This is a genomic window from Actinopolyspora biskrensis, assembly GCF_013408175.1.
Taxonomy (GTDB): Bacteria; Actinomycetota; Actinomycetes; order Mycobacteriales; family Pseudonocardiaceae; genus Actinopolyspora; species Actinopolyspora biskrensis.
In genome coordinates, this window is sequence record NZ_JACBYW010000004.1 from 414,452 (window position 1) to 521,770 (window position 107,319).

Below are 107,319 nucleotides of genomic sequence, written 5' to 3' on the forward strand. Positions count from 1 at the left end.
TCGGCGCGCTCGTCTACGACCTGTTCATCGGGCAGGCACTCGCGGTCCGGGACGCGCCGGAGTCCGGTCGGGTCCCCGAGTGAACTTCTCCGGGGCGGGGCCGGTGTCCGCGTCAGGGGCCCGCCAGCGCCCGTTCCCGGCGGTTCGGCGATCAGCTGCCCCGCCCGAGCAGGGAGAGCAGCGGGGCGGCCTTGGTCAGGCACTCCTGCCACTCGGACTCCGCGTCGGAGTCGGCCGTGATGCCCCCGCCCACTCCGAAGGCCACCTGGCCCGCCGCGTACTCCATGGTGCGGATGGCCACGTTGAGTTCGGTTCCGGCCACGGGGGAGGACATCCCCACCGCGCCGCAGTAGACCTCGCGGGGCTCCGCCTCGAGATCGGCGATGATCTCCAGCGCCCGCGTCTTCGGGGCCCCGGTGACCGAGGCGGGAGGGAACGTCGCCGCCAGCAGCTCGGCGTTAGGAGTTCCGGCGGGGAGTTCGGCGCGGACCTCCGAGACGAGATGCCAGACCCCGGGGTGGGGCTGTACCCGCAAGAGCCGCGGGGTGGTCACGCCGCCGGTGGTGGCCACCCGGCCCAGGTCGTTGCGGGCCATGTCGACGATCATCACGTTCTCCGCGATGTCCTTGAGCGACTCGCGCAGCACCTGCGCGTTGTGGTCGTCCTGCGGACCCCGCCTGGGAGTGGTGCCCTTGATGGGGCTGCTGTGGACCACGTCGCCGTGGCGGGCCAGGAACAGCTCGGGGGAGAGCGAGGCGACGGCTCCCCAGTCCCCGGCGAGGTAGGCGGCCCGCGCCGGCCGGAAGCGGGAGCTTCCCGCGGCGAACAGCTCCAGCGGACTCCCCTCGAAGGGGAGGCTGAAGCGGCTGCACACATTGGCCTGGAAGATCTCGCCCGCCGCGATCTCCTCCACGCAGCGCCGCACCGACTTGCGGTGCAGTGCCGCGTCCGGAGCGTCGGCGGGCCCGGTGGCGGGGGTGAACTCGTGCGACTCCTCGGCCGCGCTCCGCACCAGCTCGGCCAGTTCCGCGCCGAGCTCGCGGGGTTCGCGCCGGGCCAGGGACTCGAACCACCACTGCCCACCGGAATCCAGGCGGAGCACGTGGTCGGCCCAGCCCCAGGCAGTGGCGGGCAGGCGTCGACGTGGCAGGCGCTCCGCGTCCGCCGGGTCGGTCAGGCCGTACCCCAGGTAGCCGATCCAACCGCCGCCGACGGCCTCGGCCGGGGCCGCCGGGTCCGCGGTTACCGGGGGGTGCTCGTCGAGCTGTTCGAAGGCTGCTTCGGGGGCGCGGCGCTCGATCCGCACGGACGGAGCCAGTACGGCCCCACCGCCGAACCAGTCCCCGGTCAGCGCGGCGGGGGAGGCGAGTCCGCGGCGTCGTGCACGTCGGTCGAGAGCACGCAGCACTTCGGTGGCCGCGGCGTGCCCCTCGATGGGCCGGATGAACAGTCGCACACCGCCAGTATGCAGTCGCGGGGACGCGCTCGTTCCCACTCACCCGACCCGAGTAACTTCGCTCACCGCTACAGTCGTGGATGTGCGTTTCGTGCTCGCTTCCGCGTCCCCCGCCCGTCAGTCAGTGCTGCGCGCAGCCGGGATCGAACCGGTGGTTCGGGTCTCCGGGGTGGATGAGGAGGCCGTGCGGAACTCGCTGACGGCTCCGGCTCCGGACGAGCTGGTCACCGCGCTGGCCACGGCCAAGGCCGAGGCCGTCGTCGAGCAGGTGGCCGCGGAGTTCGAGGAGGCCGTGATCGTCGGCTGCGATTCGATGCTGTGGACCCGTGGGCCCGACGGCTACGAGGTCGTCGGCAAACCCCCCACCCCGGAGTCGGCCGCGCGCCGCTGGTCGCGGATGGCCGGAGGAACCGGTGAGCTGCTCACCGGGCACACGGTGCTGCGGGTGGGCAGCGGCGGCGTCGTAGCCCGCGGCAGTGATCACCTTTCCACGACCGTCCGCTTCGGTGAGCCTTCTCAGCAGGAGCTGGACAGCTACATCGCCACCGGCGAGCCGCTGCGGGTGGCCGGTGGGTTCACTTTGGACGGTCTCGGCGGCTGGTTCGTCACCGGAGTGGACGGCGATCCCTCCAGCGTGATCGGTATCAGCCTTCCGCTCACGCGCACCCTGCTGGCCGACGTGGGGGTCGGTGTGGTTTCGCTGTGGAATCACGCAGCGGAGGAGAGTTGTAACTCGTGACGGAGCTTTGCGTGGTTGGTCGGGTAGCCGTCACGTGAGTCGGCGCCTTGCTGCGTCGGAGGGCACCTCGACTAGCGGCCTGCGCCACGTGCCCTCCCGCCTTGCGATGCATCCGACTCACGCACCGGGGCTCTCGCTCGGCTCGGGCTGAAGCACCCGAGTTGGACGAAGCCCTTTGCCAGAAGTTCCCGAAGAATCAATGGCTCGGTTCGCCCGGGTGACCGCGTGGGCGGTGGGAGCGGTCTCGCCGCTTGCCCGCCGGGAGCTCGGTCCCGCGGACCGCTCCACGGGGGTGCCAGAAAGTGAACGTCCTCACATATTCTTCCGGTTCGGAACAACGGTTCCCGCGGGGATGTTGTTCACCAGCGCGATGACAGCCCGAAACGACCGGAGCGCCGCCCGGTACCTCACACAACGCCTGCACGTCGATCTGCGACGGCAGGCCAGCTGCATTTGTCGCCGGTGAACTACCGGGACAGGTAGAGTCCGCCGACCGGAGGCGTGCCACCTCCGGCGAAGGATCCAGCGGACTCCCGTCACCCGGACCGAATCCGAGTACTCGCATTCCCCGAAAGTCGGGGCGCGTGCCAGCGTGCCCCGACGAAACCGTGTTTTCCGGGAGACAACAGTGTCCGAGACACAGGCCGAAACATCACGCCGACGCCCGTCCCTCTTACGTTTTAACCCGAAAGTGTTCGCAGTGGCGGTCCTCGCTTCGCTGCTGCTCGGTGCCCTGCTGGGGTGGCTGGCCGACTCCACCGGTGCGGAATGGCTCGTCACGACGCTGGACACCATCGGATCCACGTTCACCAAGCTGCTCACCTTCACGGTGCTGCCGCTGATCTTCACCGCCATCGTGGTCGGCATCACCAGCCTGCGCTCCATGGGCGGTGGGCGTGCCGCGGCCAGGCTCGGTGGCAAGACGGCCATGTGGTTCGCGATCACCTCGCTGGTCTCCGTGCTGATCGGCATCGGAGTGGCCGGCGTGCTGCGGCCGGGCCAGGGGGTCGACATCACCCCGGACCAGCAGCGCGTGAACGACGTGAACGAGATGAGCTCGGGATCGTGGCTGGACCTCGTCCAGGGGCTGGTGCCCGAGCACCTGGTCGGCGCCTTCGCAGGCGGAGAGACCCTGCAGGTCGTGTTCGTCTCCCTGCTGGTCGGCGCGGCCGCTTACAGCCTGGGGGACACGGCGAAGCCCTTCGTCGAGTTCAACCGGGCCGCGTTCGAGATCATCCAGCGGGTGCTGGGGTGGATCATCCGGCTCGCCCCGCTCGGCACGCTCGGGTTGATCGGCAACGCGGTGGCGACCTACGGCAACGAGTTCTTCGCCCCGCTGCTCAAGCTCACGGGGGCCACCTACCTGGGTTGCGCCCTGGTGCTGTTCGGCGTTTACCCGCTGTTGCTGTGGTTCGTGGCCAGGGTCAGCCCGGCCAAGTTCTTCGGCAAGGTCTGGACGGTGCTGCAGTTCGCCTTCGTCTCCCGCTCCTCGGGAGCCAGCCTGCCGTTGAGCCGTCAGGCCGCGGTCAACCTCGGGGTGGACCGCTCCTACGCGAGTTTCGCGGTCCCGCTCGCGACGACGACGAAGATGGACGGTTGCGCGGCCGTCTACCCGGCCGTCGGTTCGATCTTCATCGCGAACCTGTTCGGCTTCGAGATGGGGATCGCCCAGTACCTGACGATCGTGGCCGTCGCGGTGTTCGGCGCGATCGCCACGGCAGGGGTCACCGGCTGGTTCACCATGCTCACCCTCACGGTCGGCGCGCTGGACTTCCCCCCGGCCATGATCGCCACCGGTATCGCGATCGCGTACGCGGTCGACCCGATCATGGACATGATGCGCACGATGACCAACGTGGCCGGGCAGATCGCGGTGCCGACGGTGGTCGCCCGCACCGAGGGGATACTGGACGACGAGGTGCTGAGGGCTCCCGGTTCACCGCTGCTGATCAACGGGGACGAGGGGGCGACCGGAGGACCGGACGAGCAGCCGGAGGGCTCGGAAGGGGAGTCGGAGCCCGCTCTGGCCAGGGCTTGAGGACTTCGGGCGGCACGGCTCGCCCGGTCACGTGAGAGCGTGACGCGGGAGGGGCCTGCTGCGCCGGTGGCCGGTGGGTTCCTCGGCGCGGCGGCGTCGAGGAACCCACCCCGCCACGTGAACCGGTACGACGAAGTTCCAGCGGCGGTTCGGCCGGAAAAGCCGACAGGACTTTACGACGACCACCTACCCGGGTGCGCTCGCGAACTCCTAGACTCTTCACCGGTCCACGCTGTCGTGACAGGAGGTACGGGGTGCCCGAGCAGGACTCGACCACGCAGAACCAGTTGCGCAAGGTACTGATAGCGAATCGCGGGGAGATCGCGGTTCGCGTGGTGCGGGCGTGCGCCGATGCGGGGATCGCGAGCGTGGCGGTGTACGCCGAACCTGACGCACAGGCCCCCTTCGTCCGCCTGGCCGACGAGGCGTTCGCGCTGGGCGGTGCCACGGCGACGGACAGCTACCTGGACATCGGCAAGGTGATCGAGGCGGCCCGGCGCAGCGGTGCGGACGCGGTGCACCCCGGCTACGGATTCCTGTCCGAGAACGCCGACTTCGCGCAGGCCGTGCTCGACGCGGGGCTGGTGTGGATCGGTCCCACACCGCGCGCCATCCGCGATCTCGGGGACAAGGTGACCGCCAGGCACATCGCCACCAAGGCGGGGGCCCCGCTGGTTCCCGGAACGCAGGACCCGGTGTCCGGTTCGGACGAGGTGGTGGAGTTCGCGAAGGACCACGGGCTGCCCGTGGCGGTCAAGGCCGCGTTCGGCGGCGGTGGCCGTGGTCTGAAGGTCGCCCGCACCATGGAGGAGATCCCGGAGCTGTACGAGTCGGCCGTCCGGGAGGCCGAGGGCGCGTTCGGCCGGGGCGAGTGCTTCGTGGAGCGCTACCTGGACCGGCCGCGCCACGTGGAGGCGCAGGTGCTGGCCGACCAGCACGGCACCGTGATCGTGGTCGGAACCAGGGACTGCTCGCTGCAGCGGCGGCACCAGAAACTGGTCGAGGAGGCCCCCGCGCCGTTCCTGTCCGACGAGCAGCGCGCCCGGATCCACGAGGCGGCCAAGGCGATCTGCTCCGAGGCCGGCTACCACGGCGCCGGAACGGTGGAGTTCCTGGTCGGCTCCGACGGGACGATCTCCTTCCTCGAGGTCAACACGCGGCTGCAGGTCGAGCACCCGGTCTCGGAGGAGACCGCGGGCATCGACCTGGTGCGTCAGCAGTTCCTCATCGCCGAGGGCGAGCCGCTGGAGATCACCTCCGATCCGGAGCCGCGTGGCCACTCGATCGAGTTCCGCATCAACGGGGAGGACGCGGGGCGCAACTTCCTGCCCACCCCGGGCACCGTCACCCGTTTCGTCCCGCCGGCAGGCCCCGGCGTTCGCGTCGACGCGGGAGTGGAGACCGACAGCGTCATCGGTGGCCAGTTCGATTCGCTGCTGGCCAAGGTCATCGTGACCGGTGCCGACCGTTCCGAGGCCGTGCAGCGCTCCCGCCGCGCCCTCGACGAGATGGCCGTGGACGGGATCGCCACGGTGCTGCCGTTCCACAGGGCGGTGCTGCGCGATCCGGCTTTCGTCGGCACCGACGGTTTCACCGTGCACACGCGCTGGATCGAGACCGAGTTCGACAACAACATCGAACCGCACACCGGTGGGGCCGAACCGGCCGAGGAGGAGCAGCGGCAGCGCTTCACCGTGGAGGTCGGCGGCAGGCGACTGGAGGTCTCCCTGCCCGCCTCGTTCGCCGTTTCCTCGGGCGGCTCGGAGAGCTCGGGGGGTGCGAAACCGCGCAAGCGGCGCTCCGCGAGCGGTGGTGCCGCCCCATCGGGTGATGCTGTCACAGCGCCGATGCAGGGCACGGTGGTCACCGTCGCGGTGGATGACGGCCAACAGGTCGAAGCCGGGGAGAAAATCCTGGTGTTGGAAGCCATGAAGATGGAGAATCCGGTTACCGCTCACAAGAGCGGGACCGTCACCGGGTTGAAGGCGCAGCCGGGTGACTCCATAAGCCAGGAAACGACCCTCTGCGAGATCAAGGACTAGTTTTCGTGGCCGGGCAGGGCAGCAGTATCCGCATCGGCGACCGGGACCGTGACCGGGCGGTCGCCCTGCTCGGCGAGCACTTTTCGGCCGGGCGGCTGGAGATCGACGAGTTCGACGAGCGCTGCCGACGGGCGACGGCCGCGCTTTACCGGGTGGACATCGCCGCGTTGTTCTCCGATCTGCCCGCGCCGCACCCGGAGGTGCTGTCCGCCCCGGCCGAGGTGGAGCCGCGGGGGGCCGGTGAGCGCTCCCCGCGTCGACTGCGGGCGAGCGCGGTCGGGGTCTCGATCGTGGTGGCCATGCTCGCTCTGCTCGTGGTCACCAAGCAGGTGTGGATCGTGCTGCCGATGGTCGGTTTCTGGTTCGCCTGGTTCGCCACGCGGAAGTGAGGCGGTTCTCGTGCGCTGTGTGCACGGTTGACTACGGTGTACGGCATGCGCGGCCGAATAACCGCTGCCCGGTACTCCTTACCGGGATTGCTCAGTTTGTTGCTCCTGCTCAGCGGGTGCGCCGTTCTGCCGACCCGCAACGCGACGGACAGCGGCCCCGTTCCTCCCGAGCCGGTGCCGCTCCCGGCGGAGAGCTCGACCTCCTTGCCGCCGAGGCCGTCCGACCTTCCGCTGCGGGGGCTGGATCCGTGCGGGGTGCTGACCGAGCGGCAGCGTGCCGCGCTCGGTTTCGACAGGGACCCGCTTCCCGGGGTCGAGGAGGGGTTCGACGATGCCGGGACCTGCAGCTACCGCAACAGCAGGGCGAAGGTGGGGGCACGGATAGCCCTGATCACGGAAGAGGGAGTCAACGTCTGGACCAGTGACACCGCCCAGGTGAAGGCCACACCGGTGACGGTGGAGGGGTTCCCCGCCCTGGTGATCCGCACCCCCGGACTGCGGTTGGCCTGCAACGTGGCCGTCGATGTCGCCGGTGGACAGCACCTGAGCGTGTTGTACCGCGACGACGGCGCGAAACCTCCCGCTTCGCTCGACCAGTTGTGCGCGGGGGCGCGCCGGGTGGCCGCGGCCGCGGTGCGCGGTCTGCGCGAGGAGTCCGGCACCGCGACGGGGACTCCCGGCTGAACGCCGTGCCGGGCCGGTTCCCCGGAGGGGAGGCCGTGCCGCGGGGTGCGGAACTTCCGGACGAGGGCCCCCGGAGCACGCTGACCGCTTGTCGATTACTCCAAGTGCTCGAAATAGCCCGCGATCGGAGTACTCCCCACACTGCCGCCGAGTTATTAGAGTATTGCGGCAGCTACTCGGTTGAGGTTGTCCATTCAGCTTGTGGGGGTGGTTGTGTGGCGGAACCTCTCGCGGTCTCGTGAGCGGATGCCCCCGGCACCGGGTAGTGGCCCGCACGACGTCGGGACCGTCCTCGCGAGAGCGGCGCGGGAGAACCCGCGGCGGGTGCCGGTGGCGGCGTGGGCGTTTCGGCGTTGCCCGCGCCGGAGGAAGAACCCCGGCACAACCAACAACTCGACCGGAAGAGCTCTATCGAGACTGGAGGAAGATCGTGCCGGAGAGTTCCTATCGGGAAGGTATGGCCGGTTCGCTTTCGTCCACCGAAGCAGCTTCGTCGAGCGGGTCCGTGCGTGTCGAGTCCTCCGCCATACCGGACCTCGTCGAGGCCCTGCAGTCCTCACTGGACCGAGTGGGAACGCAGATCGAACACGCGATCACCGAACTCCGCATACGTCCCTGGGCCGGTGATCCCGTAAGCACCGGTACGGCGGAGAAGTTCAACGAGCACTCGGTCGGTGGTGACAGGGCCGCGCTCACGGCGTTGTACGGGTATCGCGACAGACTCCAGGCTGCGGCCGACGCGTTGCGGGACGCCGAAACGCGTTATCGGGGGGACGAGGACTCCAACGTGACACGTATGCGGACGGGCTGCTGATCCCGACCGGCGCCGGCGGAGAGGTCTTATGAGTGATCACCGTTGGCAGGGGTACACCCATGCCGAGTTGTTCGAGATGTTGCACCAGGGGCCCGGCCCGGAGGCCTCCGATTCCTCGGTTCGGCGGTGGAGCGAACTCGGACGAGCCCTGGAGGACATAGACAGCGGTATGGTGGCCGCGCTGCGCGCGGCCGCCGAGGGCTGGGAGGGGCGTGCCTCCGAGAGCGCGCGGAACGCGCTCTCCCCGCTCGGCGAGTGGGCGGGGCGAGCACGGGAAGCCGCTGAGCGGATGCGGAGCTGTTCGGAGCAGCAGGCCGAGTGCGTGGCCAAGGCCCGTGCGGAGATGCCCCCGCCCGTCGAGGTGCGTGCGGAGGAGCCCAGTGGCCTCACCTCCACGCTGGTCCACCTGTTCGGTGGGCAGACCGATTACGAGAAGCAGGAGCGTCAGCAGGATGCCGCCGAGCAGCGGGCCTTCGACGTGATGCGGACGTACCAGGCCTCCTCCGAGGCCAACGCGACCTCCCTGGCCGCCTTCGAGCAGCCGCCGCAGCTGGTGGTGGACGTTCCCCGGCAGCCGAGCCCGGGAGGAACGTCGGTGGGAGACGTGACCATCTCCTGGGGCGGTTCCGCGCCGAGCGGATCGGCTTCCGGGACGGGAGGCGCCACCGGACGGAGTGGCGCGCCGCACTCGTCCAGCGCGACGAACGGTGGTTCCGCCCGCGAGAGAAGCGGGTACGGCGGTCGTGCGCGGGACGGGCACGCCGGGGAGGAGAGCGAACCGGTCGTCGAAGTGACGGAGACGGCGGGTGGCCCCGGCCCGTTCGAGGAGCAGCGCACTTATGCGCGCCCTGTGATCGGCGGTGACTCCGGTTGATCGGCGCGGTGGACCGTGAGCTGCGGACGGAACCCGTCGAACTGTCCTCGCCGGAGTTCGACGTGCTTCGCGAACACCTCGGGATGGAGCGCCTGCCGCTCGTACTCAAAGTGCCCTCCCCGGGCAGGACGCACGCCGAACGCCGCGAGCTGGTCGAACACGTGTGGCGCGGCCTGGACGATCGCGGGCTGTGCGGCACCGGGGGGTTGCACGAGCGGCTGGAGCGGATGCTGCGGATGCTGGCGGCACCGCGCTACGAGGTCGACGGTCGTTGCTGGTTCGGCCGCAGCGTTCGGGTGTTCGCGGCCGGTACCGGGCGTTCCGAATCGGACGAGGCGGTTGTGGTGACCAAGGAGGACGAAACCGTTTCGCTGCGTCCTGCCGCGGCGACCGGGTTGGCGCGGGAGGCCGTCTCCGCGGTGTTGCCCGACGCACCGGTGGGAACGGGACGTTCGGTCACCCTGCCCAGCGAGACGCTGGACGCGGCCGCTGCCGAGGCCGCGGACGATCTCATGCGTCTGCGTGAGTCGTTGCGGTCGCGCGGGGTGCGGGACGAGGACGCGGAGACGCTGGCCTGGATGCTCGAGGGGGTACGTTCCCGGGGGCAGTTCGGTGTCGCCGTGCGGAGGCCGCGTTCCGGTCGGCGGAGGGCGGAGCAGGTGGTCGGCTTCTTCGAGTCGGAGCGGGGGCGCTACACCCAGCTGCGCGGCGCCTCCCCCTCCGGCGAGTTGTGGACCACCGTGGCCCCGGCGGACCGGCGTGGCCTGGTCGGCCGGCTGGAGAACCTGCTCGGCGAAACCGACCAGTGATGGTCCCTGCGACGCGCGGGTGGCCGGGCAGCCCGCACGCGAGTCGGTGTCCCGGGAGCCTCGGAGGGCCCCGAGCAGCGGCCCGTAGGTGGCTACTCGATGTCGGGCACCCGGAGCGAGCGCCCGCGAGAGGTTCCGCCGAGTAACCACCTACGCAGCAGCAGCGGTGAGCTCTGACTAGCTCACCGGTTCGACGATCTGATCGCGCGCTTCCGGTGCCGCGACCCGCGTGGCGTCGGCGGCCTGGTCGTCGGGCTGGTCCTGCGATTCGCGTTCGGCCCGCACGCGCTCGGAGTACCTCTCGACCTCGTTGGCGATGCGCTGCTCGTCCCAGCCCAGCTGTTCGCCGACCAGTCGTGCGACCTGGTCGGCGCAGTCGACACCTCGGTGGGGGTACTCGAACGAGATCCGGGTGCGCCTGGTCAGGACGTCCTCCAGGTGCAGCGCCGCCTCGTTCCGGACCGCGTAGACCACCTCGGCCTTGAGGTAGTTGGGCGCTTCGTCGATGGGCTTCAGGAGTTCGGGGTTCTCGTCGCCGAGCGCGAGCACCTCGTGCACCATCGATCCGTAGCGGTCGAGCAGGTGCCTGACCCGGTAGGGGTGCAGGCCGTGCGCGGCGGCCAGCTGGTCGGCCTGGTTGACCAGCGCGTGGTAACCGTCCGCACCGAGCAACGGCACCTTGTCAGTGATGGACGAGGCCATGCGCCCCGAGATGTCGTTGCTGACCGCGTCCACCGCGTCCTTGGCCATCACCCGGTAGGTGGTGTACTTGCCGCCCGCGATCGCGATCATCCCGGGGGCGACCCGCGCCACCGCGTGCTCCCTGGAGAGCTTCGAGGTGTCGTCGTTCTCCCCGGCCAGCAGTGGCCGCAGTCCGGCGTAGACACCTTCGATGTCGGAGTGCTGCAGCGGCGTCGCGAGCACGGTGTTGACGTGGTCGAGTATGTAGTCGATGTCCTTCTTGGTCGCCGCGGGGTGGGCGAGGTCGAGGTACCAGTCGGTGTCGGTGGTCCCGATGATCCAGTGATTGCCCCACGGGATGACGAACAGCACGGACTTCTCGGTGCGCAGGATCATGCCGCTGTCCGCGACGATGCGGTCGCGCGGCACGACCACGTGCACGCCCTTGCTCGCGCGCACGCGGAAGCGGCCGCGGCCTCCGGACAGCCGTTGCAGTTCGTCGGTCCAGACTCCGGTGGCGTTGATCACCGTCTGGGCGCGGACCTCGGTTTCCCTGCCGTCCTCGACGTCGCGGAGCCGCGCACCCGCGATCCTGTCGGCCTCGTGGACGAAGTCGACCACCTGGGTCGAGGTGCGCACCACGGCCCCGTAGCGGGCCGCGGTGCGGGCGACGGTCATGGTGTGCCTGGCGTCGTCGGCCTGTGCGTCGTAGTAGCGCACCGCGCCGATCATGGCGTCGCGTTTGAGAGCGGGCACCATTCGCTGCGCCCCCGCGCGGGTCAGGTGCTTCTGACCGGGGACGGAACGTGCCCCGCCCATGCGGTCGTAGAGCAGCAGCCCGGCCGCGGTGTAGGGGCGCTCCCAGATCCTGTGGGTCAGCGGGTAGAGGAAGCTCACCGGTTTGACCAGGTGCGGGGCGAGCCGGTTGAGCATCAGCTCACGCTCGTGCAGCGCCTCGCGGACCAGCGAGAACTCGAGCTGTTCCAGGTAGCGCAGCCCTCCGTGGAAGAGCTTGCTCGAACGGCTGGAGGTTCCGGCCGCCAGGTCGCGCGCCTCGACCAGCGCCACGCGTAGACCGCGCGTGGCAGCGTCCAGCGCGACTCCGGCCCCGGTGATGCCGCCGCCTACGACGACGACGTCGAACTCCTCCTCACCGAGGCGTCGCCAGTTCTCCTCGTGTTCCTCCGGGCCGAGTTTGGCCTGCCGCTCGGCGGTTCCCGGTTTGTCACTGGACACTTGTGTCCTCCTCGCTCGTTTCGCAGCCCAACCGCCGACGGCGGAACGCCTCCCCGCGAGTACATCCGACAGCGGTCATGATGCCGGATGAGCACGCGATGCGCGTGGTGTGCGACAGGCGGTTCGCCGGTGCCCGGAAGCCGGATCAGCCGGAGCGTCGCACCGTGGCCCCTCTGTCACGCAGCGCTTCGACCTCGGTCTCCGGCGTCCTCGAATCGACGATCACCGTGTCGAAGTGCTCCGCGGGCGCGACCGCGTGGAGTGCGCGTCTGCGGAACTTGGTGTGGTCGACGTAGAGCACACGGCGGCTTGCCGAGGCGAGCATGGCCTTTTTGAGCTGCACCATTTCCTGTTGCGGGTAGAAACAGACACCGTCGGTGACGGCGGAGACGGACATGATCGCGAGGTCTACTCGCATTCCGCGGAGCGCATCCAGCGCCATGCCGCCGACGAAGGCGTCCGCCCAGGGCAGGAAGTCGCCTCCGACGCAGATCAGGTGGATTCCCTGCTGTCCCGCGAGCTCCCCGAACACGCCGCGGTGGTTGGTCACCACGGTCAGCGGAGCCCGGTCCGGCAGCAGTCCGGCCAGGTACACCCCGGTGGTCGAGTCGTCGAGCATCAGGGCCTGGCCCGGCTCGACCAGCTCGACGGCCGCCTTGGCCAGTTCGGTCTTCTCCGCCTCGTTCTGCTGCATCCGGTACTCGGAAGCCGCTTCGTACAGCAGGGAGGAAGCGGCCGAGACGCAACCCCTGTTGCGATGTACCAGCCCCTGGGACTCCAGCTCGGCCAGATCCCGGTAGACGGTCATCGCGCTGGCTTCCACGGTCGCGATCAGGTCGTCGATGCGCAGGGTTCCTTCGGCCATGACCAACTCGGTGATCTTGCGCCTGCGGTCCTGCTGTCGTCCGGACGGGCGCCTGCCCTGCGTGGCCATCGTCATTCCTCTCGCGCCACTCCGGTTATACGGACAGGTGTCATCATCCCCCGCCTCCGAAGTGTCCGTCCGCTGTGCGGGCCGGCTCGCGTGATTCGGTGAGTCGTCCCGGACGCGTCAAGTAAACCACCTGAACCGATAAAAACATCAAGCTGGGGTTATTGCAATGTTTATTTTCACAGGTCTAGTGTGACCCAATCTTCAACTGGCAGACATGCGAAGTCTCATGCGGAGGTGGTATCGGCTATGCGGTGGCACACGACACACGGAACTCCCCCTGGATGGGCACCGATGCCCGCGGGCCGGCCTGACACGGGAGGTCCGCGATGACTGCGGGAGCGATCTTCGTCTTCGAGCTGCTCGGCACGGCCACGCTCACCCTGCTCGGCTGCGGTGTCGTCGCGAACGTGACCCTGAGCCGGACCCTCGGGAACAACGGTGGTTGGCTGCTGGTCAACTTCGGCTGGGGTTTCGCGGTCTTCGCGGGTGCGAGCATCGCCGCCCCGACGGGCGCCCACATCAACCCCGCCGTGACCATCGGGATGGCCGTGAACGGCCAGCTCGAGTGGTCCCAGGTGCCGATCTACCTCTCGGCGCAGGTCATCGGCGGTCTGCTCGGTGCGGTCGTCTGCTGGATGGCCTACAAGCTGCAGTTCGACACGCACGACGACCCGGCGAACACGCTCGGGATCTTCGCCACGGGGCCCACCGTCCGCAACGGCACGTGGAACCTCGTCACGGAGATCATCGGAACCTTCGTGCTGGTGTTCTGGATCCTGCTCAGCCCGGGGGCCTCCACCGGGGCGAACGGGATACCCGATTTCGGCAACGCCGCTCTCGGCTACGCAGGCGTGGCGTTCATCGTGATCGGTATCGGGAGCTCGCTCGGCGGGCCGACGGGATACGCGATCAACCCGGCGCGCGACCTCGGGCCGCGCATCGCCTACGCCTTGTTACCGATCCGGGGCAAGGGCACCGCCGACTGGGGGTACGCCTGGGTGCCGATCGTCGGCCCGATCCTCGGCGGCGCACTCGCCGGTGCGCTCGCGCTGGCACTGCCCGCCACCTGAAACCCGGCGGGTATGTTCTGCCCGCTGGTCGTGTAGCGGGCATTCTCGAAACGGACACCCCGTATCCGTCCAACGAACGTGCGGATTGGAAGGTAGCGAACATGGGTTCCTACATCGCATCCATCGATCAGGGGACCACCTCGACCCGGTGCATCATCTTCAACCACTCGGGCCAGGTGGTCTCGGTCGATCAGGTCGAACACCAGCAGATCCTGCCCAAGGCGGGGTGGGTCGAGCACGACCCGATGGAGATCTGGACCAACACCAGGCAGGTCTGCGCGGGGGCGCTCGCCAAGGCCGACCTGGTGCTGTCCGAGGTGGCGGCGGTCGGCATCACGAACCAGCGGGAGACCACGGTGGTGTGGGACCGCAAGACCGGCGAGCCCGTGTACAACGCGATCGTGTGGCAGGACACCCGCACCGACGAGATCGTCAGCGAGCTCGCCCGGGGCGAGGGAGGGCAGAGCCGCTACCAGTCCAAGACCGGACTTCCGCTGGCGACCTACTTCTCCGGACCCAAGATCCGCTGGATCCTGGACAATGTGGACGGAGCGCGGGAGAGGGCCGAGCGCGGTGAGCTGATGTTCGGCACCATGGACACCTGGGTGCTGTGGAACTCCACCGGCGGCACCGACGGCGGGCTGCACGTCACGGACCCGACCAACGCCTCCCGCACCATGCTGATGGACCTGCGCACCCTGACCTGGGACGAGGACATCTGCGCCGAGTTCGGCATCCCCGTGTCGATGCTGCCCGAGATCCGCTCCTCCTCCGAGATATACGGTTACTTCAGGCAGCGCGGCGTGCTCGGTGGCCTGCCGATCTCGGGCATCCTCGGCGACCAGCAGGCCGCGACCTTCGGGCAGGCGTGCCTGACCCCCGGGGAGGCCAAGAACACCTACGGCACGGGCAACTTCCTGCTGCTCAACACGGGAACCGAGCCGGTGCTCAGCCAGAACGGCCTGGTCACCACGGTCGGCTACAAGATCGACGATCAGCCGACCGTGTACTGCCTGGAAGGCTCCATCGCCGTTACCGGTTCGCTCGTGCAGTGGCTGCGGGACAACCTCGGTCTGATCGGCAGCGCACCCGAGGTCGAGCAGGTGGCCTCAGAGGTCGAGGACAACGGCGGTGCCTACTTCGTCCCGGCCTTCTCCGGGCTGTTCGCCCCGCACTGGCGCGCGGACGCGCGAGGGGTGATCGCGGGGCTGACCAGGTTCGTCAACAGGGGCCACCTGGCACGCGCCGTGCTGGAGTCGACGGCCTTCCAGACCCGCGAGGTCGCCGAGGCGATGAACGCGGACTCCGGGGTGGACCTGAAGGCGCTCAAGGTGGACGGCGGCATGGTCAACAACGAGTTGTTGATGCAGTTCCAGTCCGACATCCTCGGCGTTTCGGTGATCCGCCCCACGGTCAACGAGACCACGGCGTTGGGCGCGGCCTACGCGGCCGGTCTCGCGGTCGGTTTCTGGGCCGGGGAGAAGGACATCCGCGCGAACTGGGCCGAGGACAAGGTCTGGGAACCGAAGATGTCCGAGCAGGCGCGCGAACAGCAGTACCACGAGTGGCAGAAGGCCGTGACCAAGACCTTCGGCTGGGTCGAGTAGGAGACCGGCGGGAGCGCCCCGGTCTCCACGACGCGAGGGGCCGGGGCACCGTGCCTCCGCCGAGGCAGCGGAGCGCCCCCGCCCTCCCCGGAGCGGTACGTTTCGCGCGAAACTGTCGCTCCGGAACGCTTCCGGAGGTACGTTTCGCGCGAAACTGTAGGAACCGGGTGCGGTGGAGCACCCCTGCGAGGTGGGACGGGCATGGAAGAGAAGCGATCGGTGGACTTCTCCCGAGGTCCGAACACGGTGTGCTTCACCTGTGGCGGCTTCCGCAAGGTCAGCGAACCGCGGCTGTACATGATCCAGGCCACCGAGGACACCAGGGCGGGGATGACGCTCGGTGAGTGGCGGGACTGCCCGGACTGCCGTGCGGGCGGACTGCTGCCCGGGATCAGACCGCCGGTCTAAGGGAGTGCACGGATTTGGTCTGCGTGGGTGGTTCCGTGGCGGGACCTCAGTCGGCGCCCGGCTCCGGGTGCCCGACATCGAGTAGCCATCTACGCCACGTCGGGCCGTCCTCGCCGGGCACTCGACTGAGAACCCGCGGCGGTGCCGACTGCTCGGGCTCGAAAGCGCTCACATTGAACGGATCCCCTTGGCCGAGAACTCCGGGGAGTTCCCGGCGGGAGCGCGGCGCCGGGCGGCGGCTCCACATCGCCCCCGCCCGGCGGTGAGTCACATGGGAAGCGCGGAAGCCCGCCACGCGTTGGGGCCGGGACGCAGCGGCCTGCGCCCGCCCGGGTAGCGCAGCGCGGCCGCCCGGTCCGCCCACATCGACATGCGGGAGGGGCGTTCCGGCGGCGCGGAGCCCGCCCCCGCCAGTCCGACGAGGGTCGCCGTCAGCGCGGCGACTTCGGCCTCGTCCGGGTTGCCCCGTTCCACCCGCAGCATCGGCGCCTGCGCGTCCGTCTCCGCGGAGACCGCGGAGTCCGTCGCCTCGTAGCCGGAACCACTGTCGTCTTGCATCGTCTACCTCCGTACGGCGGGGCCGCCCCTGGAAGGACTCCTCGCCTCGGTCGTCGAACCGCCGAGGCGGTCGCGGCGAACACCCTCGCCCCCGTGCCCGGGCGTCCCCGGGCACGGCCACCGCGCTCGCCTCCGGAACGCGGTGGCCCGGGCCGGTCGGCGGTGCCCGGTGACCCGAACTTCTCGGGCGGGCCGGGTCACAGCGGGATGTTGCCGTGTTTCTTCGCGGGGAGCGACTCCTTCTTGTTGCGCAGCATCCGCAGCGAGCGCGCCAGGTGCCCCCGCGTGTGCGACGGGGGGATGACCGAGTCCACGTACCCGCGTTCCGCGGAGACGTAGGGGTTGCACAGCGTGTCCTCGTACTCCTGCTGGAGTCCGGCCCGCACCGCCTCGACGTCGTCGCCGCGCTCGGCGGCTTCGGACAGCTGACGCCGGTAGAGGATGTTGGTCGCCCCCTGCGCTCCCATGACCGCGATCTGGGCGGTGGGCCAGGCGAGGTTGATGTCGGCTCCGAGGTGCTTGGAGCCCATCACGTCGTAGGCGCCGCCGTAGGCCTTGCGGGTGATCACCGTGGCCAGCGGCACGGTGGCCTCGGCGTAGGCGTAGAGCAGCTTGGCCCCGTGCCGGATGATCCCGTTCCACTCCTGGTCGGTGCCGGGCAGGAAGCCCGGGACGTCGACGAAGGTCACCACGGGGACGTTGAACGAGTCGCAGGTGCGGACGAACCGGGCCGCCTTGTCGCTGGCGTCGATGTCCAGGGTCCCGGCCAGCTGGGTCGGCTGGTTGGCGACGATGCCGACGCTGTGCCCCTCGATCCGTCCGTAGCCGACCACGATGTTCGGCGCGAACATCCGGGAGACCTCGCAGAACTCGCCGTCGTCCAGCACCCGGTTGATGACCTCGTGGATGTCGTAGGGCTGGTTCGGCGAGTCGGGGATCAGGGTGTCCAGCTCCCGGTCGGCCTCGGTGAGCCCCTCGGACACGGATCCCTGCTCGGCCGGGGCGTCCAGCACCGGCGGCTCGGCGAGGTTGTTCGAGGGCAGGAAGGACAGCAGCTCCTGCACGTAGGAGATGGCGTCCTGCTCGTCGGAGGCCATGTAGTGCGCGTTGCCGGACCTGGAGTTGTGCGAGTGCGCACCACCGAGTTCCTCGAAGCTGACGTCCTCACCGGTGACGGTTTTGATCACGTCGGGCCCGGTGATGAACATGTGCGAGGTCTCGTTGACCATGACCGTGAAGTCGGTGATCGCGGGCGAGTACACCGCGCCGCCCGCGCAGGGCCCCATGATCAGCGAGATCTGCGGGATTACCCCGGAAGCGTGCGTGTTGCGCTTGAAGATCTCCGCGTAGAGCCCCAGCGCGACGACGCCCTCCTGGATGCGCGCTCCCCCGGAGTCGTTGATGCCGATCAGCGGGCATCCCGTTTTGAGCGCCAGGTCCATGACCTTGACGATCTTCTCGCCGAACACCTCGCCGAGCGAACCACCGAAAACGGTGAAGTCCTGCGAGAACACGCACACCTGACGGCCGTCCACGGTGCCGTAACCGGTCACCACCCCGTCGCCGTACGGGCGGGAGGAGTCCATGCCGAAGTTCGTCGAACGGTGCCTGGCGTGCTCGTCCAGCTCGATGAACGATCCCTCGTCCAGCAGCATGTCGATCCGCTCGCGCGCGGTTCGCTTGCCCTTGGCGTGCTGCTTTTCCACCGCGCGTTCGGAACCTGCGTGTACTGCGTCGAAGTTCCGCTGGTACAGATCGGCCAGCTTTCCGGCCGTGGTGTGGATGTCCGGCTCGCCGGTGGGTGGCTCACCGATCGGTTCGGTCGCACTGCTCATGCCAGGCAGCCTAGCCACGCCTCGCGAAAGACCACGAACAGGTGGCCGGTGACTCGCGTCACTCCGCGGTTCGTGGTCGAACCCCGCGCGGGTGGTCGAGTGCGGGAGGGAGGTGACCCGGTGGGCGGCGTGCGCGCACCGCATAGCCTGGGCGCATGAGCACCCCGCCCCCGTTGGACCTCGAGACCCTGCGCGCGCGCCTGGTCGGGAACGGTCCGTACAGCGCCCTCGATGTGGTGACCGTTACCGGGTCGACGAACACCGATCTGATCGCCGCGGCCAACGCGGGCTCGGCGGACCGGACCGTGCTGGTCGCGGAGGAGCAGCAGGCGGGGCGGGGGCGGATGCGGAGGTCCTGGGTCTCGCCGCGCCACTACGGCCTGCACGTGAGTGTGCTGCTCCGCCCCGTGGTGACCGCGCGTTCGGCGCTGTCGTGGATACCGCTGCTCGCGGGGACGGCGCTGAGCGAGACGGTGCGCGAGGAAACCGGCCTGGAGGCAGTGCTGAAGTGGCCCAACGACATGCTGCTCGGCAGCGAGCGCAAGGCGGCGGGGATCCTGGCCGACGTGGTGTCCACTCTGGACGGCATGGCCGTGGTGCTCGGTATCGGGGTCAACGTGCACCACGACGCCGCCGACCTTCCCGCCGGCGCCGGTGGTCTGCCTGCCACCTCCTTGGCGGCGGAGGGGGCGAAGGTGGATCGGGGGGATCTGCTGGCCCGGTTGCTGGAACGGCTCTCCGAGACGGAGGAGCAGTGGCGCAGCGGCGACCCCGGCACCGAGGTGGATTCCCGGCTGTTGGAGCGGTACCGGAACCTGTGCACGACGCTCGGCAGGCGTGTGCGGGTGGAGTTCGGCGGTGGCCGGGTTCTGGAGGGAACGGCTCGCGACATAGACGAGCACGGAAGGCTCGTGGTGCGCGGACGGGACGGGAAGCGGACTCCCGTCTCGGCGGGTGACGTGGTCCATCTGCGGTCGGCCGAGCGGTGAGCCTCGTCCGCGCGGGTGCGCGGGCGAGTGGGGAGGGCGAGTACCGGTACGGTGATCGATGCTCGCGGCTGAACCGAAGGGGGTAATCCATGGCCTACCCTGACGATCTTCTCGGCGAGGGTGAGCACGTGCTGCTGCACCGGCATCCGCACTGGAGGATGCTGGTCCGGCCCTTCGTCGTGCTGCTCGTCGTCGGTGTCGGCGGCGGATACCTCGCCGTGCTCGCCGCCTCCGGCCCGTGGCGGACCACGCTGTGGGGCGCGCTCGGGGTGATCGGCGGAGTGCTGTTGATCTGGTTGGTTCTGACTCCCCTGCTGCGCTGGTGGACGACCCATTTCGTCGTCACCACTCAGCGGCTGATGGTCCGCGAGGGCGTGATCACCCGTTCGGGGGTGCACATCCCGGTGGACAGGATCAACAGTGTCCGATCCCGCCGCGGTCTGCTCGACCGCTTGCTGGGGAGCGGGACGTTGATCGTCGAGTCGGCCTCGGACGAGCCGCTGGAGTTCGACGACATATCCGACGTCGACCGGGTGCAGTCGCTGCTCTACGGCACGCTCGACGAGGACTCGGAAGGGGGACACCCCGCCGGTTGAGCTGTCGGGACGATGGTCGTCGACCACCGATGGAAGGAAATTTGTGATGGGTGTGCGCGAGATCGGGCTGCCGGAAGTGACACGCTCGCCGGAAAGTCCGGAACTTCCGGAGAAGGTGACGATCTGGGAGGTCGGTCCCCGGGACGGTCTGCAGAACGAGAGCGGGGCCGTTCCCACGGCGGTGAAGCTCGAATTCATCAACCGGCTCAACGCCGCGGGGCTGCCGGTCGTCGAGACCACGAGCTTCGTTCACCCGAAGTGGGTCCCGCAGTTGTCCGACGCCGCCGAGGTCGTCGACGGGCTGGCACGCAAACCGGGAGTGCGCTACCCGGTGCTGGTACCCAACGAACGCGGCCTGGAACGGGCGCTGAGCTCGGGGGTCGAGGACGTGGCGATCTTCGCCTCGGCCACGGAGAGCTTCGCCGAGCGCAACCTCAACAGCCGCTTCGACGACCAGTTCGCCATGTTCCGGCCCGTGGTGCGCAAGGCCGTGGAGGCGGGAGTCCGGGTGCGTGGCTACCTCTCCATGGTCTTCGGCGACCCGTGGGAGGGCCAGGTCTCCGTGGACCGGGTGGTTTCCGCGGGCAGGCGGCTGCTGGAGATGGGATGTGACCGGCTCTCGCTCGGCGACACCATCGGAGTGGCCACACCGGGCCAGGTGGAGGCGGTGCTGCGTGCCTTCCGCGCCGCCGATGTCCCGGTCGGACGGATCGGGGTGCACTTCCACGACACCTACGGGCAGGCGCTGGCCAACACCTACGCGGCGCTGCGCATGGGGGTGAGCACCGTCGACTCCTCCGCGGGAGGGCTCGGCGGGTGCCCCTACGCGGGTTCGGCCACCGGGAACCTCGCGACCGAGGACCTGGTGTGGATGCTGCAGGGCCTGGGAATCGAGCACGGGGTGGACCTGAAGATGCTGGTCGACGCCAGCACTTGGATGGAGGAGCAGCTCGGCAAACCCAGCCCCTCGGCGGTGGTGAAGGCGCTGGCGCGGTGACGACGGCGGAGTGGGCGCCCTTCCCCGAAGCCGCGGCTCGCACGGCCCGGGGCGGGCCGTTGCTGCTGTGGGAGTGCCGGAGCCCGTGGCTGGCGGTTTCCTCGGCCGTGTACGGGGGCGGGCTGGGCGTGCGCCACTGGGTGCTCAACGCCACCGTGCCCAGCGGGTACGACCGTGCGGACCCCGAGGGGCACGTCGCCGAGCTCGCGGAGGAGCTGGAGCTGACCGGCCAGGGGAGCGGATTGTTGACCGCCGTGGACGTGGGCCACGCGGTCACCGCCACCGACTCCGGGGTGCGGGCGAGTGTGACCACCGGGGTGGGCTACCCGGTCTGGGCCGCCCACGAGCGGGCGCGTACCGAACACCTCGTCCGGCACGTTCCCGGGACCATAAACGCGGTGTGCTTCTCGCCGGTTCGCCTGAAGGAGTCGGCTCTGGTGAACCTCGTGGCCACGGTGGCCGAGGCCAAGGCGCAGGCGCTGTCGGAAGCGGGCGTTCCGGGAACGGGGACCTGCACGGACGCTACCGTGGTGCTGTGTCCCGTCGACGGTGAACCGGAGCCGTACGGCGGACCCCGCTCCGTGATCGGCGCCCCGCTCGCCCGTGCCGTGCGCAGTGCGGTGATCGCGGGACTGCGAGTTCGGGACCCCCGCGGCCGGTGAGGCCTTCCGGTCCGGCGGTGGGCCGCGTGCCCGCGGGACGGAACCGTTCCGGACCTCGGAACGTCCGAGGCTCGCGAGCACCTCTGCCGGGGCCCGGGCGTTTCCCGTCGTGCGCGCACGGCGGGGGAGGAGAGCGGAAGGAAGGTGAGTGTCCGTGGCCGTCGAAGACAGGGCGCGGGTCGAGGAGCTGGTCGCCGAATACCGGCGCAGTCGCGAGCGGACTTCCGCGCTGCGGGGCGAGTTGGAGTCCATGGAGGAAACGGTCACCAGTGAACGCGGGGCCGTCTCGGTGACCGTCGGCTCCGGGGGCTCGCTCCGGGACCTGCGACTGTCCGAACAGGCCTACCAACAGCACCGTCCGGCGGAGTTGGCCGAGCTCATCGTGCGGCTTTCCGGGACAGCCGCGGACAGGGTGGCCCGGCGGGCGGAGGCGGCCGTGACCGAAGTGCTGCCCGCAGGGGCCGATCCGGCGGCGTTGTGCGGTGGGCGGCGGACCGGGGCGGGCGAGGAGTTCCCGCGGAGTTCGCCTCCGACCGGGTCGGAGGAGGGCTCGCCGGCGGAGACCGACGAGGAGGAAGAGGAGCCGTACGAACGGCGCGGCTGGTTGCGGAGCTGGGGATCCGAGGAACGAGGTGGGCGATGAGCGGATTTCGTGGTGATCCCCGGCGACTCACCGAGCAGGCCGATGCTTTCGGCGAACACGCGGCGGACGCGGAGCGGGCCGTGGCGAAGCTGCGCGACGCGCTCGAGAGCGCCCGGGACTGCTGGGGCGCCGACGAGGTCGGCGAGCGGTTCGCCGCACTGCACCTTCCCGGGGTGGAACGGGCACTGACGGCTCTCGACGAGCTGCCCGCGCGTCTCGGAGAGTTGGGAACGAAGTTCTCGGAGACCGCGGAAACCTACCGCCGGGCCGACGACGCCGCCGTCGAGCGGGTGGACGGTGTCGACGGCGGTCAGCGTGAACGGGAGTGAGTCGGTTGGGAATCGAACTGCCCGCGGAGCTGCGGGACGTCGCCCGGCGCACCGGAACCCACTGGCCGGAGGCGGACGAGGACGCGATGCGTGCCGCGGCGCGGGCCTGGCGCGACGCGGCGGACTCCGTCGGCGGGCTCGCGCGTGCTTCCGACGCGTCCGCGCAGCGGGCGCTCGTCGCGGTCGAGGGGGAGACGGGTCGGGCGGCCCGGCGCGAGTGGGACGGGTTCATCGACCCGGAGTCCGGGCACCTGCCGGTTTGCGTGCGCGAGTGCACGGCGGCCGCCGACCGGTTGGAGCACGCCGCCGCGCAGGTGGGAGCGGCCAAGGTCAGGATAGTTCGGGAGCTGGTCACGCTGGCCAAGCAGCTCGACGTGGCCGAGTCCGCGGTAGCGACCGGGAACCGGGTGTCCGGAGCGGAGTCGGAGACTCTCGTCCGGGCCACGGCCGCCAACGTGGCCGAACTCGATCGCACCCTGGTCACGGCGGTGGACAGTGGATCGGGCGTCACGGTGGAGGCGGTGGATTCCCCGGTGTCCGGTATCGCGTCCTCCGGGGAGCGGCTGTCTCCGGCAGGGGCGGCGCCGGAACTTTCCGGGGAGGACCCGGATCCCGCCTCGTCCGGTGTTCCCGAGGTCCCCGGCGTTTCGGACGTTGTTTCGGACGTTTCCGGGGCCGTGGACCGTGAGAGCCCGGTTCCCCCGGGGGAGCGACCGTCCGGTTCCGAGGAGTCCGGAGAGGACACGAGCATCGCGGAGAAGCTGTTCACCCGGCAGAACCCGGAAACGGTCCCGGACCCGTCCGAGCCGGTCGAACCAGCCGCGCCGGACCTCGCCCCCGGCGAGCACACCGGCAGCGGACCGCCCGACCGGGAGTCGACGGGGCCGGTCTCGGCCGAGGCGATCCGGAGGGCGGACGAAACCGCACGGGGCGCTGTCGCGGCCACGTCCGGCACCGGGCCGATCCCCGGTGCCGGGAGTGGGGAGCGCGCACCGGCAGCGGACGGGGGCGGTGGCACGGGTGCGGCCGGGCGGGATCCGGCAACCGCCCCGCAGGCCGTGCACCAGGCCTGGGCGGCCTCTCCGGGAGGCGAGGGGCAGGCCTTTCCGCAGGCGGCGGGACCAGGTGGTTCCGCCGGACCGCTTTCCCAGGCGCAACAGCCCGGTCCGGCCGCTCAGCACGCGCGCCCGGAGCAGCCTCCCCTCGGCGGCGCCCGGCCGCAGCAGACCGGTGCCCCTCCCCCGGGGACGGGGCACCCCGGAGCGGGGCGGCCTCCGGTTGCCGGGGGCAACCCGGGGCACGGCGGAGTGGCCCCACCGGGAGGTTCCGCACAACCTCCTCGCGGATTCGGCGGGACGCCGTACCCCGGTGCGGCTCAGCCGGGGAATCCACCGGGGAATCCACCGGCACGCGGCGCTCCTCCCGGAGCGGCAGGCGGAGCGGGGGCCCCGCAGCCACCCGCGCAGCCCCCGCCGCAACAACCCTCCCAGCAGCAGCCCGGGGACGGCAGACGTCCACTGCGGAACAACGAGCGGGACTCGGCCGTGGTCGCCTTCGTGCTGCACCAGTTCCCCATCGGACACATGCCGGTGTCCAGCGGACGCCCGAGCGAGCAGTGGTCCGGCACGGGCGGGACCGCGGAGCCGGAGCCGGTGGGTTTCCCGCCGTGCGATCACCCGAGTTCCCACCTCGCCGAACGGGCGATGTTCGCTCGGGGGGACGAGCACCTCGCGGGGATCGGACGGGACTCCGGAACGGAGCCGGAAGCGACGACGCACCCGATCCCGGAGCGACTGCTGGAGGGCTACGATCCGCTCGGGACGGACCCGGGGCTGAGCGAGTACGAATGGGAGCTCCGCTACGGCTCGCGGGGCACTTCGGACACCGGTGGGCACTACGACTGGCCCGCGCGGCACGGCTGCCCCGACAACGGGGTCGAGGCCGGGGAGCCCGTGGTGCTGGAGCCGGGAACCGTGCTCGACCGCCTCGGGGACGAGCACGGCAGAGTGCTCGCCCCGGAGGGCACTTCTTTCGCCGCCCGTGCGCTGCCTCCGGAGTTCCGGCTGCGTCCCTACCGGCGCTACCGCGTCGCCCGAGCGCTTCCGGTGTGGCGGGGGCTGTCCGTTTCCTGGTTCGAACAGCCGGGAGGTGGTGTGCGGTACCGTGCCACCCACCCCGTCGTCGAACTGGTCGCCTCCGGAACGCTGCTCGAACTCGACGGCGCACAGGAACCCGCCGAACGGGCCACCGAGGAGAGCACCGTGCGGCTCCGCCTCGAAACCGAGGTGGTGGAGGTGACGGAGGGCGACTCGGCGGAGGAACCGAATCGGGAGACCGGATGAACACCGAATCGTTGACGGGCTGGCTGGAGTCGATGGGAGTGCCGCCCCAGGTGGTGTCTCTCGGGGCCGAGGCCGACGACGCGTGGTGCCTGCTGCGCACCGACTCCGAGGGGCAGCAGGTTTGGGACGTCTTCTGGCGCGAGCAGGGGAACCGCTACGACTGGGCGCGGTTCACCTCCGAGCAGGTGGCCTGCTTCTACCTGTTCGGGCGGTTGACCTGGACCCAGGCGCTGCGCGGAGCGGTGGGCCAGCTCGACACCGGCAGCACCCCTCCGAAGGGGTTCCGGATGCCGGACGCGTCCGGTTCCTGACCGGAGGGGGTCCGAGCGGGGCCCGTGGCTGCCCGACGTCGGGTCCCGGCGGAGCGAAGCCCGCGGGAGGTTCCGCCGCGGAACCGCCCGCGACGCGGGGAGACGGAGAACGTCGGTCAGCCGCCCAGCAGCTCCAGTGCTTTACGGTGAACGGTGCCGTTCGAGGACAGAGCCTCGCCCCCGTCGAAGCGCCGTCGCCCGGACAGGTCCGTGAGGCTGCCTCCGGCCTCCTCGACGAGGACCTGGACAGCGGCGAGGTCCCACTCGTTCGCCAGCGGTTCGGCGGCCAGGTCGATCGCTCCTTCGGCGACCAGGCAGTGCTGCCAGAAGTCCCCGAAGGCGCGGCTTTCCCAGCAGGCGTCCACCAGCCGCAGGTATTCGGCCCGCAGCTCCCGCTCCGTCCAGCTGCCCAGGTGGGTGGTGGACAAGTAGGAGTCGGCGAGTTCGGAGACCTCGGAGACGTTGATCCGCTCCGCCGGGCCGTCCGCTCCGATCCGCCGGTAGGCGCCTCCGCCGGCGGAGGCCCACCAGCGACGGTGCAGGGCCGGAGCGCTGACGACCCCCACGACCGGCGAGCCGTCCTCGACGAGCGCTGTCAGGGTCGCCCAGACGGGCAAACCGCGCAGGAAGTTCTTGGTCCCGTCGATCGGGTCGAGGATCCAGAAACGTCCCCTGGTTAGGTCCCCGCCGCGTTCCTCGCCGACGACGAGGTCGTCCGGGCGGTGCTCGGCCAGTTCCGCCCGCACCGTGTCCTCGACCGCCAGGTCCGCGTCGGTCACGGGGGTCCGGTCGGGTTTGCTGCTTATCCGCAGGTCCGTGGAACGGAAGCGTGCGTTGGTGATTTCGTCCGCGCGGTCGGACAGCCGGTGGGCCAGATCCAGGTCAGGTGTGCTCACAGCAGTACTCTAGAACTCGCGGCGGTGCTTTGCGTGGGTGGTTGCTTAGCCGTCACGTGAGTCGGCGCCTCGCTGTGTCGGGCCGCTCTCGAGTGGCGGCCTACGCGGCGAGCGACCCGGCCGTGCGATGCATCGGCTCGCGCCCCGGAGCTCCTCCTCTTGCGCGGGCTCAGAGCACCTACGTCGGGCGGAGTCCTTTGTCAGGAGTTCCCGGTGGGAGTTCGGCTCGTTCGGGGAGCCCGTCGTGTGCGCTCTCGGGCGGATGGGACAAAACCACCAGCAGCTCGACGTCCCCGAGTGCATCTAGGCTGGGACGGGTGAGCGTAGTGCTGCTGGCCGAGGACGATCCAGCCATCGCGATGCCGTTGTCCAGGGCTCTGCAACGGGAGGGGTATTCGGTCCAGGTGCTCGAGGACGGCAACGCGACGTTGGATGAGACGTGCTCGGGAAGTGTCGATCTGCTGGTACTGGATCTCGGGCTGCCCGGGATGGACGGTTTGGAGGTCTGTCGTCGTCTCCGTGCCCAGGGGAGGGGGACTCCTGTGCTGATGCTCACGGCGCGGACCGACGAGGTCGACTTCGTGGTCGGGCTGGACGCGGGCGCCGACGATTACGTCGCCAAGCCCTTCCGCCTCGCGGAGCTTATGGCCCGGATTCGCGCGTTGCTGCGGCGCGGAGCCCCCGAAACCCTGGAGGCGGGCGGTGTCCGGTTGGAGCTGACCGCACGACGTGTGCTCGTGGACGATCACGAGGTGCAGCTCGCCAACAAGGAGTTCGAGCTGTTGCGCGTGCTGATGTGGCACGCGGGGGAGGTCGTCACCAGGGAGCGGATCCTGCAGCAGGTGTGGCCGGAGCCCAGCCGGAAGGGCAGCAAGACCCTGGACATGCACATCTCGTGGTTACGCCGCAAGCTCGGCGACGGCCACTACCGTACGGCCGAGCAGCGGATATCGACGGTGCGCGGGGTCGGTTTCCGCTTCAACATCGACTGAATCGGTTTCGGGGGCCTTTCGAATGCGCAGGCGGCTGCTGCAGGCGACCTTGCTCGCCGTCGCGGTCACGGCGTTCGTGCTCGGGATACCGCTCGCCGTCAGCGCCTTGAAGCTGGTCGAGGACATAAAGCGCGGCGACCTGTCCGGTAGGGCCCAGCAGGTCGCCACCCGGTTGGACGAGCAGATCGCCGCGGGCGATCCCATAGATCTCACCAACGTCCGGCTGGTGGTGCCCAACGACGCCAGGTTGACGGTGCGGGTGCGGGACCGCGAGTACACCTACGGGACGGACCCGGGCGAGAACCCGCTCGTCGAGAAGGTCTCGATGGTGCGCAGCGGCACCGTGCGGCTGGCGCTGCCCAGCGGCCCGGTGCGTACCCAGCAGGTCCAGGTGGCCGGTGGCGTGCTGCTGTTGGCGGTGCTCTCGGCCGCCGCGGGCGGTTTCGTCGCGATTCTCACCGCGCGCAGGCTCGCCGAGCCGCTGCGACATGTGGCCGATCGGGCGAACCGGTTGGGAGCGGGCGATTTCCGGCCCGACCCCAGGCGGCACGGAGTGCCCGAGCTGGATCGGGTGGCCGACGCGCTGGATGCCTCCGGAGCCGCTCTGTCGCAGCTCATGCAGCGGGAACGCGAACTGGTCGGGGACGTCTCGCACCAGTTGCGCAGCAGGCTGACCGCTCTGCAGCTGCGCTTGGAGGCGTTGACCGAAACGGGCGACCCCGAGACGGCGGAGGAGGCCGGGGCCGCTCTGGAGCAGGCGGAACGTCTTTCCGGAGTGCTGGACGACCTGCTCGCGGCCGCCACGGCGGCGCGTGCCCGGGACGCCGAGCCACTGGACGTTTCGGCCGAGCTGGCCGACGTCTCCGAGGAGTGGCGCGAGCAGTTCCGCGCCGAGGGGCGGACCCTGCGACTGCGCATCGAGGACGGTCTGCTGGCGCGGGCGACTCCGGCGCGGCTGCGGGAGGCCATCGGGGTGCTGCTGGACAACGCGCTGCGGCACGGTGAGGGGACCGTTTCCCTGAGCGCTCGGTACGGCAGCGGGACGGTGCTCGTGCAGGTGGGGGACAGCGGCAGCGGGGTGCCCGACCAGCTGGTGCCGCACGTTTTCGCCCGCGGGTTCTCCGGTGGTGGTTCCACCGGGGTGGGGCTGGCACTGGCCCGTGCGCTCGTCGAGGCGGACGGGGGGCGTTTGGAGCTCAGCTCGGCGCGGCCCGCGACGTTCGAGGTCTATCTGCCCGTGGCCAGGGCCGACGACGTGCTGGGTGTTCCGTGGCGGACCGATTCGACGCCGCGTTGAGTCGCGGCGGTGCCGCTGGTTCGAGTCGTGCGGTCCCGGAAGCCGTGAGGGACTCGCCTGCCGAGTCGACGCATCCGGGCGGGGACCGCTGGTGGTCGGCCCCTTGAACGGCCGGTGATCCTGCTGAGTCCTCGGAGGCCGAGCACTTCACCTCCGGTGTCGCCGCGCGCCGACAACTCCGGCCCGGCGGCGGTTCGGTCGTGATCAAGCCGTCACATGCTGTTGACCATCGGTGTGAGGGCGGTTACTTTTTCGGGATATCGGACTTGGTCCGGCATATCAAACAAAGAGGATCTCGGTCATCCGAAACAGGACTTGGAGCCCGCATGTCCCGATTACACTCGGCGGTCGGCCTGGCCACGGCCGCACTGCTGGGCGGCACGCTGCTGCCGTCGGCTCTCGCGGACACCGCCCAGAGCTCACCGATCGACTACTCCCTGCAGGTCGACGCCGGTGGCGAGACGACATCGATCCCCGACACCATGCACGGAGTCTTCTTCGAGGACATCAACGACGCCGCCGACGGCGGCATCTACGCGGAGCTGGTGCGCAACCGCTCCTTCGAGTACGACACCGTGGACAACCCCTCCTACACCCCGATGACCGGCTGGAGCACCACCTCGGTAGGCGGTGCCGAGGGCTCCGCCGAAGTGGTCGACGACGAGCAGCGGCTCAACGAGAACAACCGTCGCTACCTGAAACTGCGGCCGAACGCCCCCGGAAGTGCCGCCTACGGCGTGACCAACGCCGGATACCACTCCGGGATGTCGCTGGAGCGCGGCGAGAAGTACGACTTCTCGATCCGGGCCCGCAGCGACCAACCCGGCGGCACCCCGCTGACCGTCGCGGCCACCGACGGCTCCGGCTCCCCGGTGGGGCGCACCATGCGGCTCCAAGTCGGGGGCGACGAGTGGACCGAGTACACCGGCACCTTCGTCGCGAACGACAACACCAACACCGGCGGGCTGCGCGTGCTCGCGCACGGCTCGGGAACCGTGCGGCTCGACATGGTCTCGCTCTTCCCGCGCGACACCTTCAAGGGCGAGCCCAACGGGCTGCGCAAGGACCTGGCTCGCAAGATCGAAGCGCTCAACCCCGGTTTCCTGCGCTTTCCCGGCGGCTGCCTCGTCAACACCGGCAGTCACGAGTCCTACCAGGCCCCCGACTGGGAACGGCGCCGCTCCTACCAGTGGAAGGACACCGTGGGACCGGTCGAGCAACGCCCCACCAACGCCAACTTCTGGGGCTACAACCAGTCCTACGGGCTCGGGTTCTACGAGTACTTCCGGTTCGCCGAGAACATCGGTGCCATGCCGCTTCCCGTGGTTCCCGCACTGGTCACCGGTTGCGGTGAGGACAAGGCCACCCACGATCCGCAGCTGCTGCAGCGCCACATCCAGGACACCCTCGATCTGATCCAGTTCGCCAACGGGTCGGTCGACACCGAGTGGGGCGCCAAGCGCGCCGCCATGGGGCACCCAGAGCCCTTCGGCCTCACGCACCTGGCCGTGGGCAACGAGGAGAACCTGGCCGAGGACTTCTACAAGCACTTCGAGAAGTTCCGCGACGCCATCGAGCAGCGCTACCCCGGGATCACCGTGGTCGCCAACTCGGGGCCCGACGACAGCGGAGCCACCTTCGAACGCGCCTGGGAGCTCGCCCGCGAGCAGAACGCGGAGATGGTCGACGAGCACTACTACAACAACCCGCAGTGGTTCCTGGAGAACAACCGGCGCTACGACTCCTACGACCGCTCGGGAGCGAAGGTCTCGCTGACCGAGTACGCCTCGGAGGGCAACGAGTTCCGCAACGCGCTGGTCGAGTCGGCCTTCATGACAGGGTTGGAACGCAACGCCGACGTGGTGCGGATGAGCTCCTACGCCCCGCTGCTGGCCCACGAGGACGATCCGCAGTGGAGCCCGGACATGATCTGGTTCGACAACCACCGCTCGTGGGGATCGGCCAGCTACGAAGCGCAGAAGCTGTTCGGCAACAACGTCGGCGACGAGGTGGTGCCCAGCGAGGCGTCCTCGACCCCGGCAGAGCGGAAACCGATCAGCGGTGCGGTGGGACTGTCCACCTGGAACACCAGCGCGGCCTACGACGACGTGCGGGTGACATCGGCCGACGGCGAGACGCTGCTGGCCGACGACTTCTCCGGCGACGCCTCGAAGTGGAGCGGACTCACCGGCACCGGTGACTGGTCGATCGAGAACGGTGCCTACGTCCAGTCGGATGCCTCGGTTCAGAACACCATGGTCACGGCGGGCGACAAGAGCTGGAGCGACTACGACCTGAACCTGACCGCCACCAAGCGCGCGGGCAGCGAAGGGTTCCTCGTCGCCTTCGGCGTCGAGGGAACCGACGACTACTACTGGTGGAACCTGGGCGGCTGGAACAACACCCGCTCGGCGGTGCAGAAGACCACCGCGGGCAGCTCGCAGACCGTGCTGTCCAAGGACACCACCATCGAGGCCGGCCGGGAGTACGACATCAGGGTCGAGGTCCGGGGGCGGAAGGTGACGCTGTTCCTCGACGGCGAGAAGTGGGGCAGCTTCACCGACGAGCGCAACGCCGAACCGTTCCGCCAGGTCGTCACCAGGGACAACGAGACCGGTGAGCTGATCGTCAAGGTCGTCAACGCCCAGAACAACCGGGCTCGTACCCGGTTGGACATCAACGGTGCGTCGCGGCCGGCGAACACGGCGCGGCTGACCACGCTGCAGGGCGACCCCCAGGCGGTCAACACCGCCGAGTCGCAGCCGATCAAACCCGAGAAGTCGGTGATCCGGGGCGTGGACGAGAGCTTCCGCCACACCTTCCCGCCCAACTCGATCACCGTGATGCGGATCAGGACGCACGACAACTGATTCGAATCCGCCGACCGATTCTCCGGGGGCTCGCTCGGAGTGGTGGTGCTTTCGGCGCTGCCGCGTCGAAAGCACCGCTCCAGCCATCGAAACCACAGAAGACTTCGATTCTGCTTCCGGCAGGGAGGAACGTGACATGCCCCAGAACAACTTGAACCGCCGCTCGCTGCTGCGCGGTGGTGGAGCGGCCGCGGCGGGAGCGGCGGCAGTGCCGCTGCTCGGAACCTCGGCGAGCGCCTCGGCGCAGGAGCCCGGACGCGGCGCCGGGCAAGGTCCCACCGGGGCCTCCAACGTGCTGACCACCCGTGACCCGTTGATCGAGCAGCGTGCCGACCCGCTCATCACGTACCCCCACCGCGGGATGTACTACATGACCGGGTCGGTCCCCGAGTACGACCGCATCGTCGTGCGCGGGGCGCCCACCATCGACGGCCTGGCCCACACCAGGGAGAGCACCGTCTGGAGACGTCCGGAGTCGGGAAGGATGGCCGGCCACATCTGGGCGCCGGAGCTGCACCGCATCGACGGGCGCTGGTACATCTACTTCGCCGCCGGCGACTCCGACGACGTCTTCCGGATCAGGATGTACGTCCTGGAGTCCCGGGCGGCCGATCCCCGCGAGGACGCCTGGCAGCTGCGCGGACAGGTCGAGACGGCCTGGGACACCTTCGCGCTCGACGCCACCACCTTCGAGCACGCGGGCACCCGCTACTACGTGTGGGCCCAGGAGGAGCCCGGGATCGACACCAGCAGCAACCTCTACATCGCCGAGATGGACTCCCCGCTGAAGATCAAGGGCGATCCCGTGCGCATCGCCGTGCCGACCGAGGATTGGGAGACCAGGGGCTTCAAGGTCAACGAGGGCGCGTACGTGGTGGTCCGCAACGGGCGGGTCTTCATGACCTTCTCGGCCAGCGCCACCGACGCCAACTACTGCGTGGGGCTGCTGACCGCCGACGCCCGCTCCGACCTGCTCGACCCGGCCTCCTGGACCAAGTCACCCCGGCCGGTGATGGAGACCGACGAGGCCAACAGCAGGTTCGGCCCCGGGCACAACTCCTTCACCGTGGCCGAGGACGGCGAGACCGACGTGCTCGTCTACCACGCGCGGTCCTACCGCGGGATCGAGGGTGATCCGCTGTACGACCCGAACCGGCACACCAGGGTGCAGAAGTTGAACTGGTACCCGGACGGGACGCCCGCGCTCGGGATACCGATCGCGGAGGGCGAGCCCGTGGTCCGGCTCTCACCACTGGACAGCCCGGACTCGTTCGTGCGGCACGGGGAGGGCGGCCGACTGGTCGTCGAGCGGGTCGGAGACCGGGTCGAGCGGAGCCAGTTCCGGATCGTGCCGGGATTCCTCGACCCAGGCCGGGTGGCGCTGCGCTGCGTCGACCTCCCCGAGCACCACGTCCGCGTCAGCGACGGATCACCGGTCGTGGCGCCCTACGCGGACAGCGACGAGTACGGCCGGGCGAGCGGGTTCCTCCGCGACGAGGGGCTGGCCGATCGCGGCGGGGTGTCCTTCCGACTGTCGGAGGATCCGCACAGCTACCTCGCGCACCGCGAGGGCAGGCTGGTCGTCGAACGGCCGCGGAGCAGGGCGGACCGGGAGCGCGCGACCTTCCGGCTTTAGGGGGCCGCGCGGCTCGGTTGTCGTAGGTGGTTGCTTGGCGGAACCTCTCGCGGGCTCTCGCCCCGGGAGCCCCGACATCGGGTAGCCACCTGCACAACGTCGGGCCTTCCTCGCGAGAGCACCGCGAGAGAACCCGCGGCGGTGCCGATTGCGCAGCGGCAGAGCGCCTGCGTCGGAATGCAGCCCCTGCTCGGGAGCGCCTGACGGCGCCGGTTGCGCGGGTGGTGTTTCGGCCCCTGCGGCGCCGAGGGAACCCCCGAGGTCGCTGCTCGAGAACGGTCCAACGCTGCCGAGGTGCCGACTCACGTGACGGCTACCAGGCCACTCACGCAGAGCACCACTGCGAGCTAGGGCCTAGCGGAGCTTCTCCGCTCTGGTCGTCGGGGCACCTGCTCCGGCGGAGCCCCCGAAGGGCTCACGCCGCGGGTGCCCCGACGTCGGGCGGGGCTCGTCCCCTTCCGGCGCTTCGGACTCCCCGACGGAACCGCGGTCACCGTTGTCGGCGGGGAAGACCCACTTGCGGAAGGCCCACCAGCGGAAGGCCATGCCCAGCAGGACGCCGAGTATCTGCCCCGAGGTGAAGTCGGCGATCTCCTCGACGAACCTGGTCGTGTAAGGCGTCTGCAGGTGCAGGGCGTACCGGGAGATCCACAGCGGTGCGGCGTAGAGGGCGACGGCTATTCCGCTGAACAGGAAGTACAGGCTCGCCTCGTGGTGGCGTTCCCGCCCGCCGCGGGTGCGGAAGGCCCACTCCCTGTTGAGGACGTAGGACACGATCGTCGCGACGAGCACGGCGACGACCTTGGCGGTGACCGGCTTCGGCGCGAGTACGGTCCACTTGAGCACGTAGAACAGCGACGTGTCGATGACGAAGGTGCTCGCCCCGACGAAGGCGAACTTCAACAGCTCGCGATGTCTGACGGCGATCGTTCGCACCGGGGCGGGCAGTTGCGTGAGCACCGTATCGACTACCGACACCCGCCGAGTGTACGGAGTGTCGAACCGCTCACCGACCCCTTGTCCCGGTTCTCGTCCCCGCGGGTGCCACACTTCACAACCCGCCGGAGGCGGTGGCGGGAGATCCCGCGGTCGCCCCACCACCTGCTTCCGGGCGGCCGGTTCCTCCCGGCACGAGCTCGGGAGTCCGCGGCTCGCCCGGTTCGGCACCGACTACCCGAGCGTCTCCGTGAGCCGGTTCTCGCGGAGCCACCGGGACAGCGGATCGGTTCCTCCGGGGCCGTCCTCCGCGTCCCCGCTCTCCGGTCCGTGGGGCGGAGCGTCGTTCCGCGGCTCGCGCGTGGGCGTGTTCCGGGGTGGGTTCCCGTGCCGTTCGCGGTGCTCGGTGTCCGCCTCGTCACCGGGGCGGGGTTCGGTGCTCTCCCGGGAGCTCTCCCCGCTGGGCTCCGGTGTCCGCCGGTGTTCCCCCGCGGAGTCCGAGCCGCTTTCCGGCGTCCGCTCCGGCGTCGACTCCGGTGCGGGGGACGGTTCGGGGGCTTCCCGAGGCCGGTCCTCGTTCTGTCGCCGTGTCTCCGGGGCGGGCCCTTCCTCGGTTTCCGACCAGCTCCGGGGAGTTTCCCAGTGGTCGGGCAGCCGTGAGCACCACGATGTCAGGGTCACGAGCTCGCTGTCCCGCGCCAGGTCCAGCGTGGCCGTCACGGAGATCCGCGTCGGCTCCGTCCACTCGACCGCCGGTTCGGACGGCGAGTTCTCCGGTACGGGAGTTCGGAGCGAGAACCAGCGCGAGTCGTGCAGCCACACCGCGAAATCGGTCGTCTCTCCGGGGCGCAACTTCTCGGTGCAGCGCACCCGCGATTCCGCGCGCTCACAGCCCTCGGGGATACCGATCGGCCTGATGCCCTCCGGCAGTTCGAAGGTCAGCCGGGCGGCCCCGGTCGTGTCCCCGGTGTTGCGCACACTGGCGTGCACCCGCGAGGCCAACCACGGCAACCCCGACCAGCTTCGTGCGGTGATCCGCACGCCGGGATCGTCGCCGGGAGTCACCCGTACACGCACGTCGGCGAGCGAGAGCGACATCCCCCCGGCCGTGGTGATGTCCACCCCGATCTCGCCGTTCCGGGCGCCGTCCCCGGCCCGGAGCGAGAAGTTCGGCTCCAGCGTCTCGCCGGGACGCAGCCCCCGGTTCGTGGTGCAGGTCAGCGTGGTTCCCGTGCGCGTGCAGTCGAACCGCGGTTCCTGCCGCTCGGCCGCGATCGTGGACCCGGTCGTCACCCACGCCGGCCCGGTGCTCGCCGGTTCGGAGCCAGCGTCCTCCGCGGGGGCGCTGCCCGCCAGCGTCGCCTCGATGCCCTCCGGCAGGGAGAACTCGGCCGTGACCGGGGCCGAGGCGGCCGTGCCGCTGTTGCGGAGCTCGATCGGCAGCGTGGCCGGGTCCCCTCCCGCGACGAGCCGTATCGGTTCGCCCGGGCCGCTCGCGACCAGATCGGCCTCGCCGGGCGGAGGGGGCGGAGACCGGTCCGGTTCCCGGGGCTCCGGTGGTGGCTCCGTCGGTGAGGGGGCGGGTGGGGGCGGATCCGGTCGCCGGGGGTCGGGTTCGGACGGCTCGGGCGGAGCTGGGGTGGTTTTCTCCGGGGGAGGTTGGGCCGCGCTCGGGGTGGACTGCTGCCCACTCGCCGCGAGGCCGACGGCGACCGCCACGACGAGGGCCACGGTGGACGCGGCCGTCCCGGCGAGTTGCCGGGGGAGGGAACTCGCGGCGCTCGCGACCCCGGCCGCGCCGCTCGCCGCGCCCGCTCCGGCCGCGGCCGCCGTTCCACCGGACTTGCCCGCCAGGTAACCGGCTGCTCCGGCGCCGAGCAGGAACGGCGCGACGACGAGCCGGAGACCGCCGTTGACGTCGCTGAGCTCCTCGGCCAGCGCGTTGCAGCGATCGCAGGAGTCCAGGTGGGTGTCGACCTGCGCTGTTTCCCGTTTGGAGAGTCCACGGCGGGTCCAGGCGCCCAGACGTTCGACGGTCGTCCTGCACCGGTCCAGGTCCTGCCCCGAGCTCTCGAGACTGGCCAGGTGGACCTGCAGGTAGGCCTGCCGCAGTCCTTCGCGGGCGCGGTAGGCCAGTGCGGAGACCCCGTTCGGGGTCAGACCGAGCAGCGGGGCGACCTCGGCGGGGGACTGCCCCTCGACCTCCAGGTGCCACAGCACCGTTTGCCAGCGCTCCGGGATCCGGTGGAACGCCTGCGTCGCCAGCGAGCGTTCGAGCCCGGCCACCGCGGTGTCGGTGAACGGGACGCGCAGGTCGGCGTTCTCCTCGGCCGAGATGTCGTCCGAGTAGTGCAGCTTGCGGTCCTTGCGCACGCGGTCGTAGGCGGTGCGGCGGATCGTGGTGAGCAGGTAGGCCCTGAAGGCGGTGTTCGGTCCCTGGCCGGAGCGTAACCCCGTGAGCACCTTGGCGAAGGCCTCGGAAACGAGGTCGTCGGCTTCGGTGGAAGTCCCGGTCACCTGCCTGGCCATGTTGTGGGCGGCGGCGACGTGCCGCTGGTAGAGCACGCCGTACGCCTCACCAGAACCACCGCGCACGGCTTCGATGAGCTCGTTGTCGCCGGCGTCCTCGAAGTCCTCGAATGCGCCCGGGGCGGTTCCCACGCTAGTGCTCTCCCCTCGTTAGGTCGCCGGCAGTCGGTCTGGTCACGCGGTTCGGCCGACTGTACTCAGCGGGGATTCTGATCGAACTCTTCGGGTGAACGCTATTCGCATCACCGTCATGGGGGATCGGACCACACGTCTCCACTCGCGGGAGTCGCGAGTTTTGGAGGCCGGATGAGACCGTCCGACGAACTGTCCCGGTGGCCGGGCGCGGAGAACGCCGTCGCCGGGGAGGAAGCACCCGCACGGCTCGGCGTGCGCGAGCGCAGGCGTGCGCTCCGCGCGCGGTGGAGGAGCGCCACGCTCGCCGCCGGGTGGCCGTTCCCGAGCGACTGGTCCTGCTCCGGGGTGGACAGGGTCTGCGACGCCGCGCTGCGCGAGGAGGAGCTCCCCGAGGCGGTGGCCGAACTCGGGGAGCAGCGTGCCGCCGCCGGGATAGGGCTGGACGAGACGCTGCGGGACCTGGCCGCGCTGCACGCGGTGCTCGCGGGGGAGTGCACCGGAGGAGCCCTGGTAACGGGGGACTGTTCCCGCATGCCGGGGGAACTGCTGCGCAGGACAGCCGTGGCCTGGGCCGACGTGGTGGCGGGGCGTTCGGCGTCCCGGGAGGTGGTCGACGCCCTGACCGGGCTCACCACGCAGGCCTACCTGCGGATGCGGCTGCACGAGGTGTACCGCGAGACGTCCCGGGAAGAGCACGACGACGGGGGCGGTGCGCGGGACGGGGCCCACTACGAGCTGCTCGCGGTCACGTTGCCGCTGTCGGAGCGGACGGGCCGCTGGGCCAGGATGATGGGGGTGGTGCTCGCCGCCGAGGTGCTCCGGAGCGTTTTCGACTCGGGGGAGACGCTTTCCCTGCTGCGGGAGTCCACCCCCGTGGTGCTCACCCGGATCCGGAGCGGGCTCGCCGAGCGGCGCGCGTGGGCCGAGCTGATGATCGCCGACCGGCTGCGGGCCGACCCCGAGCTGCGGACGGCGTGCGTTTCCGCGGAGGAGGTGCGTCTCCGGGAGCTTCGGCTGCCCTCCGAGTACGCGGAGGCCTGCGAGCTCGTCGACTCCCTCTAGGAGGACGGCGGCGCGATCCTCGCGGTGCTGCTCGGCTGACCCCCTCGCGGGCTCGTGAGCGGGGCCCGACTTCGGGACCGTCCTGGCGGGAGTCCCACGGGAGCCCCGAGGCGGCGCCGACTTTCTGGGCGGTTACGAGCCGCTCGGCCGAGCGAGTGCCTTGCGGGACTCAGGGGCTTTCAGCATGGTTTTTCTTGTCCGGATCGGAACGAGTTGTTCCGGTGCGTGAGGTGGATGCATCGCAGGGTGGGGAGGGCACGTGGCGCAGGTCGCTGCTCGAGGTGCCCTGCAACGCAGCAAGGCGCCGCCTCACGTGCCAGCAGCCGACTCAGCCGGGCAAGTCATTCTGCAAGGAATCCTTGGAAGTTGCTGGTGCGGAAGTTCAGTCCCGGCCCCGCGTCGCATTCCGGAGTGGTTGGCTGTGTGACCTGTGCGGTTGCCGACCGGGACCAGGGTGCCGTCAACAGAATCACTCGCCCGTGCAGCGCTTTCGGGGGGCGAGGACGGGTGCAGACGCTCCGCCTGTTCGGTTAGGGGGACAAAACGCCTGGCGAGCTGAGGAATCTTGGATTGCCCCACCGCGGACACACCCCACCCGTGGTCCGGCTCAGCTTTGAGCCCAGCACGACGAGTGCTGTCACGACCGAGTTGTGCGAGCCGAGCGCAGGAGGCGTCCCGCACGTGCTTCACGCACTGCGGGGCACGCCAGATCCTGGCCACCAGCTCCTCGAGCAGCTGGCCCCCGCCAAGCCCTGCAATGGACTGGTACCGCAACAGCCCCGTCGTGGGTCGTGTTCCTCGGTCGGAAAACGAGCTCACCCGCTCGTGGCGGTGGTCTTGTCCACAGAAGGTCGTGTGTTCTGAGTAAATCTCCTCGCGTTGCAGCTACCTTTCCTCAGGAATGGAGGTTGTTGGTTGAATTTTGCACTGCCGAGAAATGATCCCCGATTTCTCGGGGCGGTTGCATGAGTTTGATCGGTTATTGTTCAGCTCGTGCTCCCGCCAGTGTGTAACTTCCGAGAGCAACGCAGAACAACACCACGGCCAGCACAGCGGCGGTCATATCGGCCGCTCGCTCCACAGCAAAGGCCCACCAGGGATGCTCGGTGTAGCCTCCTGTGGTGCTGCTGCCGTGGGTGCCTAGCAGTAGGGTCAGCAGCACGTAGGGGAAGGCCGTGACCCAGCCGCGGGTGGCCCCTGCGAGCGTGGCTGTGGTCAGGGTCATGCCGGTGAGTCCGGCCAGGTTGCGCAGTCCGGCCAGTGCCAGCTCTGAGCTGTGCGTCCACAACGGCAGGCAGGCCAGCGCGGCCGGGAGCGCAGTCGCGGTCAGCAATCCGAGTCTGACCACACCTTGAGAGCGTGGGGCGGTGTCCCAGAGCCTGGTGGGCGGACGTAGGTACAGCGTGATCATGCAGGCCAGCAGCAGTGGGCTGAACAGGCCCAGCGGCACGTGGAGCTGGCCGACGTTGGGCACCGGCACGGGCAGTCGGTCGGCGCCGAAGAGAGCGTTGACCAGCGCCACTGCTGCGCAGCCCGCGGTGTGCGGCAACCAGCGATGAGCCCGCAGCAGCAACCGGAGCGGGGTCATGCGGGGAGTTCCGGCATCGGGGTGGTGCAGTCGTTGTTGGCCGGTATCGCCTCGCGCACCCAGGCCTGTCGCACGTCCTGCGGAGCGCTCAGCAGTTGTTCGACCTCGCTTGTCCGGTTGGGTGGTGGGTTGAGCTGTTCGGTGTTCAGCTCGGGGTTGAGCCTGTGCAGTATCCAGGCCTGCAGCAAGGCGCGTGCTCGCATGCCCGGGTAGCGGCGATAGCTGAGGGCTTGGTGGTCGCCGGATGCGGTGGCGTTGGAGGACGGCCGGCGGGCGCATTCCGGGGGTCGGCTCACCGTTGGCACGGCCAGCTGCTCCAGCAGCTCCGTGTCGGGAGTGCCCGGATCGATGGCGCTGATGCGTGCCGAGCCGCCGGACCAGTCCAGACCTTTCTCGGCGTAGCTGTCGGCCGGGTTCAGTTCGGGGAACCGCTGCCGGTAGTCGTCGACCACCCGCACCCACCGGTCCAGATCGGCGCTGTGGGCCGGCCACATGCACACCCGCGCCCCGTCGGGGCTCTGTCGGCAGATGCCCTGGTCGGGCTGACGCATCGTGGTGAACTGGAAATGCCCCTCGGAGAAGAACTTGCCCGAGCCAAGCAGCGCCACCAACGCCAGCAGGCCGATCCGCCCGGCCAGTCGGGGCCTGCGCCAGCACAGCACCGCCGCGCAGGCGATGATCACCGCCACCAGCCACAGCCACTGACCGGCCAGGGTCACCAGCAACGGCTTCTGGGAGACGTCGCAGCACCGGACGTCGCGAATCACCAGGGCACGTACGTACTTGTTGTCGCTGATCGAACCGTAGGCCATCACCAGCCACAGCACGATGCCCACCGCGGGTGCGGCCAGGAACCGCGGCAGCACGTAGCCACCGGCCACGCCCGCGGCGACGCCCGCGACGAAGGCCGTTCCGGCCACCGCGAGATACGTCCACAACGGATGGCCGCCGCCCCGCATCGAGATGGACACGGCCAGCAGCATCACCGCCGAGCACAGCAGCGCCAGCACCAGGGCCGGCAACCCGGCCAACAGAAGATAGGCCAGCCCCGACCGAGGATAGCTGCGTTCCAGCACGTCGGCGCCGACACGACGCATCCGCGAGGCGTCCCAGGCCGCCACCGCCGCCACCAACGCCACCGGCCACAGCACCGCGGCACTCAGGTGCCCCGAGGCCATCGACCAGTCGCCGCTCCACAGTCCCTGCCGGTCCCGGGCCACCACCCAGGTGAAGACCAGCACCGGCAACGCCGCCCACACCGCGGCGCTGCGCCGCACCGCGATCCACAGCACACTCATGTCGGCACCCCCACTCCCAGCAAGCGCTCGTACACTGCCTCCAGGCTGGAAGCGGTGGAAGTTTCCTCGCCGGTCAGCTCAGCCAACGTGGAATCGGCAACCACCCGTCCCTCGTCGAGTACCACCACCCGCTCGGCCACCGCGGCCACGTCCTCGGTCAGGTGCGTACTCAACAGCACCGTGTGCTCGGCCCCCAGTTCGGTGATCACCTCGCGCAGCGCGTTGCGCTGACGCGGGTCCAGCCCCACCGTGGGCTCGTCCAGCAGCAGCACCGGGGGCTCGTTGACCAGCGCCTGCGCGATGCCGAGCCGACGCAGCATCCCGCCGGAGAGCTCGCCGACCTTCGACGTGGCTCGCTCTCCCAGCCCGGTCGCCTCCAGCGCTCGCTCCACAGCGGGACCACGTTCCCGTCGGGGCACCCGGCGCCACCAGGCCGACAGCGTCACGAACTCCGCGACGGTCAACTGATCCGGTGCGGTGAACCGCTGTGGAAGGAACCCGATCGACTCCCGATACCGCCGCCGGTCCCGCACCGGATCCAAACCGTTCAACTCGACGCGCCCCCGCTGCGGGGACAACACGGTCGACAGCAACCCCAACAACGTGCTCTTGCCCGCCCCGTTCGGCCCCAGCAACGCCGTCACACCCACCGGCAACGCCAGGTCCACGTCCCGCAGCGCGGTACGGCCACGATAATCATGCCGTACACCGTTGATCCGAAGAACCGTATTCAAAAATCCACCTTCAAAAATCCACTGTGAACAGGCGGGGACTGTATCAGACAAACGTGTGGCCCATGTCGAGGCATGGGCCACACCTAACTCAAATTCAGGCTGGGTGTCCTACGCCTCCATGTGCATCGAAGCCATGATCATTCCTGTATGTTTCTCCGACCATGAAGTAGTATTTTCCGGCTACCAAGTTGGTGTAGGCGTGGTCTCCTGGAAGCTGTTGCGAACATAGGTAATCGGCTGCACCGATCTTGTCGTCTGGTGCCCATCCGAGATTGTGCCAAAATTCTATTTGGACTGCATTCCATCCCTCGGTTGGGTAGTCATATTCACACCAGTTTACACGGACGCTGGAGTTTCCGGCGCCTTGTTCCCAGTAGCGAGATTCGAACCCAGTCGTAACATCATCCATCCGCCAGCCAAAACTGTCTGCTGCGCTTGCCCCCGAAAAAGCCAAAAAACTGGCAATGGATATTCCTAGTATTGACAAAACTCTCTTTGTTGGAGATGAAAACTGCATGATGGCTCCTGTGGTTTCTTGTGGATTGTCGCACTGAAGGTATAGGGGTTCTGCAGATAAGTCAACAGCTTTACTGTGTTCGCCGGGGGCAGTAAATATCATACTGGTTTCCGGAAAACATCCAATTCGGAAATTTTTCCTTGTGATGTTGATCATTATTTTTTGCTCTTTTTGGTGGTTTGTGTTTTTGTCGCGAGTGCCCCGCGGTATCGGATTTCAATGGTGTTCATCGAGGGTTACGCAGGTGAGTTGAAACCGGAGCATCGTTGAGGCTGTGCCTCGTGCGGGGGTTTTGTGGCAGGTGAGAGCGGCGGCGAGCGTGAGGAATGCGGTGGGGATGTTTCCGCGGTCTTCGCAGTGAGGCCAGGGTGTCGGCAGCTGGATAACCGGGAGACGGTGCGTTCGACGCCCCGGCGGTGGTGTTCGAGCCTTGTCGAGGTGTCGGTGTCACGGCGGACGATGCGTGGGGTGATCGCGGGCACGTGTAGCCAGCGGCGCAGCCGTGGGTGCTCGGAGGAGCTTTGCCAGCGTTTCACCCGTCCGGTCGGGAACGGCGCGGCCCGCGACTGGTAGGCACGCCGCTGGTGGTCGGCACCGTCTTGGCCGACCTGGATTTCGCCGTTCCGGTCGTCGGGATGACTGTTCGGCGGGAGGTAAAGTCCCGCTCCGGCCGTCAACCCCCGGAAGCCCCCGGTGAGCCGTTGCGCTCCCTCGGTGCGGGTTCGTTCACCCGGACCGGGTAAGGTATCCGCTCTGTGGACCACCGCACCGCAACTCCCGTCGTCGGCATGGTCGGTGGTGGCCAGCTGGCGCGCATGACGCACCAGGCGGCCATCGGACTCGGCCAGTCGTTGAAGATACTGGCCGCCGCTCCCGGCGAGTCGGCGGCTCTCGTGGCGCCGAACGTGGAGATCGGTTCGCACACCGATCTGGCCGCCCTGCGCGCGTTCGCGAGCGGGTGCGACGCCGTCACGTTCGACCACGAGCACGTCCCCCCGGAGCATCTCCGGGCGCTCGCGGCCGAGGGGGTCGCCGTGCACCCGGGACCGGACGCGCTGCTGCACGCGCAGGACAAGCTCGTCATGCGCAACAAGCTCGCCGAGCTGGGACTTCCGGTGCCGCCGTTCGCCGAGGTGAACGGTGTCGGGGACGTCCTCGAGTTCGGGGCCGAGCACGGGTGGCCGTGCGTGCTCAAGGCCGCTCGCGGCGGTTACGACGGCAAGGGCGTCTGGGTGCTGAACACCCCCGACGGGGCGCACCGCACGGTCGGCGAGCTGCTGGAGGCCGGCACCCCGTTGATGGTCGAGCAGAGCGTGGCGCTGCGCAGGGAACTCGCCGTGCTGGTCGCGCGTTCGCCGTTCGGCCAGGGCGCCGCCTGGCCGGTGGTGGAGACCGTTCAGTCGGACGGGGTCTGCGTGCAGGTGCTCGCACCGGCTCCGAACACCTCGGAGGAGCTCGGGCAGCGCGCCCAGAACATCGGGCTGCGCATCGCCGAGGAGCTGGGGGTCGTCGGGGTGCTCGCCGTCGAGCTGTTCGAGACCTCGGACGGGCTGGTGATCAACGAGCTGGCCATGCGGCCGCACAACTCCGGCCACTTCAGCATCGAGGGGGCGCGCACCTCGCAGTTCGAGCAGCACGTGCGGGCCGTGCTCGACTACCCGCTCGGCAGCACCGAGCTCACCGCGCCCGCCGTGGTGATGGGCAACGTGCTCGCGGCCCCGACCGAGCCGAGGATGGGCCTGGACGAGCGGGTGCACCACCTGTTCGCCCGCTACCCGCACGCCAAGATCCACCTGTACGGCAAGACCGAGCGTCCCGGGCGCAAGGTCGGGCACGTCAACGTGCTCGGCGACCGGATGGACGAGGCGCGCGAGCAGGCGCGGCTGGCCGCGCACTGGCTGGCGCACGCGGAGTGGCCCGACGGGTACTCGGTGCACTGAACCGGGCGATCCTTCGCAGGTTCGGCGAACCCCGGCGGCGCCGGTGGCCGCGTCCACCGGCACGAGGGCACGCGCAGTCGCTCAACCGCGCTGCTTTCGCCGGAGTTCGCGGAGTGCTGCGGTGCCGTTGCGGAGGAGGTTGGCCAGGCCCGTCTCGGTGGCGACGAGTTCCACGCCCGAGCCCTGGCCGCCGAGCTCCTTTTCCACGACGTCGCCGCACACCGCGTAGCGGATCGGGCAGTCGTCCACCTCGACCCAGACTCCCGTGTCGATCCCGTTCATCACGGCTCCTTTCGTCGGTAGCTTGCTTGAATTCAAGCAAAGTTGATTCAACCGACACAAGAGAGTTCGCAGGGCCCGATCAGGTGAGAACGCGTGGGTGCGATGATCCCTCCTCAGGAGGTCCGCAGATGATCACATCGTCATCTCCCGTTGCCGTCCGGTACTACCTCGCGCTTCGCCTGGGGCGACTTCGCGGCGAAGCGGGACTGACCAAGCAACAGGTAGCCAAACGTATCGGGCGCACGGGGCAGACCGTCGCCAATATCGAGAAAGCCGTCAACGCGCCGACTCAGAGCGACCTGGAGAAGTTGCTCGAGATCTACGAGGCTTCCGAGGATTTTTCCGAGTTGCGTGACCTGCTGCCTGTTGCGCGACGCAGCGTCCCGAGAAGCCAGGCTCCCGTGCCTGAGGACTACGACCTTCGGCTGAACCTGGAGGTCGGCATGGCGGAGCTGGACATCCTCAGCGGTTCGCTGGTGCCGGGGTTGCTGCAGGTTTCCGCTTATGCCGCCGCCGTTTTCCGGGCCAATCCGAACCTTTCCGACGAGGAGATCGAGCAGCTCGTTGCGGCCCGGATGGTTCGAAAGAAGATCTTCACCAGGCGGGAGAGTCCCGTTCGGCTGCACGTGGTCGTGGACGAGAGCGTGCTGTACAGGTCTCGCGGCGGTGCTGCCGCGATGCGGGAGCAGCTCGACTACCTGCTGGACGTGGCTCGGACGCCCGAAGTGGACCTCCAAGTGCTCCCGCTGGACGCCGGGTCCTATCTCGGGGAGGGAACGTCGTGGACGATCATGAACTTCCCCGAACCGCTGAGAGGACATCCCGGACTCGTCCATCTGGATCTGCTCGGTGAAGCTCGCTACGTCGACGACAGCCACATGGTGGAGCAGTATCAGCGGGCGTGGCGGCACATCATGGCTACCGCGGCCTCACCGGAACGGTCCCTGGACATGATTCGGGAAGCGAGAGGAAAGTATGTTCCCCGCAGCTGAGCAGCTGTTCCCGGAATGGCGCAAATCCAGTCACAGCGACCCGGAGCGCGACTGCGTCGAGGTGGCCGGGTCATCCGATGTGGTCGGTGTGCGGGACAGCAAGCAGGGTGCCGATTCGCCGGTGCTGGTGTTCGACCGGGAGCTGTGGCGGGACTTCCTGGCCGCGTTGCGGAGCGGCTGAACTCCGGCCGTGGAATCGTGATCCCACCGGTGCTCTAGGCTCTGCGGGTGAAGCGATCCAGCCGCGTATCGGGAGGAAGTCTTGGCGGAGTCCGGTGAACAGCGTGCCGGGGAACCACTGGTCGGCCTGGTCATGGGCAGCGACTCGGACTGGTCGGTGATGCGGGAGGCGGGTCAGACGCTGACCGAGTTCGACGTCCCCTACGAGGTGGGGGTGTACTCGGCGCACCGCACTCCGCAGCGGATGCTGGACTACGCGCGCGGTGCGGCAGACCGCGGCATCAGGGTGATCATCGCGGGCGCCGGAGGGGCGGCGCACCTGCCCGGCATGGTCGCCTCGGCCACGGTGCTCCCCGTGATCGGTGTTCCCGTGCCGCTGAAGCACCTGGACGGCATGGACTCGCTGCTGTCGATCGTGCAGATGCCCGCGGGCATCCCGGTCGCGACCGTCTCGGTCGGCGGGGCGGGCAACGCGGGACTGCTCGCCGTGCGCACCCTCGCCGCGGACTCCGGTGAACTGGGCAGCAGGCTGCGCACCCGCATGGCCGAGTACCAGGACGGGCTGGAGAGCAAGGTGCTGGACAAGCACTCCGCGCTGCGGGAGCGGGCCGGGCAGGACTGAACGCCGCCTGCGGCGGTGCGGCGCACCGCCTGCGGCGGTGCGGCGGTGCGCTCGAACAGGCCGCCCTCTTGTCGGCGGGCCGTGCCGTCACCGGCCCGCCGAAGGGGAGCGGAGTGCTCAGCCGAGCTCGTTGACGAGCACGGCCTCCTGGGCGCTGCCCACCGGCCCGTGCGGGTCGAACAGCCGTGCGCGGGCCAGTCCGATACCGCTGGTCTCGACGTCGCGCCTGATCTCCATGCCGAGCCACTCGCCCGCGGGCCGCCGGTGCAGGTAGCAGGTGATGTCGGTGTTGATCCACGGCCCGAACAGCTCGCCGACGGGGCTGGCCGCGCTGATGCAGTCCACGAGCGTGGCGGTGTGCACCAGCGGGGTGAGCGTCTCCCCCGGCAGCAGCGGCACGGGCATGCGCATCCACACCCTGCTGGCGTCGGGGCTGCTCTGGTCGTCGATCCAGCGGACGTCGACCACGTCGTGCACGCCCCAGCGCAGCCCCAGCTCGGGAGGAATCAGCGAGCCGTCCGCGATCCCCTCGGGACCGGGGAAGGGCGCCCCCGGATCGTTCGCGGGGCCGTCCAGTTCGGTGGTGCGCAGCGCCTGAACGGTGGCCCTGGTGTGGACCTCCCCGTCGCAGACGAGCTCGGCCTGGACCACCTGGAGTCTCTTGCCGGAGCGCAGCGTCGTCGTCGACACGGACACGTCGCGGCGGGGCACCGGACGCATCAGGTCGAAGGTCATCCTGGCGACGAACAGTTCGGGGTCGGCGAGGGCTCGTTCGGCGGCCCGGGCGAGCAACCCGGCGACGGGGCCGCCGCCGGTCAGCTCTCCCCACGGGTTTCCCGCCGCCTCGGTGGGCAGGAACCGATCTCCCGCGAACCGGAACAGCGTCTGGGTGGTATCGGACACACCAAGATGCTACTTGCGAGTAAAGAAAATTGCGAGACGGGATGGGTTCGTTTTTGCCGGGCGCCGGGCGGGCCGACGCCCGCCGTCAGCGGATGCCCAGGTCCACGTTGGTCCTCTCGTCCCCGCGGCGCTTGTCCACCAGCTGGGAGGTCTCCGAGGGGAGCCCCGTGAGCTGCACCAGTGAGGCCCGGGCCGCGAGCACGGCCAGCAAGCCGTCCAGGACCCCGTCCGGCAGTGTCCAGTCCATAGTGGACAAAACTCGGTCGTTCCTTCCGATCCCCAGGGACTCGGCGCGGTGCCGAGCGGAACTCACCAGCTCGTCCACCGTCCGGTCGAGCAGGGCCGGGGTGTCACCGGACGCGGGGACCACGGGCGTGAACTCGTCCCCGCGGATGCGCACCTCGGACGCGAAGTCCAGCACCCCGTCCGGCAAACCGGGCACGGACCCCCCGAGAGCGTCCAGCCCGACCGCCACGGCGGTGTCCGCCCCTTCGGCCTCGGAGATCCGGTCGCCGGGGACGAAGGCGGCTTCCGCGCCCGAAGCGGAGTCGACGACCCGGGCACCGCACCACCAGGCCCCGAGCAGGATCCCCGCCGTCTGCCAGTGCGCGGGCAGGCGCACCGCAACGGGGGTTCCCGGCTCGGCGTCGAGCTCCTCGGTCAGCCAGTTGGCGGTCTTGGCGGCCCAGTTGCCCAGGGTGGCCCCGGAAAGCTCGACCCGACCTCCGGCGGCTTCGTCGTAGTGCGTGATCAGCGGTCGCGATGCTCCGCTCGCCAGCATCGGAGCCAGCAGCGCTTGCGTGACGCTCATGAGGGCAGGCTAACGGACGGCGTTCGCACCGGAGTGGACCAACCGCCAACCGAGGCCGGGACGCCCGCTCACGGGACCGCGCGAGGTTCCGCCGAGCGACCACCCCGAAGCCTCGAACGGAACACTCCGGTCAGTGGACGCAGGGAATCCCGTCCGCCGTGATCCTCTCCCGAGCGGAGTCGTTCCCGCCTGCGGCGCGGGCCCCGTCCAGCGCCAGCGACCGGTCCCCCGTCAGCCGGTGCGTGGGCTCCCCGGAGGTGTCCGGTGCGGAAGAGGTGGTTCCGGAGTCGCCCCCGCTCCCGGCGTCGCGGCCGAGCTCGGTGAAGAACCGCCGCACACGTTCCCCGTCCACGGACACGACGCTGCGCCCCTGCTCGTCCCTGGCCGTGGGGTCCCCGACCGGGATGGTCGTGAAACCGATCCGCCCCGAGGCCAGGGACTGCATCCTGCCCACGAAGTCCATCAGCTTCCAGTCGCTGTCCAGCACGACGGACTTGCGCGCGGCGTCGACGAGCCGGTTCAGCTTGGCCGTGTCCGTGAGCGTTCCGGTGGAGAGCAGCTTGTCGGCCACCGCGGCCATGAACACCTGCTGACGCACGACGCGGTCCAGATCCCCGTCGGGGAGCCCGTGCCGCTGCCGGACGAAGGCCAGCGCGTCCGCGCCGGACACCACTTGCGGTCCCGCGCGGAAGTCGGCCCCGGAGTCCTTGTCGCTCGTGGCGCGCCGCAGGCACACCCGAACCCCGCCCAGAGCCTTGGTGACCTCGTAGAAACCGAGCAGGTTGACCTTGGCGTAGTGATCAACCCGCACACCGGTCAACGTCTGCACGGCCTGGACCAGAGCCCGCTGGCCGGCCCGGTTCGCCCTGCCTGCTATCTCGTCCGCGGTGTAGCCGCCCTCGGCGCGCAGCTCGTCGGCCCGCTCCGCCTTCGCGAGCCCGTACACCCCGTTGATCTTCTCGGTTCCGCCGGAGCGGCTGATGGCCGTGTCCCGTGGAATGGACACCGCCGTGGCCTCGCTCCCGTCGTCGGGGATCCGAACCAGGATGATCGTGTCCGTGTTGAGACCGCTGGTGGATTCCGTGCGCAGGAGCTCGAGCACCTCGGGCGGCAGCGGGTCGCCCTGTGCGTCGGTCCTGCTGTCGCTGCCCACGAGCAGGATGTCGTTCGCCGTGTCCTCGGGAACGCTGCCGGTGACGTCCCCACTGAGCACGTCCGTCGTGCTCATCCCGCTCCGGAAGAACTGCACCGCGCTCCAGCTCGCTGCGGTGAACGCCAGCGTCACGACCGACACCAGCACGAGCAGGCAGCGCAGGGTGATCCGCGCAGCGCGCCGCGCGGTCCCTCTTCGTCCGCGGAGGGGCTCCCGCTCCGGAACGGCGTCCTCCCGCGGGGGAGCGGCCCCCGGAGTCGCCGGGGAGGTTCGTTCCGCGCCCGACGTTCCCGCGGAACTCGTCCCCTCCTCCGGGCCGGTCTCCTCCGGGCGGTCCGCTCGCTCGCGCGGGCCCTCCGGAGGCGGGACCTGTTCGTCGGGCTCGTCCACGTGGTCCTCCTTCGGCCCGGCCTGTCGGACGGTGTCGTCGGGTGCCGAACCGGGCGCTCCCGAGCGGACATCGCGTCCCGGCTCGTTCGGAAGATCGACTCGGACCAAACACTAACGTCCGCGCTCCGCCCTTCCGCGGAACTCACCCGGTTCGGGGATGTCTCTCCCGGGGGCTCTCCCGGCGCGCCGACGACCGGCGTGGTCGTTCGGCACCGGGAGCGCCGGAGGCCCCGAGCGAGCCGTCACCCCGGACGGGAAGCCCCGGTCAGTTCACGCAGGGGACACCGTCGGCCGTGATCGGGCCCTCCTCACTTCCCCCCGACGAGCTCTGAGCGGGAACCGTTTGAGCCGAACCGTCGAGCCGCAGCCCCCCGTCCCCGCTGAAGTTCCGCGCGCCGGGGCCCTCGTAGTCGTCGCCCAGATAGACCGAGATGGCACCGGTCTCGGTGCTGCCGCCCCGCTCCACAGCGATTCCCCCGAGGTCTTCCGCGGCCAGCTCGGCGGCCTTCTCGTTGCCCGAGGAGTAGCGGACCACCGAGCGCTTCATGTCCTGCTCGGCGTTGGCCGCCTCACCGCTGTCGAAGCCGGCCTCGGCCAGGTTCTCGCGGACGCGCCCCGCGAGTCCGGAGACTCCGGAGGCGTTGTAGACGTCGACCTCGGTCTCGGAGCGCAGCTCTTCGGCCCGTTCCTGCTCGCGCTGGGCCTGCTCACGCTCCTCCGGAGGAAGCAGGATGTTGTCCACGAACTGCTTGACCTCGGACGGGTCGGCCTCCAGCCCGGAACTGGGGCCGGCCATCTTCACCGGGATCGTGTCGAACTTGATGTTGCCCGCGGCCATGCCCTGCATCTGCTGCGCGAACGAGGTCACGTCCCAGCCCTTGTCCAGCGTGATCGAGTCCTGCATCGCGTTCATCAGGTCCGACAGCTTGGCCGGGTTGCCGAGCATGTTCGCCGAGAGCATCTTCCTGGCCAGGCCGGACATGAACACCTGCTGGCGCACGATGCGGTCGAGGTCGTTGCGGGGGAGCCCGTGTCGCTGCCGGACGAAGGCCAGCGCGTCTCCCTTGGAGATGGTCTGCTTTCCGGCCGGGAAGTCGGCCCCCGATTTCGGGTCGTCCACCGGGTTCTTCAGGCAGACCTCGACTCCACCCACGACTTTGGTGAGCTTGTAGAAGCCGAGCAGGTTGACCTCCGCGTAGTGCTCGATGGTGAGCCCGGCGAAGTCCTCGATCGTGTCCATCAGGAACTGCTGTCCGGCCGCCGTGGATTCCTTGGCCAGCCTTTTCTCGTCGGTGACGCCCTGGGCCCTGAGCTCCTCCAGCTTGGCGACCCTCTTGTTGTTCAGAGCCGAGTTCAGCTTGTTCTCACCGAACCGGCCCATGTCGACCATGGTGTCCCTCGGGAAGGAGACGGCCCGCGCCCGTGACCCGTCGTTGGGGATGCGCAGCAGGATCATGGTGTCGGTGAGATGACCGCCCCCCTCGCTGGCCCGGAGCTTCTTCAAGATCTCGTCGGGCAGCGGGTTGCCCTGCGCGTCCGTTCGGCTGTCCTGGCCGACCAGCAGGATGTCGGTGACCCCGTCCTCGGCGTCCTGGGCGTTGTCGATCGTGAGGTGGCCGCTCACGCTCGAGTTGAAGCCGCGCAGGGTCCCCCAGGCGTATCCGGTGGAGGCCAGCACGATCACCGAGAGCAGCGCGACGCACAACTGGGTGACCCGCAGCGTCCCGCGACCCCGGCGGGCGGGCGGCTGGGATCGACGGCGTTCACCGGACCAGGTGTCATCGGGAGGAGGAACGCCCCCGGAGTCCCTGCGCGAACCGCGTCGTTGTTCGCGCTGACTCCCCCGCGCCCCTTCCCGGGGGGGCTGCTGCCCCGGCTGCCGTGTTCCGCCCCGCTCGCCTCGTCTGCCCGGTTCGAGAGGCCGCGGCCCGTTGCCCCCGCGGGCGGACTGGGACTGGTCGTGGGGCCGCCTGGATTCGGGCCTTCCGGATTGCCCGTGTGGGCCACCTGGTCGTCGCGGCCGGTTGTCCACGCCGGTTCCTCCTTGGGTGCCTAGCGAGCCGGGGGGTCTCGGGAGAGGTCGTGTCTTCCTCTGGGAGCAGGTTAACTCTGATCACGGAAACGCGTTGTGTGTATGGGGCCAGACAGGCGTCATTACCCTTTCAGGGGACGTGTTTCGTTTACGTTGGGTTGCGTAGCGGTCGGAGTTTCCCCCGAAGCGCATGGCAGACTTCCCGGGACTGCCACGCGCGGTCGATTCCGGACCGTTCGCGGAGGAAGCACGGCGACAGGGAAGGTGCGATGAAGGTCCTCGTTACCGGTGGAGCCGGTTTCATCGGTTCTCACTACGTGCGGCAGCTGCTCGGCGGGCACTACCCCGCCTTCGACGGCGCCGAGGTCGTGGTGCTGGACAAGCTCACCTACGCGGGCAACGTCGCCAACCTGGCCGAGGTGGCCGAGCATCCGCGGCTGCGCGTGGTCCGGGGAGACGTCCGCGACGCCGAACTGCTCGCCGAGCTGGTGCCGGGAACCGACGTGGTGGTGCACTTCGCCGCGGAATCCCACGTGGATCGCTCGATCGCCGGAGCCTCCGACTTCGTGCTCACCAACGTGGTCGGCACCGACGCGCTGCTGCAGGCGTCCCTCTCCGCCGGGGTGAGCCGCTTCGTGCACGTGTCCACCGACGAGGTGTACGGCTCCATCGACGAGGGCTCGTGGTCCGAGGAGAACCCGCTGGAGCCGAACTCGCCGTACTCGGCCTCCAAAGCCGGCTCGGACCTGCTCGCGCGGGCGTACCACCGCACCCACGGTCTGCCGGTGTGCGTCACCCGGTGCTCCAACAACTACGGCCCCTATCAGCATCCCGAGAAAATGATCCCGCTGTTCGTGACCAATCTGCTCGACGGCAAGCAGGTCCCGCTCTACGGCGACGGCACGAACGTGCGGGACTGGCTGCACGTGACCGATCATTGTCGCGGTATTCAGCTGGTCGCCCAATCCGGCACGCCGGGCGAGGTGTACAACATAGGCGGGGGGACCGAACTCACCAACTCGGAGCTGACGGCCAGGCTGCTGCGGGCCACGGGGACGGACTGGTCGATGGTCCGTCCGGTCACCGACCGCAAGGGCCACGATCGCCGCTACTCGCTCCGGCACGACAAGATCCGGGAGGAGCTCGGATACAGGCCTGCGGTCGGCCTGGAGGAGGGGCTGGCCGATACGGTCCGCTGGTACCGGGAGAACCGCTCCTGGTGGCAGCCGCTCAAATTCCACGAAGGGGCCTCCGCATGACTCCACCCGCGCTGTTGATCCCGGGAGGACGTGGCCAGCTCGGCTCCGAGCTGGTCGGGCTGCGCGGGAAGAGGCGCGACGGCCTCGTGCACGCCCCCGGATCGGGTGAGCTCGACATCACCGACGAGGAGGCGTTGAACGACGCCGTCGACTCCTTCACGGACGCGGCGAGTGACGCGGGCATGAGGCCGGTGGTGGTCAACCTCGCCGCCTACACCGCCGTCGACGCGGCCGAGTCCGACCGGGCAACGGCCGAACGGGTGAACACGAGGGGCCCGGCCGACCTGGCCCGGATCTGCCGGAACCGCGGAGTTCCGCTGCTGCACGTCTCGACCGACTACGTCTTCTCCGGAGACGCGACCGAGCCGTACGAGCCCGAGGACGAGGTCGGCCCGCGCAGCGTTTACGGGCGGACGAAACTGGACGGCGAACGGGCCGTTCTCGAGAACCATCCGCGCGCCTGGGTGGTACGCACGGCCTGGGTCTACGGTGCTGCCGGGGCGAACTTCGTGAGCGCCATGGCCGGACTGGCTGCCGAGCGTGAAACGGTCTCCGTGGCCGCGGACCAGTTCGGCTCCCCGACGTGGGCCGCCGACCTGGCCGGGGGGCTGCTCGAACTGGCCGAGTCGGTGGCGCGGCGCGACGAACCGGCGCGGCGGGTGCTGCACTGCACGAACAGCGGATCGACGAGCCGGTACGAGTTCGCCAGGGCGGTGTTCGGTGAGCTGGGGGTCGACCCCGACCGGGTGCGGGCCGCCTCCACCGCCGATGTCCCGCGGCCCGCTCCGCGGCCGGCCTTCTCGGTGCTCTCGGACCGGCGGTGGACCGAGAGCGGGCTCACCGGGCTGCGCCCGTGGCGCGCGGCGCTGAGCGCGGCCTTCGCCACGCACGGCACCTCCTGGGCGGCTCGCTGACCCCGGGGCCCACGCGAAACGTTCCCAGCGGAGGCGCCCTTACCCGACCCGCCAGGCGAACCAACCCGCGGACTCGCCGAATCTCACGCGAACGGCGTACCGAGACGCAGCACCCCTGGAAGTGCCGCGATCAGGCAGAAGCGCGTGAAGCGGCCCACCACCGCGGCGGGCAGCCACGCAGCGAGCGGCGCCGAGAGCAGCCCGGCCGCCAGCACGACGGCCGCGAACGGGGGAACCCCGGCCACGCCGCTGAGCAGCACCAGCCCCGCGCCGGCCAGTGGTCGCCGCACGCACAGCTCGTGAAGCCGGTGCGGCCACTGCCAGCGGGGGCTTCCCCCGTCACGCCGCAGCAGCCGCGGCAGCCGCACCACCCCACGCGCCCCCAGGTAGTGCACCGCCTTGCCCAGCAGTTGTCCCGCGGCTGCCGCGGGGCCCAGGGTCCACCAGGGCAGACCGGACTGCGCGAGGGCCACGGCGACCAGATACACCTCGGCGCTGAACACCGGAACCACGGCCGTGGCCACGCTCATGGTGAACACGCTGAGGATCCAGAGCACCGAACCTCCGAGCGACGGCTTCCTTGCTTCGGAGAACGGCGCGGGCACCGGAGGTGCCCGCGCGCTCACCCGGGGTGATCGTATCCCCGGATCGCCGGATCGTGGTCCGGTTCCGCGTGGAATCCGTCCGGAGCCGTGCGCTCGGGTGGACCGGGGCGGTGCCCGAGCGGGTCACTCGCCCGCCAGAGCCAGCCGGTAGGCCCGCAGGGTGGCTTCGGCGCAACCTCGCCACGTGAATCCGGCGGCGTGTTCCCGCGCCCGCCGCCGGACGTCCCGGTCGGCGGCGGAGCCCACGGCCCGATGCAGCGCCGCGCGCAGCGCGGAACCGTCACCGTGGGCGGCCAGCAGCGCGTGTCCGGCGGTGACTTCACGCAGGGCGGGGATGTCGCTGCACACCACGGGAACGCCCGCCGCCATCGCTTCCAGCGCGGGCAGCCCGAACCCCTCGTCCCGCGAGGGCAGCACCAGCGCTCCGGCTCCGGCCACGACACGACGCAGCACGTGTTCGGGCAGGTATCCGGTGCGTACCACGGTCCCCCCGCCGGGGAGGCGAGTTTCCGGAACCGCCCGTCCGGGGCCCGCGGTCACCAGCGGGGGAAGTCGCGCGTCGACGGCCCCGGCCAGGGTGGACAGACCCTTGCGTGGTCCCCCGTCCCCGACGAAGAGCAGGTACTCGCGAGGAAGCCCGTACTCCCGGCGCAGCGCCTCGTCCGGAGGTGGGGCCTCGAACCACTCGCGATCGACTCCGAGCGGGGTGACCACGATCCTCCGCCGGTCGAGGTCGAACCGCTCGGCGACCCTGGCCGCCACGGCCTCGGTGGGGGTGCACACCACGGAGGAGCGGCGCACGGAGCGCTCGGTCAACCGCGCCCGGGAGTTCCCGCCGCCTCCGTCCACGGCGTCCAGAAAGTCGAGGTCGTGCACGGTCAGCACCCCGGGAACGCGCCCGGAGGGGGGCTGCACGAAGTTCGTCCCGTGCACGAGATCCGCTTTCTTCGTCAACAGCTCGACCGGGGGGAACTCAGAGAACGCCCAGCAGGAGTGCAGCAGCCGCGCCGGCGCGGGCACGCCGCGGGCACCGGTTCCCTCCGGGGCGAGCCGGCGCAGCTCGCGCCATCCGCGCGTGGTCAGCCCGAGCAGCCGCGGACGGCACTCCGGCGCGGCCCCCAGCTCCGCGGCCAGCCGCGCCGTGTAGCGCCCTATCCCGGTGCGGCGCCCCAGCAGCGGGGTTCCGTCCAACACCACGCGCATCTCACTGAAGTCCTCCGTTCGGTTCGTCATGGGAGTCCCTCGGCGGACCCTCTCGCGGTCTCGTGAGCGGGAGCCCCGACATCGGTCACCGTGCTCCCCCGCCGCGCAGGCGCTGTCCCGCGACGCGCCGGATCCTGCCCGCGGCGCGCCTGGCCACCTCCCGCGGACCTCCCCTGCCGAGGTACTCGCGCATCAGTTCCACGTCCTGGCGCAGGGCCGCCGTCCTGCTCGGGCGGGGTGTCCTGCTCAGCGGCGCCGAACCACGCAGCCTGTCCGGGGCGGGGCGGGGGTCGCGGCAGAACTCGGTCAGCGGAGCGAGCACGGAGTCCCAGGTGAACCGCTGCCCGACGGCGGCTATCCGTTCCACGCAGCGCGCGGCGAACCGCTCGTCGTAGAGCACCTTCTCCAGCGCCTCGGCCAGCCTCTCCGGGTCCTCGGATGGGACGACCACGCCGAGTTCCTCCTCCCGCACCAGGTCGGCGAAGGAGTCCCCCTCGGTGGTGACCACGGGAAGCCCGGCCCACAGGTAGTCCAGCATCCGGGTGCGGAAGGCGAAGGTGGTCTCGACGTGCTCGAAGTGGGTGGTGATCCCGCAGTCGGCGTCCAGCAGGTAGTTCTGGCGCTGCTCGTAGGGGACCCAGGTTTCGTTGAAGAACACGTGCTTGTCGGTGAGCCCCAGTCGCTCCGCGAGTTCGCGGGCCGCATCGGCCATCCCCATCTCGGGGACGTCGGGGTTGGGATGGCGCATCCCGAGGAAGAACAGCCGCAGATCGGGGTGCTGCCCCGACATCCGGTGCACGGCGTGCAGCAGGGTGAGCGGGTCGAACCAGCTGTACACCCCGCCCGCCCAGAGCACGACCTTGTCGGTGGAAGCGATTCCCGCGGTTCCCTCCCGGAGGCCGGGCCCCGAACGACGGGGAGGGGTAGCGGGCAGGCCGAAGGGCGCCACCGATACCAGCGAGCGCATGGTGGGGTCGGTGTCGTAGACCGCGGGCGAGATCCGGCCCAACGCTGCCAGGTGCCCCAGCCAGAAGTGCCGCTGCCGCTGCGAGGCGCACAGGAAGAAGTCACCTCGGCGCAACTGCGCGTTGAGCACCTCGGTGGTGCCGCGCAGGTCCGCCGCGCGGCGTTCGTCGTCGGTGTCCCTTCCCTGCTCGAGCAGCTCCAGGTGCATCGGGTCGTAGATGTCGCAGACCACGATCGTCTCGGACTCCGCCCGCTTGAGCGAGGAGGCCACTTCCAGCACGTGGCCCTGCAGGACGACGATGTCGGCCCAGTCCACCTGGGCGGCGATCTCGCGGGGAGCGCACCGCAGGACGGGGAACCGTTTCTCCGGAACGTCCACCCGCGAGTTGATGCTGATCAGCCGCACGTCGTGTTCCGCGGCGAGGGTCTCCGCGATGTGCCAGGCGCGGATGGCGGGCCCGGCCATCCGCTCGGTGATCGCGTCCCCGGTGATCACCGCGATTTTGCGCGGTGATCCGAAGACGCCGTCCAGTTCGAAGGCCCGCACGAGCGCGTCGTGCGCGGCCAGGTAGCGGGGGAGGGGATAGGCGGGCTCCATGGCCCGGCGCATCAGCGGGAGCAGATCGACATCGGCGCGGACCCGCTCGCGCTGTTCGATCTCGCGGGAGTTCTTGAACTCCGGCAGCAACTCCACGAACTGGTCGATCGCCAGCATCCCGGCCAGGGCCTCGCGGCTGACCGGTGCCGCGGTCTCGTCCTCGCGCGGATCGGCCGGTCGCCGGTCCAGTTCCAGCTGTTTCGGGTCCACCTCGCCGCGCGCGGTCGACCTGCGCACCGTCAGGGCCAGCGCGGCGGGCAGCGCGCGGGCCAGGGTCTCCTCCGAGGCGTTCTTGTACAGGGCGGCCAGGGCGTTGCGCTCCAGCAGGTAGTGCTCCCGGGCCGAGCTCACCGTGGCCATCGACTCGTGGTGCCGGTGGTAGGACAGGCAACCGGGTTGGTAGCGCACCCGCCAGCCGCGCAGGTTGAGCCGCCACCCCAGGTCCACGTCCTCGTAGAACATGAAGAAGCGCTCGTCGAAGCCGCCCAGCCGTTCGAAGAGCTCGGCCCGGACGAACAGTGCGGAGCCGGTTCCGAACAGCACGTCCCGGGCCGCGTCGTGGCTCCCGTCGTCGATCTCCCCGGCGTGGCGCTTGTAGCCCATCCCGAACCAGGTGAGCCCGCCGTCGACGAAGTCGACGCGATTGCCCTCCCAGTCGAGCACCTTCCCCGCGACGGCGCCCACGGTCGGTTCCGCCCGCAGCGTTCGGACGGCGGCGCGCGCCCACTGCGCGTCGGGCACGGCGTCGTTGTTCAGGAACGCCAGCACACTGCCGCCCGCTTCGCGCGCTCCCAGGTTGCACCCGCCCGCGAAGCCGAGGTTTTCCGGGGAGTCGAACACCCGCACCCCTTCGAGGGCCTTGATGCGCCGGGAACTCCCGTCCTCCGCTGAGTTGTTCACGCAGATCGGCTCGATCCGGTCCGCGGGGTAGTCGAGCTCGTCACGTAGCGCTTTCAGGCAGGCGACGGTGCTGTCGGTGCCGTGGTAGTTGACGGTGATGACCGACACCGTCGGGAGGTCTGCACTGTCACGGGAATCAGCCACGTCCACAAGCTTGCCCTATCGGTCCCGAGCGCCGGTGGCGGATGCGAGATCATCGCGGCTGATCGACCCTCTCGGGTTTGACCGGGGCCGTCGGTCCGGTTGTCCCGTTTCGTGCCGGTGCGACCGTTCGATCTGGTTTCATGATCCGGCACTTGCTCACTTCGGCGGTGGAGGACGCGCGCTCCGGAGTGACCGCTTCGACGAGAGACCAGTGGGGAGGACGCCCTCGGATCCGGACGAGATGCTTGCCGGTTTTCGCAAGCAGATCGAGGACAAGATGCAGCAGGCCGAGCGGATCAAGGAGGCGGCCACGGCCGTGCGGGCCGAATCGTCCAACAAGGACGGTTCGGTTCGGGTGACCGTCGATCAGAACGGCAACATGTCGGACCTGGAGCTGACCGACGGTGCGCTGCGTCGCCGTCCGGACGAGCTTTCCAGCGAGATCATGTCCACGGCGCGTTCCGCGCGGACTCAGCTGTCCGAACGGATGCGCGAGGCCATGGAACCGGTGCTGGGCAGCGACACCGAAACGCTCGAATCGGTGCTTTCCGGTGTGCGGGACCGCTTCCCCGGCGATTCGGAGGAACCGGCGGAGCGGGGGGCGGCGTCGAAAAGCTCGCCGAGATCGTCAAGAAGCTCAAACCGGTACTGTCCAAGGTCGACGAAGCCCTGCAGCCCGGTTCGAAGCTCGGGAAGTCGGTCCAGAACTGGGCCGGGAACAGTTCGCTGGCGAACCTGAGCCGGACGCAGGAAGTGATCCGAAACACCGCGGCCATCGGTGCGACCCATGAGGACCAGGACTACACCCAGCACGTGCGCGGGAACGACGAGCACACCGGCCAGGCCTAGGAACCTCGGGGAGTCGTGGTACTCGGTGGCTCTCCGGAGAACTCCTCTCCTGCGGGGAGCCACCGTGAAGTCGTTGTGAGGGAAGCTGTGCGCGTCGTGCGTGTCGTTCGTGATGTGTTGCTGGTCCCGTTGGGGCTGGTGCTGTTCCTGTCCGGGATCTTCGTGGTGTTGCCGTTCTTCGGTGTGGGTGCGGCCGGTGCGGAGGTGACCGCCCGGGGGACGGCGGTGGCTCAGCAGTGTCGTTTCGCGGGGCCGATCGCGGACTCGGATGCTCCGGAGGGGGGTAACGTCCTCGGTTTCGGGCACACCTGTCAGGCGCGGGTGACGTGGCGGGACGGGACCACGGAGTTGCGGGAGGTGTCCGGTTCGCAGCTGACGCCGGACGACGTCGGCACCGAGGTCGCGGTGGTCGAGCGGGCGGTCGACGACTCGGCGCGCGGGAGCGGAACGCGTCCGCAGCTGTATCGGGCCGACTTCGAGCCGAACATGTGGCTGGGCGTTCCGGTGCTGCTCGTCGTGATGTTCCTCGGGTTCGCCGTGGCCGGCCCTGCCGCTTCGAGGCTCTACAAGCGCTTTCGGAGCGGGGAACCGGCCAATGCCTGAGAACCCGCCGGTCAGCGTCCTGCCCACCGCCGCCACACGAGCTCCCGGTCCACAACGGACCGCGCGGTTACGGCGCGGCGGGCCCGCAGGTTCGCCGGGATGCGCGCGAGCACTTCCCCGAGCACCCGGATCCGCAGTGCGACCCGGAAGTTCGCGGCCCGCGGCACCCGGACTCCGCGCAGCCTGCGCGGCGGCAGCGCCAGCGTGATCGCCGCGAAGCGCAGCAGCTCGCGCACGGCTGTCCCGGCGGGAGCGCAGCGCAGCAGCATCAGCAGCCTGTTGCGCTCGTTCCAGCGGTGGAAACGGGCCGAACCGTGTTCGGAGGAGGCGCCCAGCGAGTGCGCGCAGCTCGCGTCGGTGGGAACGATCCCGTGACCGGCCAGTCGCAGCCGCCAGGACGTGTCGGTGTCCTCGTAGTAGCAGAAGAAAGCTGCCGGTACGCCGCCGACCGCGCGAAGAGCGGTGGTGCGCAGCAGGGCCGCCCCGCCGCAGAACCCGAAAACGCTGCCCGGTTCGCGCGTGTCCGCGCCGTGGCCGGTTTCGGTGAGTCGCACCCCCGCCGACACTTCTCCGTCCGCCGTGCGCAGCAGACAGGCCGCCGCCGCGGCCAGCGGTGCGGCGTCGAGCTCGGACTCCGATGTGTCCAGCCAGCCGGGCTCGGGGCGCGCGTCGTCGTTCAACCACGCGAAGTACGGGGTCTCCACCAGTTCGAGGGCCCGGGAGAGTCCCCCGGCGTAGCCCAGGTTGCGGGACAGCCGCAGCACCTCGGGGTTCGACGGGTGCTCGGCGAGCACCCGCGCGGTGCCGTCGTCGGAGGCGTTGTCCACGACGAGCAGCCGGTGGGGGCGCTGAACGGCCAGCGCGTCCAGGCACTCCGCGATGTGGGCGCGCCCGCGCCAGGTGACCACGACCACGGTGCTGCGCGTGTGTTCCTCGTCCACCGTGACGAGGTTATCCGCCCGCCGGACCGGTGTGGTTGGCTTGTCCGGCAGGTCCAGCCCCGAGCTCTCCCGGAGGCCGACGGTGCCCGAACTGGTCGTGGTCGCCGAGCAGCTGCTCGCCCCCGTACCCGGGGGGACGGGTCGCTACACCCGCGAGTTGCTGCGCGCGCTCGCGGCCACCGCCCCCGGCGGCTGGGAAGTGCGCACCGTGGTCAGCGCGGGCGGGGACGCGAGCCGGGCCGAGGTCGAGGGGGTGCGCGGACCACGGGTGCTGCCGCTGCCGCGCCGGGCGCTGACACTGGCCTGGCAGTACGGTCGCGGGCCCCGGACCGGGGGTGATTCCGTGCACGCCCCCACCCCGCTGTTCCCCCCGGTTCCCCGGGGAACCGGGCTGGTCGTGAGCGTGCACGACACCGTCCCGTGGAGCCATCCCGCGACGCTGACCCCGCGTGGTGCGTCCTGGCACCGGAGGGTGGTGGCCAGGGCCGCGCGGGAGGCCGACGCCGTGGTGGTGCCCACGGAGGCGGTCGCCGCGGACCTCGCCGCTCGGGTGCGGGTTTCCGCGCGGCTCGAAGTGGTCCCCGAAGGGGTGAGCTCCTCGGTCGCGCCGGGAACGGACTCCCCGGAGCTCGTGCGACGGCTGGAACCGCCACCGCGCTTTCTGCTCGCGCTCGGCACGGTCGAGCCGCGGAAAGGGCACGAGACCCTGGTCAGAGCCCTCACCGATCCGGGACTCGAGGGGGTCTCACTGCTCGTGGTGGGAAAACCCGGCTGGGGCGGGGTCGATCCGCCCGGGCTGGCCGAACGGCACGGGCTGGACCGGAACCGGGTGCGTTGGCTCGACTCCGTCGACGACGCCGAGCTGGCCGTGCTGCTGCGCCACGCGAGCGCGCTGGTCGCGCCCAGCCTGGCCGAGGGGTTCGGCCTCCCCGTGGTGGAGGCCATGGCCGCGGGGGTCCCGGTGGTGCACTCGGACGCGCCCGCGCTGGTCGAGGTCGCGGGCGGCGCGGGGATCACGGTGCCGCGCGGCGACCCGGGCGCGCTGGCCGCGGCGCTGCGCGAGGTGCTCGGTGACCAGCGACGGGCCGCGGGGATGACCGAAGCGGGCAGGGAGCGGGCGGCGCGGTTCGACTGGCGGGACAGCGCGCGCCGGATCTGGAGGCTGCACACCGGCGAGTGACTTTCGCCCCGGACCGATTTGGCCATCCCGCCACGATGGTCCCCGAGGACCTCCTAGGCTGCTCACGTGCACCGAGGTGATCCACACGTACTCGTCGACGCCACCGCCGTACCAGCGGACCGCGGTGGGGTCGGCCGCTATGTCGATTCCCTGTTGGCGGCTCTGGACATCACAGGCGCGCGGATGAGCGTGGCCTGCCAGCCGCGGGACGCGGCGCTGTACGACAGCATCGCCCCGCGCAGCCGGATCGTGCCCGCGGGCGAGGCGGTGGCCACGCGAACCGCCCGGCTGTCCTGGGAGCAGACCACGCTGCCGCGGCTGGCCCGCAGGCTGGGGGCCGGTGTGGTGCACTCGCCGCACTACACCGTCCCCCTGGCGAACACGAGCGCGTCGGTGGTCACGCTGCACGACGCCACCTTCTTCACCGACGCCGGGCTGCACTCCCCGGTCAAGGCCGGGTTCTTCCGGAACTGGACCCGGGCGGCCCTGCACAGGGCCACGGTGTGCGTCGTCCCGAGCAGGGCGACCTCGAACGAGCTGGTGCGCACGGTCGGGGCCGACCGGTCCCGGCTGCGGGTGATGTACCACGGGGTGGACCCGCGGCGTTTCCACCCGCCCGCACCGGAGGAGGTGGCCGCCGTGCGGCACGAGCTCTCCCTCGGAGACCAGCCCTACGTGGCCTTTCTGGGGACCCTGGAGCCGCGCAAGAACGTGCCGGCCCTGATCCGCGGTTTCGCCGAGGCGGCCGCGCGGCGTTCGGACCGTCCGGCCCTGGTGCTGGCCGGGCAGTCCGGCTGGGACACCGAGGTGGAGGAGGCCCTGGAGTCGGTGCCGCACCGGATCAGGGTGATCCGGGCCGGCTACGTCCCCGCGGAGTCGCTCGCCGGTTTCCTGGGCGGGGCCGCGGTGGTGGCCTATCCGAGCATCGGGGAGGGGTTCGGGTTGCCCGCGCTCGAGGCGATGGCCTGCGGAGCCCCCGTGCTCACCACCCGAAGACTCAGCTTGCCCGAGGTCGGTGGCGACGCCGTCGCCTACTGCGGGGTTCGCGAGCACCAGATAGCCCACGGGCTGAGCACGTTGTTGGACGACCCCGCGCGACGTGCGGAGCTGTCGGCCGCCGCGCAGCAGCGCGCGAAGGAGTTCACCTGGGAGGCGTGCGCGGCCAGCCACCGGGAGGCCTACGCGCACGCCGAGTACCTGCACCGCAAGAAGCGCCGCTAGCTTCGGAACCTGTTCCGGAACGGCTTCTCGGGGAGGCCGAACGGTGCGGGGAGACGCGGCGTTGGAGAATGTCGGCGTGCGTGACAGCCAGAGTTACGGCGACGGACTCGCCGTCGTCACGGTTACCTACTCCCCGGGACGGACGCTCGACCGGTTCCTGGAGACGCTGCCCAAGGCCACCGACCGCCAGATCCGGGTGGTGCTGGCCGACAACGGGTCGACGGACGGGGCTCCGGAACGGGCCGCCGAGCGTTCCGACGTCGAACTGGCCAGGATGTCGGGGAACCTCGGCTACGGTTCGGCGGCCAACAGGGGGATCGCCGAACTGGGCGAGGACATCGGCTGGGTGGTCGTGTCCAACCCGGATGTGGAGTGGGGCGCCGGGAGTTTGGACGAGTTGTTGGCCGCCACGGAACGCTGGCCGCGCGGCGGGGCCTTCGGTCCGTTGATCAGGGAGCCGGACGGCAGTGTCTACCCCTCGGCCAGACTGCTGCCCTCACTGGGGCGCGGTGCGGGGCACGCCCTGCTCGGCGGGGTGTGGCCGGGCAACCCGTTCAGCCGGGCCTACCTCCGGTCCACGGAGAGCTCGGCGGAGCGGACGGCCGGCTGGCTGTCCGGTTCCTGCCTGCTGCTGCGCCGTGCGGCGTTGGACTCGGTGACGGGATTCGACCCGCGCTACTTCATGTACTTCGAGGACGTGGACCTGGGAGACCGGCTGGCCCGTGCCGGGTGGCTCAACGTCTACGTCCCGGACTCCGAGGTCGTGCACATCGGGGGACACGCCACGGCGCGCTCCTCGGGCCGCATGCTGACCGAGCACCACCGGAGCGCCTACCGCTATCTCGCCGACCGCTACTCGGGGCCCGCGCTCGCCCCGCTGCGGCTGGCGCTGCGCGGTGCGCTGGGAGCTCGGGCTCGTATCGCACGGCGACGCTAGGGTCCTTCACGGGGCGGCCCGGTTCGCTGGGTGAGCTCCTCGGCGCCCGCGTGCTGAACAACGCTCGACGAAGTCCTGCCTGCGGCTCGGGACGAGGTCTCAACCGAATTCCTGGGGGCTCCGCCGTGGATCGTGCGGATAGCTCGGTGCCGCTTCGATCCGGTGCGGCCTGGTCGGGGTTTCCTCCGCGTACTCGGGGCGGGTGCTCTCCGGATCGGTTGGCCACCCCCCGGCAGGGGCGTCGGGACGCTGTTCGGCCTCTCCCGCCGAGTCCTGGATGACCGTCGTCGAGTTCGGATCCGTTCCCTCCAGGTCCCGTACCGATTCACGCGGGATCCGCACGGTCTTGGACGCGTCCATCGGTGAAGTCGCGCTGTCCGGTGTGACGACGAACGCACCACGCGCCCGCGAACGAGCTAGTGCCTCGTCGGCCCGGTTGCGGGGGTCCATGGGTCCCTCTCAATGCTGGCCGGTCGGTTGTCAGCCGCAGCGCGGCCCGCCTGCCGGCTGTGTCGCCGGTTCGAGTCGGCCGACCTCACGGCTTGGCCCCGTTGGTGGCAGATCCATCGTGACAGAGCTTCCGGTGCCGCGTGGTCTCGCATTGACGGACCGTGCCGGATCGGGGCGCCATACCAGGGTGGCGCTGCTACTGCCAGAGTATTCCCCATACATTCCTACGTCAGGGTGAGTTGCCTAGCTCGGGGAGGAGCACGGTGATGACGAGTCCGAACGACCACGCGCCGACACGCGGTGCGGAGGCCGTGGTGCTCGTGGGCGGCCGGGGGACACGGTTGCGGCCGTTGACGCTGTCGGCGCCGAAGCCGATGCTGCCCACCGCGGGGGTTCCCTTCCTGACCCACCTGCTGTCGCGCATCAGAGCGGCGGGAATCACGCGGGTGGTGTTGAGCACCTCCTACCAGGCGGAGACGTTCGCCGAGTACTTCGGGGACGGTTCGCGGCTCGGGCTGGAGCTGGAGTGCGTCGTCGAACCCCAGCCGTTGGACACGGCCGGGGCCATCCGCAACGTGGCCGACCGGCTGTCGGAGCCGGACGTGCTGGTGTTCAACGGGGACGTGCTGTCCGGTGTGGACCTGACCGCCATGCTGGACGCGCACCGCTCGAACGCGGCGGACGTGACGCTGCACCTGGTCAAGGTCGCCGACCCCTCCCGGTTCGGCTGCGTGCCCACCGATGAGCACGGCAGGGTGACGGCGTTCCTGGAGAAGACCCCGGATCCGCCGGTGGACCAGGTCAACGCGGGCTGCTACGCATTCCGCCGGGAGGTCGTCGAGGCCATACCGGAGGGGCGTCCCGTGTCGGTGGAGCGCGAGACCTTCCCCGGGCTGTTGGAGTCGGGCGCCCGCTTGCAGGGGCACGTGGAGTCCTCCTACTGGCTGGACCTGGGGACTCCCGCCGCGTTCGCGCGCGGCTCGGCCGACCTGGTGCTGGGGCGCGCGCCGACAGGGGCGCTTCCCGGGCCGACGGGCGAGTCCCTGGTGCTGCGGGACGCCGCGATCGACTCGACCGCCGCGGTTTCCGGGGGGAGCACGGTCGGTGTCGGCTGCGTCGTCGGGGCGAACGCCCGGATCAGCGGTTCCACGCTGTTCGACGGGGCGCGGGTGGCCGAGGGAGCGGACGTGTCCGACAGCGTCGTCGGGGCGGGGGCCGTGATCGGTGCCGGTGTCGTGCTCAGCGGGGCCGTGGTCGCCGACGGAGCCGTGATCGGGGCCGGGTGCGAGCTGCTGGACGGGGCACGGGTCTGGCCGGGGGTCGAACTGCCGCCGTGCGGGGTGCGCTTCTCGCACGACTGCTGAGGTCGGGATGCCGGGGTGTCGGGTCCGCGCAGGGAGCCGCTTCGCTCACTCTCCTCGGAAGCGGAGCGGGTTGTCGAGGTCGAGGAAGGTGCGGGCGAGTTTGTTGGTTTCGGCTCCGTTGCCGCGCACCGAGTGCAGGATGCCGTTGTAGACGAGGTCCCACAACTCGCGGTTCCGCTGGAGATCGTTGAGTTGTACTGACAGTGTCCGTTGATCCGCGTCGTTCAGCCGCAGTGCTCGGGAAGCGCCTTCCGTGGTTACTTTCACCGAAGTGAGTTCGTACGTGCTGATGAAACCGTCCTTCCCGTAGCGAAGCCAGTCGGCTCCCGCCGACATGCGCGTGTTGCGCCCTGTCAGCAACGTGACGAACGGCCACGGAACTATGAACAACCAGAGCCACCACGTTGACATCCAGCCGATCCCGCCGTCTCTGATGACGCCGAACGTGAGGACGACGAGGGATATCGCCAGTCCGATACCGAAGGACTGGCCACGGGACGGGTAGAACCATTCGAGTACGGGGGATTCACCTTCCGGAGCTTGAGGGGCCTTGTTCGCCCCACCCGGGCGTTTTTTCTCGGCGCCCTTCCACTCGGGTTCGAGCGGCGCGTGAGGTGGTCGTGGTTCTCCGGTGTAGGGGTCGGGTTTGGGTGGCAGTCCGGCTGTGTGGCTCATGGGTGCTCGTTTCAGAAGATGTCGCCGACGAAGTCGCCGACGGCGTCCGTGGCGTCGCCGATCTTGTCTCCGGTCCAGTTCGCGGCGTCGCCCGCCGCGTCCACGACGTCGTCGCCCCACTCGTCGATGGCGAAGCCGACACCGACGCTGGCCACGACACCTCCGGCCACTGCCCAGCCGACCGGGGTGCTCATGGCGAGCAGCCCGGCGGTGGCCGCTGAACCGGCCGCGTAGCCGCCGAGGTTGATGGCGGCGCTCTCGCCCACTGATTTGTCCGAGGTCTGGACGTCGTAGCCGATGCTGAATCCGGTTATCCCCAACCCGACAACGGGGAGTTTGCTCGCTGTGCGGAGACTGCCCCGGAGTAATCTGTTGCCGACGTTCTCCGGGCGGACGCCTAAGTTCATGTTCAGCTGGAGAGCTTTCTTCACGCTCGGACTCAGCTTGTCGATCATCCGCGCCGTCCTGCTCGCGGTGGCCTTGTTCTCCATCGCCGTCTTGTTCACGTGATTGCGGACGTGGATGGCGGCGGCACGGGTCTGGTTGCGCAGTCCCAGGTTCGGACTGTGCATCAGCTTCTCCGCTCGCGCGATCTTGCCGCTGTCGGCGATCTCGGTCGCCGCTGCCCGCATCGCGCTGGTGCTTCCGGCCACCGCACCCGCCAGGCCGGTGGTGTAGTCGGTGATGGTGAAGGGACTCTTCTCGGCGATCCCGCTGACGAACCTGTTCAGCACGCCGAGTGCGCTGTTGTGCTGTTCGCGCGCTTCGGTGACGATCTGGCTGCACTCCTGGTACGCACGGACCTTGCGCGCGTAGGCGGCCTGCGCCTGGGTGGCCGAGGTGTGGGCCTGCTGTTCCTCCGGAGTGGCCGGGCGATCGCTCGGCAGCGGTTTCGGGGCAGCCGGTTCCGGCCCCGGCTCCATGATGCGTTGTTCGGTCACCGTCAGACCGGCTTCTCGCGCGACCTCGCGGGCGCGTCGCATCCGCTTCTGGGCGGTGTCCAGTTCGTCGGCGAACTTGTTCAGTTCCCGGCACATCGCCGCGTGGTCCTCGGCGACCTCGTCGATCTCGGGGTTCACCCTGCTCAGCACAGTATCGACAGGGTTGGACTACTCAGGATGAGCGGTTTCGTGCCGAGCATCACAGCTACGTGGCGGCACGGCGCGATCCGTGCCGCCGTGCGCGGGGTCATTCCTCGAATCGTCGATCTCGTGAGGTGTCCGCGGGCTGCGATCGGCGGGCCGAACTCGCCCGGTTCTACGCGCTGTGCTCCTCGAGTGGTCAGCTCAACGACTACCTTGACGACCTCCGGTTCTTCGAGGTCGTGCGGATCTGGATGACCAGGATTCGGGCGTGGGGGTTGGGGGAGCGTGCCGCACGAACCACGCCCGAGGGGCGTCGATTCGCTCAGTCGCGCAGGCTGCGCAGGAAGGCGCGCCACTGCTGGTGGTCGAAGGTCAGCACGGGGCCCCGGCGGTCCTTGGCGTCGCGGGTGGCGACCGCGTCGGGCAGGGCCGCGACTTCGACGCAGTTGGCCCCGTTGTCGCTGTAGCTGGACTTGCGCCATCGCGAAGTGTCGTGCCTGGTCGTCACCGCGGAAACCTTTCAATCGATACGTGCTTCGATAGCTGCAGCCGAGTCATCCGGAGACAGCGCTGTCGAGAGTAGTCGCTCACCCGAACGCGTGTAATCCGCTACTTGCTCTTGGTCCTGGATGTAAACCGCGCCGTCCTGGAGCTCGATGTAGCCGATCGATTGAGCATGCGCGAAGTTCAGTACGGTGAAGCCTCCGCTCAGCGCGGCATGTGGTCCTGCCTTGGTGGGAAGTACTCGGATATCGACGTTGTCACGGCGTGCTGTCGAAACGAGTTGACGCAGCTGCTCGTTCATTACTTGCCGGTCACCCACCGGGCGATCGAGGGTCGATTCCTCCAACACAGCGGTCAGTCGCAAGGAGTCTTCCGCGAACAGCCGCTGTTGTCGTGCGAGGCGGAAGTTCACGAAACGTTCGCTGTGATCGGTGCGTACTCGTACGCTCGCCGAGGTCAGTGCGGTCGCGTACCCGGCGGTTTGGAGCAATCCCGGTAGTACGAGCGGCATGTAGATGAACTCGCTGCACGCTATCCCTTCCAGTCCCACGAAGGTCTTGAGCCAGTCCGGGACCACGTTCGCCCAGGGAGCCCACCAGGTGTGCGAGTTGGAGCTGGCGGTCAGCGAAGTCAGTCGGTCGACGTCGTGCTGGGCGACTCCGTAGTGAATGAGCAGCGTGCTCATCTCGTCCGGTTGCTGTTGGTAGCGGCCCGTTTCCAGATGGGTGATCTTCGCGGCGGAACACCCGAGCGCCCGCGCTGCCGAGGCGACCGTCTCACCCGCCTCGGTTCTGTAGTGTCGCAGCTCGTTGCCGATCAACCAGCGAAGCGCCGAAGGGTCGCTACGTTCCACAAGTACCTCCTGAACTCGCATCAAGTCTGACGATCTCTCAAGTCGAGCCCCAATCGGGTGTAACCCGCTGCTCTCACTCGCTTGGGTAATCGACCAGCTTAACGATTAGCTTTAATGTTCTCGGTGTCGCTGATCACGATTGGTTCAGGAGGAGACCGTGTTCGAGGCGCACGAGCTGACCGACGAATACGTGGTGGACGAGTCCGAGCTCGCTCCGCTGGGCACGCACGAGGAGTTCCGGGAACTACTGGTGGAGCTGGTACGGGCGAGCGTGCCCGAGGTGTTCGCGCTGTGCGAGGAGATCGGCGACCGGGTCGACGGCGTCGTGCGCTACTGGGGTTTGTCCCATGAGGACGGGACCGAAGTGTTCGCGCCGCACGGTGGACTCAACGGGAGGTTCCGCAGCCCGGAGTCGGCGCTGCGCCTGCTCTCCCGGGGACGGACGATGCACCTGATCCGAGTCGGTGCCGATGCATCAGCGTGACCACGTCGGCCGGTCGAGGCCGAGGACGGTGCGGGCCGGTCTGTTGATCGCGGTTCCGTTGAACTGCGCCGAGCGCATGATGTCGCTGTGGACGACCTGCCACAGCGCGGGGTTTCCCCGGATGTGGTCGAGCCGGGCGGAGACCTCGCGACCGGCGGAATCGACGAGCTTCAACGTGCGGTTGGTCTCCTGCTCGGAGGCCTCGACGGACACGAGTGCCCGGGTCGCCACGAAGTCCTCCCCGCCCTGCCGCAGCCAACCGGCCCCGGCGGAGAGCCGTTTGTTCCTCGTGGTCAGCAGGGGCAGCAGGATCAGCGGCAGCATCACCACCCAGAACACGGTGACGCGCGGCAGGTCGACCCCGCCCGTGAGAACACCGATGACGAACACGGTCGTCACGGCCCCCGCCGTGAACCCGACCCTGCCCCACGGGGAAGGCGTGAACCGCGCGGGTGGCGGACCCTGTTCAGTCGAGGGCCGCTGCCACTGGGGTGGGTGCTGTCGGCCCCACCCCGTTCGCTGGCCGGGTTCGGGTGGAAAGTCGGCTGCTCGGTTCATCTTCCGGTTTCCGGTGGGGGTCGGTCGGCGAGCTCGGCGGGCAGGTTACCGCCCGCCGGTTCCTTCTCACGGGGATTCGGGTGAGATCCGGTTCAGCCACCGCGCGCGACCTCGTGGAACCGGTGTCAGCGCGTTCGGGAGCTCGCTTCGCCGGGCTCGTTCCGGGGAGCTTCCGCTTCGGCGGGGTCCGCGGGAGCGTGGGATGCGGCTACCGCTCCCGGGTAGTCCTCCGTCATGGACTCGGCGGCCGCTCCGGTCAGCAGCGCCATCGCGTCGACCACCGCCTTGGTCGCCTCTCCCGCGTTCGGTGCCGGGGGCGGCTGCGTTCCGGTGTCCAACACGTCGGTCGCGCCGCGTAACTTGCCGGCCAGGCCGGCGAGCTCCTCCGATTCGGTTCGTGTTCCGTTCACGTCTTCGTCTCCTTCGTGCTGTCGTCGTGCCGGTCCTCGGCCGGTTCCGCCACCCGGAGATCCGGGCTGGCTTCGCCGCGCCGCCGAACCCCGTGATTCCTCCATCGGCAACGGGAGTCGCCTTCTGGAGATCACCGCGGAGGAAAAACGGCTCGTTCGGGCGAAGCGCGCACCGGCGCCGGTTTCGCCGACGCCAGCGGTGGTTTCCGGCTCGTGCGGGCTTCCCTTCACGGTCACCGCTCACCCTTCGCGTGGTTCGATTCGGATCAGCTGACAGAACTTCGCTTGAGCAAGCGAGTATAGCCGATTTTCGAGTCGGGGATAAACCTTTTCTGTGCGGTCCGTCACACCGAAAACGGTGGTGATCGGAGTTGTCGTTCACGTGATCGATCGAATTGTCCATCCGAGGAATTCCTTCTTTCGGATCCTCGTTTTGTCGACAAATCACGCTCGTGGCGGGGCGGCTGCCGCGGGCGCGGCCGAGGTGATCACGTGGGCCCCGCGGTGCGGACGTGTTCCGGGCGAGGCCGCTCGCGGTCGATCGCCACGAGCACGTTGCGCTCGATCGATGGCGGAACGAACGGTCGAGGAATTCTGGGGAACAGGAGCGCGGGAATCGTCGCGTCCCAAACTTGGTCTCTCCGGTGTTCGGATAACACTGTGGTGGCCATTGTCAATCCGGCGCCCGGGTGACGTTCGGATGTATGGTGAAGTCATTCGGGTGTGTGGTGCTCGTTTGCTCTTTTTGGAGCGTGCGTGACCATCCACAGGAGCAAGGAGGACCGTGATTAGGGCGCGTCTCATTTGGGAATGTTCTTGTAGCAGGTCAGTGCTGCGGTGAGGGTGAGGAATCCGGTGAAGTTGGCGGCTTTGCGTTCCCAGCGAATGGCCGGGCGGCGGTAGTTCAGCAGCCAGGAGAAGCTGCGTTCAACGCGCCAGCGGTAGCGTCCGAGCTTGGCGCTGGATTCGACGCCGGTGCGGGCGATGCGGGGCACGATGTTCCGGGTGCGCAGCCAGCGGCGTAGGTCGTCGTAGTCGTAGCCTGTGTCGGCGTGCAGCTTGCCGGGCCGGCGGCGTCGTGGTCCGCGAGGCGAACGCACGTCCGGGATCGCGTGCACAAGAGGCTTGAGGGCGTTCCTGTCGTGGGTGTTGGCCCCGGAGACCGCCACCGACAGCGGCAGTCCGTTCGCCTCGGTCAGGATGTGCAGTTTCGACCCGGTTTTGCCTCGGTCGACCGGGTTGGGTCCGGTGGCAGATCCCCCCTTTTCGCGCGAACTCCGGCCCCGTCGATGATCGCTCGGGCCCAGTCGAGCTCGCCCTCGGCGCCGAGCTTGTCGAGGACGCCCGGTGCAGCCGTCGCCATACCCCGGCCTGGGTCCATTCCTGGAACCGGCGATGTGCTGTCGGCACGCTCACCCCGAACGACGGCGGGAGCTGCCGCCATGAACACTCGCTGGTCAGCACGAACACGATCGCCGTAAGCACCGCACGGTCACCGGCCCTGCGACGCCCGCCCCCTTGCCGACGGACCCCATGTTCCGGCAGCAGCGGTGCTGCAATGGCCCACAACTCATCCGGCACCAACCGACGCGCCAGATCATCCACGAATGATCACCATGCCAGTACCGTCACATCACCTATCAAGACACCCTCTAAGCGATCACCACTCGAATTCCAAGCCGAAGAGACATCCCATAGTAGCCACGACAGCAGTACTCCACCTATTTTATCAAATTGATATGTGAAATTAGACTCGCCTAAATGGTGGTGTTGACCTAATTGCGTTTCGGGATGATGGGCACGTCCGTTGATCACTCTGGAGAGCAGCTCCGGAGGGATGCCCGTTGGCCCCTGTCCTGCGAGGGCAGTGGAAGTAATACTGGGGATTTTCAGCAGAAGGGAAGTATCTGTGCTGCGCAATTAATTCGTTGCGGTCTTGCCGTGTGCGCGGCGGTCACCATGGGGTTGGGTGTCCAGGCACCATCCTCAGCTGTCGAGTCGGACACAGTCACGTCCGAGCCAGGACTGGCTAAGTTCGAAGGAAAGACCATCGACCTCAGCGAGGGCTGGGGAGAAGCCCGCTCCTGTGTTGTTCACTCGCCGGAGCAAGTCAAGTGTTACCGTACGCGCGAGCAGGCCGACAAGGTGTTGGGCTATGATCCCACGCAGGATCCAAAGGTAGCTGCTAGTGCTTACAAAGCCAGTGCGGCATCAGTACCCTCCTGCCCTAAAGCATGGATCTGTCTCTACAAGGATGCTGGTGGCGAGGGAAGACGTCTCCAATTTAACGACGAGTATTGGCACAGTCTCAGCGCTTATGGATTCGCTCACGAGACTTCCTCTTGGAGAAATATCCAGGACGGTAATTGGCTGTGCAACGACCGAGGCGTACTCGGAAACGGAAATGGAGGCGCCTATTATATGGATGACTGCGCCTACGCCAATCAATTGGGAAAATACAATGATTGGGCCGTGGATGTTCATGGCTGAACCGAGATAGCGAAATCGGGAGGATTTCCTCATTGCAAGGAAATCCTCCCCCTCCTATTTATTTCTAACTCTGCGTGGTGAATTTCTTTGTCAGGTAGGTTTCGTAGGAGGTGACGGCGGGGATTTTCACGTTGAGTTTGCCTGCCGTGGTGGTCAACATCGTTTCGTGGCCCAGGAAGCGTCCGTTGGTCGGATCGATGATGACGGTGTACTGGGTGGGTAGTCCACTGTCGTCGGATTCCAGGGAGAACGCCTGTCCGGGGCGTCCCGCTCGGTCCCGGGTGGTGCCGGTGTAGTGCATGCCGGGTAGTTCGGCGAGCACGCGTAGTATGGTGGCGCGTTCCTGCGGCAGCAGTACCCGGTTTCGCAGCAGGTCGGTCACGGCGGTCAGCGTGCGCAGGGGTTCCGGCTGGCCGGAGGGGTGCTGGTGCAGCCACTGTCGCAACTCGTCGGCACCGGTCGGGGGGCGACCGTCCGCGAAGAGGTCGCGCTCACCGGGCGCCCATTGGTCGGTGCGTGTGTCGGTGGACGTATCCGAGGACCATTGCCGACGGTCTTGCTGCGACTGGAATTGCGGGGTGCCCGGAGTGACCGTGCTTCGCCCGGAACCGTCCGGTTTGCGCCAGGATTCCCGCATCTGCGGCTGGACCACCGAGACGGTGTTGTCATTGCCGATCTGGCTGTTCAGGTACCAGCTCTTCATTTCGATGTGCTCGGTGTGCCCGGTCGCGCGCGTGGGCACCTCGGATGCCGCGGCCCGCTGTGCGATCCGGCGCAGCTTCGCCGCAGCGGACTGGTCTTGCTGCGGAGCCACGATGGTCAACGGCTCCGGAGTGGCCGCGTAACTCCGCGAGGGACTCGGTCCGGAGGAGGACCACATCACACCGCTGCCCAGAAGCACCACCGCCGTGGCTCCGGCCAGCACCACCCGGCGCCGGGACTGCCCGCGCGATGGGCGCGGCCGCACTGCGGACTGCTCGTCATCGGAGCTCGTCAAGGGTCCTGGTTCCGGTGGCACCCCAGTTGCGCGCTCGTCCTGACGCATCGGGTCCAACGGCTGGATCACATCACGAATCTGCTGTTCGGCACGCCTCATCGGTTCGCTCCTTCCGCTGCGGACGCTGTGACGCTCGGCTCTGCCGGTCGGGTGTGCTCGGGACCGTGCAGACTTTTGAACAGGCGACGCCGCGCGCGACGGACGCGCATCGCGGCCGTGGTGCGAGCGCAGCCGAGCACGGTGGCGATCTCAGCAGTGCTGAGGTTTTCCCACGCCACGAGCCGCAGGATTTCTCGGTCGTTCTCGCGGAGCCGGTCGAACGCCGCCGCAGCCGCCACCCGGTCGGTGACCGCCTCGGCATGGTCACCGTTGCGGTGCTCCGGTTGCGAGGCGACGTGTTCGGCCAGGTCCTGCGCCCTACGGGCACGCCGGAACTCGTTGGCCAGTACTCGTCGGGCTATCCCGTACAACCACGGCAGCACGCGCTCCTCCGCGGGCATGTCGGCCAACCGGCGCCACGCCACGACGAAGACTTCGGCCGCGACGTCCTCGACCTCGTCCTCAGCCAAACGCCTGCCGACGAACCGCCGGACATCGCCGTAGTGACGACGGTAGATGCGACCGAAGTAGGTCTGTCCGTCAGCCATCCCGCTCCCTTCCCCTCACATCCATGCTTGTGTCCGGCACCCGACCTGCTGTCACACTCGAGTTCAAAGGAAAGAAGCAACGTATCTCACAGGGGACTGTGGGATCTGCATCTTGACAGAACCATTGGATCAGAGCTCACTGCAGTGCTCCCGTCCCACTGCTGCTCCGCAGCCCAACAAAGCCGACCGATAACACGCAAGCTCTACCCCTGTAACTAGAAGCGGCTAGTGGACAACTACGACTAGATGTCCAGCTTAGGAACCAGCCCAGTCATGTTTATGACATGACGCGTGAAATGAACCTGTAGGAATCGAATACCACTCACGCAGCCATAGCTCCCCACAAAACAACGAATATTATGCAGGTGTGGTGATTAGTGGGGATAGACACAAGAAGCAACGGTCTTTCCGGCATCATGCTTTTCGGTCAAGAACAAGCAGTGCGCCAAGGAAAGACCGTTGCGTTACAAGGATACCACAGGTTTGAGTGAGGACCAGCTTCGTTGGTTGGCTGAGCGGATCAGCGAGTTGATTCGATGGGACCCGAGCAACACGTTGTCGGTGTTCATGGCCCTGGTGGTGACATTGGAGTCCTATCGGACGAATCTGACCCAGAAACAACTGGCTGTGTTCCGGAATACGAGCCAGTCGACGATTTCACGTGTGGTGCGCCGGATCGATCCCGTCCTGGCCGACACGTTGAACGAGGTACACGCCCCGCTCGAAGAGTTCCACGGACGAGTCACCCATTGTGGATGGCGTACTCATCCCCACCGGGGACCACCGTGACCAGCATGGTATCTACTCGGGGAAACATCGACGTTACGGCGTGCGCCTGCAGCTGACCACCGATCTCCGAGGGAATCTTCTCGCGTGTTCGGAGATCTTTCCCGGCGCCACCCATGACCTCACGGTGTTTCGGAATTCATCACTGCACGAGACGCTGAATCATGCCAACACCATCGGCGATCTCGGTTATCTGGGAAGTACTGTCACCCAACCCAACAAAACACCGAAAAACGGAAAAATCGACCTCGCCAGAGAAAAAACCAACACGACGATAGTTTTCCTACGCTACCCGATCGAACGCGTCATCGCCCACCTGAAAAACTGGAACATCCTGTCCAGCTGATACCGCCGCTCACTCGTTCATCTTCAACGAATAGTCCACATCATCACCGGGCTCCGGCGACTCCAAGAGACCCGGTAAACAGTTCAATGCATAACCTTCACTGTTTGTCCTGACTGGATCAATCCCACAAATCCTGAAGCGGCTTCGGTGGCTAATAGCAACAGCGGGTTGGGCAGCACTGGAACACGTTTTGTAGCATATGAGGATAAATATCCTACCGAGGTGACGGGTGATCGTATCGGCACTGGATCCGCGTCGGACGGATTCAATAAAAATCTTGGTTCGGAAAAGATCTACTTCGTCGATCTGATGCGCACATGGGCTCTGAGTATCGCGGAGAACCTCGTCGACAGGGTCGAGTGCGAGTATCGGCGTCGGATAGAGTGGTGGGACGGTGCCGATGCGGCACCCAAATTCCACGTCGTCGTGGAGTGCTGGGTGGCCGCTGACTGTGCTATCTACCTACGCTACCGGCACTACAGAAGTAGGATCGGCGTGCGGATAGCCGATCTCGACCTGGACAGGGTCACTGGCACGCGGTTGGATCTCTCCAGGAGAGATGATCTCCTGGGGTCCTCCGTTGGATTCGCCAACAACCTTTATGGCACGGTGCTGGAGTCCGGACCCCTCTCGCGGAGGAACGGGAATGGACGGATTCCTTGGGATACGAGTGGTGGGGCGATCCCACGCCGCCGCAGGGATGGAACCGGGCGATCCATGATACGCCCCGACTGGAGACGATTTCGGTTCGCTGAGCAATCAGCGCGAGGCGCTCAGCCGTAGCGGTCGCCATCGAGAAGAACGGCGAGTCGTGTGGAAATCTTCCGTTTGTCGTTGTCCGCGTCAAAGTCTGTGATAATCGGCCGACATGCACGCATTGCTTCCGGTGGGAAACAGGATGAACGACCGGGAAATCCGGTCGATCAGAGCCACCGGATATTTAGCCGTCCGGACCCGCCGTCTTCGATGATTTCGAACACGAAGACGTCTGCGGACATGCCCAGCCGCATACTCAGGGAGTGTCCACGCGCCGTGGCAGGACCGTTCGAGGACGGGCTTTGTGCTTCCCTCGGGAGATTTATTCCCGGATCGCTTCCATCCGGCTCCGAGGGGGCGTGATGGGCGCGATTACTCATCGGTGCGCGGATGGGACTTGGGTGGAAGTCCTGCTGATGTGGCTCGTGAGAGCTCATTTCGGAGGACGCCGCCGACAGCACTGACCACGGCAGCCGCCCGGGAGGCCCGTAGTCGGCTACCTCGGCACAGCCGTTTCGTGGAGTTCCCCGGAGCTGTTCCGTGCCGGTGGTGCCCAGTTATAGGCAAAATTGGGAAACCCCACCGCCCCTGGGGATCCCATCGCACCCCTGTGGACGACTCCCAATTATAGGCAAAACTGGGAACGTCCGGGGGTGAACCGTTCCGCCGCTGCGGCCACCAACGGCCCCAGATCACCTTCCTCCGGCAGCTCCGCGAGCGGCCACCAGCGCAGATCCTTCGACTCCGCGCTGCGCCTGGGCACCGCACCGTCCGGGGCGCGCACCAGGAAGCGCACGTCGAAGTGCCTGGTGGGGCGGCCGAGCGAGCAGGTGACCGGATGCACGTCCAGATGCACCGGCTCCGGATCGATGCTCAGCCCCTCGACCCCGGACTCCTCGCCGGCCTCGCGCAGCGCGGCCCCGGCGAGGCTCTCGTCGGAGGGTTCACAGTGTCCACCCAGCTGCAGCCAGCGCCCCACCCGCGGGTGCAGGGTCAGCAGCGCGTGTGAGCCCGTGTGGTCCAGCACCAGGACCGAGGCGGTCACGTGTCCCGGCTCGCACTCGCGCAGGCAGCTGTCCGCACGTGCCCGCAGCAGCGTCAGGAAGGCGTGCCGCAGCGCCTCCTGGCCCGGATCGTCGCCGGTTCCGGGCCATTCCTCCAGAGTTCGCAGTGCGTCCTCGTGCGGCCCGTTCACAGCTCCACCAGCCCGCTCTCCGGATCACGCGGCTGCCGCGGCCCGCCCGCGGGTTCGGCCGGGTGCCCGAGCGCCACCGCGCCGAGCGGCTCCCACGTCGCGGGCAGCTCCAGCGTCGCCCGCACCACCTCGGGGCAGAACAGCGTGGAGGAGACCCAGCAGGACCCGAGCTCCTCCGCGGCCAGCGCGACCAGCAGGTTCTGCACGGCTGCCCCGCCCGCGACCACGAACATCGAGCGCTCCGCGTCCGCCCTGCGCTCGTCCGGGTAGTCGTGCGCCCCGTCCCTGATCAGGAACGGCACCACCATCTCGGGGGCCTCGTAGAGCAGGTCCCCGCGCGCGACCCTGCGCTGCGCCCCGTTCCCGGAAACCCCGTCGGCACGCAGATCGTCTAGCCACGCGGTGCGCATCGCGTCCAGCAGCTTCCTGCGCAGCCCGCGATCCCGCAGCCACACGAAACGCACCGGCCTGGTGTGGTGCGGAGCGGGAGCCGTCAACGCGGCTCCCACGGCCCTGCGCACGGCCTCCGAGTCCACCGGATCGTCCGCGAACTCGCGCACCGAGCGACGCAGCAGCACGGCCTCGCCGCGCCCCTGCGCGACGGCCTCGGCCGTGCCCAGCCGGAACAGGTCCTCGTCCACGGTGCGGACCAGGTCGCCCGCCCTGGAGCCGTCGTCCCGCTCGTCGAGCCCGCGCACCACGGCGACCGGTACTCTGCCGAGCTTGCCCTTGACCAGATCGGCGGCCCCCGCGACCTCGTCCGCCACGGCCACCTCGGTGACCTCCAGCGCGTTGCCGAGCGAGTCGGTGGTGCCCGCGTACCGGTGCAGCACCGAAAGACCGGCCGAACCGATCGCGACGTCGGTCTGACCGAGCCGCCAGGCACGCCCCATGGTGTCGGTGATCACCACGGCCACGTTCACCCCCAGCCGCTCCGCCAGCTCCCCGCGCAGCCGCTCGGCGCTGGCGTCCGGATCGCGGGGCAGCAACGCGATCTCGTCGGTGGCGACGTTGGAGGCGTCCACCCCGGAAGCGGCCTGCACGATCCCGAGCTTGTTCTGCGTGATCAGCGTCCGGCCGCGTCGGGCCAGCACGTGGTCCGCCTCGGAGAGCACCAGCTCGCGGCGCAGCGCGTCCCGCTGCTCGGGATCGTGCGGTGCCCGTACGATCCTGCCCTCGACCTTGGAGAGCACCTTGCTGGTGACCACCACGGCGTCGCCGTCGCGCAGCCAGGGCACGTTCGCGGCCAGCGCCCCCGCGAGGTCGTCCCCCTCGGAGAACTCGGGCAGCCCGTCGACCGCGTGCAGCTCCAGCCCATCGTTCGCGGCGTGATCGTTCACCCTGCCACCTCCGGTACCGTCACCCCTCCGATCTCGAAGGCGGCGCGCGCCATCTCGGCGCTGGCGGACACGTCCGACATGATCAGCGGAACGGAACGGGTCGCCACCCCGGGAATCTGGGCGGTGTCCTCGCTGTCCACCAGCCAGGCGTCCAGGACGCCCTCGTTCGAGGTGGAACGGGAGCCGTAGTGCTGCCCGACGGCCTGGGCCGTGCTGTCCACCCCGATGGCCCGCAGGCAGGCGTCCGCCATTCCGCGCACCGCCCGGCCGCCGACGATGGGCGACAGCCCCACCACGGGGGCCGCAGTCTCCCGCAGCGCCTCGCGCACTCCGGGGACGGCGAGCATGGTGCCGATGCTGACCACGGGGTTGGAGGGGGCGAGCAGCACGATGTCGGCCCCGGAGACCGCGTCCAGCGTTTCCCGCAGCGCGGTGGCCTCCTCCGCGCCGACCGGCACGATCGCGTTGGCCTCCGGCCCGGCCCCGTGGCGGACCCACCACTCCTGGAAGTGCACGGCCTTGGGGCCCGCTCCCCGCGGGTCCTCGATGGCCACGTGGGTCTCGACCCTGTCGTCGGTGACGGGCAGCAGGTTCACCCCGGGGCGCCAGCGGTCGCACAGCGCCTCGGTGATCGCCGAGAGCGGATATCCCGCGCGCAGCATCCTGGTGCGAACCAGGTGCGTGGCGATGTCCCGGTCCCCGAGGCCGAACCAGTTCGGTTCCGCGCCGTAGGCGGACAGCTCCTCGGAGACCGACCAGGTCTCGGACTCGCGTCCCCAGCCCTTGGCCGTGTCGATGCCGCCGCCGAGGGTGTACATGCAGGTGTCCAGATCGGGGCACACCCGCAGGCCGTGCATCCAGACGTCGTCGGCGATGTTGACGACAGCGGAGATCTCGTGCGGTGATTCTTGCTCGGGCTCGCCGATCGCGGGCATCCCGAGAGCCTCCTTGACTCCCAGCAGGAATTGCGCGCCACCGACTCCGCCGACCAGTACTGCGACCTTCACGGCGGGAATCCTCCCACGCCCGCGCGGGCCGGTGGTGCGCAACCGGGTGAGATCACCGGTGTCACTCCCAGAAGCGGAACACGGAGTCGCCCAGACCTGCGAGCTCGGCCGTGCCGCCGACCGCGTCGAACAGGCCGAATGCCACGTTGAAGAACACGTAGCCGGCCCCGGGGATGACGAACAGGATCAGGATGATCCCCAGCGGGGCCCAGGGGCGGGCCTTCTCGCCGAGCTCGCGCGCCCGGAACGACAGCCAGGGCTCTATGGCGCCGTACCCGTCCAGCCCCGGAACGGGGAGGATGTTGAGCACGAAGGCGATCACCTGCAGGAAGGCCAGGTACGACAGCCCCGCGCCGAGCACGGGCGGCATGGTGATGGTGGCGATCGAAGCGGTCAGCCCGATCCCGATCAGCAGGTTCGTCAGCGGCCCGGCGAGGGAGACGGTCGCTTCGTCCTTTTTGGACCGCAGTGCCGTGTGGTTGATCCACACAGCCCCACCCGGAAGAGGGATACCACCGATCAACACGAACAGGATCGGAAGCAGCAGGCTGACCACGGGGTCGGTGTAGTGGCGCGGGTCGAGGGTGAGGTAGCCCTTGGCGCGCACCGAGTGGTCTCCTCCGCGGAAAGCGGTGATCGCGTGTCCGAATTCGTGCAGGCACAGGGAGCTGGCCCAGCCGCCGAGCACGATCAGTACTACGCCGGTCGTGTAAAGGAAAGCACTGTTCATAGTGGCCAGAAATCCGCCTGCCACCGTGACGGCCAGCAAGGCCAGGAACAGGGGGCTTACGCGCATCGCGGTATTTCGCACCCCACCAGTCTCCCGTCCGCTCGCCGGGCGCGATCGAGGTGTCGGTGGTATTCCTAGATCCGGGATCTTGAAAGGTCGAATGGAGCAGTCCGATGGACGCATGGTGGCGGAGTGGTTCTGCTCCGTTGAGCTGTTGCCCGTTCCCCCTACGGAAGGTCTCCACTTGACCACTGGGAGGGACGCGGGTGTAATCACAACAGTGTTATTCAACCGCCCGAAGGGTTGATTGCCACTCCCGCCAGGTGTGGCAATGATCACCCGATCGGCGGTGCCGGGTGACGGGAGGCCCGGTAAGCGCACGGTCGGACGGCGCCTTGGTGGCGTGACCTCGGTGCTCCGTCCGGCGGCCGGAATTCACGGCCGAATACCGAACCGGTGGGAGCCGGTTCACCACGTCCCGCGCGTCCTGGGGAGGTCCGCGGGAACGGAATAACTGAACGGGGGAGGTTCACATGTTGCAGACCGAGCAAGGCCTCGCGGAGGGGGAAGAGGCTCGCATCGGCGAGCTCGACATTCTGGCCGGACTGATCGACTCCGAGGAAGATCAGGACTGGCAGGAGCGCGCCCTGTGCGCGCAAACCGATCCGGAGGCATTCTTTCCGGAAAAGGGCGGATCGACCCGCGAAGCGAAACGCATTTGCGCGGGCTGCGAAGTACGTTCGGAATGTCTCGAATACGCCCTGGAACACGACGAGAGGTTCGGCATTTGGGGCGGTCTTTCCGAACGGGAACGGCGTAGGCTCAAACGTCAGGCGGGGTGAGCTCCGCGCGGTTCCCGGTGCTCGAAAGCGCTTGGGTGAAGGCGGATCACCTTTTTCGCGCCCACGGAGTGGGAACGGGTACGGTCCGGAATTTCCTCTCCGCGACCGGTTCCACTCCGCGGACGGATCGGTGAGAGGTGATCCGCCTGCGGTACCGAGGTTCGACGGGCGGGGCACACGGCTCGTAGCCACAGGCGTGCCCCGCGGCGTTGTGCGGACCGTGGAACACCGTGCTGCTTCGGCGAAGCCGTGTGGGCCGGTTCGGTGAGCATTCTCTCCGTGAGCGCGTGCCGTCCACTACTGTCGTGCGGTGATCGGACCCCGGCACGCGGGAGGAGACGGTGGCCGAAATCCGCGCCGCTGCGCAGTCGACCAGCCGGCCACACCTGAGCACCGCACCGGTGCTGGCGGTACTGGTGTGCCGTCGAGACGTGGATCGGTTGCCGGACGTGCTGTCGGCACTGGAACAGTTGACGGTTCGTCCGCGCCACCTCCTGGCGGTGGTCCCGGAAACGGACGGGGAAAGCCGCGCGTGGCTGGAGAGCTCCGCCGACTCCGCCGCGCGGTCCGTGCCGGTGGACGGAGTGCTCACGGTCGGGGAGGGAACCGGATTCGGGGCCGCCGTCGGCCGCGCCCTGGAACACGCCCGCGAGCGCTGGGGTGATCCCGGCGGCTGGTTGTGGCCGCTGTACGACGACTCGATCCCCGAGCCCGAGTGCCTGGAGACCCTGCTCCGGGTGGCCGAGACGGATTCCGCGGCGGCGATGCTCGGGCCGCTGGGACTCGACTCGCGGGACCCCCGGCTGCTCGTCGAAGCCGGGCTGTCCATGGACACCTCGGGGCGAGTGCACACCGGTGTCGGGCAGTTCGGGCTCGATCCGGCTCTCGGGGCGGGAGCGGAGGACGCCGGGGCGGCACTCCAGGTTTCCGAGGTGCTGGCCGTTTCCGCGGCGGCGGCGTTGGTGCGGCGCGAGGTCTTCGAGGAACTGGACGGCTTCGACGAGTTCCTCTCCGAGCCCTGTGCCGATGTGGACCTGGGATGGCGGATCAACGCCGCGGGCCACCTCGTGCTGTGCGTGCCCCGGGCGCGGACGCGCCGCGCAGCGGGACCGCCCGCTCGCGGAAGGCTTCCGCCGGCGACGACGGCGGGGGGGACGAGCGGTTCCACCGTCAACCGCGCGGACGAGCTGCGCACCTACCTGGCCAACATCGGCCCCCGCTCCGGGGTCCTCGCGGTGCCGCGCCTGCTGCTGCTCGGGGGCCTCCGGCTGCTCGGGTACGCCGCGACGCGCAGGTTCGCGGAGGCGAGAGCGGAGGCGGCGGCCGCGTGGATGCTGCTGACGGGGCGGCTCGGAATCCGCTCCGCCGGGCGCACGCACGGCAGAAACCCGGTGAACCGGAGTTTTCGCGGGTTGCTGATCGGAAGGATCACCCGGATACGCATGGCCTGCCTCGCGGGTTACGCCCGGATCGTCCGGAACCGGGTTCGCCACGACACGCTGCTCGGTCTTCCGACGCGGGAGGAGCCCGCCCCGGTGGCACGCGGTTCCGGGGCGACTCCGCGCTACGGGCCGGACGCGTTGCCCGCGGGCGCTCTCGGCACCGTCGGGACCCGCAGACGTTCCGCGGCCGGGCTGCGCAGGCCGGACGAACCGGTCGTCGTCGCGGTTCCGGAGGACGCCGAGCGGGAGTCGCGAGACCCGCGGCCACGTCCCTCCCCTGGGCCGCGCGGAGGGACGGACAGCGGGGAGTCCGGGCAGCTGGTGCTGGTCCCGGTGAACCGGGGACGCGTGTTCCGCGAGCTGCTGCTCAATCCACCGATCTTGCTGGTGGTGGGGTTGGCGCTGTTCGCCCTGGCAGCGCACGGCCTGCTGGCGGACGGTCCCCGGATCGGGTTGAGTTTGCACGGCGGCAGGCTGCTTCCGGTCGCCGACCTGGAAACCACCTGGTCGAGCTATCTGGCAGCTTGGCACCCGGTGCACGGGGGGACAGCGGCGCAGGCCCCGCCCGCCCTGCTGGTGCTCGGGCTGCTGGGCGCGGTGCTGGCCCCGCTCGGCGGGCCGCCCGCCGCGCTCGCCCTGCTGGTGCTGTTGCAGCTTCCGCTCGCCGGGGCCGCGGCTTACCACGCCTGCGACGGACTCGCGGTTTCCCGCACGGCGCGCGCGCTGGCCGCGGCGGCTTACGCGCTGCTGCCCGTTGGGATGCTCGCGGCGGCCGAGGGGCGTCCCGGTGTCGTGGTCGCCCACGTCCTGCTCCCACCGCTGCTCGTCGGGGCCATGTCGCTGGTGGGGACCATCCCGGCGAGAACCCCGGCCCGGCCGAACTGGCTCGGTACGGCGTGCCGAACAGCGTTGGGCGCGGCGGTGCTGGCCGCCTTCGCCCCCGGGATGTACGTGCTGTTGCTCGTGCTCGCCGCGGTGGGGTTCTGCTGTCCCGCCTCCGTGCGCACCAGCTTGTTCCGCCGCACGGCGGGGTTCGCCTCGCTGGTGCTGCTACCGGTGGCCTGCCTGCTGCCCTGGCCCGCCGTTCTGTTCCGCGAGCCCGAGATCCTGGTGCACGGTTTGGGGGCCCCGGTGGTGGAAACACCGGCCGGGATCTCGCTGCTGTCCCTGAACGCGGTGAACACCGTGGCCGGGTGGTCGGGGGTGCTGGTGGTGTGCGCGGCCGTGATCGCCGTGCTGCGCACCCGGGACCGCGCGGTGCTCGGCGGGTTGCTCGTCGCGTTCGTCGGTTGGGGGGCGAGCCTGCTGGTCGGCCGGATCCCCTCGGCCCCGGCCTGGGGCGGGCCCGAAACGGTGGGCTGGCCGGGAGGGCCGCTGCTCCTCGTCGCGTGCGGTCTGCTGTGGACGACGTTGGCCGCGGTGGCGGTGGACCGCGCGGGGCGGCCGCCCGCGTCGTCGGTGCGGCGGCTGCTCACCGTTGCCACGGTGGCTTCCGTCGGACTGCTGGCGACCGGCTCGGCCTTCGCGGCGCAGTCCGGGCCGTTGCGGGTGACCGCGGGGTCCGCGGCGGGGGGCGAGTCGACGGGGGACGGGTACTGGTTGAGGCTTCGCCCCGGAGGACTCCCCCCGGAATTGACGCCGGACGGGCAGTCGCGGTTCGGCACCACGGCACTGGTGCCCGCGCCAGGTGCCACCGCCGCGCTCACGCGGATCGAAGAGGACCTGCTGGCCGACGGCGCGGACCGCGTCCGCTCCGGGGTGGCCGCCGCTGCCGCCCGTGGGGTGGGGCGGATCGCGGTTCCAGGGGGAGAGCGGGCGCGCCGGTTCGGCGAACTCGCCGGTGACCTCGTGGCGAGCTCGGGTGCCGCCCCGGACGGGGGAGCCGTCTTCCGCGTGCTGCTGCCGAACACGCCGGTGACGCTGCTCGGTCCGGCTCAGGCGAGCAACGCGCGGGAGGGAGGGCAGCCGCGGCCGCAGTCCCGCCCGATACGCGTCGGAGCGGATCTGCCGCACGTGACGGTGCGTTTCTCCAGGGGAGGGCCGGGTCGCGTGCTGTTGCTCGCCGCACAGCGGGAGTCGGGCTGGCGCGCGCGGATCGGCGGTGAGCCGGTGGGACTCGCGACCGGGTGGGGCGAGCAGGTCGCCGTTCCGCTGCCCGAGAACGCGGGGGAGGTCACCATCGGGTTCACCGGGGTGCCCAGGACCACCCTGCTCTCGTTGCAGGCCGCCGCGCTCCTGTTCACGCTGATCGGTGCCGCTCCCGGTCGGGTGCGGAGCGGGCGCGGTCCCGGGTGAGCCTCCCGCAGTGGGAAGTTCCGCCACGCAACCACCTACGCCAACCGACCCCGCCGAACTCTTACTGGTTGCCGCCGATGACTCCTGGATCCAGCCCCAGGTAGCTGGCGATCTGCTCCACGAGCACGTCGTGGAGCAGGTCCGTCAGGTCGGCGCCGTTCCGTGCGCGTGCTTCCAGTGGTCTCCGGTACAGCACGATCCGCGCCCGTGTCGGAAGGCCGCGGCGGTCCACGCCGGCGGGGACCAGCCGGGCGAGCGGCACGTTCGAGTCCACGACGACGTCGTCACCCCACACCACCGAGTCCGGCGAGGTGGCTTCGACTTGGGGAACCTCGTCCACGGCCACGTCCAGCTGGGTCAGTTCCGTCTGCCAGCGTTGTTCGATGGGGTCGAGCGCGTCGAGCACGAGCGCGTCGAAACGCTGGGACCTGCTTTTGGCCGCGGGTACGGAGGAGGGGTAGAGCGGTCCGCGCATTCCGCGACCACGTCGTTCCCGTCGTTTCCCGAGGCGTTGCCGAGTTTCCCGTGCGGTCACCACGCGACGAGGGTACGCCGTGCGCACGGTCTGCTGGCAATCGTGCCCGCACGCCCGGAGACGTGCCGTGTCCGGTCACGCACGTTCGGAACTCGTCCGTGCACGTGTTAACCCTTCGTGTCATACTTCACCCCATAGATGATCTTCGCAGTGCAACCGGGCGAGCGGCGGGGCCGCTGTCGCGCGTTCCGGTGCTTTGTGACCGGCTGTTCGGGGGAGTTTTCCGCGTGCCGTCGAGTGTTGGCGTGACAAGGGCGCTATGGTGCCAGGCGTGCGGAGCGTGAGGCGTTGCTCGCGAAGCGGGTGTACCTACCCGGCGGTAGCTACGCTGACCTATGCCTATGCGGATTCGACCGCCGTGGTCGGGCCGCTGGCAAGTTATGTCGAACCTCATAGCTATGATCTCTGCGAGGAGCATGCGATGCGGTTGACCGTCCCCAAGGGCTGGCACGTCGTGCGCCACGAGGGGGAGTTCTCCGCCGCGCAGCCCTCGGAGGACGATCTGACCGCCTTGGCCGAGGCGGTCCGGGAGGCGGGGCGTACCGACCCGTCGGCGACGGAGAACCCGGGAGTGCGCGGCGGGGGAAGCAGGCGTGGTCACCTGCGTGCGCTTCCCGATCCGGGCAAGGACTGACCCCTTGAGGGGCGCGTCCCGGTGGGCCGTCCGGTTCCGGCGTGGGATACCCCACTGAAACGTGGTGTGGATCACCGGGGCCCGTGGCTCGTCCGGGAGGTGCTTCGCCGGTCGCGCCGTCGGGATCGCTTCGATGTGCGGCCGAGTTCGTCGTTCTGCCCTGGTGTTTCCGTGCTCACGGAGCCGGGCTGCGGCTCCCGGGGCCATACGGACGAGCGGAACGGCCCTCGTTCTTGGCCGTCCGGCGGACACCACTTCCGCCACGATCGCCGGTAGGCTCGGCACGCAGGCAAGAGTGCCGTTACTACGGGGAGAGTGCAGCGTGCGGGACCTGTCGGGGATCGTCAAGGCGTACGACATCCGGGGTTTGGTGGGCGAAGAGCTGAACGCGGAAGTGGCCCGCGAGGTCGGCGCCGCGTTCACCAGACTGGTCGGCGGCCCCGCTGTGGTGGTCGGCCACGACATGCGGGAGTCCTCTCCCGAGCTGGCGGCCGCGTTCTCCGAGGGAGTGACAGGCCAGGGAATCGATGTCGTGCACATCGGCCTGGCCAGCACGGACATGCTGTACTTCGCCTCCGGGCACTTGGATCTTCCCGGCGCGATGTTCACGGCCAGTCACAATCCGCCCGAGTACAACGGGATCAAGTTGTGCCGGGCCGGGGCGGCACCGGTCGGCCAGGACAGCGGCCTGTCCGAGATCAAGGAGCTGGTCGGCCACGGGGTTCCCGAATTCCTGGGGGCGCAGGGCGCGGTCACGGAGCGGGGCATGCTCCGGGGATACGCGGACTTCCTGCGCGGGTTGGTCGATCTGACCTCCATCCGCCCGCTGCGGATCGCGGTGGACGCGGGCAACGGCATGGCGGGCCACACGGTCCCCAGCGTTCTGGACGGTCTTCCCGTCGAGCTGGTGCCCATGTACTTCGAACTCGACGGGACCTTCCCCAATCACGAGGCGAACCCGCTGGAACCGGAGAACCTCGTGGACCTGCGGGCCAAGGTCCGCGAGGTGGGGGCCGACGTGGGGCTCGCGTTCGACGGTGACGCCGATCGCTGCTTCGTGCTCGACGCGGAGGGCGCCCCCGTCGCGCCGAGCGCCATCACGGCGCTGATCGCCACCAGGGAGCTGAAGAGGGAACCGGGGGCCACGGTCATCCACAACCTGATCACCTCCAGGGGCGTTCCCGAGATGGTGCGCGAGAACGGCGGCAAACCGGTGCGCACCAGGGTCGGTCACTCCTTCATCAAGCAGACGATGGCCGAAACCGGTGCGATCTTCGGCGGGGAGCACTCTGCGCACTACTACTTCCGGGATTTCTGGCGTGCCGACTCGGGGATGCTCGCCGCCCTGCACGTGCTGGCCGCCCTGGGGGAGCAGCACAAGAGCCTGGCCGAACTGATGTCCGACTACTCCCGCTACGTGTCCTCGGGCGAGGTCAATTCGCGGGTGGACGACCAGACCACCCGGATGCGCGCGGTGATCGAGTCTTTCCGCGACCGCAACGGCGCTCGTATCGACGAGCTGGACGGGCTTACCGTGGAACTGGGGGACGGTTCGTGGTTCAATCTCCGTCCGTCCAACACCGAGCCGGTGCTGCGCCTGAACGTGGAGGCGGTCGATTCCGAGACGATGGCCGCCCTGCGCGACGAGGTGCTCGCGGTGCTGCGGGAGTAGTCACGGAAACGTGCTCGACGCTACCCGCATGGAGGCTCGTCCGGGACTTGCTTCGGTGGGATGGTGTTCATCCCATCGGTGTCGGCGCGTGAACATCCGGGAGGAATAGTGAGTATCGCGATGGATCCCGAACTGCGGGAGATCCTGGTTTGCCCCTGCCCGCGGAGCGCGCCGCTGCGGGACGGTCTGCCCGACCAACCCGAGGCCGACTACCTGACCTGCACGTCCTGCGGACGTTCCTTCCCCGTTCGGGACGGTGTTCCCGTGTTGTTGTTGCAGGAGGCGATCGGCGGTCCCGAGGAGGACACCACCTTCGACGGCCCTGGAAGGGGGTGACGGTGGTGCTGGACGACAGCATTCTGGACGATCAACAACGTTTGTTCGCGCTGGACACCGAGGGGCTGCTTCGCTCGGCCGCCCTGGCCGGGGCGCAGGTGCGCTCGGTGGCCAACTCGGCGAGCGAAGCCGGGCTGGACGAGTTCGTCACGGAGCGGCCGCGGGCTCTCGTGCTGTTGTCCCGAGCCGGCGTCGGCACCGCCGCGTGCAGGTCGCTGGCCGCGTTGCTCGGGCCTTCCTGCCCGGTTCCCGTGGTGGTCACCGAGGTGATCCCCTCCTGGGTCGGTCCGCTCGACGTGGTTTTCGCGTACGGAACCGACGGCGGCGACAAGGTCCTGGCGGAGTCCCTGGAGCTGGCCGGGCGCCGGGGTGCGAGCATCGTTCTCGCGGCTCCGGAGGAAGGACCGGTGGCCGCCTCCGTCGCGGGACGGGCCAGGTCCGTGCCGCCCCGGGTTCCGGTTCCGGAGGGGCTGGGGTTCGCGCACGTGTTCACGGCCGGGCTCCGCGTGTTCCAGGCGCTCGGGCTGTTGAGCGTCGACACCGAAGCGCTGGCCGACGCGCTGGACGAACAGGCCGCCGCCGCGCACCCGCGCAACGAGACCCCGGAGAACCCGGCCAAGAAGCTGGTCCTCCGGTTGGCCGACCGGGTTCCGCTGCTCTGGGGCGTGGACGAGCTTTCCACGGCTCTGGGCGAGCACGGTGCCTACGTGCTCGGTTGCTACGCCGGAGTTCCGTGCGACGTGAGCAGCTACGCGCAGGCGGTGAATCGTCGTTCGCTGCACGGCGCCGCTTCGGCGGTGGGGAGCGAGACCGATCTGTTCGCCGACCCGGAGGACACCACGGCCGCGCTGCGCGTGCTGCTGCTCACGGTACGGACCGATGAGCGTGCGCTGCTCACCGAGCGGATGGCCACGGGAGCGCTGCCCGGAGCCGATGTGCTCTCCCCTTCGGAAACACGGGAGCAGGATGCGATCCTGCGTTCGGCGCTCCTGGCGGTCGGTTTCGACATGGCGGCGGTGTACCTCGGGCTGGCCTCGGGGCTGCCGGAAGGGCACGGGCGGTCGATGGTCGCGGCACGCTGAAACGGCCCGCGCGAGTGGGCGCCGGGTTTTGTACGAAGTTCCTCCGGGGCGGCCCGTGGCGAACTCGGTGGACTCCCCGATGCGGGAGGCACGTGGTACCGGATGTCCTCCGGTGGTGAAGGGGGCGTGGCCGATGCGGGGAAACGCGGTTAGACGAGGAAGCGAGAAGGACAGTGGAGTTACTGCGCAACGCGGTACGCCCGTATGCATGGGGCTCTCGGACCGCGATCGCGGAGCTGCTCGGCCGTCCCGTACCCGCCCCCCATCCCGAGGCGGAGCTCTGGATGGGTGCCCACCCCGGGGATTCGTCGCGGTTGCTCTTCCGGGACGGATCTGAAGTCCCGCTGGTGCGGTTGCTGGACTCGGAACCCGGCCGGCAACTGGGGCAGGGCTGCACCGGGCGCTGGGGCAACAGGCTCCCCTTCCTGATGAAGGTGCTGGCCGCGGACGAACCGCTGAGCCTGCAGGCGCACCCGTCCTGGGAGCAGGCGGCCGAGGGATTCGCCCATGAGGAGGCGGAAGGCGTTCCGCGCAGCGCACCGGACCGCAACTACCCCGATCCGACGGCGAAGCCGGAACTGATCTGCGCGCTGACGGAGTTCCACGCGCTGGCGGGGTTCCGGGACGCTCATCGGACCGTTCGGCTGCTGCACGAGCTCGACGTCCCGAGCCTGCGGGCGCACACCCGGTTGCTCGCCGCGCAGCCGGACCGGGACGGGCTGCGGGCGCTGTTCACCACGTGGATCACTCTTCCCGAGGACACCCTCCGTGCGCTCGTGCCGGATCTGCTGCGGGCGTGCGCCGACCACGTGCGTTCCGGGGGCGAGTTCCTGCTGGAGTGCGAGACCGTGCTCGAGCTCGGGGAGTCCTACCCGAACGATGCGGGAGTCCTCGCGAGTCTGTTGCTGAACCGGCTGGTTCTGCGGCCCGGGGAGGCCATCTACCTGCCTCCGGGCAATCTGCACGCCTATCTGCGTGGCACCGGGGTGGAGATCCTGGCCAACTCGGACAACATTCTGCGCTGCGGGCTGACCCCCAAGCACGTCGACGTGGCCGAGCTGCTGAAGGTGCTCGACTTCGACAACGGGGACACCAGGGTGCTGACCGGAACGCGCCGCGGACGGCACCTGACCACCTACCAGACCGAGGCCGACGAATTCGAGCTGTCCAGAGCGGACTGGTCCCCCGGGGAGGGGGGCGGTGTGGCCCTGGACTCGTCCGGTCCGCAGATCCTGCTGTGCACCGAGGGCAGGGTGCGGCTCTCCCCGGTCGGCACGGGAAACGGAAACGGCAACGGTCACGGAAACGGCAACGGTGCCGGGGCGGGCACGACGGTGCGTGAGCTGGACCTCGCTCGTGGCGACTCGGTCTGGTTGGCCGCCTCCGACCCCTGTGTGATGGCGCACCCCCTGGGCTCGGCGACGGGAGCGCAGCTGTTCCGGGCCGCGACGGGAGCCGTCTGACTCCTGCCGGGCGCGGGCTCGTCCGGTGCGCTCCGCCCGGTGTGCGGAGGTGCCGTGCCCGCGACGCGTGCTGTGGCGCGTTTTCGCCGGGCAGCGGGGTTTCCGGTGAGACGGATCAGCCGGGACGGCCAACGCCCCCGTGAGTCCACATGTTGGTACACCGGTGCGGAGGACCTCCGCGATCACTCGTTCGTCTCGGCTGTACCGAACGGACACCTCGGCTCAAGTCCTCGACAAGCGGCGATATACCCTCCCCCGGAGTGCCGGGCAGCATGGTGCGGCGGAGTCCCGCCGTGAGTGGTGAAGGATCCGTTCTGCCCGAATACTGGGAAACGGGGGGTTCGTCGTCCGCGGCCCGCTCGGGTGTGGGACGGATCCTTCCACGGTCGGAAGCGCTTTCCACACGTACCGTTAGTGGATCGTGCTCCGGTTCGCCATGGACAAAGACTCCGTGACCGCTATTGTTCGGTGCCACCCGTAAGAGTGATGCGAGGAGGCAGGGGTGCCAGGAAGCGGATTATGGCGCACCAAGACGGTCGAACAATCGATCTTGGATACGGACGAGCCGGACACCAAGCTCCGGAAGAATCTCGGGACATGGGACCTGATCGTTTTCGGGGTTTCGGTGGTCATCGGTGCCGGGATCTTCACCATCGCGGCTCAGACCGCCGGTGATGTTTCCGGCCCCTCGGTGTCGTTGGCCTTCCTGCTGGCCGCGGTCGCCTGTGCGCTGGCCGCGCTGTGCTACGCGGAATTCGCGTCCACCGTTCCGGTGGCGGGAAGTGCCTACACCTACTCCTACGCGACGTTCGGTGAATTCCTGGCCTGGATCATCGGATGGGACCTGATCCTCGAGTTCTCCATAGCCGCCGCGGCGGTGGCCAAGGGATGGTCCTCCTACCTGCACCAGGTGCTGTCGAGCATCGGACTGTCGGTGGAGACGGCGGTCCCGCTCGGTCCGTTGCAGCTCGACTGGGGAGCGATGCTGCTGGTGGCCGTTCTGGTCGGTGTGCTGGTGACCGGTACCAAACTCTCCGCGCGGGTCAGCCTGGTCATAACCGCGATCAAGGTCTCGGTGGTTCTGTTCATCATCATCGCCGGGATCGCCTACATCAAACCGGACAACTACACCCCGTTCATTCCGCAGGCGCAGTCCGCCTCCGAAAGCGGTCCCGCACTCGAACAGTCCCTGCTGTCCCTGATCCTCGGCGGTGAGACCAGCAACTACGGGGTCTACGGCCTGCTCGCCGGGGCTTCACTGGTGTTCTTCGCGTTCATCGGTTTCGACATCGTCGCCACCACGGCGGAGGAGACGCGCGACCCGCAGCGGAACGCTCCACGGGGGATCCTCGGGTCGGTGGCGATAACCACCGGTCTCTACGTCGCGGTGGCGCTGGTGGTCACCGGTATGACGCACTACACCAAGCTCGCCACGGGCCCCGACGGGGAAAGCGCCACCCTCGCCACGGCGTTCCAGCTCAACGGGGTGAACTGGGCAGCCAGCCTCATCTCGGTGGGCGCGCTGATCGGCCTGACCACCGTGGTGATGGTCCTGCTCCTGGGGCAGACCAGGGTGCTGTTCGCCATGGCCAGGGACGGTCTGCTGCCGAGGGGGCTGGCCAAGACCGACGAACGAAGGGGAACGCCGGTGCGGACGACCGTGCTGGTCGGAGTGGTGGTGTTCCTCGCCGCGGGCTTCTTCCCGTTCAGCAGGCTGGCCGAGATGGTCAACGTGGGTACGCTGTTCGCGTTCAGCCTGGTCTCGATCGGGGTGATCGTGCTGCGCCGCAAGCGTCCCGATCTGCCCCGCGGTTTCCGCGCTCCGCTGGTGCCGTGGGTGCCCGTCCTCGCGGTGGTCGCCTGCCTGTGGTTGATGATCAACCTCACCGCGCTGACCTGGGTGCGCTTCGGGATCTGGATGCTCGCCGGAGTGGTCGTTTACTTCGCCTACAGCCGGAGCCACTCGGTGCTCGCGCAGCGTGAGCGCGCGGGCCTGTCGGAGGAGTGAGCGGTTCGTGCGGCACCGGGAACGACGAGTCCCGCGTGACCTCCGCCCCGGGAAGTCGTCCCGGGGCGGAGGTCACCTCCGTAGAGCCCGGATCAAGCGGTGCCGGAGGGGGTGGAGGTCAGCTCCGTCCCGTCCGCGCGGGAAGCGACCCGCAGCCGCATGGCCGGATAGGGACGTGCCTCGAAACCGAACTCCCGGTACATGTTCGATCCCTCGCCGGTGGCGAACAGGTCGATGTCGGCCACTTCGGTCTCCGAGCGGAACCAGTCGAGCAGTTGCCGCACGCAGGCACGCGCGTAGCCCCTCCTGCGGTGGCCGACGGCTGTCACGACGTTCGAGATGCGGCCACGAATCCCCGTGGGGTTCGAGGGGCTGGGAGGGTCGTGGTTCACCTCGCCGAGCGCGGCGGCGACCAGCTGTCCGTTCGAGATCTCGGTGACGACGACCAGCGCCTCGCCGCCGGCGATTTTCCGCGTGAACCACGATTCGGCCTGGGAACGCCAGGCGGGGTCCTCGGCGTTCCTGCCCATCGACTTGAACATCAGAGCTCGGAGCTCGACCAGTGCTTTCGTGTCGGCCGTTGTGGCTCTGCGGATATTCACCATGGCGAATCATTGTCCTCGGAGGCGACGAGCGGCGTCCACCGAACCCGGTCGACGCCGGGGAGCGGGTCCGATCACTGACCGGAAGGCCGCAGCGCGGGGCCGCGCTCCCAGGGGGGCGTGATGCCGGGAGGGTCGATGATCTCGGGCGTGCCCTCGTGGATCACCCCGTCGCCGAGGTCCTCCTCCGCGCCGGGCAGACCGTCCCCCCGGACGGGAGCGGGCTGCTCCGGGGCGCTCCTGGAGAACTCCCCGGTGCGCTCCTCCGCGGCCACGGCGGGAGGCTCGTCCTCGGGAGCGGTCTCCATGGCTATGACCGTTCCCTCGCGTCGCGTCGCCCCCTCCGGCTCGGTCCGCCGGGCCGTGCCGTTGATGCGCGGTGCCGTGCCCGGGGAGGACCCCGCGACCGTCGTACGGAACGGGAGGTTCGTCCCGCGGGCCGGTGTTTCCAGCCCCGCCGCCATGGAAACCGCTCGGTCCCACTCGGGGTCACCGCTGTACTCGGTGTGCCGCAGCAGTCCCGCGAGCCACCTCCGGTGCTCGAAGGGACCGCGCTGCGGATCGGGAAGCCAGTGGTCGCTGCCGAGCACCAGCGCGCCGGTCGGTCCACGCGCCGCGGGCGGAAGCGGTCCTTCCGCGCCGTCGGCCCGGAAGCCGACCCCCAGCAGTTTGCCGTCGTAGACCTGCCTGCTCCACGTGGTTACCGCGCCGCCGAGCGGGTCCGTCCCGCGGCAGAGGGAGCGCCAACGTCCCCGCAGGGAGCCGGCCAGCTCGCGTTGGGATCCGTGCCCGAGCACGTCGGGGAAACCACGTGTGTACGCCCATTGGAGCTGGGATCCCGCCGTGACGAGGCCGACTCTTTCCCGGTCCGGCTCGTCCAGCCCGTGCAGCAGCCGGGCCGTCGCGACGGAGGCGAGCAGACTCCCCTGGCTGTGTCCGGACAGCACCACCCGGGTGTGCGGATCCGAAAGGTGCTCGCGGGCTCTGTTGACCAGCTCGGGGATGACCTTCAGCGCGTAGCACGGGGGAACGACGGGGTGGGCCTCCCGCGGCCAGAAGAGCGTCAGGTCGCACAACACGCCCAGTGCCCTGGCGGTTCCGGGACGGCGCACGGCCAGGTAGACGGTGCGGAGCAGAAAGGCCGCGAGCGTGGCCAACGTCCCGACACCGAGGAACATCAGCCAACGCGCCCAGTCGGGCGGTTGCGGAGCCCACAGCCGCAGGACCGAGGCGAGCACCGCTCCGGCGCACAGCGCCCCAGCGAGGACGAGCACCAGCCGGTGGCCGTGCCCGCGTTGCAGTTCCGCCCACTTCCACGCGCGCTCGGAACTGCGCTGATCACCGGAACGACCCGCGTGCAGCAACCCCACTTCGGGTGAGACCGCGCTGTCGGCCTGCAACGCGCGCCACCAGCGCACCCACGCCCACGGCACGATGACCAGTCCGGCGAGCACGAGCAGGGCCGTGGAAGTACCCCACAGCAGGGTGACGGTGTCGTACGAACTCGGCAGCCGAGGCTCGTCTCCCCCGAGGGCCTGGCGGGTGGTCAGCGTCAGACCGGCACCGAACCCCGCTCCGAGCAGGCAGGCGATCAGCAGCACCGGGGCTGCGAACCATCCGCCGGCCCACGGGCGCAGCTTCTTCGGCAGGCGGCGCCAGGAGGAGCGGGACAGCAGCACCGTGGGAATCAGAAGCAGCCCGACGTACCCGCAGGACAGCAGCAGACCGAGCGTCAACGAACCGGTCACCGAACCGGATCCGGCCAGGGGACCGTTCAGGGGATCGGTCGCCGGGGCGGTCACGAGCACCAGCAGTGCCGCCACCGAAACGAGCGGAATCCGGGTGTAGCGGGACAGCGCGCTCCGTACCGCCCGGCGGAAACGGTTGTCGGGCCTGTGGTCGGAGTCGGTCGGATCGTCCAGGGCGAGCACGCCCAGCACGCAGAGTCCCGTGAGCACGGCGGCCCCCACCCAGCGGGGGTCCGCGGAAGCGGAGAACCCGCCCAGCGCCGTCAGCACCATCGTGCACAGTCCCGCGACGATGTGCAGAATCCGCAGCGCGGAGGTCGCCGGGTCCCGCACCACGCCCGCTCCCGGCAGCTTCGGGTCCTGGGCGTGCTGCCCGGCTTCGGACGTGGACGGGGTGCACACGCGCCAGGACATCGCCGAGAGGCGGGACATGCCGAGGACCACGGCCGCCACGAGGACCATCGCCAGGATCGAGCGCGGAGACTCCGCGGTCCGCAGCCCGTCGGGAACGGCGCCGAGGCATCCCGAACCGGGGCGCAGGCACTGGGAGGCGAGCAGGTCCAGGCTGAGCACCGTCAGGTGCGCGATGAACAACATCGTCAACAGCAGGGCGGTCAGGCGCATCCCGGCGCGCAGCGCAGCTCCGAGGGAGCGGACGGCACGCGATCCGGCGTCGGTCGGTGGAAGCATCCAGTGCGCCATGTTGGCCAGGGCGAACGGGAACAGCAGGGCCCAGAGGGCCTTGCTTCCCCCCGAGGTCATGTCCCCCCACACGTACCCTTCGATCGAACGGGGGACCGTGCGCTCTCCCGCGGCGAGGTCGGGGCCGGAGACCGGGCGCAGCAATCGGTCCGCCGGACGGACGATACGCCCGATTCCGTCCCCGGCGACGTCCACCGAAGCCACCGAGTCGGTCAGGTCCTGCGGTTTCGTTCCGAGGATGCCGTGTACCCGCAGCTCGACCACGCGAGTGTCCGGCCCGGGCACGTGCACTGGTTCCTCCCGCGTGTCGGCGACGGCGCTGTTCGGTGCGCGCTTCACCCGATTGTCTCTTGTCGACCGTCGTGTTGCGACCGTCGTGGTGGAGATTTTGCTCCGATTCCGGTGATGCCCCCAACCGTGTGAACGGTGAGTGCCCCCGGACGTGGAGACGCGGGATTCGCCCCGGGGCCGCTCCTCCGCGGGCGTAGCCTCGTTCCTCGGTCCCGCGGCGACCCGGGCGAGGTTCCGGTGTGAGTGCTCAGTAGGGTTTGCCGGCGTGGGGCGGCTGATCGTGATCGAAGGTCTGGACGGTGCGGGCAAGCAGACGCTGGCCGACGGTTTGTCGGCCGAGCTGCGCAGCAGGGGGCTCTCGGTGGGGGAGGCCGCGTTCCCCCGCTACGGCGTGGACGTGCACGCCGACCTGATCGCCGAGGCGCTCCGCGGGCAGCACGGGGATCTCGCCGATTCCGTGCACGGCATGGCCGTGCTGTACGCACTGGACAGACGGCACTCCCTGGACTGGCTGCGAAGCGGGATCGCCGAGCACGACATCCTGCTGCTGGACCGCTACGTGGCCTCCAACGCGGCGTACGGGGCCGCGCGGTCGTGGGAGAAGGCCGACGGCGGATTCGTCGAGTGGGTGCGTCAGCTCGAGGTGGACCGCTTCGGGATGCCCCGGCCGGATCTGCAGATCCTGCTGCGCGTGCCCACCGCGGTGGCCGCCGAGCGGGCCGAGCGCAGGGAGAGCGCCAACGGTGATGGGGGCGGGGACCGGTTCGAGTCGGACTCCTCCCTGCAGGAGCGTTGCGACCGGGTCTACCTCGAGCTCGCCGAGTCCTCGTGGTGGTCACCCTGGCGGGTGATCGACGACGCGACCGCGGTGGATCCCGCCGGATTGGCCGACCGGATCCTCGACTAGCCTGCTCGTGAGCGATGGTCCGTTCGGGGGCATCGACTCCTGCGCTCCGAGCAACGGCTCAACAACCTGCAGTGATGACAGCCGGGTGGTGCATGCCCCTGTGGTGCGAAATGCAACCATGTGAGGCATGAAGTCACGCGTGCTCGTGGTGGACGACGACCCGGCTCTGGCGGAGATGCTCACGATCGTGCTCCGGGGCGAGGGCTTCGATACCGCCGTCGTCAACGACGGCACCAAGGCCATGCCCGCGCTGCGTGAGCTCAAACCCGATCTGGTGCTGCTCGACCTGATGCTGCCGGGGATGAACGGCATCGACGTGTGCAAGGCCATCCGCGCGGAGTCGATGGTTCCCGTCGTCATGCTCACCGCGAAGAGTGACACCGTGGATGTGGTGCTCGGTCTGGAGTCGGGGGCCGACGACTACATCGTCAAACCGTTCAAGCCCAAGGAACTCGTGGCCCGGTTGCGGGTGCGGCTGCGCCGCACCGAGGCCGAACCGGCCGAGGTGCTGTCCATCGGTGATCTCACGATCGATGTCCCCGGGCACGAGGTCACCCGTGAGGGCGTGCCGATCTCGCTCACTCCGCTCGAGTTCGATCTGCTGGTGGCGCTGGCCAGGAAGCCGCGTCAGGTGTTCACCCGCGAAGTGCTGTTGGAGCAGGTGTGGGGGTATCGTCACGCTGCGGACACCAGGCTGGTCAACGTGCACGTGCAGCGGCTGCGTTCGAAGATCGAGAAGGATCCGGAACGGCCGGAGGTCGTGCTCACCGTGCGTGGAGTCGGGTACAAGGCCGGTCCTCCGTGATTCCGGGATCCGGTGATCGTTTCCGTGCGGCAGGACGGTTGGCGTGAGTGACAGGACCTCCCGCGGTGGTTCGTTGCGGTCGCTGGTCGTACGTGTCAGCGAGAACGTGCGTCGCCGCTGGCACTGGTTCGAGTCGATCTGGCGCCGGTCGATGCAGCTGCGGGTGGTGGTGAGCACCCTCGCGCTCTCCTCCGCGGTGGTCTTCGTGCTGGGGATGGTGCTGCAGACCCAGATAACCAACAGGATGCTGGAGACCAAGAAGGACGCCGCCGTCCGCCAGGTGGAGCAGAGCCTTCTTCCCGTGCTGGAACGACAGCTGACCGCCGTCGACCCGAACTCCGAGGACGTGGACGAGCAGCTCAAAGGTGCCCTGAACGGGCTGACCACGTCGCCCTCGGTGCAGAACGACGCCGAATCCGTGGCCGGGACGTACGACCCGGTGCTCGTCGACGAGTACGCCGTCACTCAGGAGGGGGAGTCGTCCCCTTCGGCCGGCCCTATCGGGGACGTCCCGCGGGACTTGCGCGAGTACGTGAAGCGGGACAGGTTCGCCACCCAGATCAGCACGGTCTCGCGCAATCACGAACAAGTGACCATGCTCGTGATCGGCAGTCCCGCCGGTACTTCCACGCGCCCGCTGCAGTCGTACTTCCTGTTCCCGCTGAGCGCGGAGAACCGCACCATGGGCGTGGTGCAGAGCACGCTGCTCGTCGGTGGGCTGGTGCTGCTCGTGCTGCTCGGCGCCATCACGAACCTGGTGACCCGCCAGGTGGTGCGGCCGGTGCGCCAGGCCGCGCGGACCGCGGAACGGCTCGCCGCCGGGAACCTGGACGAACGGATGCGGGTGATCGGTGAGGACGACGTCGCGCTGCTCGCCGATTCGTTCAACGAGATGGCCGACAGCTTGGCGCAGCAGATCCAGCAGCTGGAGGAGTTCGGTCAGCTGCAGCGCAGGTTCACCTCCGACGTCTCGCACGAGCTGCGGACCCCGCTGACCACGGTGCGCATGGCGGCCGACGTGCTCCACGCCTCCCGCGACGAGTTCCCGGCCGGGTTGGAGCGTTCCGCCGAACTGCTGGTCGACGAGCTCGACCGATTCGAGTCGCTGCTGGGGGACCTCCTCGAGATCTCCCGGCTGGACGCGGGTGTGGCCGACCTGTCCACCGAGTCGCTGGACGTCCCCGAGGTGGTGCGCCGCTCCGTGGACGCCTTGCGCCCCATCGCCGAAACGAGCGGTGTGGAGCTGCGTGTCGACGTGCCGGACGAGGAGGTCACCATTTTCGCGGATGCGCGTCGCGTGGAGCGAATCGTGCGCAACCTCGTCGCGAACGCCGTCGACCACGCCGAGGGGCAGCCGGTCGATGTCGCCTTCGGGGAGGGGGAGAACGAGGTGGCTGTCACCGTGCGTGACTACGGGGTCGGATTGCAGCCGGGCGAGGCCGAACTGGTGTTCACCAGGTTCTGGCGCGCCGATCCGTCGCGTGATCGTCAAACGGGGGGTACGGGACTCGGGCTGTCCATCGCTTCCGAGGACGCCCGATTGCACGGCGGGTGGCTGGACGCGTGGGGCGAGCCGGGGCGGGGCTCCTGCTTCCGGCTCACCCTTCCGAAGTACTCGGGTGAGCAGGAAGTCACCGAGAGCCCACTGCCGCTGCCGAGCGCGCGCAGCATAGCCGCCCCGGAAGCGCTCCTGGCGGCCCCGCCGGAGACGTCCGAAAGCGGCTACTCCGAGACCGGGGACGACCCGTCAGCGGGGACGGTGCGGAGTTCGCCCGAGCGTTCCGAGGACGGCGACGGGGAGGAAGAGCGATGATCTCGCTACGGCGTTCGACCAGGGTGGTGACCCTGCTGCTGGTGCTGTCCGTCCCGTTCACGGGTTGCGCCTCGATCCCCAAGGAGACCGAACCGGAGATGGTCAAACGGGTCGAGGAGGGCAGACCGACGAGCACCACGGTCGAGGCCCCTCCGGAGGGGATCGACGCCCCGGACCTGGTGCGCGATTTCGTCGACGCCGGTGCGCAGCCGGCCAACAACTACGAGGCCGCCCGCAAGCACCTGACCGAGCGCGCGCGGAACTCCTGGCGGGTGCCCTCCGAAGTGACGGTGGTCAACAACGTGGACACCGTCCCGCTGCGCGAGGACGATCTCCCGGACTCCGTTCAGATGGTCAGCCTGAGCGTGGACAAGGTGGGCAAGCTCCGTGCGGACAACTCGTTCGTCCCCGGCGAGGGGTCCGAGCAGCTGGACGTCAGGGTCGAGAGGCAGGACGACGGCGAGTGGCGGATCGTGAACCCTCCGGACCTCCTGCTGGTCAGCAGCGACGCTTTCGAGTCGAACTACCGGGCGGTGTCGGTCTTCTTCCTCGACGAGCAGCAGAACGGAGTCGTTCCCGACGTCCGCTGGGTGCGGCAGAATCCGCAGAGCACACTGCCGTCCCGGGTCATCGACCTGCTGCTGTCCGGTCCATCGGCCGGTTTCGACTCGGCGATGAACACGGCCATCCCCGAGGACACGGAGACGGTCAGCAACGTGAGCGAGGTCAAGGACGGCGCGCTTCGGGTGAACCTGAGCGACCTCGGGGCGCTGAGCAGCAGGAAGAAACGCATGATCGCGGCCCAGGTCGTGCTGACGCTGCGCGGGGTCCGGACGGCGCGGGTGCGGCTGGAGGAGGAGGGGACGGCCCTGCTGTCGAACTCCTCGGTGCTGCGGCCCTCGGACGTGGCCTCCTACGAGCGCCGCAACAAGGTCTCCTCCGAGGTCGCCCCGCTGGCGGTCGTCAACGAGAAGCTCAAGGTGTTCAACGAGCAGGCCCCGCCGGTTCCCGGCCCCACGGGGTCGGGCGAGTACGAGATCACCACGGCGGCCCGCTCGGACGAGGGCGAGTACGTCGCGGCGGTGGTGCGCTCCGCGGACGAAGGGGTCGACCTCAGGGTCGGGGAGTACGGCGGTTCCCTGCGGAAGCTGCCGGTGCACGGAAGTTTCGTGTCCAGGCCGACCTGGCGGAGCGAATCCGAGGTGTGGGCGGTCGTGGACGGGAAGCGGGTGGTCCGCGCTACCCGGGACGACAACGGATCCTGGGCGGTCGAGGACGTCGACGTACGTGGGTTCGCGGCTGACGAGGGGCACATCGAGGCACTCCGGATCTCCAGGGACGGGACCCGGCTCGCCGGGGTCGTGGACGGTCGCATCGTGGTCGCAGGCATAGTGGGCAGCGGCTCGGCTGTGCGGTTGCAGCAGCCCACTCCGCTGACCGGTGGTTTCAGCGATTCGAAGATCAGGAAAGTGGCCTGGTTGAACAGCCGGTCCCTGGTGGCGATCAGCGACAGCGACTCCCTGCCCGTGGTCAAGGTCTCGGTGGACGGTTTCACCTGGAACTCTTACAACTCCTCGAACCTGCGCCAGCCGCTCAGGCGGTTGACGGTGGGACCGGGCCAGAAGGTCATCGTCGGCGACGAGGCCTACTTGTGGCAGGCCAGGGACCAGGAGGAGGTCTGGGAGGTGCTGCAGGACATTCCGGTGGGGCCGAAGTCGATCCCGTTCTATCCGGGATGACGCCCCGCCGGTCCCGGTGAGCCGGGAAGGTCCGACACGCCGCGGCGGGAACGCCTTCCGGGAGACCGGAGCCGGAGCGCGACCGCAGGATCGCGGCATGTCTCGTGACTCCTTCCTCCGAACGGTCCCGTACGCGCTCGCGGACCTGGTCCTCCCGCTCCGGTGCGCGGGGTGCGGGGTGCGTGCCACCGCGTTGTGCACGGGGTGCGAACGCGAGTTCGGTGCCCTGCGCCGGGTCAGGCCCGAGCTGCTGCCCGAGGAGCCCCCGATCTACGCCCTGGGGCGCTATCGGGGGAACGCCAGGAGGGCGGTGCTCGCTTACAAGGAGTTCGGCCGCCGTGATCTCGCGAAACCGCTCGGAAGCCGACTCGGCCGCGCCGCGCGCTCGGTGATCGACGAACATCCTGAGCGGCTGAGCGCGGAGCCCGTGCACCTGGTTCCCGTGCCCTCCAGACCTTCCGCCGTCCGCGCTCGCGGAGGGGCGCACCTGAGCCCGCTGGTGCGTTTCGCACGCACGGGGCCCGGCAGGGGAGCGGTCACGGTGTCCGACTGTCTGCGGATGCGGCGCGGGGTGCGGGACTCGGTCGGGTTGGACACCGCACGGCGGATTCGCAATCTCAGCGGTGGTGTCGTGCTCCGTTCCGCACGGCTGCCCGAAGCCGGGGAACCGGTCGTGCTGGTTGACGACGTGCTCACAACGGGAGCCACGGTGGCGAGCTGCTCCGCGGCGCTGCGTGCCGCGGGGCGGGGAGTGGCCGCGGTGCTGGTCCTCGCAGCGGCCCGTCGGTAGCCCGTTCGGGTGTGTGAGTGGAACTCAGCCGATTCGGGGGTCGTGTTCGGGAACCACTGGTTTGCTCCGTTCGTTGCCCGGGTACACACGCGGCGTCGGAAGCGTGGGGAGCTGTGGACATGAGCGGGAAACCGAGTGGTGCGCTCGCGTTCTGCCGGGACTGGGGAGCTCGCGGTTCCACGGACTCGTACGATCGCGCCCTACCGCCGAGGGTTGGTGTGGAGTCGTGTCGTTACGTACGAATGGTGGTAACGAATACGCGGAGTGGCTGTTTGACGTCCCCCGGCTCGGGGGTGTCGTGAAACACAAAAGCGAGCTAACGTGCACCCCAATCAGCCGTATTCGGCCGGAGGAATGAGGTGAGGCATTGACGCCCCTGACGTCGGGAACGAGCTGAGTACGCTCTCTCCGGCGTCGCCGTGACGAGGCTCACGGAAGCACGCTGAGCAACGGAGGTCGTGAATGGACATCGTCGTCAAAGGCCGCAACGTCGAGGTGCCCACCCATTACCAGCAGCACGTCGGCGAAAAGCTCAACCGTCTCGACCGCTACGACAGGAAGGCGATGCGAGCCGACGTGGAGTTGCAGCACGAGCGTAACCCACGTCAGGCGAAGAGCTGTCAGCGGGTCGAAATCACCTTGAAGGGACGTGGACCGGCTGTGCGCGCGGAAGCCAGTGCGCCCGACTTCTACGCAGCCCTGGACGCCGCGACGACGAAGTTGGAGAACCGGTTGCGCAAGATGCACGATCGCAGGAAGGTGCATCACGGCAAGCGCAGTCCGCGCTCCGTGGCGCAGGCGACCGCCGCGATGGCCGACAGGCCGGTGGCCGTCGCCGGGGCGGGGGGTACGACACAGAACCGTACTCGCACCACACTGCTGGAACCACCGACCGATCAGATGAGCGCCGAGGCCGCGGACGAGCAGTCCTCCGCCGCGGTGTCCGAACCTCCGGTGAGCTCCGAGCCCCCTGCGACCTCCGGGGTCCCCGGCCAGCGTCACGAGGGGAACGGCCACGAACCGGGGCGAATCGTCCGCGAGAAGGAACACCCGGCCACGCCCATGACAGTGGATCAAGCGCTTTACGAGATGGAGTTGGTCGGTCACGACTTCTACCTGTTCTTCGATGCCGACGCGGGCAAGCCCAGCGTGGTGTACCGCCGAAAGGGGTTCGACTACGGAGTGATCCGTTTGGTGCCCGAAACGTGATGCGGATCGCGTAGGCCGTGACCGCACGGACCGTCCCCCGCGTACCGTGGTACGCGGGGGACGGTCATGTTCGTGGCTGCACCGGCTCTGGACTGTCCGGCCCCTCTCCCCGCACGATCGGGTGCGGCGGGAACACGCGTGCGTCTCCGAAACGTTTGCAGTCCGTGGCCGCTCTCCGGTGTTCGAGCCGGGCGTCGAATCGGCGGAGGTGTCGATGTGACGTCTGTTGGAACGGTGCGGGGGCGGGCTTCTAATACTATGGCCGTAAAGCGTCCGTGACGGGCGCGTCACGATCAGCAAGTGAGGTCGACCTGGATGGTCCTGTCCCGACTGCTCCGCGCTGGCGAAGGCAAGATGCTCAAGCGCCTGCGCTCCATCGCGGCGCAAATCAACGAGCTCGAAGACGACACGGTCGCGCTGTCCGACAGCGAGTTGCGGGCCAAGACCGACGAGTTCAAACGCCGTTACTCCGATGGTGAGCAGCTGGACAAGCTGTTGCCGGAGGCGTTCGCCGTTGTGCGGGAGGGCGGTCGCCGAACCCTCGGGAACAGGCATTTCGACGTCCAGCTCATGGGCGGTGCCGCACTGCACTTCGGCCAGATCGCCGAGATGAAGACCGGTGAGGGCAAGACCCTCACCTGTGTGCTGCCCGGCTACCTCAACGCGATCACGGGCCACAGCGTGCACGTCATCACGGTCAACGACTACCTGGCCAAACGTGACTCCGAGTGGATGGGGCGGATATACCGCTTTCTCGGCATGGAGGTCGCCGCGATCACGGCCGACATGAGCCCCGAGCAGCGCAGGGACGCCTACGCCGCGGACGTCATCTACGGCACCAACAACGAGTTCGGCTTCGACTACCTGCGCGACAACATGGCCTGGAGCCTGTCGGAGTGCGTCCAGCGCGACCACAACTTCGCGATCGTCGACGAGGTGGACTCGATCCTCATCGACGAGGCGCGGACACCGCTGATCATTTCGGGCCCCGCCGACCAGTCCTCGAGGTGGTACCAGGAGTTCGCGCGGCTGGCCCCGATGCTCAAGCGTGACGAGCACTACGAGGTGGACGAGCGCAAGAGAACGGTCGGTGTCACCGAGGAAGGCGTCGAGATCATCGAGGACCAGCTCGGGATCGAGAACCTCTACGAGGCCGCCAACACCCCGCTCGTCGGTTACCTCAACAACGCGTTGAAGGCCAAGGAGCTGTACCGCCGGGACAAGGACTACATCGTCCGCAACGGCGAGATCGCCATCGTCGACGAGTTCACCGGGCGTGTGCTGCACGGCCGTCGGTACAACGAGGGAATGCACCAGGCGATCGAGGCCAAGGAAGGCGTCGAGATCCAGGCCGAGAACCAGACGCTGGCCACGATCACCCTGCAGAACTACTTCCGGCAGTACGACAAGCTCGCGGGGATGACCGGTACCGCCCAGACGGAGGCGGCCGAGTTCCAGAGCACCTACAAGCTCGGTGTGGTCAGCGTTCCCACGAACGAGCCGATGATCCGCAAGGATCAGCCGGACCTGATCTACAAGAGCGAGGAAGCCAAGTTCGAGGCAGTGGCCGAGGACATCGAGGAGCGGCACAACGCGGGGCAGCCGGTCCTGGTGGGCACGACCAGCGTCGACCGCTCGGAGTACCTGGCGAAGCTGCTCACCAAGCGTGGGGTTCCGCACAGCGTGCTGAACGCCAAGCACCACGAGTCCGAAGCGGGCATCGTCGCCGAGGCGGGCCGCAAGGGAGCGGTCACGGTCGCCACGAACATGGCCGGACGTGGCACCGACATCGTCCTCGGGGGCAACGTCGACCACCTGGCCGACTCCGAACTGCGCCAGCGGGGGCTGGATCCGGTCGAGAACCGCGAGGACTACGAGGCGGAGTGGCCCTCCGTCGTGGACAAGATCAAGGAACAGGCCGAGACGGAGGCCGATGAGGTCCGCGAGGCGGGCGGGCTGTACGTGCTCGGCACCGAACGCCACGAGTCCCGCCGCATCGACAACCAGCTGCGCGGTCGCTCGGGACGTCAGGGTGATCCAGGCGAGTCCAGGTTCTACCTTTCGCTCGGCGACGAGCTGATGCGCAGGTTCAACTCGAACATGGTCGAAACGGTGATGACCCGGCTGAAGGTGCCGGACGACGTCCCGATCGAGCACAAGATGGTCACCAAGGCCATTCGCAGTGCGCAGACCCAGGTCGAACAACAGAACATGGAGATCCGCAAGAACGTCCTCAAGTACGACGAGGTGCTCAACCAGCAGCGTTCGGTGATCTACACCGAGCGCAGGCGTGTTCTCGAGGGCGAGGACCTGCGGGAGCAGGTCGAGCACATGATCGGGGACGTGGTCAATGCCTACGTCAAGGGCGCGACCGCGGAGGGCTACGCGGAGGACTGGGACCTCGACCAGCTGTGGACGGCGCTGAAGTCGCTGTACCCCGTTTCCATTCGTTGGCAGGACCTCGCCGAGGAGGACGGGGACATCAGCAGGGATCAGCTGCGCGAGGCTGTTCTGACCGACGCCAAGGAGGCCTACGACCGGCGTGAAGCCGAGATCGAGGAGCAGGTCGGCGAAGGGGCGATGCGTGAGCTCGAACGCCGCGTCGTGCTGAGCGTGCTGGACCGGAAGTGGCGCGAACACCTCTACGAGATGGACTACCTCAAGGAGGGCATCGGGCTGCGCGCCATGGCCCAGCGGGATCCGCTGCTCGAGTACCGCCGCGAGGGCTTCGACATGTTCAACGCGATGTTGGAGGCCCTCAAGGAGGAGTCGGTCAGCTTCCTGTTCAACGTGCAGGTCGAAGCGGCCGAACCCGCGGGTGGGGCGGCCGAGGAGTCGCCGGTGCCGGTGTCGGTCACCCAGTCCTCCGACGGAGACGGTCAGCCGAGCGGCAACGGCCAGGTCTCCGGGCAGCCCAGCTCGAAACGCGCGAAGAAGTCGCGCAACGCCGCCGGGCCCGCGTTGAGTCAACTCGCCGCGTCCGAGCAGAACGATCAGTCGCAGGTCCCCACGGCGCTGCGTGGTAACGATTCGGCCGGACAGCAGCGGAACTTGAGCTATTCGGGTCCCTCCGAGAACGGAGAGGTGCGAAGCGACAGCGATTCCGAGGAGTCCTCCGGTTCGTCCCAGCAAGGGGGGACCAGGCGGGAACGTCGCGCCGCAGCCCGCGCCGATGCCAAGAAGAACAAGAAGCGCTGATCGGGTGCTTCTTCTGTTCGGGCTGTCGTAGGGGCCGCTGAGCGAAACCTCCCGCCGTCTCGTGAGCGGGCCCCGACGTCGGGGAACGGCTCTGCACGACGTCGGGGTCCTCCTCGCGGGAGCACGACGCGGGAGAACCCGCGGTGCGAGTTGCTCGGGTGGGGAAGCTCCGTGAGACGAGGGGCGGCCCGTGACCGCTCCGGAAAGGGCTCCTCTTTTCACGCCGCCTGCCCTTCAAACCAGGGCCAGCAGCGTGCAGCACCAGCTCATTCGCTGTTGTTCCAGACGTATGGTCAGCGCCCGGTGTCTTTTGACCTCGTCCACGACCACGCAGGCCTCCACCGTGGTGGAGCTGGTCAGGCAGGCGTGCACCGAGCTCAGCCGGGTTCGATCGTGCAGGAGGCTTCCGGAGCGGACGAGGGTGGCCAGCAGGCTCGCCACCGGTCTGCTGAGCCATTGGCGTATCTGATGCAGCGGTCTGCGTCCGGCCAGCACCTCGACGAGGTGGTTTCCGGCCCGGTCCGCCAGTGCCGAAGCGGAGTAGGTCGGTGGTGTTCTGCCCTCGTGCCGCGGGGCCGTGGCCGCTTTTTCGGAGGAGGACGGCCGGGGGGTGGCCTCGAGGGGGTTCTGGCGGGTTCGCTGTGCGGCCGGCACGTTCATGTTCGTGTCTCCCTTCGCGGAGGTCGTCCGGTGGATAGGAGGATTTCGCCCCTCGGAAAAGTTCACCTCCGGGACTTTCTTCACCGAAAGGTGTGATCTCCTCCCCGGTTCGTCCTTCGCTCGTGGTCAGCGGCAGTGAGCTGGGAACGTCTTCGGCGCACTTCCGCCGGATAAGCTGCGCAGGTGACGGAAACGGAGCTCGCTGCGCTGATCGTGGACTGTGGAGGGGTGCTGGACGACCCCGGCTGGGGGGCCGAGGGGGACGGGACGCCGGAGGGGTTGAGCCCGCTCGCCCACGAAGTGCGGCGTTTGCGGACCTCGGGTGTGGCTGTCGCCCTGTTGTCCAATGGGGATTCCGTTCCGGAGGAGCTGGCACGGGCCGGTCTGTTCGACAGCGTGGTGCTGTCGGGCGAGGTGGGCATGAGCAAACCGGATCCCGCCGTTTACCGGTACACGGCGAGGTTGCTCGGGGTTCCGCCGCGGCGCTGCGTGTTTCTCGACGACCTCGGTGGCAACGTCGCGGCCGCTGTGGACACGGGGATGGTCGGGATCCTGCATCGGGAGGTCGAACGGACGCGGGAGGAACTGGCCGTCCTCTTCGGTCTGGAGGAATCGTCGTAACCCCGTGTTGTGCTGGTGTTTGTGTGGTGGTGGGGGGTGGGTGTGTGGGGGTGTGGGTGGTGGGGGTAGTGTGGTGGTTGTCGGCACGGC

General features: G+C 69.1%; 96 protein-coding genes and 1 pseudogene (1 of these 97 running past the window's edge). 58 read left to right on the plus strand and 39 right to left on the minus strand.

Annotated elements, in window-relative coordinates; all coding sequences use genetic code 11:
• On the plus strand, nt 1-83 hold the final stretch of the coding sequence (locus tag FHR84_RS12980; RefSeq protein WP_179535740.1) for an MIP/aquaporin family protein. It extends 805 nt beyond the left edge of the window; 83 of the gene's 888 nt are visible here — the last part of the coding sequence; the start codon falls outside the window, past its left edge; the stop codon is at nt 81-83.
• A gap of 68 nt (nt 84-151) precedes the next feature.
• On the opposite strand, the gene FHR84_RS12985 is transcribed toward FHR84_RS12980, so the two are convergent.
• A complete protein-coding gene (locus tag FHR84_RS12985) occupies nt 152-1,456 on the minus strand; it encodes an aminodeoxychorismate synthase component I (protein ID WP_179535741.1) in 1,305 nt (434 codons plus the stop codon).
• 82 nt (nt 1,457-1,538) lie between these two features.
• On the opposite strand from FHR84_RS12985, the gene FHR84_RS12990 reads away from it, so the two are divergent.
• From FHR84_RS12990 to FHR84_RS13025, 9 genes are all read left to right on the plus strand, one after another.
• A complete protein-coding gene (locus tag FHR84_RS12990) occupies nt 1,539-2,195 on the plus strand; it encodes a Maf family nucleotide pyrophosphatase (RefSeq protein ID WP_179535742.1) in 657 nt (218 codons plus the stop codon).
• 370 nt (nt 2,196-2,565) lie between these two features.
• Entirely contained in the window at nt 2,566-2,661 is a 96-nt protein-coding gene (locus FHR84_RS23510) for a putative leader peptide (RefSeq protein WP_425489901.1), read from the plus strand.
• Nucleotides 2,662-2,895: 234 nt separating this feature from the next.
• Nucleotides 2,896-4,233 (plus strand): dicarboxylate/amino acid:cation symporter, encoded by a 1,338-nt coding sequence (locus tag FHR84_RS12995; protein ID WP_179535743.1) that lies wholly within the window; start codon nt 2,896-2,898, stop codon nt 4,231-4,233.
• 254 nt (nt 4,234-4,487) lie between these two features.
• Complete coding sequence (locus FHR84_RS13000; RefSeq protein ID WP_179535744.1) at nt 4,488-6,275, plus strand: ATP-binding protein; 1,788 nt, start codon at nt 4,488-4,490, stop codon at nt 6,273-6,275.
• A gap of 5 nt (nt 6,276-6,280) precedes the next feature.
• Nucleotides 6,281-6,664 (plus strand): DUF1707 domain-containing protein, encoded by a 384-nt coding sequence (locus FHR84_RS13005; RefSeq protein ID WP_179535745.1) that lies wholly within the window; start codon nt 6,281-6,283, stop codon nt 6,662-6,664.
• Nucleotides 6,665-6,709: 45 nt separating this feature from the next.
• A complete protein-coding gene (locus FHR84_RS13010; protein WP_246300511.1) occupies nt 6,710-7,348 on the plus strand; it encodes a DUF3558 domain-containing protein in 639 nt (212 codons plus the stop codon).
• A 430-nt stretch (nt 7,349-7,778) separates the two neighbouring features.
• Complete coding sequence (locus FHR84_RS13015) at nt 7,779-8,162, plus strand: hypothetical protein (RefSeq protein ID WP_343075261.1); 384 nt, start codon at nt 7,779-7,781, stop codon at nt 8,160-8,162.
• 28 nt (nt 8,163-8,190) lie between these two features.
• Nucleotides 8,191-9,036 carry a PPE domain-containing protein gene (locus FHR84_RS13020; protein WP_179535746.1) on the plus strand — a complete coding sequence of 282 codons (846 nt, stop codon included), beginning with the start codon at nt 8,191-8,193 and terminating at the stop codon, nt 9,034-9,036.
• Nucleotides 9,033-9,845 (plus strand): ESX secretion-associated protein EspG, encoded by an 813-nt coding sequence (locus tag FHR84_RS13025; protein ID WP_179535747.1) that lies wholly within the window; start codon nt 9,033-9,035, stop codon nt 9,843-9,845. Before FHR84_RS13020 ends, FHR84_RS13025 begins: the two co-directional genes overlap by 4 nt.
• A gap of 177 nt (nt 9,846-10,022) precedes the next feature.
• Here FHR84_RS13025 and glpD read toward each other — a convergent pair whose 3' ends face one another.
• A complete protein-coding gene (glpD, locus tag FHR84_RS13030; protein ID WP_179535748.1) occupies nt 10,023-11,762 on the minus strand; it encodes a glycerol-3-phosphate dehydrogenase in 1,740 nt (579 codons plus the stop codon).
• 145 nt (nt 11,763-11,907) lie between these two features.
• Nucleotides 11,908-12,696 carry a DeoR/GlpR family DNA-binding transcription regulator gene (locus FHR84_RS13035; protein WP_246300512.1) on the minus strand — a complete coding sequence of 263 codons (789 nt, stop codon included), beginning with the start codon at nt 12,694-12,696 and terminating at the stop codon, nt 11,908-11,910.
• Nucleotides 12,697-13,022: 326 nt separating this feature from the next.
• Between FHR84_RS13035 and FHR84_RS13040 the strand changes: the two genes are divergently transcribed.
• The 3 genes from FHR84_RS13040 to FHR84_RS13050 all read left to right on the plus strand — a co-directional run bounded on the left by FHR84_RS13040 (nt 13,023) and on the right by FHR84_RS13050 (nt 15,781).
• The gene (locus FHR84_RS13040) at nt 13,023-13,766 is read left to right on the plus strand and encodes an MIP/aquaporin family protein (RefSeq protein ID WP_179535750.1); all 744 of its coding nucleotides are present in this window, start codon (nt 13,023-13,025) and stop codon (nt 13,764-13,766) included.
• Between the two features lie 101 nt (nt 13,767-13,867).
• A complete protein-coding gene (gene glpK, locus FHR84_RS13045) occupies nt 13,868-15,373 on the plus strand; it encodes a glycerol kinase GlpK (RefSeq protein WP_179535751.1) in 1,506 nt (501 codons plus the stop codon).
• 201 nt (nt 15,374-15,574) lie between these two features.
• Nucleotides 15,575-15,781, plus strand: a complete 207-nt coding sequence (locus FHR84_RS13050) for a hypothetical protein (protein WP_179535752.1) — start codon at nt 15,575-15,577, stop codon at nt 15,779-15,781.
• A gap of 267 nt (nt 15,782-16,048) precedes the next feature.
• Here FHR84_RS13050 and FHR84_RS13055 read toward each other — a convergent pair whose 3' ends face one another.
• Both FHR84_RS13055 and FHR84_RS13060 read right to left on the minus strand, forming a co-directional pair.
• Complete coding sequence (locus FHR84_RS13055) at nt 16,049-16,339, minus strand: acyl-CoA carboxylase subunit epsilon (protein WP_179535753.1); 291 nt, start codon at nt 16,337-16,339, stop codon at nt 16,049-16,051.
• 197 nt (nt 16,340-16,536) lie between these two features.
• Nucleotides 16,537-18,174 carry an acyl-CoA carboxylase subunit beta gene (locus FHR84_RS13060; RefSeq protein ID WP_179535754.1) on the minus strand — a complete coding sequence of 546 codons (1,638 nt, stop codon included), beginning with the start codon at nt 18,172-18,174 and terminating at the stop codon, nt 16,537-16,539.
• 155 nt (nt 18,175-18,329) lie between these two features.
• Here FHR84_RS13060 and FHR84_RS13065 point away from each other — a divergent pair, with 155 nt between their 5' ends.
• From FHR84_RS13065 to FHR84_RS13100, 8 genes are all read left to right on the plus strand, one after another.
• On the plus strand, nt 18,330-19,163 hold the full coding sequence (locus FHR84_RS13065) for a biotin--[acetyl-CoA-carboxylase] ligase (RefSeq protein WP_179535755.1): 834 nt from the start codon (nt 18,330-18,332) through the stop codon (nt 19,161-19,163).
• 89 nt (nt 19,164-19,252) lie between these two features.
• Nucleotides 19,253-19,759 carry a PH domain-containing protein gene (locus FHR84_RS13070; protein ID WP_179535756.1) on the plus strand — a complete coding sequence of 169 codons (507 nt, stop codon included), beginning with the start codon at nt 19,253-19,255 and terminating at the stop codon, nt 19,757-19,759.
• Nucleotides 19,760-19,805: 46 nt separating this feature from the next.
• Complete coding sequence (locus FHR84_RS13075; RefSeq protein ID WP_179535757.1) at nt 19,806-20,756, plus strand: hydroxymethylglutaryl-CoA lyase; 951 nt, start codon at nt 19,806-19,808, stop codon at nt 20,754-20,756.
• A complete protein-coding gene (locus FHR84_RS13080; protein ID WP_179535758.1) occupies nt 20,753-21,418 on the plus strand; it encodes an adenosylcobinamide amidohydrolase in 666 nt (221 codons plus the stop codon). Before FHR84_RS13075 ends, FHR84_RS13080 begins: the two co-directional genes overlap by 4 nt.
• A 154-nt stretch (nt 21,419-21,572) precedes the next feature.
• A complete protein-coding gene (locus FHR84_RS13085) occupies nt 21,573-22,061 on the plus strand; it encodes a YbaB/EbfC family nucleoid-associated protein (protein ID WP_343075262.1) in 489 nt (162 codons plus the stop codon).
• The gene (locus FHR84_RS13090; RefSeq protein WP_179535760.1) at nt 22,058-22,390 is read left to right on the plus strand and encodes a WXG100 family type VII secretion target; all 333 of its coding nucleotides are present in this window, start codon (nt 22,058-22,060) and stop codon (nt 22,388-22,390) included. The genes FHR84_RS13085 and FHR84_RS13090 overlap by 4 nt, the downstream gene beginning before the upstream one ends.
• The gene (locus tag FHR84_RS13095) at nt 22,387-24,732 is read left to right on the plus strand and encodes a glycohydrolase toxin TNT-related protein (protein WP_179535761.1); all 2,346 of its coding nucleotides are present in this window, start codon (nt 22,387-22,389) and stop codon (nt 24,730-24,732) included. Before FHR84_RS13090 ends, FHR84_RS13095 begins: the two co-directional genes overlap by 4 nt.
• Complete coding sequence (locus tag FHR84_RS13100) at nt 24,729-25,043, plus strand: hypothetical protein (RefSeq protein ID WP_179535762.1); 315 nt, start codon at nt 24,729-24,731, stop codon at nt 25,041-25,043. Before FHR84_RS13095 ends, FHR84_RS13100 begins: the two co-directional genes overlap by 4 nt.
• A 116-nt stretch (nt 25,044-25,159) precedes the next feature.
• Here the strand turns inward: FHR84_RS13100 and FHR84_RS13105 are convergent, their stop codons facing one another.
• Complete coding sequence (locus FHR84_RS13105) at nt 25,160-25,939, minus strand: inositol monophosphatase family protein (RefSeq protein ID WP_179535763.1); 780 nt, start codon at nt 25,937-25,939, stop codon at nt 25,160-25,162.
• A 317-nt stretch (nt 25,940-26,256) separates the two neighbouring features.
• On the opposite strand from FHR84_RS13105, the gene FHR84_RS13110 reads away from it, so the two are divergent.
• The 4 genes from FHR84_RS13110 (at nt 26,257) to FHR84_RS13125 (ending at nt 32,734) form a co-directional block, all read left to right on the plus strand.
• Nucleotides 26,257-26,931: a response regulator gene (locus FHR84_RS13110; protein WP_179535764.1), complete on the plus strand. Its 675-nt coding sequence runs from the start codon at nt 26,257-26,259 to the stop codon at nt 26,929-26,931.
• Between the two features lie 22 nt (nt 26,932-26,953).
• On the plus strand, nt 26,954-28,228 hold the full coding sequence (locus FHR84_RS13115; RefSeq protein WP_179535765.1) for an ATP-binding protein: 1,275 nt from the start codon (nt 26,954-26,956) through the stop codon (nt 28,226-28,228).
• A 326-nt stretch (nt 28,229-28,554) separates the two neighbouring features.
• Nucleotides 28,555-31,098 (plus strand): alpha-L-arabinofuranosidase C-terminal domain-containing protein, encoded by a 2,544-nt coding sequence (locus FHR84_RS13120; RefSeq protein ID WP_179535766.1) that lies wholly within the window; start codon nt 28,555-28,557, stop codon nt 31,096-31,098.
• Nucleotides 31,099-31,234: 136 nt separating this feature from the next.
• Nucleotides 31,235-32,734 (plus strand): family 43 glycosylhydrolase, encoded by a 1,500-nt coding sequence (locus FHR84_RS13125; protein ID WP_179535767.1) that lies wholly within the window; start codon nt 31,235-31,237, stop codon nt 32,732-32,734.
• 354 nt (nt 32,735-33,088) lie between these two features.
• On the opposite strand, the gene FHR84_RS13130 is transcribed toward FHR84_RS13125, so the two are convergent.
• Nucleotides 33,089-33,712: a GtrA family protein gene (locus FHR84_RS13130; RefSeq protein ID WP_179535768.1), complete on the minus strand. Its 624-nt coding sequence runs from the start codon at nt 33,710-33,712 to the stop codon at nt 33,089-33,091.
• A gap of 192 nt (nt 33,713-33,904) precedes the next feature.
• Nucleotides 33,905-36,331, minus strand: coding sequence for a sigma-70 family RNA polymerase sigma factor (locus FHR84_RS13135; protein WP_179535769.1), 2,427 nt, complete (start codon nt 36,329-36,331; stop codon nt 33,905-33,907).
• A gap of 174 nt (nt 36,332-36,505) precedes the next feature.
• Between FHR84_RS13135 and FHR84_RS13140 the strand changes: the two genes are divergently transcribed.
• Entirely contained in the window at nt 36,506-37,396 is an 891-nt protein-coding gene (locus FHR84_RS13140; protein ID WP_179535770.1) for a hypothetical protein, read from the plus strand.
• Between the two features lie 979 nt (nt 37,397-38,375).
• On the opposite strand, the gene FHR84_RS13145 is transcribed toward FHR84_RS13140, so the two are convergent.
• The 4 genes from FHR84_RS13145 to FHR84_RS13160 form a co-directional block, all read right to left on the minus strand.
• Entirely contained in the window at nt 38,376-38,984 is a 609-nt protein-coding gene (locus tag FHR84_RS13145; protein WP_179535771.1) for a hypothetical protein, read from the minus strand.
• On the minus strand, nt 38,981-40,282 hold the full coding sequence (locus FHR84_RS13150) for a hypothetical protein (protein ID WP_179535772.1): 1,302 nt from the start codon (nt 40,280-40,282) through the stop codon (nt 38,981-38,983). The genes FHR84_RS13145 and FHR84_RS13150 overlap by 4 nt, the downstream gene beginning before the upstream one ends.
• A complete protein-coding gene (locus tag FHR84_RS13155; RefSeq protein WP_179535773.1) occupies nt 40,279-41,016 on the minus strand; it encodes an ABC transporter ATP-binding protein in 738 nt (245 codons plus the stop codon). The genes FHR84_RS13150 and FHR84_RS13155 overlap by 4 nt, the downstream gene beginning before the upstream one ends.
• A 94-nt stretch (nt 41,017-41,110) precedes the next feature.
• Entirely contained in the window at nt 41,111-41,689 is a 579-nt protein-coding gene (locus FHR84_RS13160) for a hypothetical protein (RefSeq protein WP_179535774.1), read from the minus strand.
• Nucleotides 41,690-42,288: 599 nt separating this feature from the next.
• On the opposite strand from FHR84_RS13160, the gene FHR84_RS13165 reads away from it, so the two are divergent.
• Nucleotides 42,289-43,473 (plus strand): 5-(carboxyamino)imidazole ribonucleotide synthase, encoded by a 1,185-nt coding sequence (locus tag FHR84_RS13165; protein ID WP_179535775.1) that lies wholly within the window; start codon nt 42,289-42,291, stop codon nt 43,471-43,473.
• A gap of 81 nt (nt 43,474-43,554) precedes the next feature.
• Here the strand turns inward: FHR84_RS13165 and FHR84_RS13170 are convergent, their stop codons facing one another.
• Nucleotides 43,555-43,755 carry a hypothetical protein gene (locus FHR84_RS13170; RefSeq protein ID WP_179535776.1) on the minus strand — a complete coding sequence of 67 codons (201 nt, stop codon included), beginning with the start codon at nt 43,753-43,755 and terminating at the stop codon, nt 43,555-43,557.
• A gap of 128 nt (nt 43,756-43,883) precedes the next feature.
• Between FHR84_RS13170 and FHR84_RS13175 the strand changes: the two genes are divergently transcribed.
• The 3 genes from FHR84_RS13175 (at nt 43,884) to purE (ending at nt 45,549) form a co-directional block, all read left to right on the plus strand.
• Nucleotides 43,884-44,747, plus strand: coding sequence for a helix-turn-helix domain-containing protein (locus tag FHR84_RS13175; protein WP_179535777.1), 864 nt, complete (start codon nt 43,884-43,886; stop codon nt 44,745-44,747).
• Complete coding sequence (locus tag FHR84_RS13180; RefSeq protein WP_179535778.1) at nt 44,731-44,928, plus strand: DUF397 domain-containing protein; 198 nt, start codon at nt 44,731-44,733, stop codon at nt 44,926-44,928. Before FHR84_RS13175 ends, FHR84_RS13180 begins: the two co-directional genes overlap by 17 nt.
• Nucleotides 44,929-45,060: 132 nt before the next feature.
• A complete protein-coding gene (gene purE, locus FHR84_RS13185; RefSeq protein WP_179535869.1) occupies nt 45,061-45,549 on the plus strand; it encodes a 5-(carboxyamino)imidazole ribonucleotide mutase in 489 nt (162 codons plus the stop codon).
• 117 nt (nt 45,550-45,666) lie between these two features.
• On the opposite strand, the gene FHR84_RS13190 is transcribed toward purE, so the two are convergent.
• From FHR84_RS13190 to FHR84_RS13205, 4 genes are all read right to left on the minus strand, one after another.
• Nucleotides 45,667-46,452 carry an acyl-CoA thioesterase domain-containing protein gene (locus FHR84_RS13190; RefSeq protein ID WP_179535779.1) on the minus strand — a complete coding sequence of 262 codons (786 nt, stop codon included), beginning with the start codon at nt 46,450-46,452 and terminating at the stop codon, nt 45,667-45,669.
• A gap of 85 nt (nt 46,453-46,537) precedes the next feature.
• Nucleotides 46,538-47,263, minus strand: coding sequence for a TIGR03089 family protein (locus FHR84_RS13195; protein WP_179535780.1), 726 nt, complete (start codon nt 47,261-47,263; stop codon nt 46,538-46,540).
• 130 nt (nt 47,264-47,393) lie between these two features.
• Complete coding sequence (locus tag FHR84_RS13200) at nt 47,394-48,806, minus strand: LCP family glycopolymer transferase (protein ID WP_179535781.1); 1,413 nt, start codon at nt 48,804-48,806, stop codon at nt 47,394-47,396.
• A 265-nt stretch (nt 48,807-49,071) separates the two neighbouring features.
• Nucleotides 49,072-50,838, minus strand: a complete 1,767-nt coding sequence (locus FHR84_RS13205; RefSeq protein ID WP_343075263.1) for an LCP family protein — start codon at nt 50,836-50,838, stop codon at nt 49,072-49,074.
• Between the two features lie 269 nt (nt 50,839-51,107).
• Here FHR84_RS13205 and rfbB point away from each other — a divergent pair, with 269 nt between their 5' ends.
• Both rfbB and rfbD read left to right on the plus strand, forming a co-directional pair.
• A complete protein-coding gene (gene rfbB, locus FHR84_RS13210; RefSeq protein WP_179535782.1) occupies nt 51,108-52,097 on the plus strand; it encodes a dTDP-glucose 4,6-dehydratase in 990 nt (329 codons plus the stop codon).
• Nucleotides 52,094-53,011: a dTDP-4-dehydrorhamnose reductase gene (rfbD, locus tag FHR84_RS13215; RefSeq protein WP_179535783.1), complete on the plus strand. Its 918-nt coding sequence runs from the start codon at nt 52,094-52,096 to the stop codon at nt 53,009-53,011. The genes rfbB and rfbD overlap by 4 nt, the downstream gene beginning before the upstream one ends.
• Before the next feature lie 83 nt (nt 53,012-53,094).
• On the opposite strand, the gene FHR84_RS13220 is transcribed toward rfbD, so the two are convergent.
• The 3 genes from FHR84_RS13220 to FHR84_RS23270 form a co-directional block, all read right to left on the minus strand.
• Nucleotides 53,095-53,637 (minus strand): hypothetical protein, encoded by a 543-nt coding sequence (locus FHR84_RS13220; RefSeq protein WP_343075264.1) that lies wholly within the window; start codon nt 53,635-53,637, stop codon nt 53,095-53,097.
• Between the two features lie 102 nt (nt 53,638-53,739).
• A complete protein-coding gene (locus FHR84_RS13225; protein WP_179535784.1) occupies nt 53,740-54,849 on the minus strand; it encodes a glycosyltransferase family 4 protein in 1,110 nt (369 codons plus the stop codon).
• 55 nt (nt 54,850-54,904) lie between these two features.
• On the minus strand, nt 54,905-57,427 hold the full coding sequence (locus tag FHR84_RS23270) for a glycosyltransferase (RefSeq protein ID WP_179535785.1): 2,523 nt from the start codon (nt 57,425-57,427) through the stop codon (nt 54,905-54,907).
• 211 nt (nt 57,428-57,638) lie between these two features.
• Here FHR84_RS23270 and FHR84_RS13235 point away from each other — a divergent pair, with 211 nt between their 5' ends.
• Both FHR84_RS13235 and FHR84_RS13240 read left to right on the plus strand, forming a co-directional pair.
• Nucleotides 57,639-58,166, plus strand: a complete 528-nt coding sequence (locus FHR84_RS13235) for a YbaB/EbfC family nucleoid-associated protein (protein WP_343075265.1) — start codon at nt 57,639-57,641, stop codon at nt 58,164-58,166.
• 206 nt (nt 58,167-58,372) lie between these two features.
• Nucleotides 58,373-58,879 carry a DUF6346 domain-containing protein gene (locus FHR84_RS13240; RefSeq protein WP_343075266.1) on the plus strand — a complete coding sequence of 169 codons (507 nt, stop codon included), beginning with the start codon at nt 58,373-58,375 and terminating at the stop codon, nt 58,877-58,879.
• Between the two features lie 11 nt (nt 58,880-58,890).
• Here FHR84_RS13240 and FHR84_RS13245 read toward each other — a convergent pair whose 3' ends face one another.
• Nucleotides 58,891-59,820 (minus strand): glycosyltransferase, encoded by a 930-nt coding sequence (locus FHR84_RS13245; protein WP_179535787.1) that lies wholly within the window; start codon nt 59,818-59,820, stop codon nt 58,891-58,893.
• Between the two features lie 82 nt (nt 59,821-59,902).
• Here FHR84_RS13245 and FHR84_RS13250 point away from each other — a divergent pair, with 82 nt between their 5' ends.
• The 3 genes from FHR84_RS13250 to FHR84_RS13260 all read left to right on the plus strand — a co-directional run bounded on the left by FHR84_RS13250 (nt 59,903) and on the right by FHR84_RS13260 (nt 63,158).
• Nucleotides 59,903-61,000 carry a glycosyltransferase gene (locus FHR84_RS13250; protein ID WP_179535788.1) on the plus strand — a complete coding sequence of 366 codons (1,098 nt, stop codon included), beginning with the start codon at nt 59,903-59,905 and terminating at the stop codon, nt 60,998-61,000.
• 66 nt (nt 61,001-61,066) lie between these two features.
• Nucleotides 61,067-62,221, plus strand: coding sequence for a glycosyltransferase (locus tag FHR84_RS23275; RefSeq protein WP_179535789.1), 1,155 nt, complete (start codon nt 61,067-61,069; stop codon nt 62,219-62,221).
• Between the two features lie 61 nt (nt 62,222-62,282).
• Nucleotides 62,283-63,158 carry a glycosyltransferase family 2 protein gene (locus FHR84_RS13260; RefSeq protein ID WP_218862868.1) on the plus strand — a complete coding sequence of 292 codons (876 nt, stop codon included), beginning with the start codon at nt 62,283-62,285 and terminating at the stop codon, nt 63,156-63,158.
• Between the two features lie 99 nt (nt 63,159-63,257).
• On the opposite strand, the gene FHR84_RS13265 is transcribed toward FHR84_RS13260, so the two are convergent.
• On the minus strand, nt 63,258-63,608 hold the full coding sequence (locus tag FHR84_RS13265; protein WP_179535791.1) for a hypothetical protein: 351 nt from the start codon (nt 63,606-63,608) through the stop codon (nt 63,258-63,260).
• Nucleotides 63,609-63,874: 266 nt separating this feature from the next.
• On the opposite strand from FHR84_RS13265, the gene manB reads away from it, so the two are divergent.
• Nucleotides 63,875-64,972, plus strand: coding sequence for a mannose-1-phosphate guanylyltransferase (gene manB, locus FHR84_RS13270; protein ID WP_179535792.1), 1,098 nt, complete (start codon nt 63,875-63,877; stop codon nt 64,970-64,972).
• Nucleotides 64,973-65,017: 45 nt separating this feature from the next.
• Here the strand turns inward: manB and FHR84_RS22470 are convergent, their stop codons facing one another.
• From FHR84_RS22470 to FHR84_RS13290, 4 genes are all read right to left on the minus strand, one after another.
• Nucleotides 65,018-65,647 (minus strand): hypothetical protein, encoded by a 630-nt coding sequence (locus tag FHR84_RS22470; protein ID WP_246300513.1) that lies wholly within the window; start codon nt 65,645-65,647, stop codon nt 65,018-65,020.
• An 11-nt stretch (nt 65,648-65,658) separates the two neighbouring features.
• On the minus strand, nt 65,659-66,738 hold the full coding sequence (locus FHR84_RS13280) for a hypothetical protein (protein ID WP_343075267.1): 1,080 nt from the start codon (nt 66,736-66,738) through the stop codon (nt 65,659-65,661).
• A 316-nt stretch (nt 66,739-67,054) separates the two neighbouring features.
• On the minus strand, nt 67,055-67,240 hold the full coding sequence (locus FHR84_RS13285) for a DUF397 domain-containing protein (protein WP_179535793.1): 186 nt from the start codon (nt 67,238-67,240) through the stop codon (nt 67,055-67,057).
• A 12-nt stretch (nt 67,241-67,252) separates the two neighbouring features.
• Nucleotides 67,253-68,089 (minus strand): helix-turn-helix domain-containing protein, encoded by an 837-nt coding sequence (locus FHR84_RS13290; RefSeq protein ID WP_343075268.1) that lies wholly within the window; start codon nt 68,087-68,089, stop codon nt 67,253-67,255.
• A 157-nt stretch (nt 68,090-68,246) separates the two neighbouring features.
• Here FHR84_RS13290 and FHR84_RS13295 point away from each other — a divergent pair, with 157 nt between their 5' ends.
• Complete coding sequence (locus tag FHR84_RS13295) at nt 68,247-68,573, plus strand: hypothetical protein (RefSeq protein WP_179535795.1); 327 nt, start codon at nt 68,247-68,249, stop codon at nt 68,571-68,573.
• On the opposite strand, the gene FHR84_RS13300 is transcribed toward FHR84_RS13295, so the two are convergent.
• The 3 genes and pseudogenes from FHR84_RS13300 to FHR84_RS13310 all read right to left on the minus strand — a co-directional run bounded on the left by FHR84_RS13300 (nt 68,565) and on the right by FHR84_RS13310 (nt 71,137).
• On the minus strand, nt 68,565-68,972 hold the full coding sequence (locus tag FHR84_RS13300; RefSeq protein WP_179535796.1) for a hypothetical protein: 408 nt from the start codon (nt 68,970-68,972) through the stop codon (nt 68,565-68,567). The genes FHR84_RS13295 and FHR84_RS13300 overlap by 9 nt on opposite strands.
• Nucleotides 68,973-69,256: 284 nt before the next feature.
• The gene (locus FHR84_RS13305) at nt 69,257-69,541 is read right to left on the minus strand and encodes a hypothetical protein (RefSeq protein ID WP_179535797.1); all 285 of its coding nucleotides are present in this window, start codon (nt 69,539-69,541) and stop codon (nt 69,257-69,259) included.
• An 800-nt stretch (nt 69,542-70,341) separates the two neighbouring features.
• Nucleotides 70,342-71,137: pseudogene (locus FHR84_RS13310) on the minus strand (IS5 family transposase).
• A 363-nt stretch (nt 71,138-71,500) separates the two neighbouring features.
• On the opposite strand from FHR84_RS13310, the gene FHR84_RS23515 reads away from it, so the two are divergent.
• Nucleotides 71,501-72,031: a peptidase inhibitor family I36 protein gene (locus FHR84_RS23515; RefSeq protein WP_425489906.1), complete on the plus strand. Its 531-nt coding sequence runs from the start codon at nt 71,501-71,503 to the stop codon at nt 72,029-72,031.
• A gap of 64 nt (nt 72,032-72,095) precedes the next feature.
• On the opposite strand, the gene FHR84_RS13320 is transcribed toward FHR84_RS23515, so the two are convergent.
• A complete protein-coding gene (locus tag FHR84_RS13320) occupies nt 72,096-73,127 on the minus strand; it encodes a CU044_5270 family protein (RefSeq protein WP_179535799.1) in 1,032 nt (343 codons plus the stop codon).
• The gene (locus FHR84_RS13325) at nt 73,124-73,675 is read right to left on the minus strand and encodes an RNA polymerase sigma factor (protein ID WP_179535800.1); all 552 of its coding nucleotides are present in this window, start codon (nt 73,673-73,675) and stop codon (nt 73,124-73,126) included. The genes FHR84_RS13320 and FHR84_RS13325 overlap by 4 nt, the downstream gene beginning before the upstream one ends.
• Before the next feature lie 459 nt (nt 73,676-74,134).
• Between FHR84_RS13325 and FHR84_RS13330 the strand changes: the two genes are divergently transcribed.
• Both FHR84_RS13330 and FHR84_RS13335 read left to right on the plus strand, forming a co-directional pair.
• Nucleotides 74,135-74,464, plus strand: a complete 330-nt coding sequence (locus tag FHR84_RS13330; protein ID WP_179535801.1) for a transposase family protein — start codon at nt 74,135-74,137, stop codon at nt 74,462-74,464.
• The gene (locus FHR84_RS13335; protein WP_179535802.1) at nt 74,427-74,807 is read left to right on the plus strand and encodes a transposase family protein; all 381 of its coding nucleotides are present in this window, start codon (nt 74,427-74,429) and stop codon (nt 74,805-74,807) included. Before FHR84_RS13330 ends, FHR84_RS13335 begins: the two co-directional genes overlap by 38 nt.
• A 1,381-nt stretch (nt 74,808-76,188) precedes the next feature.
• On the opposite strand, the gene FHR84_RS13340 is transcribed toward FHR84_RS13335, so the two are convergent.
• From FHR84_RS13340 to FHR84_RS13355, 4 genes are all read right to left on the minus strand, one after another.
• Entirely contained in the window at nt 76,189-76,758 is a 570-nt protein-coding gene (locus FHR84_RS13340) for an NUDIX domain-containing protein (RefSeq protein WP_179535803.1), read from the minus strand.
• Nucleotides 76,755-78,098 carry a coenzyme F420-0:L-glutamate ligase gene (locus FHR84_RS13345; RefSeq protein ID WP_179535804.1) on the minus strand — a complete coding sequence of 448 codons (1,344 nt, stop codon included), beginning with the start codon at nt 78,096-78,098 and terminating at the stop codon, nt 76,755-76,757. Before FHR84_RS13345 ends, FHR84_RS13340 begins: the two co-directional genes overlap by 4 nt.
• Nucleotides 78,095-79,105: a 2-phospho-L-lactate transferase gene (gene cofD / locus FHR84_RS13350; RefSeq protein WP_179535805.1), complete on the minus strand. Its 1,011-nt coding sequence runs from the start codon at nt 79,103-79,105 to the stop codon at nt 78,095-78,097. The genes FHR84_RS13345 and cofD overlap by 4 nt, the downstream gene beginning before the upstream one ends.
• Before the next feature lie 61 nt (nt 79,106-79,166).
• The gene (locus tag FHR84_RS13355) at nt 79,167-79,901 is read right to left on the minus strand and encodes a site-2 protease family protein (RefSeq protein WP_179535806.1); all 735 of its coding nucleotides are present in this window, start codon (nt 79,899-79,901) and stop codon (nt 79,167-79,169) included.
• Between the two features lie 467 nt (nt 79,902-80,368).
• Here FHR84_RS13355 and FHR84_RS13360 point away from each other — a divergent pair, with 467 nt between their 5' ends.
• Both FHR84_RS13360 and FHR84_RS22940 read left to right on the plus strand, forming a co-directional pair.
• Nucleotides 80,369-80,677: a WhiB family transcriptional regulator gene (locus FHR84_RS13360; RefSeq protein ID WP_246300514.1), complete on the plus strand. Its 309-nt coding sequence runs from the start codon at nt 80,369-80,371 to the stop codon at nt 80,675-80,677.
• Nucleotides 80,678-81,018: 341 nt separating this feature from the next.
• Nucleotides 81,019-84,414, plus strand: coding sequence for a glycosyltransferase (locus FHR84_RS22940; protein ID WP_179535807.1), 3,396 nt, complete (start codon nt 81,019-81,021; stop codon nt 84,412-84,414).
• Between the two features lie 61 nt (nt 84,415-84,475).
• On the opposite strand, the gene FHR84_RS13370 is transcribed toward FHR84_RS22940, so the two are convergent.
• Complete coding sequence (locus FHR84_RS13370) at nt 84,476-84,952, minus strand: metallopeptidase family protein (RefSeq protein ID WP_179535808.1); 477 nt, start codon at nt 84,950-84,952, stop codon at nt 84,476-84,478.
• Between the two features lie 268 nt (nt 84,953-85,220).
• Here FHR84_RS13370 and FHR84_RS13375 point away from each other — a divergent pair, with 268 nt between their 5' ends.
• From FHR84_RS13375 to FHR84_RS13400, 6 genes are all read left to right on the plus strand, one after another.
• Nucleotides 85,221-85,583: a DUF3499 domain-containing protein gene (locus tag FHR84_RS13375; protein ID WP_343075269.1), complete on the plus strand. Its 363-nt coding sequence runs from the start codon at nt 85,221-85,223 to the stop codon at nt 85,581-85,583.
• A gap of 322 nt (nt 85,584-85,905) precedes the next feature.
• On the plus strand, nt 85,906-87,255 hold the full coding sequence (locus tag FHR84_RS13380; RefSeq protein ID WP_179535810.1) for a phosphomannomutase/phosphoglucomutase: 1,350 nt from the start codon (nt 85,906-85,908) through the stop codon (nt 87,253-87,255).
• A 108-nt stretch (nt 87,256-87,363) separates the two neighbouring features.
• Entirely contained in the window at nt 87,364-87,591 is a 228-nt protein-coding gene (locus FHR84_RS13385) for a Trm112 family protein (protein ID WP_179535811.1), read from the plus strand.
• Between the two features lie 5 nt (nt 87,592-87,596).
• On the plus strand, nt 87,597-88,673 hold the full coding sequence (locus FHR84_RS13390; protein ID WP_343075270.1) for a hypothetical protein: 1,077 nt from the start codon (nt 87,597-87,599) through the stop codon (nt 88,671-88,673).
• A 173-nt stretch (nt 88,674-88,846) separates the two neighbouring features.
• Nucleotides 88,847-90,136 (plus strand): mannose-6-phosphate isomerase, class I, encoded by a 1,290-nt coding sequence (gene manA / locus FHR84_RS13395; RefSeq protein WP_179535813.1) that lies wholly within the window; start codon nt 88,847-88,849, stop codon nt 90,134-90,136.
• A gap of 502 nt (nt 90,137-90,638) precedes the next feature.
• A complete protein-coding gene (locus tag FHR84_RS13400) occupies nt 90,639-92,144 on the plus strand; it encodes an amino acid permease (protein ID WP_179535814.1) in 1,506 nt (501 codons plus the stop codon).
• A 92-nt stretch (nt 92,145-92,236) separates the two neighbouring features.
• Here the strand turns inward: FHR84_RS13400 and FHR84_RS13405 are convergent, their stop codons facing one another.
• Both FHR84_RS13405 and FHR84_RS13410 read right to left on the minus strand, forming a co-directional pair.
• Nucleotides 92,237-92,749, minus strand: coding sequence for a GNAT family N-acetyltransferase (locus FHR84_RS13405; RefSeq protein WP_179535815.1), 513 nt, complete (start codon nt 92,747-92,749; stop codon nt 92,237-92,239).
• Nucleotides 92,750-92,820: 71 nt separating this feature from the next.
• Entirely contained in the window at nt 92,821-95,487 is a 2,667-nt protein-coding gene (locus FHR84_RS13410; protein ID WP_179535873.1) for a hypothetical protein, read from the minus strand.
• Nucleotides 95,488-95,752: 265 nt separating this feature from the next.
• On the opposite strand from FHR84_RS13410, the gene FHR84_RS13415 reads away from it, so the two are divergent.
• The 7 genes from FHR84_RS13415 to secA all read left to right on the plus strand — a co-directional run bounded on the left by FHR84_RS13415 (nt 95,753) and on the right by secA (nt 105,948).
• Nucleotides 95,753-96,394: a dTMP kinase gene (locus tag FHR84_RS13415; protein WP_179535816.1), complete on the plus strand. Its 642-nt coding sequence runs from the start codon at nt 95,753-95,755 to the stop codon at nt 96,392-96,394.
• Nucleotides 96,395-96,521: 127 nt separating this feature from the next.
• The gene (gene mtrA / locus FHR84_RS13420) at nt 96,522-97,199 is read left to right on the plus strand and encodes an MtrAB system response regulator MtrA (RefSeq protein ID WP_017973459.1); all 678 of its coding nucleotides are present in this window, start codon (nt 96,522-96,524) and stop codon (nt 97,197-97,199) included.
• Between the two features lie 43 nt (nt 97,200-97,242).
• Nucleotides 97,243-99,012 carry an MtrAB system histidine kinase MtrB gene (mtrB, locus tag FHR84_RS13425; RefSeq protein ID WP_179535817.1) on the plus strand — a complete coding sequence of 590 codons (1,770 nt, stop codon included), beginning with the start codon at nt 97,243-97,245 and terminating at the stop codon, nt 99,010-99,012.
• Complete coding sequence (locus FHR84_RS13430; RefSeq protein WP_179535818.1) at nt 99,009-100,751, plus strand: LpqB family beta-propeller domain-containing protein; 1,743 nt, start codon at nt 99,009-99,011, stop codon at nt 100,749-100,751. The genes mtrB and FHR84_RS13430 overlap by 4 nt, the downstream gene beginning before the upstream one ends.
• Nucleotides 100,752-100,848: 97 nt before the next feature.
• Nucleotides 100,849-101,541 carry a ComF family protein gene (locus FHR84_RS13435; RefSeq protein WP_179535819.1) on the plus strand — a complete coding sequence of 231 codons (693 nt, stop codon included), beginning with the start codon at nt 100,849-100,851 and terminating at the stop codon, nt 101,539-101,541.
• 462 nt (nt 101,542-102,003) lie between these two features.
• Complete coding sequence (hpf, locus tag FHR84_RS13440; protein ID WP_179535820.1) at nt 102,004-102,750, plus strand: ribosome hibernation-promoting factor, HPF/YfiA family; 747 nt, start codon at nt 102,004-102,006, stop codon at nt 102,748-102,750.
• A gap of 315 nt (nt 102,751-103,065) precedes the next feature.
• Nucleotides 103,066-105,948 (plus strand): preprotein translocase subunit SecA, encoded by a 2,883-nt coding sequence (gene secA / locus FHR84_RS13445; RefSeq protein ID WP_179535874.1) that lies wholly within the window; start codon nt 103,066-103,068, stop codon nt 105,946-105,948.
• A 234-nt stretch (nt 105,949-106,182) separates the two neighbouring features.
• Here the strand turns inward: secA and FHR84_RS13450 are convergent, their stop codons facing one another.
• The gene (locus FHR84_RS13450; RefSeq protein ID WP_179535821.1) at nt 106,183-106,608 is read right to left on the minus strand and encodes an Rv3235 family protein; all 426 of its coding nucleotides are present in this window, start codon (nt 106,606-106,608) and stop codon (nt 106,183-106,185) included.
• A gap of 183 nt (nt 106,609-106,791) precedes the next feature.
• On the opposite strand from FHR84_RS13450, the gene FHR84_RS13455 reads away from it, so the two are divergent.
• Nucleotides 106,792-107,229 (plus strand): HAD-IA family hydrolase, encoded by a 438-nt coding sequence (locus FHR84_RS13455; protein ID WP_179535822.1) that lies wholly within the window; start codon nt 106,792-106,794, stop codon nt 107,227-107,229.
• Nucleotides 107,230-107,319 lie beyond the last annotated feature (90 nt).

Coding starts and splice junctions, on each gene's coding strand:
- FHR84_RS13065 (WP_179535755.1), top strand. CDS start 18,330: ATGAGCACCCCGCCCCCGTTGGACCTCGAGACCCTGCGCGCGCGCCTG.
- hpf (WP_179535820.1), top strand. CDS start 102,004: ATGGACATCGTCGTCAAAGGCCGCAACGTCGAGGTGCCCACCCATTAC.
- FHR84_RS13180 (WP_179535778.1), top strand. CDS start 44,731: ATGTTCCCCGCAGCTGAGCAGCTGTTCCCGGAATGGCGCAAATCCAGT.
- manB (WP_179535792.1), top strand. CDS start 63,875: ATGACGAGTCCGAACGACCACGCGCCGACACGCGGTGCGGAGGCCGTG.
- FHR84_RS13120 (WP_179535766.1), top strand. CDS start 28,555: ATGTCCCGATTACACTCGGCGGTCGGCCTGGCCACGGCCGCACTGCTG.
- FHR84_RS13020 (WP_179535746.1), top strand. CDS start 8,191: ATGAGTGATCACCGTTGGCAGGGGTACACCCATGCCGAGTTGTTCGAG.
- FHR84_RS13075 (WP_179535757.1), top strand. CDS start 19,806: ATGGGTGTGCGCGAGATCGGGCTGCCGGAAGTGACACGCTCGCCGGAA.
- FHR84_RS13055 (WP_179535753.1), bottom strand. CDS start 16,339: ATGCAAGACGACAGTGGTTCCGGCTACGAGGCGACGGACTCCGCGGTC.
- FHR84_RS13360 (WP_246300514.1), top strand. CDS start 80,369: ATGTTGCAGACCGAGCAAGGCCTCGCGGAGGGGGAAGAGGCTCGCATC.
- FHR84_RS13435 (WP_179535819.1), top strand. CDS start 100,849: ATGTCTCGTGACTCCTTCCTCCGAACGGTCCCGTACGCGCTCGCGGAC.
- FHR84_RS13450 (WP_179535821.1), bottom strand. CDS start 106,608: ATGAACGTGCCGGCCGCACAGCGAACCCGCCAGAACCCCCTCGAGGCC.
- FHR84_RS13195 (WP_179535780.1), bottom strand. CDS start 47,263: ATGAGCGTCACGCAAGCGCTGCTGGCTCCGATGCTGGCGAGCGGAGCA.
- FHR84_RS13060 (WP_179535754.1), bottom strand. CDS start 18,174: ATGAGCAGTGCGACCGAACCGATCGGTGAGCCACCCACCGGCGAGCCG.
- FHR84_RS13115 (WP_179535765.1), top strand. CDS start 26,954: ATGCGCAGGCGGCTGCTGCAGGCGACCTTGCTCGCCGTCGCGGTCACG.
- FHR84_RS13175 (WP_179535777.1), top strand. CDS start 43,884: ATGATCACATCGTCATCTCCCGTTGCCGTCCGGTACTACCTCGCGCTT.
- FHR84_RS23510 (WP_425489901.1), top strand. CDS start 2,566: ATGACAGCCCGAAACGACCGGAGCGCCGCCCGGTACCTCACACAACGC.
- FHR84_RS13100 (WP_179535762.1), top strand. CDS start 24,729: ATGAACACCGAATCGTTGACGGGCTGGCTGGAGTCGATGGGAGTGCCG.
- FHR84_RS13170 (WP_179535776.1), bottom strand. CDS start 43,755: ATGAACGGGATCGACACGGGAGTCTGGGTCGAGGTGGACGACTGCCCG.
- FHR84_RS13430 (WP_179535818.1), top strand. CDS start 99,009: ATGATCTCGCTACGGCGTTCGACCAGGGTGGTGACCCTGCTGCTGGTG.
- FHR84_RS13160 (WP_179535774.1), bottom strand. CDS start 41,689: ATGATCAACATCACAAGGAAAAATTTCCGAATTGGATGTTTTCCGGAA.
- FHR84_RS13355 (WP_179535806.1), bottom strand. CDS start 79,901: ATGCGCGTAAGCCCCCTGTTCCTGGCCTTGCTGGCCGTCACGGTGGCA.
- FHR84_RS13090 (WP_179535760.1), top strand. CDS start 22,058: ATGAGCGGATTTCGTGGTGATCCCCGGCGACTCACCGAGCAGGCCGAT.
- FHR84_RS13070 (WP_179535756.1), top strand. CDS start 19,253: ATGGCCTACCCTGACGATCTTCTCGGCGAGGGTGAGCACGTGCTGCTG.
- FHR84_RS13035 (WP_246300512.1), bottom strand. CDS start 12,696: ATGGCCACGCAGGGCAGGCGCCCGTCCGGACGACAGCAGGACCGCAGG.
- FHR84_RS13325 (WP_179535800.1), bottom strand. CDS start 73,675: ATGGCTGACGGACAGACCTACTTCGGTCGCATCTACCGTCGTCACTAC.
- FHR84_RS13050 (WP_179535752.1), top strand. CDS start 15,575: ATGGAAGAGAAGCGATCGGTGGACTTCTCCCGAGGTCCGAACACGGTG.
- FHR84_RS13140 (WP_179535770.1), top strand. CDS start 36,506: ATGAGACCGTCCGACGAACTGTCCCGGTGGCCGGGCGCGGAGAACGCC.
- mtrA (WP_017973459.1), top strand. CDS start 96,522: ATGAAGTCACGCGTGCTCGTGGTGGACGACGACCCGGCTCTGGCGGAG.
- purE (WP_179535869.1), top strand. CDS start 45,061: ATGGGCAGCGACTCGGACTGGTCGGTGATGCGGGAGGCGGGTCAGACG.
- secA (WP_179535874.1), top strand. CDS start 103,066: ATGGTCCTGTCCCGACTGCTCCGCGCTGGCGAAGGCAAGATGCTCAAG.
- FHR84_RS13040 (WP_179535750.1), top strand. CDS start 13,023: ATGACTGCGGGAGCGATCTTCGTCTTCGAGCTGCTCGGCACGGCCACG.
- FHR84_RS13010 (WP_246300511.1), top strand. CDS start 6,710: ATGCGCGGCCGAATAACCGCTGCCCGGTACTCCTTACCGGGATTGCTC.
- FHR84_RS22470 (WP_246300513.1), bottom strand. CDS start 65,647: ATGAGCCACACAGCCGGACTGCCACCCAAACCCGACCCCTACACCGGA.
- FHR84_RS13265 (WP_179535791.1), bottom strand. CDS start 63,608: ATGGACCCCCGCAACCGGGCCGACGAGGCACTAGCTCGTTCGCGGGCG.
- rfbD (WP_179535783.1), top strand. CDS start 52,094: ATGACTCCACCCGCGCTGTTGATCCCGGGAGGACGTGGCCAGCTCGGC.
- rfbB (WP_179535782.1), top strand. CDS start 51,108: ATGAAGGTCCTCGTTACCGGTGGAGCCGGTTTCATCGGTTCTCACTAC.
- FHR84_RS13225 (WP_179535784.1), bottom strand. CDS start 54,849: ATGACGAACCGAACGGAGGACTTCAGTGAGATGCGCGTGGTGTTGGAC.
- FHR84_RS23515 (WP_425489906.1), top strand. CDS start 71,501: ATGGGGTTGGGTGTCCAGGCACCATCCTCAGCTGTCGAGTCGGACACA.
- FHR84_RS13145 (WP_179535771.1), bottom strand. CDS start 38,984: ATGACCCCGCTCCGGTTGCTGCTGCGGGCTCATCGCTGGTTGCCGCAC.
- glpK (WP_179535751.1), top strand. CDS start 13,868: ATGGGTTCCTACATCGCATCCATCGATCAGGGGACCACCTCGACCCGG.
- FHR84_RS13320 (WP_179535799.1), bottom strand. CDS start 73,127: ATGAGGCGTGCCGAACAGCAGATTCGTGATGTGATCCAGCCGTTGGAC.
- FHR84_RS13150 (WP_179535772.1), bottom strand. CDS start 40,282: ATGAGTGTGCTGTGGATCGCGGTGCGGCGCAGCGCCGCGGTGTGGGCG.
- FHR84_RS13125 (WP_179535767.1), top strand. CDS start 31,235: ATGCCCCAGAACAACTTGAACCGCCGCTCGCTGCTGCGCGGTGGTGGA.
- FHR84_RS13405 (WP_179535815.1), bottom strand. CDS start 92,749: ATGGTGAATATCCGCAGAGCCACAACGGCCGACACGAAAGCACTGGTC.